General features: G+C 70.9%; 110 protein-coding genes and 2 pseudogenes (2 of these 112 cut by a window edge). 48 read left to right on the top strand and 64 right to left on the bottom strand.

Annotation, left to right across the window (positions count from 1 at the left end; translation table 11 throughout):
• From ACH4SP_RS03410 to ACH4SP_RS03385, 6 genes are all read right to left on the bottom strand, one after another.
• On the bottom strand, window positions 1–142 hold the beginning of the coding sequence (locus ACH4SP_RS03410) for a spirocyclase AveC family protein (RefSeq protein ID WP_398408713.1). 851 nt of this gene lie to the left of the window's left edge; only the first 142 of its 993 coding nucleotides appear in the window; the start codon lies at window positions 140–142; its stop codon lies beyond the left edge, outside the window.
• A gap of 42 nt (window positions 143–184) precedes the next feature.
• Window positions 185–1,528 carry an NAD(P)/FAD-dependent oxidoreductase gene (locus ACH4SP_RS03405; RefSeq protein ID WP_398408711.1) on the bottom strand — a complete coding sequence of 448 codons (1,344 nt, stop codon included), beginning with the start codon at window positions 1,526–1,528 and terminating at the stop codon, window positions 185–187.
• A gap of 14 nt (window positions 1,529–1,542) precedes the next feature.
• The gene (locus ACH4SP_RS03400; RefSeq protein WP_398408709.1) at window positions 1,543–2,508 is read right to left on the bottom strand and encodes a spirocyclase AveC family protein; all 966 of its coding nucleotides are present in this window, start codon (window positions 2,506–2,508) and stop codon (window positions 1,543–1,545) included.
• A gap of 29 nt (window positions 2,509–2,537) precedes the next feature.
• Entirely contained in the window at window positions 2,538–7,853 is a 5,316-nt protein-coding gene (locus ACH4SP_RS03395; RefSeq protein ID WP_398408707.1) for a type I polyketide synthase, read from the bottom strand.
• Between the two features lie 588 nt (window positions 7,854–8,441).
• Complete coding sequence (locus ACH4SP_RS03390; RefSeq protein WP_398408705.1) at window positions 8,442–9,623, bottom strand: calcium-binding protein; 1,182 nt, start codon at window positions 9,621–9,623, stop codon at window positions 8,442–8,444.
• Window positions 9,624–9,999: 376 nt separating this feature from the next.
• Window positions 10,000–10,359 (bottom strand): MerR family transcriptional regulator, encoded by a 360-nt coding sequence (locus ACH4SP_RS03385; RefSeq protein WP_398408703.1) that lies wholly within the window; start codon window positions 10,357–10,359, stop codon window positions 10,000–10,002.
• A 59-nt stretch (window positions 10,360–10,418) separates the two neighbouring features.
• On the opposite strand from ACH4SP_RS03385, the gene ACH4SP_RS03380 reads away from it, so the two are divergent.
• The gene (locus tag ACH4SP_RS03380) at window positions 10,419–10,748 is read left to right on the top strand and encodes a putative quinol monooxygenase (protein ID WP_398408701.1); all 330 of its coding nucleotides are present in this window, start codon (window positions 10,419–10,421) and stop codon (window positions 10,746–10,748) included.
• An 18-nt stretch (window positions 10,749–10,766) separates the two neighbouring features.
• Here the strand turns inward: ACH4SP_RS03380 and ACH4SP_RS03375 are convergent, their stop codons facing one another.
• From ACH4SP_RS03375 to ACH4SP_RS03360, 4 genes are all read right to left on the bottom strand, one after another.
• Window positions 10,767–11,966, bottom strand: a complete 1,200-nt coding sequence (locus ACH4SP_RS03375) for a response regulator (protein ID WP_398408699.1) — start codon at window positions 11,964–11,966, stop codon at window positions 10,767–10,769.
• On the bottom strand, window positions 11,959–12,270 hold the full coding sequence (locus ACH4SP_RS03370; protein ID WP_398408697.1) for a hypothetical protein: 312 nt from the start codon (window positions 12,268–12,270) through the stop codon (window positions 11,959–11,961). Before ACH4SP_RS03370 ends, ACH4SP_RS03375 begins: the two co-directional genes overlap by 8 nt.
• A gap of 394 nt (window positions 12,271–12,664) precedes the next feature.
• Window positions 12,665–13,075, bottom strand: coding sequence for a hypothetical protein (locus ACH4SP_RS03365; RefSeq protein ID WP_398408696.1), 411 nt, complete (start codon window positions 13,073–13,075; stop codon window positions 12,665–12,667).
• Between the two features lie 223 nt (window positions 13,076–13,298).
• Window positions 13,299–14,003, bottom strand: a complete 705-nt coding sequence (locus ACH4SP_RS03360; protein WP_398408694.1) for a DUF4232 domain-containing protein — start codon at window positions 14,001–14,003, stop codon at window positions 13,299–13,301.
• 207 nt (window positions 14,004–14,210) lie between these two features.
• Between ACH4SP_RS03360 and ACH4SP_RS03355 the strand changes: the two genes are divergently transcribed.
• The 10 genes from ACH4SP_RS03355 (at window position 14,211) to ACH4SP_RS03310 (ending at window position 22,768) form a co-directional block, all read left to right on the top strand.
• Entirely contained in the window at window positions 14,211–14,402 is a 192-nt protein-coding gene (locus ACH4SP_RS03355) for a hypothetical protein (protein WP_398408692.1), read from the top strand.
• A 562-nt stretch (window positions 14,403–14,964) separates the two neighbouring features.
• Entirely contained in the window at window positions 14,965–15,606 is a 642-nt protein-coding gene (locus tag ACH4SP_RS03350) for a carbonic anhydrase (RefSeq protein ID WP_398408690.1), read from the top strand.
• Between the two features lie 54 nt (window positions 15,607–15,660).
• The gene (locus ACH4SP_RS03345; protein ID WP_398408688.1) at window positions 15,661–17,208 is read left to right on the top strand and encodes a SulP family inorganic anion transporter; all 1,548 of its coding nucleotides are present in this window, start codon (window positions 15,661–15,663) and stop codon (window positions 17,206–17,208) included.
• Between the two features lie 330 nt (window positions 17,209–17,538).
• Window positions 17,539–17,700, top strand: coding sequence for a hypothetical protein (locus ACH4SP_RS03340; RefSeq protein WP_398408686.1), 162 nt, complete (start codon window positions 17,539–17,541; stop codon window positions 17,698–17,700).
• Window positions 17,701–17,811: 111 nt separating this feature from the next.
• Window positions 17,812–19,044 (top strand): hypothetical protein, encoded by a 1,233-nt coding sequence (locus tag ACH4SP_RS03335; RefSeq protein ID WP_398408684.1) that lies wholly within the window; start codon window positions 17,812–17,814, stop codon window positions 19,042–19,044.
• A 47-nt stretch (window positions 19,045–19,091) separates the two neighbouring features.
• Window positions 19,092–19,673 (top strand): hypothetical protein, encoded by a 582-nt coding sequence (locus tag ACH4SP_RS03330; RefSeq protein WP_398408682.1) that lies wholly within the window; start codon window positions 19,092–19,094, stop codon window positions 19,671–19,673.
• Window positions 19,670–21,010 (top strand): MFS transporter, encoded by a 1,341-nt coding sequence (locus ACH4SP_RS03325; RefSeq protein ID WP_398408680.1) that lies wholly within the window; start codon window positions 19,670–19,672, stop codon window positions 21,008–21,010. Before ACH4SP_RS03330 ends, ACH4SP_RS03325 begins: the two co-directional genes overlap by 4 nt.
• Window positions 21,011–21,113: 103 nt before the next feature.
• The gene (locus tag ACH4SP_RS03320) at window positions 21,114–21,701 is read left to right on the top strand and encodes a TetR/AcrR family transcriptional regulator (protein WP_398408678.1); all 588 of its coding nucleotides are present in this window, start codon (window positions 21,114–21,116) and stop codon (window positions 21,699–21,701) included.
• 6 nt (window positions 21,702–21,707) lie between these two features.
• Entirely contained in the window at window positions 21,708–22,076 is a 369-nt protein-coding gene (locus tag ACH4SP_RS03315) for a DoxX family protein (protein WP_398408676.1), read from the top strand.
• A 92-nt stretch (window positions 22,077–22,168) separates the two neighbouring features.
• Window positions 22,169–22,768, top strand: a complete 600-nt coding sequence (locus tag ACH4SP_RS03310; RefSeq protein WP_398408674.1) for a GNAT family N-acetyltransferase — start codon at window positions 22,169–22,171, stop codon at window positions 22,766–22,768.
• Window positions 22,769–22,838: 70 nt separating this feature from the next.
• Here ACH4SP_RS03310 and ACH4SP_RS03305 read toward each other — a convergent pair whose 3' ends face one another.
• Window positions 22,839–23,639, bottom strand: a complete 801-nt coding sequence (locus tag ACH4SP_RS03305; RefSeq protein WP_398408672.1) for a hypothetical protein — start codon at window positions 23,637–23,639, stop codon at window positions 22,839–22,841.
• A gap of 249 nt (window positions 23,640–23,888) precedes the next feature.
• Between ACH4SP_RS03305 and map the strand changes: the two genes are divergently transcribed.
• Complete coding sequence (map, locus tag ACH4SP_RS03300) at window positions 23,889–24,683, top strand: type I methionyl aminopeptidase (protein ID WP_398408670.1); 795 nt, start codon at window positions 23,889–23,891, stop codon at window positions 24,681–24,683.
• A 183-nt stretch (window positions 24,684–24,866) separates the two neighbouring features.
• Here map and ACH4SP_RS03295 read toward each other — a convergent pair whose 3' ends face one another.
• Window positions 24,867–25,154, bottom strand: a complete 288-nt coding sequence (locus ACH4SP_RS03295) for a hypothetical protein (protein ID WP_398408668.1) — start codon at window positions 25,152–25,154, stop codon at window positions 24,867–24,869.
• A 319-nt stretch (window positions 25,155–25,473) separates the two neighbouring features.
• Here ACH4SP_RS03295 and ACH4SP_RS03290 point away from each other — a divergent pair, with 319 nt between their 5' ends.
• Window positions 25,474–25,863, top strand: a complete 390-nt coding sequence (locus ACH4SP_RS03290) for a hypothetical protein (RefSeq protein ID WP_398408666.1) — start codon at window positions 25,474–25,476, stop codon at window positions 25,861–25,863.
• A 375-nt stretch (window positions 25,864–26,238) separates the two neighbouring features.
• On the opposite strand, the gene ACH4SP_RS03285 is transcribed toward ACH4SP_RS03290, so the two are convergent.
• Window positions 26,239–26,928, bottom strand: a complete 690-nt coding sequence (locus ACH4SP_RS03285) for a nitroreductase (protein WP_398408664.1) — start codon at window positions 26,926–26,928, stop codon at window positions 26,239–26,241.
• Between the two features lie 102 nt (window positions 26,929–27,030).
• Between ACH4SP_RS03285 and ACH4SP_RS03280 the strand changes: the two genes are divergently transcribed.
• Window positions 27,031–27,660: a TetR/AcrR family transcriptional regulator gene (locus ACH4SP_RS03280; protein ID WP_398408662.1), complete on the top strand. Its 630-nt coding sequence runs from the start codon at window positions 27,031–27,033 to the stop codon at window positions 27,658–27,660.
• A gap of 83 nt (window positions 27,661–27,743) precedes the next feature.
• Here the strand turns inward: ACH4SP_RS03280 and ACH4SP_RS03275 are convergent, their stop codons facing one another.
• Entirely contained in the window at window positions 27,744–28,568 is an 825-nt protein-coding gene (locus ACH4SP_RS03275) for a helix-turn-helix domain-containing protein (protein WP_398408660.1), read from the bottom strand.
• Between the two features lie 6 nt (window positions 28,569–28,574).
• Here ACH4SP_RS03275 and ACH4SP_RS03270 point away from each other — a divergent pair, with 6 nt between their 5' ends.
• The gene (locus ACH4SP_RS03270; protein ID WP_398408658.1) at window positions 28,575–28,946 is read left to right on the top strand and encodes a MauE/DoxX family redox-associated membrane protein; all 372 of its coding nucleotides are present in this window, start codon (window positions 28,575–28,577) and stop codon (window positions 28,944–28,946) included.
• A 248-nt stretch (window positions 28,947–29,194) separates the two neighbouring features.
• Here the strand turns inward: ACH4SP_RS03270 and ACH4SP_RS03265 are convergent, their stop codons facing one another.
• A complete protein-coding gene (locus ACH4SP_RS03265) occupies window positions 29,195–29,560 on the bottom strand; it encodes a hypothetical protein (RefSeq protein ID WP_398408656.1) in 366 nt (121 codons plus the stop codon).
• 461 nt (window positions 29,561–30,021) lie between these two features.
• Here ACH4SP_RS03265 and ACH4SP_RS03260 point away from each other — a divergent pair, with 461 nt between their 5' ends.
• Together ACH4SP_RS03260 and ACH4SP_RS03255 are read left to right on the top strand one after the other, a co-directional pair.
• The gene (locus ACH4SP_RS03260) at window positions 30,022–30,492 is read left to right on the top strand and encodes a phospholipase (protein ID WP_398408654.1); all 471 of its coding nucleotides are present in this window, start codon (window positions 30,022–30,024) and stop codon (window positions 30,490–30,492) included.
• Window positions 30,493–30,703: 211 nt separating this feature from the next.
• On the top strand, window positions 30,704–31,258 hold the full coding sequence (locus ACH4SP_RS03255; protein WP_398408652.1) for a hypothetical protein: 555 nt from the start codon (window positions 30,704–30,706) through the stop codon (window positions 31,256–31,258).
• An 84-nt stretch (window positions 31,259–31,342) separates the two neighbouring features.
• On the opposite strand, the gene ACH4SP_RS03250 is transcribed toward ACH4SP_RS03255, so the two are convergent.
• The 3 genes from ACH4SP_RS03250 to ACH4SP_RS03240 all read right to left on the bottom strand — a co-directional run bounded on the left by ACH4SP_RS03250 (window position 31,343) and on the right by ACH4SP_RS03240 (window position 33,320).
• The gene (locus tag ACH4SP_RS03250; protein ID WP_398408650.1) at window positions 31,343–31,807 is read right to left on the bottom strand and encodes a nitroreductase family deazaflavin-dependent oxidoreductase; all 465 of its coding nucleotides are present in this window, start codon (window positions 31,805–31,807) and stop codon (window positions 31,343–31,345) included.
• A gap of 128 nt (window positions 31,808–31,935) precedes the next feature.
• Entirely contained in the window at window positions 31,936–32,577 is a 642-nt protein-coding gene (locus ACH4SP_RS03245) for a histidine phosphatase family protein (RefSeq protein WP_398408648.1), read from the bottom strand.
• 107 nt (window positions 32,578–32,684) lie between these two features.
• Window positions 32,685–33,320 carry an HAD family hydrolase gene (locus ACH4SP_RS03240; RefSeq protein WP_398408646.1) on the bottom strand — a complete coding sequence of 212 codons (636 nt, stop codon included), beginning with the start codon at window positions 33,318–33,320 and terminating at the stop codon, window positions 32,685–32,687.
• Window positions 33,321–33,504: 184 nt separating this feature from the next.
• Here ACH4SP_RS03240 and ACH4SP_RS03235 point away from each other — a divergent pair, with 184 nt between their 5' ends.
• Window positions 33,505–34,017: a DUF402 domain-containing protein gene (locus tag ACH4SP_RS03235; protein WP_398408644.1), complete on the top strand. Its 513-nt coding sequence runs from the start codon at window positions 33,505–33,507 to the stop codon at window positions 34,015–34,017.
• A 143-nt stretch (window positions 34,018–34,160) separates the two neighbouring features.
• Here the strand turns inward: ACH4SP_RS03235 and pip are convergent, their stop codons facing one another.
• On the bottom strand, window positions 34,161–35,120 hold the full coding sequence (pip, locus tag ACH4SP_RS03230; protein ID WP_398408642.1) for a prolyl aminopeptidase: 960 nt from the start codon (window positions 35,118–35,120) through the stop codon (window positions 34,161–34,163).
• A 155-nt stretch (window positions 35,121–35,275) separates the two neighbouring features.
• On the bottom strand, window positions 35,276–35,506 hold the full coding sequence (locus ACH4SP_RS03225; protein ID WP_398408640.1) for a hypothetical protein: 231 nt from the start codon (window positions 35,504–35,506) through the stop codon (window positions 35,276–35,278).
• Window positions 35,507–35,613: 107 nt separating this feature from the next.
• Between ACH4SP_RS03225 and ACH4SP_RS03220 the strand changes: the two genes are divergently transcribed.
• Entirely contained in the window at window positions 35,614–36,201 is a 588-nt protein-coding gene (locus ACH4SP_RS03220) for a TetR family transcriptional regulator (protein ID WP_398408639.1), read from the top strand.
• A 177-nt stretch (window positions 36,202–36,378) separates the two neighbouring features.
• On the opposite strand, the gene ACH4SP_RS03215 is transcribed toward ACH4SP_RS03220, so the two are convergent.
• From ACH4SP_RS03215 to ACH4SP_RS03200, 4 genes are all read right to left on the bottom strand, one after another.
• Window positions 36,379–37,149 carry a 1,4-alpha-glucan branching protein gene (locus ACH4SP_RS03215; protein WP_398408637.1) on the bottom strand — a complete coding sequence of 257 codons (771 nt, stop codon included), beginning with the start codon at window positions 37,147–37,149 and terminating at the stop codon, window positions 36,379–36,381.
• A 101-nt stretch (window positions 37,150–37,250) separates the two neighbouring features.
• Entirely contained in the window at window positions 37,251–38,174 is a 924-nt protein-coding gene (locus tag ACH4SP_RS03210; RefSeq protein ID WP_398408635.1) for a S41 family peptidase, read from the bottom strand.
• 113 nt (window positions 38,175–38,287) lie between these two features.
• The gene (locus ACH4SP_RS03205) at window positions 38,288–39,100 is read right to left on the bottom strand and encodes an alpha/beta fold hydrolase (RefSeq protein ID WP_398408633.1); all 813 of its coding nucleotides are present in this window, start codon (window positions 39,098–39,100) and stop codon (window positions 38,288–38,290) included.
• A gap of 121 nt (window positions 39,101–39,221) precedes the next feature.
• Window positions 39,222–40,094, bottom strand: a complete 873-nt coding sequence (locus ACH4SP_RS03200) for a helix-turn-helix domain-containing protein (protein WP_398408631.1) — start codon at window positions 40,092–40,094, stop codon at window positions 39,222–39,224.
• Window positions 40,095–40,320: 226 nt separating this feature from the next.
• Here ACH4SP_RS03200 and ACH4SP_RS03195 point away from each other — a divergent pair, with 226 nt between their 5' ends.
• Together ACH4SP_RS03195 and ACH4SP_RS03190 are read left to right on the top strand one after the other, a co-directional pair.
• Window positions 40,321–41,214 (top strand): alpha/beta fold hydrolase, encoded by an 894-nt coding sequence (locus ACH4SP_RS03195; RefSeq protein ID WP_398409515.1) that lies wholly within the window; start codon window positions 40,321–40,323, stop codon window positions 41,212–41,214.
• Between the two features lie 590 nt (window positions 41,215–41,804).
• Window positions 41,805–42,554, top strand: a complete 750-nt coding sequence (locus ACH4SP_RS03190; RefSeq protein ID WP_398409513.1) for a dienelactone hydrolase family protein — start codon at window positions 41,805–41,807, stop codon at window positions 42,552–42,554.
• 108 nt (window positions 42,555–42,662) lie between these two features.
• Here ACH4SP_RS03190 and ACH4SP_RS03185 read toward each other — a convergent pair whose 3' ends face one another.
• The 3 genes from ACH4SP_RS03185 to ACH4SP_RS03175 form a co-directional block, all read right to left on the bottom strand.
• Window positions 42,663–43,229: a cupin domain-containing protein gene (locus ACH4SP_RS03185; RefSeq protein ID WP_398408629.1), complete on the bottom strand. Its 567-nt coding sequence runs from the start codon at window positions 43,227–43,229 to the stop codon at window positions 42,663–42,665.
• Window positions 43,230–43,239: 10 nt separating this feature from the next.
• Window positions 43,240–43,920 carry a TetR/AcrR family transcriptional regulator gene (locus ACH4SP_RS03180; RefSeq protein WP_398408627.1) on the bottom strand — a complete coding sequence of 227 codons (681 nt, stop codon included), beginning with the start codon at window positions 43,918–43,920 and terminating at the stop codon, window positions 43,240–43,242.
• Window positions 43,921–44,120: 200 nt separating this feature from the next.
• A complete protein-coding gene (locus tag ACH4SP_RS03175; protein WP_398408626.1) occupies window positions 44,121–44,267 on the bottom strand; it encodes a hypothetical protein in 147 nt (48 codons plus the stop codon).
• A 275-nt stretch (window positions 44,268–44,542) separates the two neighbouring features.
• Between ACH4SP_RS03175 and ACH4SP_RS03170 the strand changes: the two genes are divergently transcribed.
• Complete coding sequence (locus tag ACH4SP_RS03170) at window positions 44,543–45,067, top strand: MepB family protein (protein ID WP_398408624.1); 525 nt, start codon at window positions 44,543–44,545, stop codon at window positions 45,065–45,067.
• 154 nt (window positions 45,068–45,221) lie between these two features.
• On the top strand, window positions 45,222–45,680 hold the full coding sequence (locus ACH4SP_RS03165; protein ID WP_398408622.1) for a phospholipase A2: 459 nt from the start codon (window positions 45,222–45,224) through the stop codon (window positions 45,678–45,680).
• Between the two features lie 152 nt (window positions 45,681–45,832).
• On the opposite strand, the gene ACH4SP_RS03160 is transcribed toward ACH4SP_RS03165, so the two are convergent.
• The 6 genes from ACH4SP_RS03160 to ACH4SP_RS03135 form a co-directional block, all read right to left on the bottom strand.
• Window positions 45,833–46,726, bottom strand: coding sequence for a heparin lyase I family protein (locus ACH4SP_RS03160; protein ID WP_398408620.1), 894 nt, complete (start codon window positions 46,724–46,726; stop codon window positions 45,833–45,835).
• Window positions 46,723–48,783 carry a PQQ-binding-like beta-propeller repeat protein gene (locus ACH4SP_RS03155; RefSeq protein WP_398408618.1) on the bottom strand — a complete coding sequence of 687 codons (2,061 nt, stop codon included), beginning with the start codon at window positions 48,781–48,783 and terminating at the stop codon, window positions 46,723–46,725. Before ACH4SP_RS03155 ends, ACH4SP_RS03160 begins: the two co-directional genes overlap by 4 nt.
• A 226-nt stretch (window positions 48,784–49,009) precedes the next feature.
• Window positions 49,010–49,990, bottom strand: a complete 981-nt coding sequence (locus ACH4SP_RS03150; protein ID WP_398409511.1) for a hydroxyacid dehydrogenase — start codon at window positions 49,988–49,990, stop codon at window positions 49,010–49,012.
• Window positions 49,991–50,025: 35 nt separating this feature from the next.
• Window positions 50,026–50,934 carry a carbohydrate ABC transporter permease gene (locus ACH4SP_RS03145; protein ID WP_398408616.1) on the bottom strand — a complete coding sequence of 303 codons (909 nt, stop codon included), beginning with the start codon at window positions 50,932–50,934 and terminating at the stop codon, window positions 50,026–50,028.
• Entirely contained in the window at window positions 50,931–51,869 is a 939-nt protein-coding gene (locus tag ACH4SP_RS03140; protein ID WP_398408614.1) for a carbohydrate ABC transporter permease, read from the bottom strand. The genes ACH4SP_RS03145 and ACH4SP_RS03140 overlap by 4 nt, the downstream gene beginning before the upstream one ends.
• Window positions 51,866–53,221 carry an ABC transporter substrate-binding protein gene (locus ACH4SP_RS03135; RefSeq protein WP_398408612.1) on the bottom strand — a complete coding sequence of 452 codons (1,356 nt, stop codon included), beginning with the start codon at window positions 53,219–53,221 and terminating at the stop codon, window positions 51,866–51,868. Before ACH4SP_RS03135 ends, ACH4SP_RS03140 begins: the two co-directional genes overlap by 4 nt.
• A 244-nt stretch (window positions 53,222–53,465) precedes the next feature.
• Between ACH4SP_RS03135 and ACH4SP_RS03130 the strand changes: the two genes are divergently transcribed.
• The 3 genes from ACH4SP_RS03130 to ACH4SP_RS03120 all read left to right on the top strand — a co-directional run bounded on the left by ACH4SP_RS03130 (window position 53,466) and on the right by ACH4SP_RS03120 (window position 56,407).
• The gene (locus ACH4SP_RS03130; protein WP_398408610.1) at window positions 53,466–54,566 is read left to right on the top strand and encodes a substrate-binding domain-containing protein; all 1,101 of its coding nucleotides are present in this window, start codon (window positions 53,466–53,468) and stop codon (window positions 54,564–54,566) included.
• 200 nt (window positions 54,567–54,766) lie between these two features.
• On the top strand, window positions 54,767–55,129 hold the full coding sequence (locus tag ACH4SP_RS03125) for a YciI family protein (RefSeq protein ID WP_398408608.1): 363 nt from the start codon (window positions 54,767–54,769) through the stop codon (window positions 55,127–55,129).
• 48 nt (window positions 55,130–55,177) lie between these two features.
• Window positions 55,178–56,407 carry an RNA polymerase sigma factor gene (locus tag ACH4SP_RS03120; protein ID WP_398408606.1) on the top strand — a complete coding sequence of 410 codons (1,230 nt, stop codon included), beginning with the start codon at window positions 55,178–55,180 and terminating at the stop codon, window positions 56,405–56,407.
• A 20-nt stretch (window positions 56,408–56,427) separates the two neighbouring features.
• On the opposite strand, the gene ACH4SP_RS03115 is transcribed toward ACH4SP_RS03120, so the two are convergent.
• Window positions 56,428–56,838, bottom strand: a complete 411-nt coding sequence (locus ACH4SP_RS03115; RefSeq protein WP_398408604.1) for a DUF6463 family protein — start codon at window positions 56,836–56,838, stop codon at window positions 56,428–56,430.
• A gap of 131 nt (window positions 56,839–56,969) precedes the next feature.
• On the opposite strand from ACH4SP_RS03115, the gene ACH4SP_RS03110 reads away from it, so the two are divergent.
• Window positions 56,970–57,608 (top strand): TetR/AcrR family transcriptional regulator, encoded by a 639-nt coding sequence (locus ACH4SP_RS03110; RefSeq protein WP_398408602.1) that lies wholly within the window; start codon window positions 56,970–56,972, stop codon window positions 57,606–57,608.
• A gap of 9 nt (window positions 57,609–57,617) precedes the next feature.
• On the opposite strand, the gene ACH4SP_RS03105 is transcribed toward ACH4SP_RS03110, so the two are convergent.
• Window positions 57,618–58,031, bottom strand: a complete 414-nt coding sequence (locus ACH4SP_RS03105; protein WP_398408600.1) for an organic hydroperoxide resistance protein — start codon at window positions 58,029–58,031, stop codon at window positions 57,618–57,620.
• Between the two features lie 107 nt (window positions 58,032–58,138).
• Between ACH4SP_RS03105 and ACH4SP_RS03100 the strand changes: the two genes are divergently transcribed.
• Window positions 58,139–58,747, top strand: a complete 609-nt coding sequence (locus tag ACH4SP_RS03100) for a MarR family winged helix-turn-helix transcriptional regulator (RefSeq protein ID WP_398408598.1) — start codon at window positions 58,139–58,141, stop codon at window positions 58,745–58,747.
• A gap of 4 nt (window positions 58,748–58,751) precedes the next feature.
• The gene (locus ACH4SP_RS03095) at window positions 58,752–59,570 is read left to right on the top strand and encodes a maleylpyruvate isomerase family mycothiol-dependent enzyme (RefSeq protein ID WP_398408596.1); all 819 of its coding nucleotides are present in this window, start codon (window positions 58,752–58,754) and stop codon (window positions 59,568–59,570) included.
• 109 nt (window positions 59,571–59,679) lie between these two features.
• On the opposite strand, the gene ACH4SP_RS03090 is transcribed toward ACH4SP_RS03095, so the two are convergent.
• Window positions 59,680–60,324: an ADP-ribosyltransferase gene (locus ACH4SP_RS03090; protein WP_398408594.1), complete on the bottom strand. Its 645-nt coding sequence runs from the start codon at window positions 60,322–60,324 to the stop codon at window positions 59,680–59,682.
• A 127-nt stretch (window positions 60,325–60,451) separates the two neighbouring features.
• Window positions 60,452–61,591: a serine hydrolase domain-containing protein gene (locus tag ACH4SP_RS03085; protein WP_398408592.1), complete on the bottom strand. Its 1,140-nt coding sequence runs from the start codon at window positions 61,589–61,591 to the stop codon at window positions 60,452–60,454.
• 253 nt (window positions 61,592–61,844) lie between these two features.
• On the opposite strand from ACH4SP_RS03085, the gene ACH4SP_RS03080 reads away from it, so the two are divergent.
• Entirely contained in the window at window positions 61,845–62,504 is a 660-nt protein-coding gene (locus ACH4SP_RS03080) for a TetR/AcrR family transcriptional regulator (protein WP_398408590.1), read from the top strand.
• 40 nt (window positions 62,505–62,544) lie between these two features.
• Here the strand turns inward: ACH4SP_RS03080 and ACH4SP_RS03075 are convergent, their stop codons facing one another.
• Window positions 62,545–63,360, bottom strand: coding sequence for a DJ-1/PfpI family protein (locus ACH4SP_RS03075; protein WP_398408588.1), 816 nt, complete (start codon window positions 63,358–63,360; stop codon window positions 62,545–62,547).
• Window positions 63,357–64,370, bottom strand: coding sequence for a GlxA family transcriptional regulator (locus tag ACH4SP_RS03070; protein WP_398408586.1), 1,014 nt, complete (start codon window positions 64,368–64,370; stop codon window positions 63,357–63,359). The genes ACH4SP_RS03075 and ACH4SP_RS03070 overlap by 4 nt, the downstream gene beginning before the upstream one ends.
• Window positions 64,371–64,529: 159 nt before the next feature.
• On the opposite strand from ACH4SP_RS03070, the gene ACH4SP_RS03065 reads away from it, so the two are divergent.
• The 4 genes from ACH4SP_RS03065 to ACH4SP_RS03050 all read left to right on the top strand — a co-directional run bounded on the left by ACH4SP_RS03065 (window position 64,530) and on the right by ACH4SP_RS03050 (window position 74,089).
• Window positions 64,530–66,515, top strand: coding sequence for a M48 family metalloprotease (locus ACH4SP_RS03065; RefSeq protein WP_398408584.1), 1,986 nt, complete (start codon window positions 64,530–64,532; stop codon window positions 66,513–66,515).
• Between the two features lie 30 nt (window positions 66,516–66,545).
• Complete coding sequence (locus ACH4SP_RS03060) at window positions 66,546–67,091, top strand: hypothetical protein (RefSeq protein ID WP_398408582.1); 546 nt, start codon at window positions 66,546–66,548, stop codon at window positions 67,089–67,091.
• Window positions 67,088–70,270, top strand: a complete 3,183-nt coding sequence (locus tag ACH4SP_RS03055; RefSeq protein WP_398408580.1) for a tetratricopeptide repeat protein — start codon at window positions 67,088–67,090, stop codon at window positions 70,268–70,270. The genes ACH4SP_RS03060 and ACH4SP_RS03055 overlap by 4 nt, the downstream gene beginning before the upstream one ends.
• A 171-nt stretch (window positions 70,271–70,441) precedes the next feature.
• On the top strand, window positions 70,442–74,089 hold the full coding sequence (locus tag ACH4SP_RS03050) for a hypothetical protein (RefSeq protein ID WP_398408578.1): 3,648 nt from the start codon (window positions 70,442–70,444) through the stop codon (window positions 74,087–74,089).
• Window positions 74,090–74,113: 24 nt separating this feature from the next.
• Here the strand turns inward: ACH4SP_RS03050 and ACH4SP_RS03045 are convergent, their stop codons facing one another.
• Window positions 74,114–74,950, bottom strand: coding sequence for a helix-turn-helix transcriptional regulator (locus ACH4SP_RS03045; RefSeq protein ID WP_398408576.1), 837 nt, complete (start codon window positions 74,948–74,950; stop codon window positions 74,114–74,116).
• A gap of 118 nt (window positions 74,951–75,068) precedes the next feature.
• Here ACH4SP_RS03045 and ACH4SP_RS03040 point away from each other — a divergent pair, with 118 nt between their 5' ends.
• Window positions 75,069–76,136, top strand: a complete 1,068-nt coding sequence (locus tag ACH4SP_RS03040) for an aldo/keto reductase (RefSeq protein WP_398408574.1) — start codon at window positions 75,069–75,071, stop codon at window positions 76,134–76,136.
• A 210-nt stretch (window positions 76,137–76,346) separates the two neighbouring features.
• On the opposite strand, the gene ACH4SP_RS03035 is transcribed toward ACH4SP_RS03040, so the two are convergent.
• The 3 genes from ACH4SP_RS03035 to ACH4SP_RS03025 all read right to left on the bottom strand — a co-directional run bounded on the left by ACH4SP_RS03035 (window position 76,347) and on the right by ACH4SP_RS03025 (window position 79,251).
• Complete coding sequence (locus ACH4SP_RS03035) at window positions 76,347–77,996, bottom strand: AMP-binding protein (protein ID WP_398408572.1); 1,650 nt, start codon at window positions 77,994–77,996, stop codon at window positions 76,347–76,349.
• Between the two features lie 119 nt (window positions 77,997–78,115).
• Window positions 78,116–78,607: a nuclear transport factor 2 family protein gene (locus tag ACH4SP_RS03030; protein WP_398408570.1), complete on the bottom strand. Its 492-nt coding sequence runs from the start codon at window positions 78,605–78,607 to the stop codon at window positions 78,116–78,118.
• Window positions 78,604–79,251, bottom strand: coding sequence for an HD domain-containing protein (locus ACH4SP_RS03025; protein ID WP_398408568.1), 648 nt, complete (start codon window positions 79,249–79,251; stop codon window positions 78,604–78,606). Before ACH4SP_RS03025 ends, ACH4SP_RS03030 begins: the two co-directional genes overlap by 4 nt.
• A gap of 143 nt (window positions 79,252–79,394) precedes the next feature.
• Between ACH4SP_RS03025 and ACH4SP_RS03020 the strand changes: the two genes are divergently transcribed.
• Entirely contained in the window at window positions 79,395–80,360 is a 966-nt protein-coding gene (locus tag ACH4SP_RS03020; RefSeq protein WP_398408566.1) for a GlxA family transcriptional regulator, read from the top strand.
• A gap of 104 nt (window positions 80,361–80,464) precedes the next feature.
• The gene (locus tag ACH4SP_RS03015) at window positions 80,465–81,352 is read left to right on the top strand and encodes a formyl transferase (RefSeq protein ID WP_398408564.1); all 888 of its coding nucleotides are present in this window, start codon (window positions 80,465–80,467) and stop codon (window positions 81,350–81,352) included.
• Here the strand turns inward: ACH4SP_RS03015 and ACH4SP_RS03010 are convergent.
• Entirely contained in the window at window positions 81,307–83,238 is a 1,932-nt protein-coding gene (locus ACH4SP_RS03010) for an amidohydrolase family protein (protein WP_398408562.1), read from the bottom strand. The genes ACH4SP_RS03015 and ACH4SP_RS03010 overlap by 46 nt on opposite strands.
• A 176-nt stretch (window positions 83,239–83,414) precedes the next feature.
• Here ACH4SP_RS03010 and ACH4SP_RS03005 point away from each other — a divergent pair, with 176 nt between their 5' ends.
• Window positions 83,415–84,002 (top strand): EF-hand domain-containing protein, encoded by a 588-nt coding sequence (locus ACH4SP_RS03005; RefSeq protein ID WP_398408560.1) that lies wholly within the window; start codon window positions 83,415–83,417, stop codon window positions 84,000–84,002.
• Between the two features lie 69 nt (window positions 84,003–84,071).
• Here ACH4SP_RS03005 and ACH4SP_RS03000 read toward each other — a convergent pair.
• From ACH4SP_RS03000 to ACH4SP_RS02990, 3 genes and pseudogenes are all read right to left on the bottom strand, one after another.
• Window positions 84,072–84,308 (bottom strand): annotated as a pseudogene (locus ACH4SP_RS03000) (alpha/beta fold hydrolase); the annotation flags it as partial.
• Window positions 84,309–84,341: 33 nt separating this feature from the next.
• Window positions 84,342–84,650 carry an AzlD domain-containing protein gene (locus ACH4SP_RS02995; RefSeq protein ID WP_398408558.1) on the bottom strand — a complete coding sequence of 103 codons (309 nt, stop codon included), beginning with the start codon at window positions 84,648–84,650 and terminating at the stop codon, window positions 84,342–84,344.
• Complete coding sequence (locus tag ACH4SP_RS02990) at window positions 84,647–85,408, bottom strand: AzlC family ABC transporter permease (protein ID WP_398408556.1); 762 nt, start codon at window positions 85,406–85,408, stop codon at window positions 84,647–84,649. Before ACH4SP_RS02990 ends, ACH4SP_RS02995 begins: the two co-directional genes overlap by 4 nt.
• Window positions 85,409–85,462: 54 nt before the next feature.
• Here ACH4SP_RS02990 and ACH4SP_RS02985 point away from each other — a divergent pair, with 54 nt between their 5' ends.
• Complete coding sequence (locus tag ACH4SP_RS02985; protein WP_398408555.1) at window positions 85,463–86,134, top strand: CGNR zinc finger domain-containing protein; 672 nt, start codon at window positions 85,463–85,465, stop codon at window positions 86,132–86,134.
• An 18-nt stretch (window positions 86,135–86,152) separates the two neighbouring features.
• Here ACH4SP_RS02985 and rho read toward each other — a convergent pair whose 3' ends face one another.
• Complete coding sequence (rho, locus tag ACH4SP_RS02980; protein ID WP_398408553.1) at window positions 86,153–87,310, bottom strand: transcription termination factor Rho; 1,158 nt, start codon at window positions 87,308–87,310, stop codon at window positions 86,153–86,155.
• Window positions 87,311–87,713: 403 nt separating this feature from the next.
• Here rho and ACH4SP_RS02975 point away from each other — a divergent pair, with 403 nt between their 5' ends.
• Both ACH4SP_RS02975 and ACH4SP_RS02970 read left to right on the top strand, forming a co-directional pair.
• Window positions 87,714–88,433, top strand: a complete 720-nt coding sequence (locus ACH4SP_RS02975; RefSeq protein WP_398408551.1) for a class I SAM-dependent methyltransferase — start codon at window positions 87,714–87,716, stop codon at window positions 88,431–88,433.
• Window positions 88,434–88,875: 442 nt separating this feature from the next.
• On the top strand, window positions 88,876–89,421 hold the full coding sequence (locus tag ACH4SP_RS02970; RefSeq protein ID WP_398408549.1) for a winged helix-turn-helix domain-containing protein: 546 nt from the start codon (window positions 88,876–88,878) through the stop codon (window positions 89,419–89,421).
• A 465-nt stretch (window positions 89,422–89,886) separates the two neighbouring features.
• Here ACH4SP_RS02970 and ACH4SP_RS02965 read toward each other — a convergent pair.
• The 8 genes and pseudogenes from ACH4SP_RS02965 to ACH4SP_RS02930 all read right to left on the bottom strand — a co-directional run bounded on the left by ACH4SP_RS02965 (window position 89,887) and on the right by ACH4SP_RS02930 (window position 97,329).
• Window positions 89,887–90,489: pseudogene (locus ACH4SP_RS02965) on the bottom strand (SDR family oxidoreductase).
• Between the two features lie 2,148 nt (window positions 90,490–92,637).
• Complete coding sequence (locus ACH4SP_RS02960) at window positions 92,638–93,021, bottom strand: DUF6093 family protein (protein ID WP_398408547.1); 384 nt, start codon at window positions 93,019–93,021, stop codon at window positions 92,638–92,640.
• Entirely contained in the window at window positions 93,018–93,461 is a 444-nt protein-coding gene (locus tag ACH4SP_RS02955) for a DUF6093 family protein (RefSeq protein ID WP_398408546.1), read from the bottom strand. Before ACH4SP_RS02955 ends, ACH4SP_RS02960 begins: the two co-directional genes overlap by 4 nt.
• A 49-nt stretch (window positions 93,462–93,510) precedes the next feature.
• Complete coding sequence (locus ACH4SP_RS02950) at window positions 93,511–94,347, bottom strand: hypothetical protein (RefSeq protein ID WP_398408544.1); 837 nt, start codon at window positions 94,345–94,347, stop codon at window positions 93,511–93,513.
• A gap of 21 nt (window positions 94,348–94,368) precedes the next feature.
• Window positions 94,369–95,271, bottom strand: coding sequence for a radical SAM protein (locus tag ACH4SP_RS02945; RefSeq protein WP_398408542.1), 903 nt, complete (start codon window positions 95,269–95,271; stop codon window positions 94,369–94,371).
• A gap of 331 nt (window positions 95,272–95,602) precedes the next feature.
• Window positions 95,603–95,983: a hypothetical protein gene (locus ACH4SP_RS02940; protein ID WP_398408540.1), complete on the bottom strand. Its 381-nt coding sequence runs from the start codon at window positions 95,981–95,983 to the stop codon at window positions 95,603–95,605.
• 87 nt (window positions 95,984–96,070) lie between these two features.
• Complete coding sequence (locus ACH4SP_RS02935; protein ID WP_398408538.1) at window positions 96,071–96,841, bottom strand: hypothetical protein; 771 nt, start codon at window positions 96,839–96,841, stop codon at window positions 96,071–96,073.
• The gene (locus tag ACH4SP_RS02930) at window positions 96,838–97,329 is read right to left on the bottom strand and encodes an ATP-binding protein (protein ID WP_398408536.1); all 492 of its coding nucleotides are present in this window, start codon (window positions 97,327–97,329) and stop codon (window positions 96,838–96,840) included. Before ACH4SP_RS02930 ends, ACH4SP_RS02935 begins: the two co-directional genes overlap by 4 nt.
• A gap of 193 nt (window positions 97,330–97,522) precedes the next feature.
• Here ACH4SP_RS02930 and ACH4SP_RS02925 point away from each other — a divergent pair, with 193 nt between their 5' ends.
• The 5 genes from ACH4SP_RS02925 (at window position 97,523) to ACH4SP_RS02905 (ending at window position 101,869) form a co-directional block, all read left to right on the top strand.
• On the top strand, window positions 97,523–98,071 hold the full coding sequence (locus ACH4SP_RS02925; protein WP_398408534.1) for a hypothetical protein: 549 nt from the start codon (window positions 97,523–97,525) through the stop codon (window positions 98,069–98,071).
• A gap of 420 nt (window positions 98,072–98,491) precedes the next feature.
• The gene (locus ACH4SP_RS02920) at window positions 98,492–98,806 is read left to right on the top strand and encodes a hypothetical protein (RefSeq protein WP_398408532.1); all 315 of its coding nucleotides are present in this window, start codon (window positions 98,492–98,494) and stop codon (window positions 98,804–98,806) included.
• The gene (locus tag ACH4SP_RS02915; RefSeq protein ID WP_398408530.1) at window positions 98,803–99,357 is read left to right on the top strand and encodes a GNAT family N-acetyltransferase; all 555 of its coding nucleotides are present in this window, start codon (window positions 98,803–98,805) and stop codon (window positions 99,355–99,357) included. The genes ACH4SP_RS02920 and ACH4SP_RS02915 overlap by 4 nt, the downstream gene beginning before the upstream one ends.
• A gap of 877 nt (window positions 99,358–100,234) precedes the next feature.
• Window positions 100,235–101,062, top strand: a complete 828-nt coding sequence (locus ACH4SP_RS02910; protein WP_398408528.1) for a TIGR03619 family F420-dependent LLM class oxidoreductase — start codon at window positions 100,235–100,237, stop codon at window positions 101,060–101,062.
• A 48-nt stretch (window positions 101,063–101,110) separates the two neighbouring features.
• Window positions 101,111–101,869, top strand: a complete 759-nt coding sequence (locus ACH4SP_RS02905; RefSeq protein WP_398408526.1) for an SDR family oxidoreductase — start codon at window positions 101,111–101,113, stop codon at window positions 101,867–101,869.
• Between the two features lie 80 nt (window positions 101,870–101,949).
• Here the strand turns inward: ACH4SP_RS02905 and ACH4SP_RS02900 are convergent, their stop codons facing one another.
• Window positions 101,950–103,233, bottom strand: coding sequence for a serine/threonine-protein kinase (locus ACH4SP_RS02900; protein WP_398408524.1), 1,284 nt, complete (start codon window positions 103,231–103,233; stop codon window positions 101,950–101,952).
• Between the two features lie 50 nt (window positions 103,234–103,283).
• Between ACH4SP_RS02900 and ACH4SP_RS02895 the strand changes: the two genes are divergently transcribed.
• Window positions 103,284–103,817 carry a hypothetical protein gene (locus tag ACH4SP_RS02895; protein ID WP_398408522.1) on the top strand — a complete coding sequence of 178 codons (534 nt, stop codon included), beginning with the start codon at window positions 103,284–103,286 and terminating at the stop codon, window positions 103,815–103,817.
• Between the two features lie 13 nt (window positions 103,818–103,830).
• Here the strand turns inward: ACH4SP_RS02895 and ACH4SP_RS02890 are convergent, their stop codons facing one another.
• From ACH4SP_RS02890 to ureA, 7 genes are all read right to left on the bottom strand, one after another.
• On the bottom strand, window positions 103,831–104,685 hold the full coding sequence (locus ACH4SP_RS02890; protein ID WP_398408520.1) for an amino acid ABC transporter ATP-binding protein: 855 nt from the start codon (window positions 104,683–104,685) through the stop codon (window positions 103,831–103,833).
• A gap of 5 nt (window positions 104,686–104,690) precedes the next feature.
• The gene (locus ACH4SP_RS02885) at window positions 104,691–105,476 is read right to left on the bottom strand and encodes an amino acid ABC transporter permease (protein ID WP_398408519.1); all 786 of its coding nucleotides are present in this window, start codon (window positions 105,474–105,476) and stop codon (window positions 104,691–104,693) included.
• A 13-nt stretch (window positions 105,477–105,489) separates the two neighbouring features.
• Window positions 105,490–106,335 (bottom strand): ABC transporter substrate-binding protein, encoded by an 846-nt coding sequence (locus ACH4SP_RS02880; RefSeq protein ID WP_398408517.1) that lies wholly within the window; start codon window positions 106,333–106,335, stop codon window positions 105,490–105,492.
• 164 nt (window positions 106,336–106,499) lie between these two features.
• The gene (locus tag ACH4SP_RS02875; RefSeq protein WP_398409510.1) at window positions 106,500–107,039 is read right to left on the bottom strand and encodes a TetR/AcrR family transcriptional regulator; all 540 of its coding nucleotides are present in this window, start codon (window positions 107,037–107,039) and stop codon (window positions 106,500–106,502) included.
• A 141-nt stretch (window positions 107,040–107,180) separates the two neighbouring features.
• Window positions 107,181–108,221: an agmatine/peptidylarginine deiminase gene (locus ACH4SP_RS02870; RefSeq protein ID WP_398408515.1), complete on the bottom strand. Its 1,041-nt coding sequence runs from the start codon at window positions 108,219–108,221 to the stop codon at window positions 107,181–107,183.
• Between the two features lie 80 nt (window positions 108,222–108,301).
• The gene (locus ACH4SP_RS02865; protein ID WP_398408513.1) at window positions 108,302–109,984 is read right to left on the bottom strand and encodes an urease subunit alpha; all 1,683 of its coding nucleotides are present in this window, start codon (window positions 109,982–109,984) and stop codon (window positions 108,302–108,304) included.
• Between the two features lie 73 nt (window positions 109,985–110,057).
• The gene (gene ureA / locus ACH4SP_RS02860) at window positions 110,058–110,741 is read right to left on the bottom strand and encodes an urease subunit gamma (protein WP_398408511.1); all 684 of its coding nucleotides are present in this window, start codon (window positions 110,739–110,741) and stop codon (window positions 110,058–110,060) included.
• Between the two features lie 192 nt (window positions 110,742–110,933).
• Between ureA and ACH4SP_RS02855 the strand changes: the two genes are divergently transcribed.
• Window positions 110,934–110,957, top strand: partial view of a cytosine permease gene (locus ACH4SP_RS02855; RefSeq protein WP_398408509.1) — the 5' end (the start) only. Its footprint extends 1,470 nt past the window's final position; the window shows 24 of its 1,494 coding nt (coding positions 1–24); it begins with the start codon at window positions 110,934–110,936; the stop codon falls past the right edge of the window.

Raw genomic sequence — 110,957 nt, 5'->3', positions numbered from 1 at the left:
CGTCCAGCGCCCAACGGACGAATACCGGGACCAGAAACACCATGAGCGACAGACCGGCGGCGGCCCAGTACACCGATGGGCACCACCACCTGCTGCTCGGTGTGCGCTCGGCCGGGCCGGGGACGGGCGACCGGTTGGCCATCACTGGTCCCTTCGGAGTGGGTGAGGGATTCAGGTGAGGGATTCAACCGTCGAGGCCGCGCGGGGGGCGCCGGAGGATCCGGGCGGTCAGGGCGGGGAGGGCGGCCGGGCCGGTGACCATGTTGGCCATCGCCATGTGGGCCCGGTAGAGGGCGGGGTCGTGGGGGATGTGGTCGCGCCAGCGGTCCATGTACCAGCAGGAGAACCGGTCGAGCAGCCGTGCGGTGGCCGCGCCGTTCTGCTTGGCGTGGTCGATCCACGCCTGGTCGGAGCTGGTGGCCACGAGCCAGGGCCAGGCGAGCTGGCGGCGCAGGCGGCGCTGGAATTCGCGGGTCCTGTACGTGATCGGGCCGTGCGCGAGGGTGTCGCGGAGCAGACGGGCGTGGAGTGCGGCGGTGGTCATTCCCTGGGCGTAGATCGGGTTGAGTGTGCACACCGCGTCGCCGACCACGATCAGCCCGGCGGGCCACCACGTTGCCGCGTCGTACTGGATCAGCCGGGTCATGGTGTGGCCGAACCGGATCGGACGGGACAGTGGCCGTAGTGGGGTGAGCACGTCCGCGTACAGCTCGTGCAGTTGGGAGGCGTGCTGGTCGAACTCGGCGTCGTCGGCGAATCGTTGCTGCCCCGGGCGCTCCTGCAGGCTCACGATCACGCGGTTGTTCTCGATGGGCAGGATGAACCCGCCACGTTCCTGGCCGGGATTGAACAGGGGGCCGAGGAGCGGTTTGAACCGTTCGGCCCAGGCCCGGTCCGCGTCGCCCGCGTCGTAGAGGCGGCTGATGCAGGTGAAGCCGACGTCGACGGTGGTGTCCGGCACTCGTGGTGCGCCGTGGGCGCACAGCCAGTCCCGGAGGTGGCTGGTGCGTCCGGAAGCGTCGACCACCAGATCGGCGGGGAGCCGTTCCCCGGAACGCAGTTGGACACCGCTCACCCGGCGCAGATGTCCTTCCGTGACGAGCCCCGTGACCGTCCGGTCCTCCAGCACCGTCACGTTGTCCGCCTGCGTGGTCAGGTCCCTCAGGACGGTTTCCAGGAGCGGCCGGCTCGCGGGCTGTACGAGGATTCCCGATTCCGTGACGGGGGCCAGACCGGTGGCGAACTGCATGCGTACGTCGCGGCACACGTCGAGGGTCTTGATGCCCGCACGCGTGAGGTGCTGGGTGAAACCGGGGCACAGGTCGTCGATCACCAGCCTGCCGCCGGCGGTCAGCAGGTGCCCGTGGCGTCCGTGCGGGACGCCGGGCCGGGGCTCCGCCGCGGCGGGCAGCCGATCGCGTTCGACGATCGTCACCCGGGCATAGGACTCGCGCAGGACCCGTGCGGCGAGCAACCCGGCGATTCCCGCGCCCATCACGATCGCGTGGCCCGATGAGGTGGTCGGCATCAGCGGCTTCTCACTCACGGCAGCGGGTACGGATAGGGGAAAGGAAAGGTGTCCGGCGGCATGGGGACGGTCAGCGAATTACTGATCACGCCGCCGAGGATCCAGGACAGGAAAGCGACATTGGCCAATGCGACACCGGACAGTACTTTCGCCGGTGTACGCAGCCTGGCCGGTACTCCGTTCAGGCCGCGCCAGATCGAGGCGTCGTCGTGACCTGCCCGGAGATGGTAGTGGTACGGCACGACCAAGGTCGTCGTCAGCAGCACGGCGCCCACAAGGTCGTGTACGAGCGACAGTTGGAACCACTGCCCCGCGAACAGTGTCAGCCCTGGCGTTCCGCGAACACTGGTGACCATTCCGGTGAATGACATGAACCAGGTGACCAGCAGCACCGCCGGAATTCCGGCCAGGTACACGGCACTCAGAAGTCTCGCGCCGGACAGCGCGGGGCGGCGACGCAGGATCGGCCTGATCAGCCAACTGGCCAGGACGGGCCACATGATGGCGAACAGCATGCCCGGCAGTGCGGAGACCATGGTCTCCCTCATCCCCGATGAGGGGACCGGGCTGTGCCATCCCGGAATGTGATCGGACCAGGAGCTGTAGTTGACGAAGGCCGTGGAGTAGCCGAAGGCCTCATGGTGAACGGCGACCATGGGCGCGGCCCAGATGTTGACCGTCAGACCCACCAGCAGTGCGCCGCGGAAGGTGATCGCACGGTGGCGTCGGCAGTCCCGCACGACCCACCCGATCACCAGGACCGCTCCGGCCGTCAGGAAGACGGTGGTGATCCAGAGGACGGTTTCGTAGGGCCGCCCCGGCAGTGGTGTCCCCTCGTTTCCCAGTGCTCCGAGGCTCACACGGGCGTTGCCCGACAGGATCCAACCGCCCATCACCCAGAGGAACATTCCGGCGCAGAGGACTCCCGCACAGCTCCACACCGCGATCGGCGTTCGCCACCAGGGGTTCGGTGCGCTCATGGCGCTGCCCCGAGGAGAGGCCTCGTCCATCAGCGACCACCGCTCTCGGCCGGTCGTACGCCCGCCTGGCCTGCCTCGCCCGTCTCGCCCATCTCGCCCGTCTCGCCCATCTGCTCCAGGAGCCAGTCGGTGAGGGCCGCCGCGGTGGGTTTGGTCCAGATGACGCCGGGCTTGATGGGGACGCTGAGGCCGTTCTGGAGGCGTTGCTGGAGTTGGACGGCACCGAGGGAGTCCAGGCCCAGGAGGACCAGGCTGGTGTGGGGGCCGATGTGGCGGGTGGTGTCGCCGAGGAGTTCGCGGACCTGGCCGGTGATGAAGTCCTCCAGGATCCGGCGGCGGTCCGTCTCGCTGTCGGCGGTGCGGAGTTCGTCGCGTACCGGGGAGCCGGTGGCAGCGGCTGCCGCCGGGGTGTCGGTGAGCAGGTGGGTCAGGAGGGTGGAGTGGCGGAGGGCCGGGTAGGGGGCGGTCCACTGGGCGGGGTCGATGGAGTTGTAGGCGATCTGACGGTGGCCTTCGGTCAGGATGCGTTCGAAGGCGTTCATCCCGTCGGTGGGGTTGATGAGCACGAAGCCTTGTTGGGCGAGGTGCTGGCCGCGGCCGACGTGGCTGAAGGCGCCCCAGTGGATGCCGGTGGCCGGAAGGCCCAGACTGTGCCGGTGGGCGGTGAGGGCGTCGAGGTAGGCGTTGGCTGCGGCGTAGGCGCCCTGGCCCGGGGAGCCGATCAGTGAGGCGAGGGAGGAGTAGACGACGAAGAAGTCCAGGTCCGTGTCGAGGGTGGCCTCGTGCAGGGCCCAGGCGCCTTCGGCCTTGCCGCGCCAGACCCTCTCCAGCAGCTCCTGACCGAGGTGGGCGAGGGTGGCGTCCTCGACGACGCCGGCTGCGTGCACGATGCCGAGCAGCGGGGTGTCGCCGCCGGTGGCCGTCTTGAGTGCCTGCCGGACGGTGCCGGGGTCGGCGATGTCGCCGCGCACCACCTCGATGGCCGCACCGGTCGTGGTGCGCAGGTCCTCCAGTGCCCGTGCGGCGGTCTCGGTGGGGGCGCTGCGGCCGCAGACCGTGATGCGGCGGGCGCCGCGTTCGGCGAGCCGGCGTGCGGTCAGCAGTCCGAGGCCTCCGAGGCCGCCGGTGATCAGATAGCTCCCGGCCCTGACAGGCTCGGGCAGGCCGTCCGCGGTGGGGCCGGGGCCTGGCCGTACGCGGGCCAGGTGGCGGGTCCCGTGCCGCCAGGCGATCTCGGTGATCGGCAGGTCGTCGGCCATCAGGTCGGCGAGGACTGCCTCCAGTGGGGTGTCACCGGCCAACTCCAGGCTGCTGGGCCTCAGTTCGGGGTGCTCGAAGGCGGCAGTCCGCAGAAGTCCGCGTACCCCGGCGGCGGCCATCGGGGGGTCGCCGCGCCACATCACCCACAGCCGGGGCGGCGTCTCCCGCCCGGCCAGATGGCCCAGGACGGTCAGCGTGCGCTGAACGGTGGTACGGGCGGCCGTGGGACCGCTGTCGCTGCCGAGGACGAGCAGGACGTGGGTGCACGGTGGTCCGGCCCCGGTCCCGGCCCCGGTCCCGGTCCCGAGGGCCCGGGCCAGCTGCTGGTCCGTCGATGAGCGGTCGCAGGGATGGGTGAGTCGGCGGCTGCCTGCCGTCTTCCTGCCGAGCAGGTGGCCGAGCCGCCTGTCCCACACGGTGTTCTCGGGGGCGATGATCAGCCATTGCTGGTCGCTTCCCTGTGGCTCCGGGACGGCGGGCGCGGGCAGCCAGGCCAGATGCGACAGCCGGGCGGTGTAGCGCTGCTCGGGCGGGGTGATGTTGGCCAGGCGCAGGCCGCGGAGTTCGGCGACGACGGTGCCGTAGGCGGTGGTCAGCTGTCCGGAGGCGGTGCAGGCCAGGTCGTCGGCGTCGTGGAGTTCCACGCAGGCGAGGCGGGCATGGTGGGTGGGACCGTACAGGCGGATCTCGTCGACGCCGGCGACCACGACCGGTCCGGGGCTGGTGGGGCAGGAGTCGAGCCAGGCGGCCACGGCCGTCTGGACGAACTCGTCCGCCAGGGCGGGGTGCAGTGCCATTGTCCAGGCCGAGACTCGGGCGCTGTCGGCGATCCGCACCCGGGCGGCGGCGCGGCCGTGGCCGGGGTGGAGCTGGATGCGGTCGATGGCGGTGAAGGCGGGGCCGTGGAAGACGTGGTGCCGGTCGCGGAAGTGCCGGTGCAGGTCAGCAGGGTCGGAGTCGGTCCAATCGGCGGCGGGCAGCCCTGCCGCGTCCGGTTCGGGGCGCGACTCCCCGTCGGTCAGGGGCCGTACGGTGGCCCGGGCGTGGCGGAGCGGGCCGTCCTGGGTACGGGTGAGGACCTCCGCGATCGAGTGATCCCCTGTGCGTTCGAGGCGGGTGGTGACCTCGGGTTCCGGGTCCAGGACCAGCGGCGCTTCGATGCGCAGGTCGCTCAGCGCGATGCGGTCGGTGCCGAAGACCTCGGCCGCGGCGGCCAGCAGCATCTCGGCGAGTCCGGTGCCGGGCAGGACGGGGGTGCCGGCCACCTGGTGGTCGCCGAGCCAGGGCAGGCGCCGGGGGCCGACGGGGGTCTGCCAGCAGTGCCGGCCGGGGCGGTCGGGATCGGTCACGTGGCCGCCGAGCAGCGGGTGTTGCGACGCGGCCGGCAGATGTGGGGCGACGAGGGTGTACGGGGTCCGGTCGCCGCCGTGCCGGGTGCGGTTCCAGGCCGTGCCGGGGACCTCGGCCAGCTCGCCGTCCCCGTAGCGGGAGGCGAAGTCGATCCCGTCGTACCCGGCGCTGTGCGCGGTGGCCAGGTGGGTGAGGAACGCTTCCTGATCGTCCACGTCCCGGCGCAGACTGCCCACGGCCAGCACGTCCGGGACACCGGTCGCGGCGGCGATGTCGAGGATGGGGCGGGCGGCGAGCGGGTGTGCGGTGCACTCGATGAACAGCCGGTGCCCGTCCTCCAGCGCGGCGGTCACGGCGCGCTGGAAGTGCACGGTGTCACGCTGGTTGTGCACCCAGTACGCGGCGTCCAGCGGACCGGGGTCGCGGGGATCGTCGCTGACGGTGGAGAAGAACACGGTGCGCTGCGGTCGGCCGGGCGACAAGTCGCCGAGCGCGGCGGACAGTTCGTCGATGATCGGGTCGACCTGTGCGGAGTGCGAGGCCACGTCCACGTCGACCGTCCGGGCCACCGTGCCGGCCGCGTTCCAGGTGTCGACCAGGGCGCGGACCTGTGCCGCGTCGCCGGAGACGACGGTGGTGCGGGGTGCGGTCAGCACACCGAGGGAGACCCCGTCGGCGCCCGCCGCGTCGAGGGCGGCCCGGGTCTCGTCGGCACTGAGCATCACCGAGGCCATCGCCCCGTGGGCGATCCTCGCGAGCAGCGCCGCACGGCGGCAGATCACCTTCGCCCCGTCCGCCGGACTCAGCGCCCGGGCGACGACGGCCGCGGCGACCTCACCGAGCGACTGGCCGATCACCGCGGCCGGCTCGACGCCCCAGGAGCGCCACAGCGCGGCCAGTGCCACCTGCACCCCGAACAGGGTGGGCTGGATCCGGTCGACCCCGACCAGCCCCGCGGGCTCCAGGATCATCCTGCGCAGGGAGAACCCCGACTCCCCCCGGATCAACGGCTCCAGTTCGTCGACGGCCGCGGCGAACACCGGCTCGTCGGCCAGCAGCCCCTGACACATGCCCGCGTACTGCGAGCCCTGTCCGGTGAAGACGAAGACCGGCCCTGCGTGTTCCGGCGGCAGCACCGGCACCCCGGCGGTCACCCCGTCGGGCTCCTCACCGGCCCCGAACTCCCGGGCTCTTTCGATCAGTTGACGGGGTCCACCGGCGACGATCCCCGCACGGTGGTCGGCATGGTGACGGCGCAGGGCGAGGGTGTGCGCCACGTCGGGAAGGACCTTCTCCGCCTTCTCCTGCCCTTCCACCCAGTCGGCCAGCCGCCCGGCGGCCTGCCCCAGCGACTGCGGCGAGTTCCCCGACAGCAGGAACAACCGCGTCTGCCCGGGACCGGCCGCCGGGCGCGCGTTCCCGGCGCGCCGCCTGCGCACGGCGGGCGCCCTTTCGAGCGCCACGTGGGCGTTGGTCCCGCTCACCCCGTACGAACACACCGTGGCCAGGCGGCTGGTGCCCGGCACCGGCCACCGGGTCGGCCCGGTAGGCACGAACAGCCGGGATTCCCCGGCCCGGTCGATGCCCGGATTCCACTCCTCGAAGTTCTGGTTGGGCGGAATCACACCGCGCCGCAGGCACTCCACCGCCTTGATGAACCCGGCGATGCCGGAGACCGGCTCCGCGTGCCCGATGTTCGTCTTGACGGAACCCAGCGCGCACCGGCCCCTTCCCTGCCCGTACACGGCGTTGATCGAGGTGTACTCGATCGGGTCGCCCACCATCGTGCCCGGTCCGTGCGCCTCGACCAGCCCCACCTCGCCCGGGTCGATCCCGGCCCTGTCCACCACCTCCCGGAACAGGCGCTGCTGAATCTCCGTGGACGGCGCCGTCAGCCGGGTGGACTGTCCGTCGTTGTTGACCGCGCTGCCCCGGATCACCGCCAGCACCCGGTCCCCGTCCCGCCGCGCGTCCACCAGCCGCTTCAGCAGTACGGCACCGGCCCCCTCGCCCCGCACATAGCCGTCGGCGCGCGTGTCGAAGGCGTAGCAGGCCCCTTGCTCCGACAACAGCAGCGGGGCCTCGAAGTACTGGGTCTGCGGCGCGAGCATCAGCAACACCCCACCCGCCAGCGCCATATCGCACTCGCCCAGCGTCAGCGCCCCGCACGCCGCATCCAGGGCCACCAGGCTGGACGAGCAGTGCGTGCTGACCACCATCACCGGGCCGCGCAGGTCCATCGCGAACGCCACCCGCCCCGCCGTGCTGGCCGTGTAATTCCCGAAGAGGTACGGGCTGTTGGGGGCGTCCTCGACCGGGCGGGCCTCGCGGAAGAGGTTGTCCGGCGCGTACGTACCCACATACACGCCCGTACGTGAACCCCGCATCCGGTCCATCGGGATGCCCGCGTGCTCCGCCGCCTCCCAGGCGACCTCCAGCATCACCCTCGACTGCGGATCCACCCACTCCCGCTCGGCCGGCGCCACCGAGAACGCCTCCGGCTCCCACGCCCACACATCCCCTTCGAGGAAGCACCCGACCGCGGCCCGGGCCTCCAGTTCGGGATCGTGCAGGGCCGCGAGCCGCGCCGCGTCCCAGCGGTCGGCCGGCACCGGCCCGGCCGTCTGCAGCCCCTCGGCCGCCAGCCGCCACAGCCCGCCCGGCGAATCCACCCCACCGGGGAACCGGCAGCCGATCCCCACCACCGCGATCGGCATCTGCTGCGAACAGGACATAACCCCACCCACCCTTCTTGCTGCTCGGCGACGGCTGTGCTGTCGGACCGGGCGAACTCCGTCGCCATGGGAAGGTCCGTCCTTCTGGGACAGCCGACAGCGCCGCACTGCGCCGCAGCATCGAGAGGAGAAGGAGAGAGGGGGGAGGAGAGAGGGGGAGGAGAGAGGGGCGAGGAAGACGCTGGCTGCTCGCCGACGCCGCACGGCACGGCACGGCGCGGCCGGCAGACCACCACACGGGCCGCGGCACGGAACCGGACCTGCACCGCGGCACACCGGGACGGCAACCGCCCGAAGAGCCACACACCCCAGCTGCTCGCCGGCACCACCGCACGAACTGCCAGGTGTCTGAGATCAGTTGATGCGTAAACAGCAGAACCGTCAATTCCCCTTGAGGGGGCGCATCAACGCACACCACATCGCGGCATAACGCCTGCGCATATCCACGCGCCCTACCGCACCCGGCTCACGCCCCCGGCACGGAGCACCCGGCGCGTTCCCGCAGCCGGGGCCGGACAGCGCTGCTGCCCCGGTCCTGGTCCGGGCCGGGGCAGCAGCTGTGGACGGGCGCGTGGTGCGGTCGTCTTCCTACGGGGTGCAGCTGGTGGGGTTCTCGGCCCCGGGGCAGGTGTTGGTGCCGTTGCCGCCGTCGGCGGTGTCGGTGCCCGCGTCTCCGTTGAGGGTGTCGTCGCCGTTGTTGCCGTTCAGGATGTCGTCGCCGTCGCCCCCGTTGAGGGTGTCGTTGCCGTTGCCGCCGTTGAGGGTGTCGTTTCCGGCGCCGCCGTAGACGGTGTCGTTGGCGTTGTCGGCGTTGACGGTGTCGTTTCCGCCCAGCGCGCAGATGATGTCGGCACCGTTGGTGCCGTTGATCGTGTCGTTGCCGCTGGTGCCGGTGATGGTGCAGCCGTTGGCGTTGTTCACGGTGGTGGACTCGGCAGCGCTGTTGTTGCCCGGCACGGGATCGGTCTCCGTGGCGGTGGTGGTGGCGGTCGCGGTGACCGTGCCGGTCACCGAGGGGGCCACGCTGACGGTCACGGTGGCCGAGGCCGCGTTGGCCAGGGAGCCGAAGGCGCAGTTGACCGTGGAGCCGCTGGGCGAGCAGGTGCCCTGGCTGGGTGTGATGGTGCCGATCGCGGCGGCGGACCCGGTGTAGACGACGGCGGTGGTCACGCCGGTCGCGGTGCTGGGGCCGTTGTTGGTGACGGTCACCGTGTCGGTGAACGAGTCGCCCAGCGCGACCGGATCGGGGGTGTCGGCGATGGTGGTCGCCAAGTCGGCCCCTGAGGGGCCCTCGATCGTGGTGCTGATGCTGTCGGTGCCCCACTGCCCGAACCCGGGGACGGTGGCGGTCGAGGTGATGTTGACGGTGCCCGCCGCGGTGGGCAGCACGGTCAGAGTGATCACCCCGTGGTCAGCAGTGAGGTTGTCGGGGAAGATGGTGCACGCGGCATGCGTCCCGGTCAGGGTGCAGGTGTCGGTGACGTCGCTGGCTATCGACCAGCCGGTGAAGGTCGCCGCAGCCCCGCTCAGGTCGGCGGTGATGTTGAACTGGCTGGCGAACGAGTCGCCGATGAAGGGAAGGTTGATGGTGTACGTGTAGCTGGTGTTGACCGCGACGGGGTCGGCCGACTCGGACAGTTGCAGGTCGGCGTCGGCGTGGGCCGGTGCGGCCAGCGCGAACAGACCTGACGTGGCGAGGACGACTCCGCCGAGCAGGGCGGTCAGCCGGGTCCGCCAGGAGCGGTGGCGGGCTGGGGACGTGGAAGACACGGAGGAACTCCGATCTACCGGCCGCCGTCACGCACGAGTCCTGGGTCCGGGGGCTTCGCAACAGGGCGGACCGGCGGTGGAACTGTCAAGAAGGGTCTGGCGAATGCCCCGGAGAGCCGGAGCATCGGCAGACCGTGCGCGCTCCTCGCGGAGCCGCCCGGGGTGGTGCATATGCCGGTACTACTTTCCCGCGGCGCAACCGTGGAGACCAGGGACAAAAACCGCAGTTAGCCCACGAAGTACCTGTGATTCGGGAATGGCTGGATAGAGCCGCATAAATATGTCCACTCCCGACCGTCCGGCGACCCTTCGCGGACAATTCCGACCGCTAGCCCGTGAACCAGCACAACGGTTCGAGCCGGTGGGCCAGGAGGGCCTACGCGAGTGTCGGTGCGTGGGTCCGGGTGGCGGCGATGAGCCCGGCCAGCGAGGTGCGGGTCTCCGACAGCGCCGAGATCCGGTCGTCCAGACCCTGGAGGTGTTCCTGGAGGGTCCCCAGCCGGCATTCGGCGACCGTACCGTCCTGGCGAACGCACGGCAGGAGATCACGGATGACCCGGGTCGGAAGCCCGGCGTCCAGCAGTGCGCGGATGCGACGGACCACGGCGGGAGCACCGTCGTCGTACCGGCGGTGGCCGCTGTCGAGACGGTAGGACGTCAGGAGGCCCTGCTCCTCGTAGTAGCGCAGGAGCCGGACGGATGTGTCCGTCGCCGCGGCGAGTTCGCCGATCTTCATGTGACGCCCCTCACAAACCCTTGAATCTCACATTGATGTGAGATCTTAGCGTGAGGGCCATGACGAACACGGTTCACCCCATTTCCCTCTACGGTTTCCTCCGCCCCCGGCCGGAGCGCGCGGACGAGGTCCGGCGCATCCTCTCCTCTTTCGTGGAACCCACCCGGCAGGAGCCCGGCAACCTGCAGTACCACCTCCACGAGCACGAGGACGGCCGCTTCTTCCTGTACGAGGTCTGGCGCTCGCAGGAAGACCTGGACCGGCACAACGCGACGCCCCCGCTGCGCGCCTTCCTGGAGAACCTGTCGACCTTCCTGGAGGGAGCCCCGGACGGCTACTTCGACACCATGCTCAGCCCGTATCCCGAGGCCGAACCGGTTCCCGCCTGAGCGCGGCGAAGTCCCGGCTCATCCCGCGCGCAGTCGGCGTTCCAGGAAGATGTCGGTGAAGACGGAGACCTTGGCACGCAGCGCCCAGGGGTCGAAGGGCTTGCCGATGTAGTCGACGGCGCCGGCCGCGTAACCGCGGGCGGAGTGCTCGGAGTCGGTGCCCATGGCCGTGAGGAAGATGATGGGGATGTCCCGGTTGCGGGTGCGCCGCTTGATGTGGGCCGCTGTCTCGTAGCCGTCCATCTCCGGCATCTGGACATCCAGAATGATCACCGCGAAGTCGTCGTGGTCGAGCAGGGCCTTCAGGGCGTCACGTCCGTTGCTCACGGCCACGAGCTGCTGGTCGAGCGAGGACAGTACGGCGGTCATCGCGAGCAGGTTGTCCGCCTGGTCGTCCACGATGAGCACCTTGGGCATGCACTGCGGCACGCGCACAGGCGCAGGCACGGGGGCCGGAGCGGGGACGGGAGCGGGAACAGCGACGGGAACGGGGACAGGAACAGGGGCTTCCGGCGGGGCCAGTTCGACCGCCTCGACCACCTCGACCGCTTCGATCGCCTCCAGCTGCCGCTCCAGAAGTTCGCAGCGCTCCTCCGCGAAATCCCGTCGCTTCCGTACCTCCTCCAACTCTCCGGTCAGCCGGCTGACTTCCTGGCGGAGCACCCCTCGTTCGAGCAGAAGGTCGGCGACGTCGGGCGTCTGCTCCTGTGTTTCGGCTTCCAGGGCCTCGGCCAGAGAGTCTGCCCTGGCCCGCTCCGCGCTCCATTCCGCCTCCAACTGGCTGAGCCGGACCTCCAGATCGGCGATGCGGTGCCGACGGTCGAGGAGCGCTTCGCCCAGTACGTCGCCGTGGGCGGTGGAGCGGCGGGCGGTGCGGTCGGCATCCGCGAGCTGGGCCTCCAGCAGCTCAACGGCGTGCCGGGGCGACGCGCTGGTCTCCACGGCCGCGCTGTGCAGACGGCGCACCAGCTCGATCGCCTCCGGGGTGGGAGGGATGCCGCAGTGTTCGGCGAGGTCGGTGAAGAGATCCATGATTACCTCCCACGGAGGAACGCGGGTGCCGCTGAGATAGCGCGACAGCGTTCCCGCGTCCCGGTAGCGGCGGCTGGCGTACCGGCGCACGGACACGTCGAGTCCGCAGAACAGCTCGCGCAGTGCCTGTGCCAGGGCGCTGGACTCCGGGCCCAGGCTGTCGGCCAGTGGCCGGAGATCACCCATTGCCGTCACCGGCCGCAGCTGCCGGACCCTGACTGTTGGGTGGTACGGCGTTGCCGGGAGCGCTGCCCGCATTGCTGCCCGCATTGCTCTCGGACGTGCTCCCGGACGTGCTGCCGGGAGCGCTGTCGGCGGCGATGAGCCGGTCGAAGAACGTGACCGCCAGTCCCGCAGCTCCCGCACCGATCAGAACGCTCTCCGCGAGGGACCTGCCCGCGAGGAGGGACAGTGCCCCGGCTCCTGCTCCTGCCAGTACCGCCAGGAGCAGCACGAGCGCGGCCCGCATCGACAACAGTGAACTCTTCACCAGATTCCTCTTCGGCCAACGGCCGTGCATCCAGGCCGTGTCCCCACCCCGGATGAGCCTCCGGAGAGGAAACAGCATGGTGGGTCCCGCACCCGTTGCACCTGGCGAACGCAGCATCCGCAACGTTGCGATGAGCGCTGCCGCCACGTCCTTCCCCGCCGCAACGCGCTTGCCCCAGCTCAGCCGGGTGTTGCCGGAAACCGCCTGTGCCGCCGAAGCCCGCTGATCGGCAACACCGATGCCGTCGAGGCCCGGTCGGTGGTGCGGGTTGCGGCGGGAGCCGGTCAGCGGCTACGAGGATCTGGTACGCGCCCGGAGCCGCGCCCCTCGAAGATTGGCGGCGGCACGAGGGGCCGGGTCTGGGCGACGTCGTGTTCTGCTGAGCGCCGGCGCGCTAGGGCCGCAGCGCCTGAAGGACCTCGCGGCATGCGGTGGTGGCGCGCTCCGTGGCCTGTGAGGAGATGCGGCAGTGCTCGTGGTGCCTCGCGTACTGACTGCACATCTCGAAGCTCCGCTCGCAGGCCAGCGCGCACGCTTCCAACTGCAGGGTCAGCAGCGCGTGATCCGCGTCCGTCCCACGCGTCAGTACGCGCCGGGTGGCAGCCACCACGTCGGCGCAGTCCAGGTCACGGTTGATGGCGACCCGGAGTTCGTCGCCGTCCTTCTCCGCGAGCATCCCCGTCACGCACGCGGTGACTGCTTGTTCGCACTCGGAGAGGGCGTCGGCAGCCCTGGCCAGGATCTGGATGTCGAGGTGGTCTGCCCGGGAAGCCAGGCTGTCGAACAACTCACGTGACTGGAGCATCGTCGTCCCCAACGGAGCGTATGTGGATTCCTGGCCTTCGACGCTAGCCCCGGCGCCGGGAGCCGTGAAGGGCACGCGCAGGCCAATGCGCGTGTGCCAGCCACCGTTCCGGGAACGCCGGTCGGCAGCGCTCGGCCCACCGGGACTTCGGGCGGACCTACGCCGGGGTACGCACCCAAGTCCCGCTGTGCGCGCGGCACTTGTGGCCCCACCGGACCCGCCCCTACTTGGTCGTGTGCGTGGGGTAGACCTGAACGTCGGTGTAGGCGCCCTTGATCTCCCCCGCGCCCGCGGGCCAGTTCAGGCTCACGGTGTGGGTCTCGTTCGGGGGCGTCACCTGGATGTGGGTCGGGTGCGCGAGGCTGTTGCCGGTGTTGTCGATGTCGTAGGCGAGGTTGAAGACGGCGGCGTCGCCGGGCTTCAGGGTGGTGATGCGCGGTTCGGCGCGGCCGCGCTCGATGGGGTTCGAGGTGTTGTCGGCGTCCTTGATGTTGACGCCCGCGAAGCCCGTCGCCGAGCAGGTGGTGGAACCCCGGTTGATCATCGTGATGTCGATCCTGCCGGAGTCCTTGTCGGTCGCGGCGTTCCTGGCGTCGATCGCCAGGTCCTCCGTCTTGCAGAACTTGGCCTTGCCACTGGTCTTCGTCGCGCCGTTCGCGGCGTCGGTACCGGCGTCGGCACGGGACCCGCTGTCCTTGCCCGAGCCCGACTTCGCGTCGCCGGCGTCCGATCCGCCGGAGCCCGATCCCCCCTCCGCCTTCGAGCCGCCGCCGTCCGAGGACGGAGCGGACGACGAGGACGAGGAGGAGGACGAGGAACCCTGAGAGGACGACGAGTCCTTCACGGAGTCGTCGCCGCCACAGGCGGTGAGCGAGAGGGTGGCGGCAACGCCGATGGCGGCAAGAGCAGTGATGCGGGTGTACTTCACGGTGTTCCCCCAGGAGCAGCGCGGTGTGTGCGGTCGGAAGTATTTGTATCTCGCACCGAGTTACAGGCAGTCCTCCGCGACGTCTTCGTTCTGTCACAGGCGTAATGACCGCACGGTCCGCCAACTCCGGCGCTGTGCGGCCGCGGTGACGCGTGCTTACCGGAAGCCGGGACGCACTCCACTCTGCGCGCCCTGCCCGAGGCGCAGGTGCACGTCTTCGACACCAGCCACTGCGCACGGGAGACGAAACTCCCCGAAACGGCCCCTTTGATCGCCGACTTCCTCGACGCATCCGCACACCCCACCGCCCTGGCCGAGGCCGTCGCCGGGCACGACGCTGCGGTGTCGGCATCAAGGTGCCTGACCACCTGGTGCCGAGAAGCGCGCAGGCGCTGCTGAAAGCACCGCCCGGGACCAAGGTTCCCCGGCCGGCGTTCCTGGGCGGCAGCAGCCTGGAGTACCCACCGGGCGAGCGGTTCGCCGACGCATCCGGCTTCCACGCGGACGTCGGCAGTGGGCCGTTCGCCGAGCGGTTGCGTTCGCGTGCGCCTCAGCCCTCGCGGACCGGGGGCCGGGAGCCCGAATCACGCTCCTCCCAGCACCTCCCCCGAGCGCTCCCGAACAAGGCCTCCCCGACGCCCTCGACCACGTCGCGATCGCAAGGCCGCGCGAACAGAATCGCCGCCGGCGCTCCACGCGATCTGCACGTGATCACCACCGAGCGGTTGATCGTTGGACGAATTCCCAGCCCAGGGACGGTTATTACTCATTCTTTGGCAGAAATTTACTCTGTTCCCCAAGGTTAATGCGATGGCAAAGTGGAGGCCATGACAGCCCCTCAGGCTGTCTCTCGGGTGACGCACGGCCCGCTGCGACAGCAGCCCGCGCCACCCCATTGCCGTTTCCGACCCGACCACACCGCGTCCCGGCCCCGCCGTAGCGACGCAGGAGGCAGGCCACCTTGAAGTCCCTGATCGACAACGCCCGTTCCTTCGCCACGACACATGTGGCGGACCCCCGTAACGCCGAGGCCTTCCGGGCCCTCAGAACCGGGCAGTCGCCCGAAGCCCTCTTCGTCACGTGCTCCGACTCACGTGTCGTCCCGGCCCTCATCACCGGAGCACGCCCCGGCGAGCTCTTCGAACTCCGTACGGCCGGCAGCGTCGTACCGCCCTACCCCTCGGGCGGCCTGGTCGGCCAGGACAACCGCCCCATGGGCGAGGCCGCCACCATCGAGTACGCGGTGTGCGTGCTCGGGGTCCGCGACATCGTCGTCTGCGGGCACTCGCACTGCGGCGCGGTCGGCGCGCTCGTACGCGGCGAGGACTTGTCCGCCGTACCGGCCGTGCGCGACTGGCTGGAGCACTCCGTCGCCCCGGACGCCGCCCTGCGCTCCGTCGTCCCGTCCTCCGCGGACGTGGCGGAAGCCGTACAGGTGCACGTGCTCGCACAGCTGGCCAGATTGCGTGCGTACCCCTGCGTGCGGGAGCGGACCGACGACGGCTCACTCACCCTGCACGCCTGGTACTACGAGGTGCACACCGGCACGGTCACCGCCCACCGGCCGTCATCCGACGGACGGCCGGCGTTCGGTCCGCTGTGAGGGCCGCCGCACCCCGTCAACCGCACCGCCCCCACGACAGGACCCCCCACTCGCATGTCCCCCTTCGTCAATCCGCTCCTCACCCCTTTTCGCGCGCTGCGTGAACCGGGCGTTCTGCGCCAGGACCTGCTCGCCTCGCTCGTCGTGTTCCTGGTCGCCCTGCCCCTGTGCGTCGGCGTGGCCGTCGCCTCCGGCGTCCCCGCCGAACTCGGCCTCGTCACCGGCATCGTCGGCGGCCTCATCGTCGGCTTCCTCCCCGGCAGCGCCCTCCAAGTGAGCGGACCCGCCGCCGGACTCACCGTGCTCGTCTTCGAAGCCGTACGGGAATTCGGACTCGGCACGCTCGGCGCGATCGTGCTGCTCACCGGCGCCCTGCAGATCGTCCTCGGACTGCTGCGCTGCGGACGCTGGTTCCGCGCCATCTCGGTCTCCGTCGTCCACGGCATGCTCGCCGGCATCGGACTCGTCCTGATCCTCGGCCAGCTCTACGGAATGACCGGAGCCACCCAGCCGCTCTCCGGCCTCGGCAAGATCGCCGGACTGCCCGGACTGGTCGCCGACACCCTCTCCGACCCCACCGCGCTGACCGCCGCCGGGATCGGACTGGGCACCATCGCCGTCCTCGTCCTCTGGCCGAAACTCCCCGCGAGCATACGGCGGGTACCGGCGCCGCTGGCCGCCGTCGCCCTCGCCACCGCCGTAACCGCCGGACTGGGGCTGGACGTGGCCAACGTGACCGTGAAGGGACTCCTCCAGGCCATCCAGCCACCCGGACTCGGCGACCTGGCCGCACTCGGCAGCCTCGCCGTCCTCGGCACCGTCCTCGCCTTCACCCTCATCGCCTCCGCCGAATCCCTGTTCAGCGCCGCCGCCGTCGACCGCATGCACCACGGACCACGCACCCACTACGACAAGGAACTCGTCGCCCAGGGCGTCGGCAACACCGTCTGCGGCATCCTCGGCGCCCTCCCGATGACCGCCGTCATCGTCCGCAGCTCCGCCAACGTCCAAGCAGGCGCCCGGACCCCGCTCTCGCGGATCGTGCACGGCGGCTGGCTCCTGCTCTTCGCCGTCCTGCTCCCCGCCGCACTCGGCATCATCCCCCTCGCCGCCCTCGCCGGCGTCCTCGTCCACGCCGGCTTCAAGCTGCTGCCGGTGAAGGACATCGCCCCGCTCGTGCGCGCCCACCGGGGCGAAGCCCTGGTCCTGGTCACCACCGCCATCGCCATCGTCGTGACCAACATGTTCGAAGGCGTACTCATCGGCCTCGGACTCGCGGTGGTCAAGACCGCCTGGGACACCTCCCACGTAAACGTGGACGTAAGGGAACTGACCGGCGGACGGCTGGTCGTCACCCTCACCGGGAACGCCACCTTCCTCCGGCTCCCCCGCATCCTGGAGACGCTGGAAGCCCTGCCCAAGGACCGGCCCATCGAACTTGACCTGACTGTCGTGCGCCATCTGGACCACGCCTGCCGCACGACGCTGGAGAACTGGGCGGTGGGGCACAACGACAGCGGGACGGAAGCGGTGCGGATGAAGGTGCTACCGGTGGCCGGTTCCGGCCCCGAGGGGCCCACGGAGAAACCCAAGGGGCCCTGACACCGGTCGGCCACGAGCCTCCCCGGCCCCTTTTCCCTGAACGCCGCCACCGCGCCCTCGCCCGCGCGGCCAGGTACGTCGGCACCCCCACAGGCGTACCGCCGACATCCACAGGCGTACCGCCGGCGTGCCCTTCGGCGTGCCCGCTCCCAGGTCAAACGCGGCCCTCGGGCAACCCCCGTGCGCGAGGTGGGATTTACGCCATCCAGTCCGCCCCTCTTGACACTCCCTTGACCAACTCTTTACGTTCGTTGTGGGTGGGACGAATGCCAAGAATCCCGTCCATTCACTGGCGAATGCCGAATAAGAAACATCTATGGAGGTTTCATCATGGAGAAGCTCATCAAGCGCATGACCGAAGAGTCCGTGTGGCAGAAGTGGGTCGCCGCCAACTCCGGCCTGGACGGCGCCCGGGCGAAGGAAGGCTGCATCAGCGCGACGCCGAAGAGCGGCTGCATCAGCGCCACCGGCAAGAGCGGCTGCATTTCCTGACCCTCTGAGGGCCCGGTCAGGGCCCGCAGATGACCCGCTGAAGTGTCGCGGGGCTGTCGCAGCCGTCACTGCGGCAGCCCCGCCCCTCCCCTCCCCGCCCTGGAGCCCCTCTTGAACCGCCTGCCGAGTGCCGAAGTCCTGGACCAGGTGCAGAACGTCCCGCTCTATCGCGCCTCCATCGAGCGCGGCGACTTCCCGATCCTTGAGAAGCCGGAGATCGCCCGGGACTTCCCCGCCAACTGGATGACCCCCGGGCTGGCCCGCGCCCTGGAGACGGGCGAGGCCGAGTTCGTACTGTCCACCGGGACCAACCACGCCCGCATGCAGCTCATCCGGCCGCCCTACTTCCTGCTCCACTCCTACTACCGCCTGTGGAGCGAACACCCCGACCTCGGCGCCGCCTGGCACGACGGCGCCCGGCGGATCTCACTGACCACCGTCCTCGCCACCGAGCACGTCGCCCGCGTCAACGCCGCCAACCCGGGCGCGACTTCGGGCGAACGCTGGCTCGACGACCGCACGCTGTACCTCAACCGCAGGCTGGATCCGGCCGGTTGGGACCGCCCTGAGGTCGAGCGGATGCTCGCCGAGATCCGGGAGATCAGCGCCGCGCACCCCAAGGGCTCGTACCTCCTGGACTGCTCCGGCTACCACCTGGCGCATCTGGTCCGCAAGGTCACCGAGTGGGACCTGTGGGACGGCTTCCCGCCGCCCGCCGGCATCGTCCACGCCTACGAGTACACACCGGTGAACGTCCGCGCCTATCTGCGCGCCCACTTCGACTGTCCCGTGATCGACCTCTTCGGCAGCACGGAACTCGGCTACCTCTTCTACAGCGACGCGGACGGCCACTACCAGCCCTATCTGCACGGCATGAGCGTGGAGTTGATCCCGGTGGAGCCGGGCAGTTCGATCCACAGCCTCATCGTCACCAGCATCCGCAACCCGTACATGCCGCTGGTCCGCTACCGCTCCGGCGACTGCGTCCGCACCCGCGACGGCAGCACCGACCCCGCGGAGATCGTCTCCTTCTGCGGCCGCGAGAAGGAACTGCTGCCCACGCCCCGAGGCCCCGTCGCCCAGGCCGATCTCGACACCCGCATCACCGGCGTTACCCCCGGCGTCTTCCTGCACCAGCTGCAACTGACCGCCGACGGCCGGTGCCGGCTGCGGTACACGACCTTCGACGACTCGCCGCTCCAGCCCTACGAGGAATCCGAACTGGCCGCGTCCATCACGGAGTTGACGGGGCGCAACTGCCATGTCGAGCACCGCACCTGGATACCGATCGGTCGCTCCGGCAAGTACGCCTGGCTGACCACGGCGGACCCGGCCCGGTCCTGATCCGCCGCCGTACAGACCCCAGCGACGACCCCCGACAGGACCCCGCCATGCACACTCCCGCAGCACCCGCACCTGCCACCCGCACCGGCACCGGCAGCCCCAGCAGCACTGACAGCACAGCCCCCACCGCCGACGGGCTGCTCGGCACCGTCCTGCACGACGAGGTGGTCCGGTACTTCGCGGCGAAGCCCGGCGCCCCGGCCGCCTCCGTCGTCACGCACCAGGTCCGCGAGTGCCTCCGCTACCTCTACCTGGTCTCCCGCCACCCCGACTGGCTCGGCGGCCTCTTCCTCCCCGTCGAGCAGGACATCGACGAGATCTGGCACTACCTCATCCTGCAGACCCGCGAGTACCGGGAACTGTGCGAACAGCGGCTCCCCGGCGGCCACTTCATCCACCACCGGAGCATTTCGTACGACGCCTACCAGGCGGACCCGGGGCGCGAGAGGGCCGCCGACGAGGCACTGCGCTGGATCCCCCTCTACACCGCCGCGTTCGGCCCGTTCGACGCGGACGCCCTGCCGCACTGGACGGTCGTACGCTTCCTGCACGACGAACTGGGCCTGTCCCTGGCGGAGATCGCCGCCCTGGAGGGCGGCGCGGAGGAGCCGGTGCGGGGAGCGGTGTGAGCAAGACGGCCCCGCGGACCGAGGGAGTGGCGTCGCCCCGCGTGCTGCGGCGCGTCCTGACCGTACTCGTCGTCTCGCAGGCACTCGGCGGTGCGGGCATGGCCGCCGGGATCACGGTCGGCGCGCTGCTCGCCGAGGACCTGCTCGGATCCACGGGCCTGGCCGGGCTGCCGGTCGCGCTGTTCACCGGGGGCGCGGCCCTGGGGGCCGCGGTCATCGGGCGGATCTCGCAGCGCCGGGGTCGGCGGCCCGGTCTCGCGCTGGGCCACGGCGCCGCCGCGCTCGGCAGCGTCGGGGTGGTCGCCGGCGCCGCCTGGCAGTCGGCGGTCCTGCTCCTGGCGTCGCTCTTCGTGTACGGGGCGGGTACCGCCACGGGGCTGCTCGCCCGGTACGCGGGCGCCGACCTCGCGCCGCCCGAGCGGCGCGGCCGCGCCACCGGCACGGTGCTGCTCGCCACGACGCTGGGCGCGGTCGCGGGGCCGAACCTCGTCGGACCGACGGGGGCACTCGCGCACGCCTGGGGCATTCCGCGACTGGCAGGACCCTTCCTGCTCGCGGCGGTCGCCTACGCGGCGGCCGGTCTGGTCCTGCTGCTGTGGCTGCGACCCGACCCGCTGCTGCTGGCCCGTGCCGAGTCGCCGCACGGCAAGGCACCGGCCCGGGACACACCGGTCCCTGACGCACCGACCCCTGACGCACCGGTCCCTGACGCACCGACCCTTGACACTCCGGGCCCGGACACGGAGCCCCGGTCCGCCGTCCCGGCTCCCCGGCGGTCGGGCCGCTTCACCCCGGGTGTCGTCACGGGCGCCACCGTGATGATCACTGCCCAGCTGGTGATGATCGCCGTGATGACGATGACGCCCGTCCACATGACCGGGCACGGCCACAGCACGCAGGCCGCGGGGTTCGTCATCGCGCTGCACGTGGGCGCGATGTTCCTGCCGTCCCCGCTGAGCGGCCTGCTCGCGGACCGGGTCGGCCGGCTGCCGGTGGCGGCCGCCTCCGGCGCCGTCCTGCTCGCCGCCGGTCTGCTGGCCGGCCTCGCCCCGCCGGACAGCGTGCTCCTGCTGTCCTGCTCGCTCGTCCTGCTCGGCGTGGGCTGGAACCTGGCCCTGGTCGGCGGCACCGCCCTGATCACGGACGCCGTACCTGCGGACAGCCGCGCCTCGGTGCAGGGCCTGGTCGACGTGGGCATGGCCCTGGCGGGTGCGACGGGCGGCATGGCCTCGGGCCTGGTGGTGGCGGGCGGCGGCTACCCCCTCCTGGCGATGGCGGCGGGCACGCTCGCGCTGGCCGTGATCCCCGCGGTGGCCCTCCGCGGCGCGGCCCGCTGACGCGGGAACCCCGCCGGGGCAGTGGAGGTACCGCTGCCGGCACCGCCCGCATCACCCTCATTGCCTGTTGCGTCGGCACAGCCACGCCTCCTACACTCTGAACATGTTCAGTGAACACGTTCAGCCAACCCGTGCTGAGCAGAAACGACGTACCACCACCCGCATCACCGAGGCCGCCGCACGGCTCTTCCAGGAGCACGGCTTCCAGGGCACGACGGTGCGTCAGATCGCCGCGGAGGCAGGCGTTTCCGTGGGTGCGGTCATGGCGGCGGGGGACAAGGAATCCCTGCTGAGCCTGGTGTACGACCAGGCCATCGCCGCCCGCATCCCCGCGCCACCGGCGGCGGAGTCCACCACCTCGGCGGTCGACTACCTGTCCCGCTACTTCGACCCGTTCCTCGACCTGTTCGCCGAGAACGAAGAGCTCGCGGGCGCGTACTTCCGGGCCCTGACCCGAGGCGGAACCGAGAACGCGGCCCTCGGCGCACTGCGCACGCTGACCGAGGCCAACCTCACCGCCGCGATGGTGAACGCGGGGATGCCGGACGCCCGCGCCCGGCTCGGCGCGCAGGTGATGTTCGCCGGCTACCTGGGCGAGCTGATGCTGCGCGCCGCGGGAGCCACCGACCTCCAGCAGGCGGTCACCAGGATCCGACACACCGCTGAATTCATCACCGCAGAAGAACGGTAGTCATCGATGTCCCTCTCCGAACTCCCCACCCCGGCCTGGCCCGTCATCGTCCTGCTCGTGATCCAGGCCGGCGACACCGCACTGATGCTCCGCCCGCCGAAGTTCATAGTCGACTGCCTGGAAGGCGTACGGTTCCCGCGCGACTGGTGGTGGGCGCTGATCACCGCCAAGACGGCCTCGGTCGTGGGTCTCACCGTCGGGCTCTGGGTGCCGGGCGTGGCCATGACGACCACTGCGGCGATCGTCGTCTACTTCCTCGCGGCCGCCGCGGCCCACATTCGCGCGCGAGCCCTGAACTCCGCGTTCTGGGTCAACTGCCTGGGGATGCTGCTGCTGTCCCTGGCCGTACTCGTGGTGAGCTTCGTGCGTCTGTGACTCGCCACAGGCTCACCACAGGCATCAGGACCTGTTTGCACTAGCGCAAAGAGATCTTGAATCTAGAGCAATCCTTGATTACGTTACGGCCCATGCCCGCAAAGACACCGCAGCCCGTCACCCTCACCGGCCGTCACGTACGTCTCGAACCGCTCACCGAGCAGCACCTCGGCGACCTCTTCCTGGCAGGCGGCCGGGACGAGGAGGTCTGGCGGTGGCAGGGCGGCCCCGCCCCGCAGACCGAGGACGAACTCGCACAGCGGCTCCGCACCGTGCTGGACGAGGCCGAGCGCGGAAACTATGTCGCGTTCGCGGTCGTCCACCTGGAGAGCGGGCGGGCCGTCGGCTGGACCACGTACATGGACATCGACGTGGAGGACGAACGGCTGGAGATCGGCTGGACCTGGTACGGACGCGCGTACTGGCGCACCGCCGTCAACACGGAGTGCAAGCTCCTCCTGCTCGGTCACGCCTTCGAGGACCTCGGCATGGGCCGCGTCCAGCTCAAGACGGACCACATGAACCAGCGTTCCCAGGCGGCCATCGCCCGCCTCGGCGCCCAGCGCGAGGGCGTGCTGCGCCGCCACCGCCGCCGCCCGGACGGCACGTGGCGCGACTCCGTGTACTTCTCGCTGCTCATCGACGAATGGCCCGAGGCGAAGGCGCGCCTGACCGCGCGAATCCGGCCGTGACCGGGGCGGGACCGCACTCAAGCCGTCCCTGAACCCAGGCCGTCCCTGAATTCAAGCCACCCCTGACGGATTACGCGGTACGCCGGTTGCCCTTGCTGTCGCAGGGCAGCTCGGCGTCCTTGTGGTTGGCGAGGAAGTCGCGGGTGGCCTGCCGTTCGACCTCGGTGATCGCGGTGGGCTCGACACTGATGATGCCGCCGAACGGCCGGTCGACGTCGCGGATGATGCACAGCGTCGCCGTCAGGAGCGCGGTGATCACCGCGAGCACGATGATCTGGCCGCGGTTGTTCCTCCGGGGGACGCAGACGCCGAGAGCCACGACGGTGATGGTGAGGGTGGCGAGCAGGAACCAGAAGATGGCGCTGGGGATGCTGGCGGTGGCCTGTGTGAGACGTTCCTCGCGTTCGTCGGAGCGCTTGTTGTCGGCGGCGATCAGCATGCCGAAGACGGGCTTGCCCTCCAGGTCGCCGAAGGAGCGGCGGACGTCGGTCGACCACACGCTGGGCGCGGTCGACCCGCTGCCGCGGTCCGCCATGGCGGGCCATTCCTGGGTGCGTACGGCACGGGCGTAGCAGACGGCATCCGCTTGGACCCGTTCCCGCTCCGTGCTCGGCGTGTACTCGGCGATCTCGGTGAGCTGGTCGAGTGCGCGGGCCTCGCCGCGCGAGGCGACTTCGGCCTTGCCGTAGGAGCCGGAGGCGGTGACCAGGACGAAGGCCAGCAGGAGCACGGTCAGCGTCAACAGCGGCCCCACGAGGTCCTTGACCGCCATGCCGGCGTCGTCGTCGCTCATCAACCGGGGCCGCAGGAACCGGTTCGCCGCCAGCCCCGCACACAGAGCCAGTACGGCGACGACGAGGACGAGGATCACGGCAGGCTCCCGGGCAGGACGGAAGGTCCCGCGGCCGCGGGAACCCGCCGTGATCATGACCGTCCTTGCGGCGACGCAAGCAGGAAGACGTTCCCTCATCCCCGAACGGCCCAAGCGCCTGCACCGAAGCCCTGCACGCACCGGCAGCGGCGACCGGGCGAGGCGGCAGGCCGCACCGGCGCTCACCCCAATTCTCATACCGGTATAGTTTGACCGGTATAGTTATTGGCAACGCGAGAAGGACGCCGCATGATCGAGATCCTGAACCCCACGCTGCTGGCCCGAGCAAAAGACACAGGCTCCCTGGTCGCCGACATCCTGCAGACGCTGAAGAGCCGCAGCACGATCGGCACGAACCTGCTGGACATCGACCGGTGGGCCAAGGCCATGATCGTCGAGGCCGGGGCGCAGTCCTGTTACGTCGACTACGAACCGTCCTTCGGACGCGGCCCGTTCGGCCATTACATCTGCACGGCCGTCAACGACGCCGTGCTCCACGGACGTCCGTACGACTACACGCTCGCCGACGGCGACCTGCTGACACTCGACCTCGCCGTCGCCCAACGCGGAGTCGCCGCGGACGCCGCCATCAGCTTCCTCGTGGGCCACTCCACTCCCCCGGAGAGCGTCGCGATGATCAGTGCCACCGAACGCGCGCTGGCCGCGGGGATCGCCGCCGCCGGGCCCGGCGCTCGCATCGGCGACATCTCCCATGCCATCGGCACGGTCCTCAGCGAGGCGGGTTACCCGATCAACACCGAGTTCGGAGGACACGGCATCGGGTCGACGATGCACCAGGACCCGCACGTGGCGAACACCGGAAGGCCCGGCCGCGGATACAAACTCCGCCCCGGGCTGCTCCTTGCCCTGGAGCCGTGGGTCATGGCGGACACCGCCGAACTCGTCACCGATGCCGACGGATGGACGCTCCGCAGCGCGACAGGCTGCCGAACGGCCCACAGCGAGCACACGATCGCCATCACCGACGACGGGGCCGAGATCCTCACCTTGCCGACACAGGCTTTGGCACAGACGCAGCTCTGAGGGCAAGGACCCACCCAAGGACCCGCCCGCCGGGGCACTTCGCCCCTCCTCCTACCTACATGGCAGAGGCCCCGGCCGTGGCCGGGGCCTCTGGTGTTCGGAGGGTGTCGGGTCACGCGACGGTCGACTCGGCATCCGGCCCCTGCGGGGCGGGCTGAGCCGGCCCCGCTCACGGACAGCGACTCACTGCACGGCACCCTCCGGAATGCAGACGTAGCCCTGTCCCCAGACGTTCGGCTCGACCCGGCTGGGCGCCGCGCACCCGAGCCAGACGTCACGGTAGGCCGGGTTGCTCTTGATGAGCTCCTGCGCGTCCGGCGACTCCTTCTGCAAGCGTTCGTAGGCTTCGTCGGAGAGCGCCGCGGTCACGGGATCGGGGCAGTGGGCAAGCGCGAGAGCGGGCGAGGCCACCCCGAGAGCACCGGCCGCAGCCAGCAGCAGGGCGGCAAGAGAGGTACGAGTACGGGACATGGAGCCTCCAGAGAACGCCGGTGAAGAACACATCCTGCAACGGCCCGGCTTCGCAGGACGTCACGCGACACCCACCGGTACGCGCCGCACACTCCCCTGCAGTACGTCCCCACCGGACTCGCCCACCGCGTCGCGCACGGCGCCGGCAGGTGGCGGCCTGCATCTCCCGCCGGACGGTCCACCGAATCCTCGTACGTGGTTCCGCGAAGGCTGCGGTACGACTACTCACCGCTGCGGGTGACAGGCCGCATAGCCGCGATGCCGCCGGGGGAGGTCGGCTGCACAACTCCGGCCACAAACCCCTGGGAGATCCGCCGACATGTACCGCCGAGCCGCCACTCTCGCCCTCGTCATCGCCACAGCGTTCCTGTCGGCCGCCCCGGTGTCCGCCGAGGGCACCCACACCCTGCCCGCCCCGGACCGCGGGTCGGCGCCGGGAGACGTCTGTTTCTACGCCGCGCCCAACTACGCCGGGGCGAGCTGGTGCTACCGCCCGTTCGGCTACACCGACGTACCGGAGCAGGTGCACCGAAAGGCCGCCTCCTTCGAGTCGAACGCCGATGTCACCGTTTACGCCATCCACTGGGCCAGGCCCGGTGAGTGCCTCTACCGAACGATCTGGACGGGCGACCGGAGCACCAACTGGGAGTGGGCGAACAGGCTCGACGCGGTGCAGAGCGACCGCCCGTCCGACTGCCAGCCCGGCTGACCTGCGCTGCCCCGACGGCCTGCGCTGTCCATGACCACCTGGCAGGCCGGTGCGGGTGGTCCGGCGCCCTGACGGCGCCGGCCGAGGTGGAGACGGAGGCCTGACGGAGGCCTGACGGAGGCCTGACGGAGGCCTGCGTGCTGCGTTCCCTCGTTGTCGGCCTGGGCTCGACGCAGGACACGCGCGCCGTTCCCGTACTGGTCAGGTTCCCGAACTCTCTGGTCAGGTTCCCGAACTCTTGCCGGCTCTGGACGCCCGACTCGGTGCACCGGATGCAGGTGACCCACCGAGAGACGCTCGGCGCAAGCTACGACGCGACCTCACTGCTCACCCGCGCCGACGGGGACCCGGCGCGAGCGGCCGAGCTGTGGTGGGTCAGCGGTGGAAGGTCGTGGTGGAGGCGAGCGCGGCCCGTTCGGTGGTGACCCGGTTGACCGGAGCGGTCTCGTCGGCGTGGCCGAAGGAGATGCCCACGAGCAACTTCCCCTCGGTGACGCCGAGTTCGTCGCGGACCGTGTCGGCGTAGAAGCTCAGCAGCCCCTGCGGGCAACTGTCCACTCCGTACGCGGTCATCGCCAGCAGCAGCGTCTGCAGGTAGGCACCGACATCCGCGGCAAGCCGCGGCCCACCGTCTCCGGCGACGAACAGGAACGCGGCGTGCGGCGCGCCGTAGAAGCGCAGACTCTCCGCGTCGTAGGCCGTGCGGGCCGCGTGGTCGTCGGGGCCGATGCCCAGCGCTCCGTACAACTCGCCGCCGAACGCCGCCCGGCGCACCTGGTGCACCGGTGAGTACATCCCTTCGGAGTACGGGAAGTCCGTAGAGGTGCGCTTCTCGGCGTGGGCCGACTGCAGGGCGTGCGCCAGTCGCTCACGCTTCGCACCGCTGACCACTTCCACCTGCCACGGCTGGGCGTTGGAGTTGGACGGCGCGGTGCCGGCCAGCGTGAAGATCGCACGCATCGTCTCCTCGTGCACGGCTTCCGGGCGGAACGCACGGGTCGCGTGACGGCTGCGCATCAGCTTCTCCGCAGCACCGCTCAGCTCAGTGGGGACCGACCTGCTCATGGGGGCTCCTCGACACAAGTAAAGTAAACGGATTCGTTTACATGCGAGTGCGACCCTAGCAAGGCGCACCCCCGCAGGTAAACGGATTCGTATACTTGCCTCATGAGTACGGCATCCACGGCAGGCGCAGCAGCCACGCCATCCACATCGGCCACGGCATCTCAACGACGGGGGCGCGGCGGCCGGGAGCGGATTCTGGCCGCCGCCACCCAGCTGTTCGCGAGCCAGGGGATCAACGCGACCGGCATGGAACAGGTCGCGGAGGCGGCACCGGTGTCCAAGCGGACGCTCTACGCCCACTTTCGGACCAAGAACGACCTGGTCATCGCCTACCTGCACGGCCTCGCATCGTCGGGCGCCACCCTCGAAGCCGTGCTGACCCGCGAGGACATCCCCCCGCGGGAACGGATCCTCAAGCTGTTCGACCAGCCCGCGTCGGACGCGGGAACGGTGCGCGGGTGCCCGTTCATCGATGCCGCTGCGGAGTTCCCCGACCCGGCGAGCGCGGCCCACTCCTACGCCCGCGAACAGAAGCTGCGGATGGCAGAGTTGATCGCCGCCCTGTTGAAGGAGCTCGGCTGCCGCGAACCCTCCGCGCTCGCCGAACAACTGGCCACCCTCGCGGACGGGGCAGCCAGTCGCGCCATGGTGCTGGGCGATGCCGACTACGGCCGACACGCACGGGCGGCGGCGGAGGTCCTCCTCGAACACACCCTGCCGGGCACGAACTGACCGGGAAACGAACGTCCGTTGACGCCACTGCGGAGTTGAGCGGATGTGGTCGTCTCCTCAACCGCGGCCGGACGCAGTGGAGTTCACCGACCTGATGGGGTGCCGGCCGTGCGCAGGGAAGCAGGTGTGCGGCCGATGAAGTCCCGCGCAGTACGGGTGAGGTGGGCCTGGTCGGCGAAGCCCGCGGTGGCCGCGGCCAGGGCGGCGGTCGAATCCGGCAGGGCGGCGATCGCGGTGCGGAGCCGGCCCCATCGGCGCAGGCGGGAGAGTGCGACGCCCACGTCCTGCCGGACCAGGGCGCGCAGCCGCGGGGCCGACAGACCGACCTCGTGCGCAATGGAGGAGACGGAGGAGAGGGAGGAGACGGGATCGATGGGGGTGGTGAGGGCGACGGGGGCGAGGGGGGCGAAGGGCAGGTCCGGATCGCGCAGTGTGCACAGGTGGACGGCGTGCGCGACTCTCGGGTCGAGCGGGGCCGGGGACCCGGTGAGTGTCCGCAGCTCGGTGTATCCGGCGGCCAGGTCCACGTCGGTACGAGGGCCGTGGGAGTCGGTGGCGCCGAGCGCTGCGAGCAGACGGCGGACCTCGCCGGCATCGAGCCGTAGCGGCTCCGGGTGGGAGGGCAGCAGCCAGGGGTCGACGAACAGGGCGACGTAGGGCGAGCTCACCGCACAGCTGTGGGCCAGCTGGGGCGGAACGATCAGCCCTGGCGCCACCACCAAGGGCCCACCAGGCAGGCGGAGTTCGGCGTGACCGCCGATCGGCAGCACGGCCTTCCACGCGGGCAGCCGGTGTGAGGTGACACGGAACGGGCGCGACTCGGCGAACATCGTCGCTTCGGCGCCGCAGGCGAAGACGGTGCGGCAATCGTTCTGTTCAAGTGCCCAGGCACGCGGTGAACGGATCATCGTGCCATGCACGCTATCGCTGCCGTCGCTCTGGCGGTGTTCCTGATCGTCACGGGGGTCATGCACTTCCTGGCCCCCGGCTACTTCCGCATGCTGGTGCCCGCGTGGCTCCGCCGGGAACGGCTCCTGGTGGCCGTCACGGGGGCGGCGGAGGTCGTGGTGGGTACGTTGGTGCTGGTTCCGGGCACCAGGTCGGCCGGGGGCTGGGCCGCCGCCGTCCTGATCGTCTGTTACCTGGTGTCCCACGTGGACGCGCTGCGACGCGCGCGACCCGACCGGCCCCGGCTGCTGGAGCGTCCGGTCGGCGCGGTGGCCCGGCTGGTGGTGAACGTGCTGTACGTCGCCTGGGCGGTCGCCGTGGCGAGATCAGGGGCCTGACTTGGCGAGCCGGGGAACCTTCTCCGTGATCCCGAACAGCACGCCGAGAGCGAATGAAGCGACGTGTTGCAGCGGCGGCGGTCTCGGTCTCGGCCGCGTTTCTCGCGGTTCTGCCGACGACCGCGTCGGCAGCCACGTACACCAAGTGCCCCAGCGGGAGCCGGTGTGTCCAGCTCTTCTTCAACAGCGGCTACGGCGGCGCTGGGACACCGGAACTGAGCGATGTCGAACCATGGTTGAGGGCCTTGTCAGGCACACCACGTCCAGGGACACGTCCCGATTCTGGCAACGCCGGTGCAGGCCAGTACTTCGGTGGCGGCCGCGTTGAGGAAGAGCATGAACGTCCATGACGAATCCGCCGCGACGATCTGGCCGATGCGAAGGAGCTCTTCTTCTGCCTCCAGGAGGCGGTCGACGGTCGCGGCGAGGGCCAGTGTCGGCTGGCCGCGCCTCTGGGTGCGACGGAGCCGCATCCGGTAGGTCCGGGCGAGTTGGCCGGCAGGAACCGGGCCGTCCCAGACGACGAAGTCTCCCCCGGCCATCAGGGCGTCGCGGGCAGGGCCACATGCCGTGGTCTGTTCACCGAGCATCCCGGCGAGGTCGTCGCGCGTCATGCCTCGGCCCGGCGGCGAGAGCGCGGCCTGCTGAGCGTCTGTGACAAGTGGCCTGCCTCTCGGATGACGACCAGGCCGCTGCTGCTCTGCGCTGTGCGGCCCTTCTGTCAGCCTATTCGGCTCCGCCGACGGTGTTCCGTCTCCGGCGGTGCGGCCCTCGCCTCAAGCGACCTGGTCCGATGGCGCTCGTGGCGGGCCGTCGTCGACCTGTCGCCGTCCGGGGAGACTGTGGGCCGCCGACCACCGGGGAGGCGAGGGCAGCCGTCGGCTCCCACCTGCCCAGGAGCCCGTCGCGGCTTACGGCGGGGTGAACCCCGGGGGTGCGGCGGCCCCGTTTCGTGGAGGTTCTCCTCAGGGGCAGTGATGCTTTCGGGTAACCGCTCTTCACGGTTGACAGTTCCTCGCAGTCTGTGGGCCGCCGCACCGATAAAGATCCGGTGCCCACAGACTGGAGAACCTCCATGCGTCGTCTTCTTGCCGCCGGGCTCGCCACTGCCGCCGCAGTGCTCGCGTTCGCCACTCCGGCGTCCGCCGCCCCGGCCGACAAGCCCCAGGTACTGAGCAGTTGGACGCAGACCAGCGCGTCCAGCTACCAGTCCTGGGTCTCGGCCCGCGCCAACCAGGGCAACTGGTCGGCGTACGGCTTCGACTGGTCGACCGACTACTGCTCCAACTCGCCCGACAACCCGTTCGGCTTCCCGTTCCAGACCTCGTGCGCCCGGCACGACTTCGGCTACCGCAACTACAAGGCGGCCGGCACGTTCAGCGCCAACAAGGCGCGGCTCGACGACGCCTTCCACGCGGACCTCAAGCGGGTCTGCTCCTCGTACTCGGGAGCGAAGAAGACCTCGTGCGACTCCACAGCCTGGACCTACTACCAAGCCGTCAAGATCCTCGGCGTGCGCGCTGCCGAGAGATCCCTGGTCGGCTGACCCGGGCCGCTACCGCCGCTGGGACAACGGCAGGATGAACTAGCCTCCGGAGACGTCCGCGCAGCCCGTACGACCGGGCTGCGCGGACACCGGAAGGGGCGAGGTTCCGGAGACGTACTGACATCAGAACTGCGAACCCGCGCCACCGCTTGAGCCTGTTGACGGCGGCACTTCGCCGCCGAGAACCGACCCTGCGAGGAGGGATGAAGCGATGACATTGCACTCCGATGTGGCCGAGTTGCTGGCGGGGGCCGGCATCCTCGACGTGGACGTCGACGATGCCGTCGCGGACGAGCACGTGCGAGGGGCCGCGTACCGACGCGTCGTCTCGGTGACCGCTTCCTCGCGCAGCCGCGACCGGGACCGCGCGGTCGTGGCCACGATCCTGCGCGATCCCCACGAGATGGGGTCCAAGACGGCGGTGGTCGCCCTCGTGGACGAGATCGCGATGAAGGTGACCGGCCCGGCGGAGTTCCGGCAGTGGTCGGCCGAGATACTGCCGGAGGTCGACCGGCTCAAGACGGAGGGGTACCGCGAGTTCATCCGCCGCCGCATCCACGACTGGCTGTTCCATCTGTCCATCGAGGACGGTCACGCGCCGACACCGGTCGAGTTGGCGGAGGTCACGGACTGGATGCAGCGCCGCCTCGCCGAGGTCTCGACGTCTCCGGCGGTACTCGCCCTGCTCGCCGGGTCGAGCAACACGAAGAAGACACGGAACATCGCGAAGAACCGAGCCGCGAGCCGCGGGCTGAGGACGCCATGAGTCGACAGTGACACGTAGCGGCAACGGGCAGGCGCACCGACTGTCCTCCACTGCCCGGGGTCAGCTCCCCCCCGTTGACGGCGTTCAGGCACCCGCCGGCCCCGCCTCGTGCACGGGCTGCAGCACGAAGACGGGGATCACCCGGTCGGTCTTCTCCTGGTACTCCGCGTACGGCGGATACGCCGCCACCGCGCGCTCCCACCACTCGGCCCTCTCGTCCCCGGCGAGCTCACGGGCCGTCATCGCCTGAGGTACGGAACCGTCCTGGAGCTCCACGTACAGCTCGGACCTGAGGTTGAAGTACCAGTCGGGATGGAGCGGGAACCCGGCCTTCGACGCCACGGCCGCGTACTGCCCCTGATGCTCCACCCGCATCACCGGAATCTTGCGCAGCCGGCCGCTCTTCGCGCCGCGCATAGTGAGGACGACGATGGGCAGGCCGGTGTCCCAGAGCGTGTTCCCCTGGGTACCGCCCGAGCGCTCGTACAGCTCGACCTGCTCGCGGATCCACTGCGCCGGACTCGGGTCGTACTCGCCCTCAAGCGGCATCGCCTTCACCCCAACGTCGCGTACGGATGATGGTGCGCAGTACAGCACAGACCTCGCACGCGGACGAGACCGCCGTTCCTGGTCTTCGGGAGCACTTCGGGAGAACCAGACCATGACGGCCCGTGAGGTCAGCCGGTCCGGGCGGGGCCGAGATGGCGGGTGTCACCGAGGCTGACGACCTGGCGGTTGTGGAAGAAGTCGTCCTCGCGCAGCGTGGTGATGCTGCCGGAGGGGGCCCGGAAACTGGCGTAACCGGCCGACTCGATCGGCATCTTGATCCAGGACGCCACGACGAACGTCAGGGAGCCGCCGTGCGTCACGACGATCTGATGCTCGCAGGGGCTCTGCAGGATCTCGTCCGTGGCCGCGTAAATGCGCCGCGCCCACTCGGCCTTGGTCTCCGAGCCCGCCACGCCTTCGTCGTGGTCCATTCGCTCGCCGACCGCCGGCGGCGGGACGAAACGCCGGTCCAGCCACTCCTGCGGCCTTCCCCCCGCCTCACCGTAGGACTTCTCCCGCAGCCTGGGATCCGGGGTCGGCCGCACGCCGAACAGTTCGGCCACCTCATCCGCTGTGCGCAGGGTGCGCTGCAGATCCGAGGTGAACAGCTCCACCTCGGCGTCGTACGGGATCCGGGCCCGCAGCTCCCGGGCGATGGCGATCGCCGCGCGGACGCCGGCGGGCGTCAGGTGCGAGTCGTGCCATCCGCCGACGACTCCCTCGACGTGGTGCGTCGCTTCGGGATGGGTGACGATGTGAAGAGTGCGCATGAGTGCGTGCCTTCCGGTGGGTTGCTCAGGATCATCAAGCGGGTTCTCCGGCCCGGGTCCGGATGCTCGCGAGGCAGAGAGACGGGGATCCATGGACCTGCCCCGTCTCAGGGACTGGCCACAAGTCCCTGCGTGATCAGCAGACTTCGCACCTCCGCCAGGGACGCGACGCACTTGTCCGCTTGCCGGAGCGATTCCTCCGAGTGAGTGGTCGTCAAGCCGACAACCGTGCAACCAGCCGCCACGGCAGCCCGTACGCCAGCGGGCGCGTCCTCCACGACGAGACACGCCGAGGTGGAGACGCCAAGTCGGGACGCGGCCAGGGCGAAGCAGTCGGGCGCGGGCTTCGCATGTTCCACATCACTGCCGTAGACCCGCACGGCCGGGAGGGGGAGCCCCTCCGCCGCGAAGCGGGCTTCGACGAAGGCCCGGTCCCCAGAGGTCACGATCGCCCACGGGCGGCCGGCCAACGCCGCCAGCAGGTCGGCAGCCCCGTCGACCGGCCGAACGCCGTCCTTCTCCCGGGCCAACAGCTCGTCGAGCACCTTCCGCTCAACTCCCGGGCCCAGATGGGCAGCCGCATCCTTGACGGTGTCCTCAGGGCGCCGTCCGAAGGTGAGCTGCCACACCCTCTCAGGGTCCAGCCCCCGCTCCAACGACCAGGAGTTCCAGACCCTCCGGTGAGCGCCGGCTGAATCCAGCAAGACACCGTCCACATCAAAGAGCACAGCAGAGATCTTCATACCGGCATGCTCCCAGGAAGGAGAAACCGCAGCCCGAGAAGGTCACGAGAGGCCCGCGCGGCCGGGGCTGCGGCCGGACTGCGGCCAGACTGCGGCCGGACTGCGGCCGGACTGCGGCCGGACTGCGGCCGGACTGCGGCCGGACTGCGGCCGGACTGCGGCCGCTTGGCCGTAGCCTCCAGCCATGGGAGAAGCCGAAGTCCGGGTCGTGGTCCACAAGTTCGACGGCAGCCTGCACTGGCACCACTCGATGGTGCGGTTGGGCGAGGACGAGCACGGGGTCTGGCTCGGTGCGCCGATCGGGACGGTCTACAGCAAGGGCGGAGAGGGCGAGGTCTACGCGACCGAAGAGCGACGGGTCATGCTCTTTCCTCGCAGTGCCTGGTGGACGGCCCTGTTCCAGTCAGCTCCGGCCCGCCTGGACGTCTACTGCGATGTCACCACTCCCCCCGAATGGCTGGGCGCGGGAGAAGTGACCACGGTGGACCTGGATCTGGATGTCTGCCGGATACGGCAGGACGGATCCGTCTTCGTGGACGACGAGGACGAGTTCATCAGCCACCAGGAGCGGTACCGCTATCCGCAAGACGTCATCAGACACGCGGAGAGCACCGCAGAGTGGCTCTCCGGCGCGCTGCGCGACGGTACGGAGCCCTTCGGAAACCGCTACCGCAGTTGGCTGGAGCAGGTCGGCTGAGCGGGTGCCCTTCTCGCTGTGGGTGCGTGTGCCGCCGGGGCGCGACGGTCGAGTTCACCACCGACTACACCCCTGCCGGGCAGTCCCGTACCCCGGGGGCAGCGGTTCTTGTCCCCCGGGGCAGCGGTTCTCGTACCCCTGGGTCAGCGCTTCTTGAACTCCTCGATGGCCGTCCGGGAGGCCAGGTTCGCCGCGTCGCTTCCGGCGTGGCCCGAGTCCTCGATGATGTGGAGCCGCGCGTCCGGCCACGCCTTGGCCAGTTCCCACGCCGTCTGCACGGGGCTGCCCATGTCGTGCCGGCCGTGCACCAGCACCGCCGGGATCCCCGCCAACTTATGGGCGTTGCGCAGGAGTTGGTCCTCCTCCAGGAACGCGCCGTTGCCGAAGATGTGGGCGCAGATCCGTACGAACGCGATCTGCGCGTCCACCTCACGGTCGCTGTACATGCCGGGCACGCCATTGGGCTCGCCCGAGACGACCGCGTCCTCCCAGGCCAGCCAGTCGGCAGCGGCCTTCGCCCGGACCGTACGGTCCGGGTTCTCCATCAGCCGCGCGTAGGCGGCCAGCAGGTCGCCGTCCCGCTCCCCCTCCGGGACGGCGTCGCGGAACCGGTCCCACGCCTCGGGGTGGAACTGCCCGGCCCCCCGGTAGAGCCAGTCGGTCTCGCTGGGGCGGGTCGTGGTCACGGCCTGGATGACCATCTCGGTAACCCGCTCGGGGTGCTCCTGCGCGTAGGCGAGGGCGAGCGTCGAACCCCAGGAGGAGCCGCTCACCAGCCATCGCTCGATGCCGAGGTGCTCGCGCAGCTGCTCCATGTCGGCGATCAGGTGCTGGGTGGTGTTCAGGCTCATGTCCGCCGCCGGGTCGGCCGCGTGCGGGGTGCTGCGGCCGCAGTTGCGCTGGTCGAAGCGTACGAGGCGGTAGCTCTCGGGGTCCCAGGCCCTCGTCGGCCGCTGCGGCGCGCCCGCACCCGGGCCTCCGTGGACGCTCACGGCGGGCTTGCCCTCGGGGTTGCCGAGCTGTTCGTAGTAGATGCGGTTGCCGTCTCCGGTGTCGAGAAGGCCGTGGTCGTAGGGGTGGGTCGGAGGATAGAGATCAACCATGAGGAGCGATCCTACGAAAGTGATCGCGGCCGGTCCTCTCAATTGTGCGAGTGATCGATCGGCGGTCGGGCTCCGCCCCGTACCCGCAACTCCCCCTCCCCGCCTCCCCGTACCCGCACGCGTCGAGCAGGCCGCCCTCCCGGTGGGCGATCGCCTCAGCCGGTGGCGCCCCGGGCCATGATCCGGCCGCGGATCGCCTGCAGCCGGGGCATCAGCACGTACACGACCGTGAGGACCACCGCGGCGCTGAGCAGCAGGGTCTGCACGACCATCGGCAGCTTCTCCAGCCAGGAGTGGAAGAGCAGTTCCAGGACCGTGAGGGTCGGGAAGACCGACAGCCAGATCATCAGGGCCATGTGGTGACGGGGCGGGGGTGCGGACTGCACGACGATTCCTTCCGGCGATTTCCAACCACCTGTTTGGAGATTGGTGAGGGGAAGTTAGCACGCGGCCGGGGCTGAATCCAAACAACCGGTTGGGTATGCTCTGCTCCATGGCCTGGGACACCGCACGCACCCGGCAGGCACTGCTCGACGCCGCCGTGGACGAATTCGCCGAGCACGGCTTCGACGGCGCCCGCATCGACCGCGTCGGAAAGCGCGCGGGCGTCAACAAGGAGCGGATCTACCAGTACTTCGGCAACAAGGAGAAGCTCTTCGGGTACGTCCTGGAGGCCGAGCTCGACCGCATCGCCAGCACCATCCCTGTCACCGTCGAACAGGCCGCCGACCTCGGCGACTACGCGGGCCGGCTGTACGACTACCACCGCGCCCGCCCCCAGTTCATCCGGCTCCTGCACTGGGAGGGGCTGCGCGACACCGGCGCCGCCCTCCAGGAACCCGGACGCACCGCGACGTACGGCGCCAGGGTCGAGGCCCTCGCCCAGGCGCAGCGGGACGGCACCCTGGATCCGTCGCTCGACCCGAAGGCCCTGTTCTACGCCGTACTGGCGCTGGGGGCCTGGTGGTTCAGCGTGCCCCAGGCCGTCCGGATGATCTTCGGCGGCGAACAGGCACCGCAGACGGAACGCGACGCCCTGATCGGACTCGTACGGAGACTGGCGGGCCAGGACGGCAGCTGACGCAGCGCCCCTCCGACCCCGCGCGCGCCACGCCGTGGGAGGTTTCTCCGCCGACTGGCCCGCGCACAGGGGGAGTTGACGGCGCTGTACGCGGGGAACGGCAGGCCGCTGGGCGTGGGCTGCTCCCTCGTGCGGCGACTCCGGGAACCGCCCGGCCCAGCGGGGTGGGGACGGGTGTCAGTGCGCCGTGTGCTGACCGGCCGTGGTGTAGAGGGTGGCGAACGCGGCGCGGTTCTCGGAGCCGTCCGGTGAACGCCAGTTGCCGGTGACGTGACCCAGGGCTCCCCCGGCCCCTCCTGCTTCGACCGCACGGGCACCCGAGTCCGAGCCCGCGCCCGCGCCCGAATCCGGCCCCTCGCCCTCCGGGGCCGGGCTCAGCACGCGCGTCACGGCCAGGATCAGCGGCCCGGCCGCCTCGCCGGACTGCCCGGCCGCCGTCGCCTCAGTACGTACGGTGACGGCCGTGCCGTGCTCCCCGTCGTTCACGGTCGCCGACACCAGCCCGCCCGACGGGCCGACCCCGGTGGAGGACACGGTGACGGAGGGGTCCGGGGTGTCGCTCTGGCTCTGTGCCTGGGGTTCGGCGCGGTGCTGAAGGAGGGCGAGCAACTGGCCGACGAGCACCGGGTCGTGGGTTCCGTCGTACAGCCATCGCCGCCCCAGCACCCCGTGCTCCGACGTGCCGACGAATCCCTGGTCGGCTCCTTCGAGCGGGGCCGCGCGGTAGCTCAGCGGTACGTGGTACGAGACCGGGTGGTCGCCCGAGCCGTCCGTGACCACCATGAACTCGATGCCCACCTCACCCTCCGGGTCGTCGAGCCGGAAGCCGCCCGCCTTGGTCAGTTCCGGTGTGCCCGACGTGCCGAGGTACCAGGGGCGGGTGGGCAGCCAGGCGGTGAGAAGCTCCAGCTTCGTGGGCGTCATGGTGGTGCGGTGGATGCTGGCCATGCGGCGTGAACTCCTTGCGGTGGCGCTTGCGGTGGCACTTGTGGTGGCAGCCGGTGGTGGCTGACGGGCTGCGGCGGGGGCCGAGGTACGGCCGCCCGGCCTCACGCGGCGGCGAGACGGTCCCCCGCGGCCTTGAGCGCGGTGGCGAGCGCCTGGTCCGCAGGTACGGGGAGGTCGGGGAGCACTCCGACACCCTCCCAGTTGGTTCCGGTGACGGTGCTGATGGTCCGGGCGGTCGGGACGGTCACGAGCACGTGCTCGGTGACTGCGTACCGGGTGGTCGGATGGGCGCCGCCGCGGGTCGTCTCGCCGACGAGGACGGCCCGGCCGTGCGCCTGGAGGGTGTACGCCACGTCCTCGCCCCCGGAGAAGGTGTCCGCGCTGGTGAGGATGTAGACCGGGCGGTCCAGGTAGCGGGGTGCGGGCAGGTGTGCGACGGTCCAGAACTGGCGGCTGGTGCCGGAAGGGGTGTCTTCGATGTCGTGCAGGTGCACCTGGTCGTCGGGGAAGAAGTAGCTGTTCCACATCGCCGCGCCCTCCGGCATGCCGCCCGGACAGGCGCGCAGGTCCAGGACGAGTGCGGAGGTGTGGGCGACGAGTTGCATGGCCGCCCCGATCGCGGCCGCGCCCTCGTCGGCGGACGGGATGAGCCGGATGTCGATGAGTCCGACATTCCCTTCGAGCTGCTCCACCCGACGGATTCCCTGGTTCTCCTCCCGGAGCCGGGCGGAGAACGCGGCCCGGGCGGCGTTCTCGTCGGCGTCGTCGGCGTCGTCGGCGTCGCCCGCCCGGACGGGCGTCTGCGGCACGTCCGTCCAGAGCAGCCGCAGGTGCTTGTCCGGTACGACTTCCTGGAAGTCCGCGGTCACGGCCGTACAGAGCGCCGCCCCGTCGAGGCCTTCGTAGGCGCCCGCCGCGAGACGGCCCCTGATCACGGTGTCGAGTTCCGCGGCCTTCTCGGGAAAGACGTACCCCGCCACGATGCGGTTCAGGGCCTGGTCGATTATGTGTTCGTTGGTCAGCACGGTGGCGATGCTAGATCACGAACTGTGCGGCGCCCACCGGGATTTACGGGCCCGGACAGCCGCGGCCCCGCACGGACCTGCGGGCCCGTGGACTGGCGGACCGGCGGACCTGATCAGCGTGCGGCCCGGTCCAGGAACGTGGTGATGTGCCGGAGCCACTCGTCGGGGCGTTCGGCGAACGGGAGGTGGCCGGTCGGGATCTCCACGAGTTCGGCACCGGGGAGTGCGTCGGCCACTTCGCGGTGCAGATCGGGTGTGACCAGGAGGTCCTCGGTCGTGGAGATGACCAGGGTCGGCACGGTGATGCGGGAGAGGTCGTCGCGTACGTCGACGCGCGTGACGAGGTCGGTGTGTTCGGCCGAACCCGACGGGAGGGTCCGGGCGGTCCCCTCCAGCAGGGCGTCGAGGTCGTCGCCGGGGACGGCTTCCAGTGCCGAGGCCCCGAGCGCCAGAGGGACGAGGAACTGCGCCAACGGTGCGTGGGCGCCGGAGGCGTAGAGGTCCCGCCAGTGCTCGGCGTTGAGACGCAGCCGCGAGTTGGGCCGGGCGAAGGGGGCGGTCAGCACCAGGGCCGTGATGCGCTCGGGGTGGCGGGTGGCGGCACGGATCGCGACGGCGGTGCCCAGGGAGTAGCCGACGACCGCGAAGGTTTCGAGGCCCTCGGCGCTCGCGGCGGCCACGAGTTGGTCGGCCAGTTCGTCCAGGTCGAGGGAGGTGGTCGAACGCGGGGTGTCCCCGGAGCCGGGGAAGTCGACGCCGACCACGCGGTGGCCGGCGCTGAGCCTGCCGAGGATCGGTCCGTAGTTGGCCGCGATGCTTCCGCCTGCGCCGTGGGCGAGCAGAAGTCCCGGTCCCGCTCCGTGGACGGTACGGGCGAGGGCGGTCGCGGGTGCGGATACGAGCGCGGGTGCGGTGATGTCAGACATGGGTGTCCCCCCAGCAGTTGTGTAGTGGGCGTTACAGATGTAACCGTATCAGATTCCATAGTGGTCACTACAGAATGATGACCAGGGCAGCGTCTCTCCCCTGGAGCGTCAGGAACGAGCGTCAGGAACGATTCGTCGGCCACGCGACATCGTCGACCGTCAGGAACGGCTCGTCGGCCACGTCCTTCGGGGTCAGCCCGGTGAACGCCATGACGTCCTGATGCAGGTGGGGCTGGTCGAAGTAGCCGGTGTCCGCTGCGACTCGGGCAGCGGACTCCCCCGCGACCAGGCGGTGCACGGCACGGTCGAAGCGGACCAGCGTCGCGGCGCGCTTGGGCGGCATGCCGAGCTGCGTGTGGAACCGCGACCACAGGCGCTTACGGCTCCAGCCGAGTTCGGCCGCCAGCCGGTCGACCCGGACGCGGCCGTGGCCGACGACGATTCGGTTCCAGGCCCGAGCCACCTCGGGCTCCACCGGCGGCCGCCCCGCACTCAGGCGGGCGAGCAGCGCGTCCGTCAGCGCGAAGCGCTCCTGCCACGAGGAGGATTCGCCCAGTTGCTCGCGAATGCGGGACGCGTCCCGACCCCACAGGTCGTCGAGGGCCACCGGGCCGCCGGCCAGTTCGGCCGGGTCGACGCCCAGGACCGCACGGGCGGACAACGGCGACAGGCGCACCTGTACGCACTCGATGTCTTCCCCCCACGTGCAGACCGCGCCCCCCGCACCGAATCCGGGCCCGGCGACGAGGCTTCCCCGGTGCTGTCGCCCGGTGCCGTCCGCCACGACGAGCCGGCTCGCTCCGAACTCCAGGAGCAGCATCACAGCGGGGTGCGGGACCGGCCGCAGGCCTCCCGGGGGCGCGCCGGGAACGTGGAACCCGGCCATGTCGACACCGGTCGTCCGGCTGGGCCGCAACGGACGTACGACGTCCCAGCCCGCCGGACCGTCGTGTGCACGCGCGGGACGGTCACGTTCACTCGCGGTGGACCGCATGCCCCCATGCTAGGCGGGCCATGCGGACCGGGAAAGGCGACCGAGAAGGGCGGCCGGGAAGGGCGGCGGCCGGGAAGGGTCGCCAGGAAAAGGCGAACATTTTTCCAATCCAGGGGCGCGCGACAGCCGCGACGATGGGCCCATGACTCCTCCCGCGAACGTTCCAGAGCCCGTGAACTCCCCTGATCTCGTGGACACTTCCGATTCCGCGAACACTCCCGGCCCCGTGGGCCCTCCCCACGGACGCCCCCTCGCGAACGGCGGCGGCGCAGCCACCGAGCACTCGGTCCTTCCCCTGGAGTACGGCGACATCCACCTCTGCCAGGACGGCCCCCGCCACGCACCGGCGCTCCTGCTCATCCACGGGTCCGCCGCCACGACCCGCTCGTGGGACCCGCTGGTTCCGCTGCTGACCGGGTCCCACCGGGTCGTACGGATCGATCTGCTCGGGCACGGCCGTTCGGCACAGCCGGTCGGCCCCGGCTACGAGGTCCCCGACCAGGGCCGCACCGTCGGCGCCGCACTGGACCGGCTCGGCATCGAACAGGCGGTGGTCGTCGGCCACTCCAGCGGCGGCTACACCGCCACCGCGCTCGCCGAACAGCGCCCCGACCTGGTGACCGCGCTCGTACTCATCAACACCGGTCCCGCCCTGGAGGCCTTCACCGGACCGGAGACCACCTCCATCGGCCCCGAACAGTGGCCGCCGACCGACGCACAAATCCGCCACTTCGCGAGCACCGGGTTCCGGGAGGGGTACCGGATTCCCCAGGAACTCGTGGACGACATGCGCGGCATGAGCTTCCACTCGTTCGCCGCGACGATGCGGGCCTCCACCGCCTATCTGGCCCAACGGACGCTCCCTGACCGGCTGAAGCCCCTCGGCAAGCCGCTCCAGGTCGTCTTCGGCGACCAGGACCGCAGGTGGCGCCCCTCGTCCGCCGCCGACTACCGCGCCGTACCGGACGCGAAGGTCACGTATCTGCCGGGCGCCGGGCACTCGCCCATCCTGGAGGATCCGCCACGGACCGCAGAGCTCCTCCTCGCCTTCGCCCGGGCCTTCCCCGCAACGCACACGACGCGGACGCACCAGGCGGCGCAGACGGACCAAGGCGACTGAGAAGGCCAAGCGAACCGGGCAACCGACCGGCCTCGGGTCGCCCCGCCATCTGGCCGACGTGCTGAACGGCACACTCCGCAGGGCCGAGCACCCTCTTCTCAGCTGCCACGGCGACGAGAGGGGCATCCTGCTGGACGGACTCGCCCCGAAGTCGCCCAACGGCAGCCGTTCAACGGCGCGCTCACCCCCGAGACCGCCGCGGCCCTCGCCTTCGCCGCGGCCTTCTCCCACCAAATACTCGCCCTCCGCACGCCCCCGCGCGGGGCCACCGGCCGCGCCAGGAAGCCGGGTGGGGACACGGCTCCGTTCCACCTCTGGTCCGCCTCTGGGACGCCTCTGGTCCGCCTCTGGTCAATTCGAGGGCGGTGGAGCGCAGTTGGGCTCCTGCTGCCCCGAGGAGCCCGGGGGTTGAGGAACCGGCGGGCGGTCGTTAGGTTGATCATGATGTGGGCCATCGGTCTGCCCGTTGAGCGTGGATCGTCGTGGGCCCATCGCGGGTTCATCACGGACTCACCGCGGGCTGATCTCCGGTTGGCCCCGCCCCGAGAGCGGCTGTGCGTCGACATCAGCCCGAGGAAGGAAGATCCGCCATTCTCACCAAGACTCTGCAGATTCCCACCGCCGACGGCCGGGCCGACGCCTTCGCCGCCTTCCCCGAAGGCACCGAGCGGCACCCGGGAGTACTGCTGTACCCGGACGCCATCGGCGTGCGGCCCGAGCTGGAGGACAAGGCCCGCGAACTGGCCGGGCACGGGTACTACGTACTCGTCCCCAACTTCTACTACCGGCACGGCCCGGCACCCGTCGTCGAACTTCCCGCATTCATCGGCGAAGAGGCCAGGCCCGAACTCTTCGCCCGGTTGATGCCCCTGGTCGAGGCGCACACCACCGACCTGATCCTGCGCGACGCCGAAGCCTTCGTCGGGTTCCTCACCTCCCAGCCCGAGGTCAGCGCCGGACCGGTCGCCACGATCGGCTACTGCATGGGCGCCGGCCTGGCGATGCACACCGCACTGGCCCATCCCGACCAGGTCGCCGCCGTAGCCGGATTCCACCCCGGCCTCCTGGTCACCGACGCGCCCGACAGCCCGCACCTCCACGTCTCCAAGCTCACCGCCGAAGTCCATCTCGGCCTCGCCGAGGGCGACATGACGCCCGAGGACCTCAGCGAGTTCAACCGGTCCCTGGACACCGCAGGTGTCGGCTACACCACCGAGGTCTACCCCGACACGATCCACGGCTTCACCATGTCCGACACCTCCGCCTTCAGCCCGTCCGGGCTGCAGCGCCACTGGGACCGTCTGCTCCCGCTGCTCGGCCGCGCCCTGGCCAACGGCTGAGGTTCCGGGCCCGGCGACCGGGCAAGGGGTGCCCACCGCACCCCTTGCCCGTCCGGAACCGCGAACTGCCCACCGGATCAGCCGAGTTCGGCGTTCCCGGCCGTACGCTCACCGGGTCTTGAAGGACCTGCGCACCGCCGCCCGCGTCTCCCACGACTCCGAGGCCGGGCCCTTGGTCATGTCGGGGAAGAAGCTGTCGTGGCGTACGAAGAACTCGGCCCGCTCCTCGTCACTCATGCCCGCCACCAGGCCGAGCCCTTCGAAGTAGCCCTCGCGCGCGGCACCCGGCGCGAACAGCATCAGGAACTCCGCCGGTTCGCCGGAGATGTTCCCGAACGAGTGCACACCGCCCGGCGGGATGTAGAGGTAGTCGCCCACCGAGGCGTCGAACCAGCGCTCCCCGTCGAAGACATGGATCTCGCCCGACAGGACGTAGAAGGACTCGGACATCGTCTTGTGGAAGTGCGTGCTGGTCCCGCCCGGCTGCGGGCCCATGCGGTTCTTGTAGAGGCCGAAGAGCCCGTCCGTACTGAGCTTGGTGGAGAGGTAGTGGAACGTGGTCCCGCCGCCCGCGTCGTAGTCGGGTGGCGAGTCGGCCTTGCGGAAGGAGGCGCTGATCTCGCCCTCGTCGCCGTTGTAGATGATCTCGGGGTAGTCGGGAGACAGGAAGGACATTGGGTACTCCTCAGGTCCGATTGTCGGGCGCGGATGGAGCAGGTACGGATGGAGCGGGTGCGTAGAGGCGCAGGAAGGTGTCCACTCCGTCGTTGACGATCTCTTCGACCGCGGATCCGGGGAGTGGCACGGCCCCGTAGAAGGAACGGATCAGCACGTCGTTCATGGTGAGCGTGTTGAGCCGGTTCGCCGCCTTCTCCGCGTCGTCGAACTCCAGCAGCCCTCGGTCGGCGATCCTCCGGAGGTACGGTGCGAGCCGCTGGTGCGCCGAGGGCGGGCCGTGGTCCATCCACTCTTTCAGCACCCCGGCTGGCAGTCTGGTCACCTCCGCGTGGATGGTACGGACGAGCGCGAAGTGGTCGGGGAATTCGGTGATCGCGTTCGCGCGGTCCAGGCAGAAGGCGGTCAGGTCCTCCTCCAGATCCACGATCTTCCACAAGTGCCGCTCCATCAGCACGCGTACGGCCGCGGTGACCGCGTCTGCGCCCTCCACCGCGACCGAGAGGAACAGCTCTTCCTTGTCGGTGAAGTGGTTGTAGATGGTGCGCTTGGCGACGTTCGCCTCCACCGCGATCGCGTCGACGCTCGCGCGGACGTAACCCTCCCGCCCGAACACCCGCCGCGCCGCCTCCGAAATGGCACGGCGCTTGTCGGGCCGGCCGCCCTGGCGTGCTGGTACCTGAACGGTCATGCGCGGACCTCCACTCATGCATCCACCGGACGGACCCCAACTACCCACAGTCAACGGGCAGTTGGCACCGACGAGCATCGCCGGGAAGGAATCTAACCCGAGCGGTGCAGTAACTCAACCGTTGAGTGCAGAGACTGCACTGAGCAGTGCAAAGATCCTGAGGGGCGACGGATCGGATTACCGCCGCCCCTCCTCGTGCGTCAGCCGGAGCGGGTCACCCGGGGAAGCAGGTGCATCAGCACCCACATCGTGAGGAGCGTGCCGACGACGTACCAGATGCTGTCGGCGAAGGCGGCGCTGACGGCCGGGCCGCGGGTACCGGCGCTGACGCGGGTGAAGAGGACCACGGTGACCAGGGCGGCGCCCAGGGTGGTGCCGAGCTGGGTGGTGGTGTTGAAGAGGCCGGAGGCCGATGCGGCGTGGTGGTGGGCGGAACCGAATCAGGCTAAGAAGCCCTCCGACCTGCGTACAACGCAATTACGCACCCGCACCCACGGCCCCCGCCCCGCGTCCGGCACCGTCCCTCGCCACGCACGACGGGCAGATGGGGCCGGTAGGGCCGGTAGGGCCGGTGGCACGAGCGGCCCGGTAGTGCCTAGGGGCGCGATGGCAGGATGACGACATGGTGACAAATCAGCCCTGGACTGGGCTTCACGAGGATCTGCTGGCAGCGAAGGCCCTGGTGTACGACCCGAGCGGTTTCGCCTGCTCGGTGCCGGTGCCCGAACCGGAGAGCGCCGAGTACGCGGCCTGCGGGTTCACGCTCGACGACCGCTCGGTCCGGTTTCGCGTGGCCAAGACCACCCCGACGAAGGTGGGACAGTTCGTCACCGTCTGGCAGCGGTCCGCCGAGGGGCCGATCCGGCCCTTCGACGCCGCCGACGGAGTGGACCTCTTCGTCATCAGCAGCCGCGACGACGACGGCTTCGGTCAGTTCGTGTTCCCGCGCGAGGTGTTGTGCGAGCGCGGCATCGTCTCCCGCGACGGCTCCGGCGGGAAGCGCGGATTCCGCGTCTATCAGCCCTGGGTGACCACGACCAGCCGACAGGCCCGCAGCACCCAGGCATGGCAGGTGAACCACTTCTTCCACCTCGGCCAGAACGGTCCCGCCGACCCTACGCGCGCCCACGCCCTCTACCACCCATAGGCCCGCTGCCAGGTGCCCGCTGTGCCACGGCCGAACTCCTCCCGGAGTGACCGCGGAGTGACCGGCGCGCGACCGGCCGTGGGAAGGATCGCCACTGCCCCGCGGCGAAGCGCCGCGGCGGTCTCCCCACCCCGGAACCCGAAGAGGAACCCCCATGAAAAGACCCTCCTTCTGTACGGCACTCGTGGGAACGGTGGCGATGGCACTCCTCTGGTCGGGCACCGCGGGCACGGCGGCGGCAGCACCCCCGAACGACCTTGAGGCTGCCGACCGCATCATGAACCTGGGTTACCAGGACTTCGTGAACCACCCCGAGGTCCCGCCCTTCGACTGGAGCAACGACGGGTGCAGCGGACCGGTCGGGCCACCCGCGAAGCAGATGTTCCAGTACGCCTGTGAGCAGCACGACTTCGGCTACGGAAACTACGGGCCCAGGGGCGGCCTCAAGCTCGACGTCTCCGAGGCCCGCAGGGCGTGGATCGACGAGCGCTTCTGGCACGAGATGCGGAACATCTGCAACGACCACTACCCGGGCCTCCTCAATCCCGGCTGCCTCGTCAGCGCCGAGATCATCTACAAGGGCGTCAGGGAGTACGGCGGGGACCACTGGTGACCGGCCCGGTCGCCCTGACCGGCCCGGTCGCCCGCGCCTGCGAGCGGGAACCCACCCCGTAGTGCCCGCCTGAATCCCGCGGTGCCCGCCCGGAGTTCCGGAGCGGGCACCGCGGTTGTCCCTGAGGACGGATGCGCGAGGGCCGGGCCGCCTCAGGGCGTACGGCTCACCCGGACGTCGTCGTGCTGCACGACCCGCGTCCGGACGTCTCCGTTCCCGATGCTCTGGCCCGGCCGGTAGAGGCCCCACTTGAGGTAGCCGAACTCCGTGGGGTTCTTGGGGTGGAAGGTCCGCACCTTCTCGTACGTCTTGCGCAGGGTGAACTCCGGTTCGCCGGGCATCCGGGTGGAGATCCGGTAGAAGCCGGTCCTGTCGTCCGTCCAGCGGACGTCCACGCGGAACGTCATCCACTGATCGACGTACGTGCGGAAGTCGGCGACCACGTCGGCCTGCAGTCCGAGCGTGGGCGACCGGAAGGCGATGCTGTTGCGCTTGGTCATCAGGTAGAACGACGGCAGGTTCCCGCCGGCGTGCTTGCCCTGGAAGATGATGTCGCCGCTCTCCGAGTCCCCCGCCTCGTAGGTCTTCCAGCCCTTCAGCAGGACGCGGAACTCGTACCGGCGTTCGTCGCCCACGTGGAACACCCCCTGCGGGACGTCGTTCGTGGCGCTCTCGCTGCGTGGGGCTCCGTCGGACTCGTAGCCGGCGTCGCCGAGAGTCACCTTGTGGGTGATGGCGTAGTCGTCGCCGGACCTGGCGACGGACGACGCGTCGGGCGCGGTGGCGTGCGTCGTCGTGAGCCCGGGGATGCCCGAGTTGAGGCTGCCGTCCTTGTAGTCGATGTTCAGCAGGGGGGAGTTCGCGCTCCGGGGCTGATGTGCCGCTGACCCGTCGGGCAAGTCCTGACCCGCTTCGGCGGCGTTCAGGCACACCGCGCAGAGGGCCCCCGCCAGAGCAAGGGCGACCGTGGCGCGCACGGCAGTCTTCGCTGGCCTCTTCGCCGTCCTCTTCGCTGTCCTCTTCGACGTCCTCATCGACGTGGTCATGTCCGTGTCCCTTGCCTGTCGGTGATCCGGATCAGGTTGCGGCCGCGCATCGTGTAGAGATGGCCGGCCTCGTCGTGGGTGAGGTGGGCGCCGCTGTACCAGCTGCCCTTGACGGCGGGGACGACGGTGCTGACCGCGAAGGTGCGCGGGTCGAAACGGAACACGGTCGTGTCGGAGACCCCGTACACCACACCGCGGTTGGTCACCATGGCGGCGAAGCCGTCGCAGACCTCGCTGACGTCCGCCCGGTGCACCAGGGTGCGGCGGCGGATGTCGACGACGAACAGACCGCCCTTGCGCGACAGCCCGTACAGGTGGTGTCCCCGTACCGCCAGCGCGGCGGTACCCGCCGTCTGCTGCGGGTCGATCCGCCAGAGTTCCCTGCCCCGGACGGGGTCGAACGCCACCACGGTGCCGCATGGCCCGGTGGCGAGGGTGTTGTCACCGCCGAGGTACGCCACACCGTCCTGGCTCGCGACACCGCGCACGCACTGCAGCGCGTCGACCGGATCGACGAAGCAGCGGGAGCGGCCGGTCCCCGGGTGGTACGTCCACAGGGAACCGCCGCCCTCGGTGTCGGCCTGCACGCCGACGAGCACCAGGCCGTTCGTCCGGTCCAGGGCGACGTCCAGGGGCCGGTTCTGCTCGGGCGGGAAACCGGCCACCCGGTGCATCCACCGGTCGGGGTCGGAGGCGGTGTCGGAGGCGGTGTCGCGTTCAGGGTCGTGGCGCCAGATGCCCTGCGAGTTGTACTGACCGGTGTACAGGGCTCCGTCGTGGACGACGCAGTCCTTGGCCTCGCCGGGCGCGCGCAGGTTGACGACGTCGCCGGAGCGCAGCGAGTGCCGGGCGAGGGTGCCCGTTCCGCCGACGTAGACGTAACCGGCGCCCGCGGCGAGGCCCATGGCGAGCTGCGGCGTCTGTGGGGCGCCCGCCTCCCCGAGGTCGATGACGTCCGAGGTGCCCGCGGCCGGGTCGATCTCCGCGACGAAGCCGAAGGCCGAGGTGACGACGATCTTCCCGGCCCGGCTGTCCATGCCCCAGATCTCGCCCGGGTCCGGTCCTTCGTACTCGACCGCGGTGATGGTGCCGGTCTGCTTGTCGTAGGCGTGGACGCCTTCGTCACCGGCGAAGTAGACCGTGTCGTCGAGCTCCGTGAACAGCTTGGCGACCGTGCCCCTGGACGTCGCCACGGTGTACTTCGACAGGTCGGCCAGGTCCATGAGGGCGACCTTCGCCTGCTCCTTCGACGCGGCGGAACCGACGACGAGCCTGTCGCCGACGACCGCCAGGTCGCGGATGCTCGGATCGTTCGCCATCTCCGGGGGCACGACCGAGGTGAAGGTTCCGGCGGAACGGTCGTAGGCGTAGAGGGTGGCCCGGCCGGTGTCCCCGCCGCCGTTGAAGGTGGTTCCGGCGCCGAGGAACACCGTCGTGCCGGTCGCCGCGACGGCGCGCACGAGGGTGCCCTTGGGGCCCGGGGCCCCGGCGTTGCGGACCTTGCGGGATTTGGGGTCGTACTCCCACAGAGCGGGAGCGGTGTCGGCGCCGCCGCCCACTGCGTACAGGAGCCCGTCGGGCGCCACGGAGAGGGCGCGGACGTCACGGTCGCCGATGCGGCCGATCGCCTCGGCGGGGTTTCCGGGCGCGGTCACGTCCCAGCGGAAGAGGTTGGGTTTGCCCACGTCCGCCTTCTGCAGGACGCCGGCGTACAGGTACCGGCCGGTCGGGTCGGCCGCCAGGGCCTGGACGGAGTGGCCGTGGGGCAGACCGGTCCGGGCCGCCACGGTGCGGGTCGGCAGGTGGAGGGCGACGATGCGCACGGGGTCGACGTTCCGTGACCCGATGTAGACGGTGTCGCCGATCAGTACCGCGCTCATGAGCGCGAACTGGACCACGGCGGGACCGAGATCGGTGATCCGGGGCGTGGTGCGGTCGGCGATTGCGGCCGTGGTCCGGTCCGCGGTCCGGTCCGTGGTCCGGTGCGCGGCGGCAGCCGATTGCCCTGCGAGGCCGAGCACCGCGGCCAGGCCTGCCGCGCCTCCTGCCTGAAGCACGTGTCGTCTGCTGGTGTGGGGGTGGGCGTGGGGGTGGGGGTGGGGCATTACTTCCTCCGGTGTTCTACGGAGTGCGTGGCGGGGGCTGACGCCCCCGGTGATCGGCGGGAGCTCGGCGGCACCGGGAACTACTGGGGATCGGTGCCGGGAATCGCTCGGGATCGGTGCTGGGGTGCGCGCCGACTCGTGTCGGCCGGGGGCCCGCGCGAGCGGTCGCGATCGGCCGTCATGCCTGCACGGCCAGGGACCGCCGGGTCACCGGGGAGACGGGTGGCAGGCCCGCCGCGTAGCGTTCCAGTTCGGTGAGGACCGCGGCCGTCATCATCCTGGTCTCCGATCCGAGCGAGCCGGCGATGTGCGGCGTGAGAAGGACGTTGGGCAGGTCGTACAGGGGGCTGGTGGTCGGCAGCGGTTCGGGGTCGGTCACGTCGAGGACGGCGTGCAGGCCCTCGCGGCAGGCGTCTTCGAGCGCGGTGTGGTCGATCAGGGCGCCCCGGGCGGTGTTGACGAGGACCGCGCCCGGCGGCAGGGCGGCCAGTTGTCCGGCGCCGATCATGTGCCGGGTCGACGGCAGCTCCGGCGCGTGCAGGGTCAGTACGTCGGCCTGTGGCAACGCCTCTTCCAGCAGGGCCGGTTCGGCTCCCGCCGCGACGATCTCCGCGGCGTCGACGACCGGGTCGACGACCAGCACCCGGGCGAGGCCGAGGCCGCACAGCAGCTCGGTGACCCTTCTGCCGATGCGGGAGAAACCGACCACGACGACCGTACGGCCTTGGCCGCTCAGCTCCCCCCTGCCCTCCCGGTACGTCCAGTCCTCGCGGAACCTCCGGGCGTCCGCGGCGAGGAAGGGCACCTTCTTGAACGCCCACAGCACGGCGGCGAGGGTGTAGCGGGCGACGGGTTCGGCGTTCGCGGCGGCGGCCGTGGTCACCAGGAGGCCCCGGTCGAACGCGGCGGCCGGGACGTGGCCCCGTACGGAACCCGCCGCGTGCAGGACGGCCCGCAGCCGGGGCGCGGCCCGCAGCACCGGTTCGTCCAGCACCGGGCAGCCCCACGAGGTGATCAGCACCTCCGTCTCGGCGAGGCGCGCGAGCACGCGGTCGGAACCCAGGTCCTCGGCGGCGACCGGCTCGCCCAGGCCGGCCGCGGCCCGCAGCCGGGCCATCTCCTGCGGGCCGAACTGCGTCTCCCGGGACCGGCTGCTCATCAGCAGCATCGCTTCGGGCCTGCGTACGGCGGCGGTCACTTGACGCTCCCGGCTGCCAGGCCGCTGCGCCACTGGCGCTGCAGTACGACGAAGGCAATGATCAGCGGCACCACGGCGAGCAGGGATCCGGTGATGACCAGGGGGTTGTGGTCGGGGAACTGGGGTGCGCGGGTGCTCCACTGGTGGATCCCCAGGGTCATGGGGAAGAGCTCGGGGTCGGTGAGCATCACCAGGGGCAGGAAGAAGTTGTTCCAGATGCTGACGAACTGGAACAGCACGATGGTGACGAATCCCGGCAGCATCACCGGCAGGGCGATCCGTACGAAGGTGCGCAGTTCGCCGGCCCCGTCGAGCCGTGCCGCTTCGAGGACTTCGTCGGGTACGGAGGCTTCGGCGAAGGTCCGTGCGAGGTAGACGCCGAAGGGGTTGGTGAGCAGCGGGACGAACACCGCCCAGAAGGTGTCCACGACGCGCAGCTGCGAGGCGAGCAGGTACAGCGGCAGCGCGAGGGCCGTGGGCGGCACCAGTACGCCCGCCAGGGTCACCGCGAACAGGGCCCGTCGGCCGGGGAAGTCGAGCTTGGCGACGGCGTAGCCGCAGGCGGTGCAGATCAGCGCGCCGAGGAAGGCGCCGGCCCCGGCGTAGAGCACGGAGTTGCGGATCCAGTCCAGGAACACCCCGTCTTCGCGGGTGAAGAGGTCCCGCAGGTTGTTCCACAGGTTCCAGTCCGCGAACTCGAAGGCGCTGCTGGTGGAGAAGTCGCCGACGGACTTGGTGGCCGAGGTCGCCAGCCACACCAGGGGCAGCACGCTGTAGAGCGCGGCCAGGAGCAGTACGGCGTGGACCGCGCTCCGTGAGGTCCAGCGGGATCCCGCGGCCCGTCGCGGTGAGGCGGGGCGCCGCTGCCGGGCCGCGGCTCTCGGCGTCGTCGTGGGTGCGGTCATCGTGACCTCCGGGCGGACAGGCGCATCACCAGGGCGGAGAGCAGGGCCGACGCGACGGCGAGCAGGATGGACGCGGCGGCGGCGCGCCCGTAGTCGTTGCTGATGAAGGCCGCTTCGTAGATGTAGAGGCTCGGGGTCCAGGTACTGGTGACCGCGCCGGTGAAGGTCCGCAGCACCAGCGGTTCGGTGAACAGCTGGAGCGAGCCGATGGTGGTGAACACGAGCGCGACGAAGAGCGTCGGCCGGATCATGGGGACCTTGATGGACAGCGCGGTGCGGAGGGCGCCCGCCCCGTCGGCGCGTGCGGCTTCGAGGACCTCGCGGGGCACGGTCTGCAGCGCGGTGTAGAAAATGATCGTGTTGTAGCCCATCCACTGCCAGGTGGCCATGTTGACGATGGAGGGCAGTACGCCGCCGTCGCCGAGCGGGTCGAACGGGAGGACGTCGTTCAGCGGGCCGATGCCAGGGCTGTAGAGGTAGCCCCAGATCAGCCCGGCGATCACCCCGGGGACCGCGTGCGGCAGGAAGACGGCCAGCGACCACATCCGGCGCAGCCGGACGGCGGCGGAGTCGAGGAGCAGGGCGATGACCAGGGCGCCCGCGAACATCACCGGGATGTGGACGAGCGCGTAGCGGGCGACGTGCAGGACGCTGTCGCGGAAGGCGGGGTCGCCGAGGACCGCCGTGTAGTTGCCGAGGCCGGTGAACACCTCGCGGTAGCCGTCGAGGCCGAGCCCCGAGAGTCGGTCGGTGAACAGGCTGAGCCAGCACGCGTAGCCGATGGGCACCAGCACCGTACAGAGCAGCAGGAGTCCGAACGGCGCGGCCAGGGCGAGGCCGGACAGCCGCCGCCTGCTCTTCCTCCGGGGCAGGGGTACGGGCGCGGCGGCCGCCGTGCGCTCCGGGGCGGGCGCGGGAGCTGTTGTCGTGGTCATGTTCGGACCCCGTCCGTCACGGCCAGGCCGCGCGCCCGCATGGTGCTCACGGCGGCCGACTGGATGCGGTGGACCGCCCGGGGCATCGTGGTCGCTCCGGTGGGGACGGGCCCCAGGGCGTCGGCGGCGGCGGAGAAGACGCTCAGCGCGTTGGGTCCCCAGGTCCACGCGGGCACCCGGTTCGCCGCCGCGTCCAGCACGTCGTACACCGGGTCGCCGATGAAGTACGAGTCGTCGTACGCCTCCCGGGCGACGCGCCGGCCGGCCCGGTGGGCGGGCGAGGGGAAGGTGATCTTCGCCCCGATGCGCGGAACGGCGGGATCGGTGCTCAGCCACCGCAGGAAGGTCAGGGCCGCCTCGGGTACGTCGCTCTCGGCCGAGATCCCGAAGGCGGAACCGCCGTGCACGCCGTTGGCCGGCTCGTCGCCCCAGGTGGGCATCGGCGCGACGGCCCAGCGGCCGGTGTCGTCGGGCAGGGACTTCTTCAGCAGCCCCACGCTCCAGGTCGCGCCCAGGAGCCCCCACAGTCCGCCCTTGTGCAGGGCGGCGGTCCAGCTCTGCGTGCCGGTGCCGCCGCTGCCGACGCGGCCGGAACTGATCATCTCCTGCCAGTAGTCGGCGGTGCGCAGGGTGCCTCGACGGTCGATGCCGACCTGCCAGGAGCCGTCGGCGATGTGCCACCACGGGTCCCCCGCCTGCCAGGCCATTCCGGCGAGGAACGCGCCGTCGTTGAGGGGGAAGGTGGTGATCCGCGCGGCCGGGTCGGCCCGGCGGACGGCCGAGGCGGCCAGCCTGAACTCCGCCCAGGTGCGGGGCACTTGGATTCCCGCGCCGTCGAAGAGGTCCTTGCGGTAGTAGAACGCCATCGGGCAGAAATCCATGGGTACGGCCCAGGTGCGTCCGTCAGGACGTACGCCCTGCCAGGCGGCCGGCAGGAATCCGCCTGCCAGGTCCGCCATGTCGTCGGTCAGCTCGCGCAGACCGCCGGTCGTCAGGATCTGCGGCAGCGCCTGGTACTCGACGTGCAGGATGTCGGGTGCGTTGTGTGCGCGGATGGCATTGGTCTGCTGGGCGTAGCCGCCCGCCACTCCGGCGGCGATCACGCTCAGCTCGACGTGGACGTCGTGCTGGGCGGCGTTGAACGCGGCGACGTACTGGTCCATCCCGGTCAGCCAGGACCACAGGCGCACCCGGGTCGCTCCGGAGGACACCTCCGCGCAACCGCCGAGAGCACCGCCGGTGAGAAGCGCGGCGCCGATGCCGGTGGAGGCGCGCAGCAGCGACCTCCTCGACCGGTGCGTCCGAGGACCGCCGTCTCCGCCACCGGCGTCGGGTGGGATGCCGAGCACCATGAGTTTCCTTTCGCGCAGCGAGCTGTTCGCACACTTCAGCGCCGGGGAAAGCTCCGGGTCAACGGAAACGAAAGACAACGATCAGAATCGATAGGAAAGGAAGCCGGGCGATAGCGCAGAGCAGGAGCTGGAGCTGGACCTTCCGCGCCACCAGGGCGGTGAGGTAGAACAGGGCGGTCGGAGCGAAGCCGAACGAAGCGAAACGAAACGATCACCAGAACGCCAGAACAGCGGGAGCGACTCCATGAGACTGGCTTCGGAACGGCAGGAACTCATCCTCGCCGCCGTCCGGGAACGGGGCACCGTACGCCTGGCCGATCTGGTCGTACGGCTCGGAGTGACCGCGGTGACCGTGCGGCGGGACGTGACGATCCTGGCCGACCGGGGCCTGGTGCAGCGCGTGCACGGCGGGGTCACCCAGCCGCACCGCGGTCATCCGCCCGAGCAGCGGTCCCCCGCCGGTCCCTCCCCCTTCGGCCGGCTGCCGGGTCAGGCCCTGGTGGGCATGGTGGTCCCCACGGTCGAGTTCTACTGGCCGCCGGTCATTCAGGGTGCCCAGTCGGCCGTGGCCGCCGCGGGCGGCAGACTCGCGCTGCGCGCTTCCGCGTACGACGCCGCGGAGGACCGGCGCCAGGTCTCCGCGCTCCTCGACCGCGGGGCACGCACCTTGCTGATCGCCCCCACCACCACCGGCGAGGCCGGGCTGGACCTTCTGCGCTGGCTCGGCGGCCTCACCGTCCCGGTCCTGCTGGTCGAGCGTCTGCCGCCACCGGCGCTGCCCACGCTGCCGCTCGACGCGGTGACCACCGCACACAGTCTGGGGGCGGGCCTGGCGGTACGGCACCTGGTCACGCTCGGCCACCACCGGATCGCCTTCGTCACCGCCCGGTTCAGTCCCACGACGCGGGCCCTGCTCGAAGGCTGGCGGGAGACCGTCGCCTCGCTCGGCCTGCCGGGCCCGGAGGACCTCGAATTCGACGTGCCCGCCTACGGCTCCCCCGGCTGGGCCGACGCGTACGACACCGTGCTGCGGCGCTGCCACGACGCGGGGGTCACGGCCCTGTTCGTGCACTCCGACAGGGAGGCCATCGGCCTGACGGAGCGCGCCCGCGACCGGGGGCTCACCGTCCCCGACGACCTGGCCGTCGTCTCGTACGACGACGAGGTCGCCGCGGCGTCCGACCCGCCGCTGACCGCCGTCCGCCCGCCCAAGCACCGGCTCGGCTCGGTCGCCGCCGAAATGGCCCTGGCCCGCATGGCCGACCCGGCCGAACGCCCCGTGCACCGGGTGCAGTTGTGGCCCACCCTGGTGGTCCGCGGGTCCTGCGGGGGCGCCGGGACCTGATCGGGCCGGGCCGCACTGACCCCACTGGGCTGCCCCGACCCCACTGGGCTGCCCTGACCGCACTCGGCTGCCCCGACCGCACTCGGCCGCACTGGGCCGAAAGAATTCTTCTGGGCATGTGTCGATTGCGGCGTCCGCCGTTCGACGCATCAGTGAGAGGACGGGGAATCGCCCCGCCACCCGCACCCCAGGAGACGGTCATGCCGCGTTTTCTTTCGCTCATCCGCGTGGACGAGAGCACCTCGCCCGCCGAGCCCAGCCCCGAACTGATGGAGCGCATGGGAGTGCTCATGGAGGAGATGACCAAGGCCGGCGTCCTGCTCGACACCGGTGGCCTCGGCCCCCTCGACACCGGCCGCCGCGTCCAGTGGAGCGCTGGGAAGGCGACTGTGCTCGACGGGCCCTTCACCGAGGCCAAGGAGGTCGTCGGCGGGTACGCGATGCTGCAGACCAAGGACCTCGACGAGGCCGTCGAGTGGACCAGGCGGTTCGTCCAGGTCCACGAGGACGAGTTCGACCTCACCTGCGAGGTGCGCCAGGTCTTCGGTCCCGGCGACGAGTAGGCGAGCAGCGGTTGCCGTGCTGTCGCGCGGCTGCTCTGATGGGTGGCCGTGACGGCAGGAAACGCGGTCGAGACCGTATTCAGGATCGAGTCCGCGCGGATCATCGCCGGTGTCACCCGCATCGTGCGGGACGTGGGCATCGCCGAGGAGATCGCGCAGGACGCACTGGTCGCCGCGCTGGAGCGGTGGCCCGAGGCAGGTGTCCCGGACAATCCGGGGGCCTGGCTCATGGCCACCGCCAAGCACCGGGCGATCGATCTCGTACGACGCCGGGAGACGTACGCCCGCAAGCTGGCGGAGGTCGGCCGGAGTCTGACGGACGTGGCTCCGCCGCCCGATCCTTCGGGCCCCGGCGACATCGACGACGACCTGCTGCGGCTGATCTTCACCGCCTGCCACCCGGTGCTCTCCTCGGAGGCGCGCATCGCGCTCACGCTGCGGCTGCTCGGCGGGCTGACGACGGACGAGATCGCCCGCGCGTACCTGGTGGCCGAGCCGACCGTCGCCCAGCGGATCGTACGGGCCAAGCGGAAGCTGGCGAGCGCGGGCGTGCCCTTCGAGGTGCCGTACGGACAGGAGCGCGCGCAGCGGCTCGCCTCCGTCCTGGAGGTCGTCTACCTCGTCTTCAACGAGGGGTACTCGGCCACCGCGGGCGACGACTGGATACGGCCCGCGCTCTGCGAGGACGCGCTGCGGCTCGCACGGGTGCTGGCCGGGCTGATGCCGAAGGAGGCGGAAGTCCTGGGCCTGGTTGCCCTGTTGGAGCTCCAGTCCTCGCGCACGAGGGCGAGGACCGGCGCCGACGGCCGCCCGGTGCTGCTCGCCGACCAGAACCGCGGGCAGTGGGACCGACTGCTGATCCGGCGCGGGTTCACCGCACTCGCGCGGGCCGCGGAACTGGGCGGCGCTCCCGGCCCCTACGCGGTCCAGGCCGCCATCGCAGGCTGCCACGCGCGGGCGGCGAGCTGGGAGGAGACGGACTGGGGGCAGATCGCCGCCCTGTACACGGTGCTGCCGCCGTCGCCCGTGGTGGAACTGAACCGGGCTGTCGCCGTGGGCATGGCGCACGGGCCCGAGGCGGGGCTCGCCATCGTCGACGTACTGGCGAAGGAACCTGCGCTGGCCGGGTACCACCTGCTGCCCAGCGTGCGCGGGAACCTGCTGGCGGAGCTGGGGCGGACGGCGGAGGCGCGGACGGAGTTCGAGCGGGCGGCCGCGCTGACGCGGAACGAGGCGGAGAAGGAGCTGCTGCTGAGGAGGGCCGCCGGCACCGCTTGATCCCGGGGAGCGGACCCCGGTCACGCTCCGGGAACCCCGGCCTTGGTCGCGGGACTGTCGCGGCGGGCGCGGCGGCATCCGATCAGGAGCAGAGCACACGCGAGCACGACGAGCGGCCAGGGCGTGAGCGGGAGGACCACGGCGTCGACGACGGTCCAGACCCACAGCGACCAGGCGATGAACGCCGGTGGGGTGATGCCGCGGCGATCCAGCCACAGCACCGTCAGGCCGAGCAGGATGAGCGGCGGGCCGAAGCTCTCCAGGCTCAACCAGTACGCGCTGCCCGCCGGGCTCATGTCGGCGAGGTCCTCGTGCCACAGTCCGCCGCTGAACCACGTCCCGGCGTGGCGCGCGGCCTTCTCCACCGTCAGGGCGCCGATGGTGTGCGCGGTTCCGAACAACGTGATGATCCAGCCTGCCCACTTGATCATTTGAGTTCTCCGTCCTGTCGCGAAGGCGATCTCCGAAGCCGGAGTCCCGACACCGCGATTCCGGCACCGCGATTCCGGCACCACAGTTCCGATACCGCAGTTTCGATACTCTGGTTCCGTATAGTGCGGGCATGGCAGCGAGAAAGCAACAGGGCGGACGCCCCCGGGACAGCCGCGTGGACGAGAAGATCCTGCGGACCGCCCGCGAGCTGATCGACGAGGTCGGCTACCCGGCCCTGACCGTCGATCAGGTCGCGGCGCGCGCCGGGGTGGGAAAGGCGGCGATCTACCGCCGTTACGGCTCCAAGGCCGAGATGGCGTTCGTCGCCACCATGCACGAGCAGTCACTGCCCCCGTGGGCCGGTACCGGCTCCCTGCACGGGGATCTGCTGGCGCTGGTCAGGACGTATCACGCCCGCATGGCCGCCCCGGCGGCCCGACAGCTGGCACCGGCCCTGATCAGCGAACTCGCCGCCAATCCCGAACTGGACAGCCGGTTCCAGGACACCTTCATGGCCGCCGAGCAGGCCGGCTTCGCCGAAATCATCGAACAGGCCGTGGCCCGCGGCGAGTTGTCCGGGCCGGTCGACCCCGCGATGGCCCACGTACTGCTGCTCGGCTCCCTGGCGTCCGCCCTGTACATCCTCAACCTGCCCGTCGACGACGCGATGGTCACCGACCTCGCCACCGCCGCGACGGCAGGAATCACGGCCCTGGCCGACCGGCACCGCGGCGACCCCGGAGGGGCCGCCGAGACGCCTGCTCGCTGACGGGCCCGACTACTCGATGACGAGCTCGACGGGGATGTTGCCGCGGGTGGCCTTGGAGTAGGGGCAGTACGCGTGGGTCTGCTCCAGGAGCTTGCGGCCGGTCTCGCCCTCCAGGTGCTCGGGCAGCTCGACCCGCATGACCACGGAGAGCCCGAAGCCGCCGTCGGTGTCCTTGCCGATGCTGACCTCGGCGGTCACCGAGACGTCCGCGACGTCGAGCTTCTCCTGGCGGGCGATGGAGCCCATCGCACTGGCGAAACAGGCGGCGTATCCGGCCGCGAAGAGCTGCTCGGGGTTGGTGCCCACGCCGTTGCCGCCGAGAGCGGCGGGGAAGCCGAGCGGCAGGTCGATCTGTCCGTCGGAGCTGACGGCACGGCCCTCGCGGCCGTTGGCGGTGGCGACAGCGGTGTACAGCGCGTCCATGGGGTCCATCTCTCTTCGGTCGTCATCGATCGGGAAAACCGTTCGGGGACAACTAGAGCACGCAATTCAGTTGTGCACAACTCAATGGTGCGCGGTACGCTGCTTCCATGGCGAAGGAACGGGCGAACGCGATGGCCGAACGAGATGCGGGAGACGTGGGAGACGCGGCGGAGCCGAGAGACCTGGCGGAGCCGGGAGACGCGGCGGAGCAGCTGGGAGACGTACGGGACGAGGACTTCCTCCGCCTCGACCACCAGATCTGCTTCTCGCTGCACGCGGCGACGCGCGCCTTCAACAGCGTCTACCGCTCGGCGCTGAAGGACCTCGACCTCACCTACCCGCAGTACCTGGTGATGCTGGTGCTCTGGGAGGACGGCGAACTCCCGGTCAAGAAGATCGGCGAACGCCTCAGGCTGGACTCGGGCACCCTCTCCCCCCTGCTCAAGCGCCTGGAGGCGGCGGGTCACGTGGAGCGCCGCCGCAGCGCCGACGACGAGCGCTCGGTCACCGTCAGGCCCACCGCGGAGGGCACCGCGCTCCGTGCGAGGGCGCTGGCCGTGCCGCGCGCCATCGCCGCGTCCACCGGCCTCTCCCTGGATGAGGTCATGGACCTGCGCGCCCGGCTCAACGCCCTGACCGCCGCCCTGGACGGCACAGCCCCGGGCACGCACCCCGGAAGCTGCGCCACGGACGAGACCAAGAACGAGAAGGCGTAACCACATGGATCACATGAACCACATGAACCACATGGACCTGTCACCCCAGCCGTACGCGGCCCTGCCCCCCGCCGTCCACCGCGAGGCCGTCGCGGCTCAGACCGCCGCCCTCGTCGCGCTCACCCGGGGCGCCGACCTGGCGACACCGGTGCCCGGCTGTCCCGGCTGGACCCTGCTCGACCTGGTCAGGCACACCGGAAGCGTGCAGCGCTGGTTCGCCGCCCTGCTGCGCCGGGGCGTCCAGACCCGGCCCGAGAGCCGCGAGGTGGAGCTGCGGCTGCCGGAGCACGAGGAGGGTTACCCGGACTGGCTGGCCCGGAGCGCGGACGAGGCGGCCGGGGCGTTCGCCGCCGTCGACCCGGACGCCCCGATGTGGGTGTGGGGCGCCGACGGGCACGCCAGGTTCTGGATCCGCCGGATGCTCTTCGAGACCCTGGTGCACCGCGCCGACGCCGAACTCGCCCTCGGGCGGCGGCCCGTGATCGACCCCGCCCTGGCGACCGACGGGGTGGACGAGTTCCTGGTCAACCTCCCCTTCGCCACGCCCTTCGCCCCCGGAACCGCCCAGCTGCGGGGCACCGGCGAGACGCTTCGCTTCCGTACGACGGACACTGGGGCCGACTGGCTGGTGCGCCTGCGCCCCGACGGCTTCGGCATCGAACAGCAGCGCCCTGCGCAGGACTCGGCCGACGCCACCGTGGAGGGGGCGGCGGCCGATCTCCTGCTCCTCGTGTACGGCAGGGTGCGGCACGACACGGACGCCTTCGTGACCTCGGGGGACGAAGAGCTGCTGCGGCGGTGGTTCGCCCACTCCGAGTTCTGAGGCCCGGCCGGGGCGGCGGCGGGCATCGTCAGCAGCGCGGTCGAGCGCGGGCTCAGGGCCAGGGCCGGTGCTCAGGGCCAGGGCCGGTGCTCAGTGCCAGAGCCCGTGCTCAGTGCCAGGGCCGGTAGTGCGGGTTGCTCTCGCAGTTGCTCATGATCTCGACCTTGGTCTTCTTGTCGACCGGGCAGACGCCGATGATGTACTCGCGCGCGATTCCGCCGGGGAAGGCGACCTCGACCTGGGCCGCCCACTGGTGGGTGTCGCCGATGGTCTTGTTGATGTCCACGCCGCCGGGGGCGTCGATGTAGTAGTTGTAGCCGGACTTCCACCACGTCTTGTAGAGGTCGTGGTCGTAGGACGTGGACACGTACGGCGAGGGCTGGTTGACGTTGACGTACTGCTCGATGTCGTACTGGCCGGCAAGGACGTCCTTGGGGTGGAAGCCCTGCTCGAAGACGATCGCCGGGCCGCGGCCGTCGCTGCGGTAGAGCGTGTCGCAGGTCTTGCGCCAGACCGGGGCGGGGGTGATCCGGTCGACGTCGACACGGCGGTCGACGGCGGCCTTGACCGGGTCGTCGAACTGGGGGCAGGCGGGCGCGGCGGCCTTGGCGGGCGCTGCGGTCTTGGTGGAGATTGCGGCCTTGGCCGGTACGGCGGCAGAGACGGTGGAGGGCGCCGCCGCGGACGCGGCGAGGGCTGCGGAGAGGGGCAGGACGAGGGCAGCGGCCCGCCGCCACAAGCGAGTTGTCATCATGAGGAGCACGGTCACAGCTCGGCGGCGGCACATCGGGGATCTTCACTCGTTCGGCGGCGTGTCCCGCGCCGGGCACCACGCACCGGATGTCGTACACGGCCGTCCGGCGCTTGTCCCGGTGGACCTGTCAGCCGTACATCGCCACGCGGTAGAGCGCCGCGAGCGCGTCGTCGATGGGGTGGGGCTGCGGCCTGCCCGTGGAGTCGAGCTTGTTCCACCTCTGCATGTTCACCGCGACGGACATCTGCCGTCCGCCGTCGGCACGGGTCACGGCCAGCGCGCCGGCGCCCCAGACCGTGCCGCCGTGGCCCCAGAAGGTGTCCTGGCCGGGAGCCTCCGTGGGGTACAGGCCGAGGCCGTAGTCGATCGTCTTCCCCTCCTGGGAGACGATCCGGACGGTGCGTCGCATCTCCGCCAGCGACGACGGGCCGACGATCTCACCGGCGAGCAGCAGCCCGTAGAAGCGGTTGAGGTCCGTGACGGTCGATATCAGCGAGGCCGAGGGGCCCACCCAGGACATGTCGTAGACGCTGTAGTCGCGCGGCGGGTCGATCATGCCGAGCCAGGCCTCGTAGAGCTGCGAGTGCGGCCCTTCGATGTGCGGACCGGTGGGGAATCCGGTGTCGCGGAGCCCGGCGCGTTCGATGACGTTCTGGGTGATGCACTGCTCGGCCGTGCTGCCGGTCACGTGCTCCAGGAGCTGGACCAGGAGCAGGTAGTTGGTGTTGGAGTACACCCCCAGCGGGCCGCCCGGGGTGCCGACGGCCGGTGCGGTGACCCCCAGCTCGATGAGTTCGACGGGGTCGAACCGCGTGAACCGGTGGTCGTCCAGGCTCTCAGGACCGGTGTCCGCGAGGGCGGGGAACGCCTTGAGGGAGGGGAAGGCGTACGGGAGGTACTCGGCGAGGCCGCTGGTGTGGTTGATCAGCATCCGGACCGTGATCGCCTCACCCCGCGCTCCGGGCACCAGTTTCGGCAGGTACCGGCCGATCGGCGCGTCGAGGCGGATCCGGCCGCTCTCGGCCTGCTGCAGGACCGCGGCGGCGGTGAAGGTCTTGGTGATGCTGCCGACGCGGTGCCGCATGTCGGCGGTGACGGGGCGTCCGGTGGCGACGTCGGCGACCCCGGCGGCGCCGCGCCAGACCTGGTCGCCGGCCCGCACTTCGGCGAACAGGCCGGGCATCCCGGCGCGGTGGACGTTCTCCATGGCTGCGTCCAGCTCATCGGTGTTCAGCTCAGTGGTGTTCAGCTCAGTGGTGTTCGGCATTGCGGCGTTCTGCATTGCGACGTTCGGCATTGCGGGATCCAGTGGATTCCTCATGACATGCGTCCTTTCGATCGGCCGCCCGATCCGGGCAACAGGGCACCAACAGCGCACCGGCAGCCCGCAGTTGGGCCGCTCGGCACGCTCTGCCCTCATTATGCACGCGGTGCGTGCAACGCCAAGTGCACGACCAAGTGCTCACCCAAGTGCACTACCAGGTGCATGAGTTAGGCTGACTCCCTACGAGAGGGGCGAAATGGCAGGCAGAAGGCGCTGGTCGACCGAGGAGATCCTGGATGCGGCGGCGGAGCTGCTGCGCACGGGCGACGCCGACTCCTTCAGCGTGCGCAAGCTCGCGGGGGTGCTCGGCACCGATTCCTCCAGCCTCTACCGGCACTTCCGCAGCAAGACCGAACTGCTGCGCGCGGTGGCCGACCGGATCATCCTGGCCGCCATGGACGGCTACCGGCCCGAGGGCGACTGGAAGCAGCGCATCACGGCCGTGGCCCTGCGGGTACGGGAGGCATTCGGCCGGCACCCCCAACTCGCCGCGACCTGGGGCCGCTACGCATCGAGCGGCACCGGCTCCCGGCTGGTCATGGAAGAGGTGCTGCAGGCCCTGCGCGAGTCGGGGCTGCCCGACGCGGAGATCCCGGCGCGCTACCACCGGATCGCGGTCCTCATCGCGGCGCTGATCTCCTCCGAGGCAGGGGTCGGCACCGTCACCCCCGGGGAGTACGAGCAGGGCATGGAGCTGTTCCGCGTCGCGGTACTCGGCGCCGACCCGGAACGCTTCCCGGCCCTGGCCCACTTCGCCCGCGACGTACGCCCCCTCGGGGCGGACCGCGGCGCCGCGTTCGAGGAGCTCCTCGCCGCCCAGCTCGCCCACATCGAGGCCACGGTCCGCCCGGCCTAGCCGCCCGGTCTAGCCACCCGACCCAGCCGCCCCCGTGCCGTCACACCTGCGATTCGGCCAGCAACCGCAGTGCAAGTTCCTTGAGTTGAGGGTCGGCTTCCGCGGCGTTGCCTGCGTCGAACGGGGGCTGCGGGTCGTACTCGACGGCCAGTTGGATCGCCTTCGCCGTGGTCTCTCCTGCGATCTGGGAGGCGAGGTACAGGGCCATGTCCAGGCCCGCCGAGACCCCCGCCGCCGTGATGATCTTCCCCGAACGCACGTAACGCTGAGGCAGATAGGTCACGCCGAACTCGGACCGCAGATAGTCGGCGGAGGCCCAGTACGTCGTGGCCTGCCGTCCCTTCAGCAGCCCCGCCGCGGCGAGGACGAGCGTTCCCGTGCACACGGAGGTCGTCCACCGGCTGTGGCGGTCGATGCGGCGGATCCAGCTGAGCAGCTCCTTGTTCCGCATCGCCGCGATCGTGCCGCGATTGCCGCCGCCCGGCACGAGCAGGACGTCAAGCCGGTCGATCTCGGCGATCGATCGCTCGGCCAGCACCGCCACGTCGCCGGTGTCCGTACGGACCGGGCCCCGGCGCTCGGCGATCATCGTCACGTGCGCACCCGGCAGCCGGGACAGCACCTCCGCGGGGCCCGTCGGGTCCAGCAGGCTGTAGCCGTCGTACAGCAGGATGCCGATCTCCGGTCCGGCGCCACCGTCCCGCTGTTCGCCGTCCGCGCCCCCGGCATGTGCGGCTCCGGCGGCCGCGGCCCCGGCATGTGCGGCCCCGCCCTGGGTCGCGGTGCCGGCGGCGGCGAGCGCCGCGGTGGCCACGGTCCCGCGGAGCAGGGCCCTGCGTGTCGTCGAATTCGTCATGACACGGGAGTCTTCTGCCCCCGGGGGACGCGCGCCCGCGGCATGTCCGGCATCCTGCGAATCCTGTCCCCGCCGACTCCATAGTGGTCCAGGAACGCCTGCCGGAGCGTCTGGGCCGACCCGATCCCGCACCGGCGGGCGATCGCGGCCAGCGACAGCCCGCTGGAGCGCACCAGATGCGCCGCCGCTTCCGTACGGGCCGCCCGCACGGCCCGTGCCGGGGTCGTGCCGAGGTGCGCGGTGTACAGACGGGTCAGGTGCCGGGTGCTCACTCCTGCGCGGGCCGCCAGCGCCCCGGGCGTCAGGTCCTCGGTCAGGTGTCCCGCGATGTAGCCGGCCAGGTCCCGTACCAGCCGGTCGCCCGGCGGTGGAGCGGCCAGAAACATGCTGATCTGGGCCTGGTCGGCGGGCCTGTGCAGGTAGGAGACGAGTTCACGGGCGACGGCACGGGCCAGCGTCGGCCCGTGGTCGTCCTCGATCAGGGAGAGCGTCAGGTCGAGAGCGCTGGTGACCCCGGCGGAGGTGTAGACGTTGCCGTCGCGGATGTAGAGCGGCCCCACGTCGACGGCCACGGCCGGGTGGCGGGCGGCGAGTTGCTCTCCGTACCCCCAGTGCGTCGCCACCCGCCGGTGGTCAAGGAGCCCGGCGGCGGCGAGCACGTAGGTGCCGGTGCAGACGGAGGCGACGCGCCTGCTACGTGCGGCCAGCCGTCGCACCTGCGCCAGCAACCGCCCGTCCGCGGCGGCGGACTCGTATCCGGCCCCGCCCACGACGAGCAGCGTGTCCAGCCGTCCGGTCACCGCCTCCAGCCCTCGTCCCGCCCCGAGTACGATCCCGGCCGAGCTGCGGGCGGCACGGCGGCCGAGGGTGCCCAGCTCGATGGCGTAGGGCGGACTCGCCCCGTACCGGTTGGCTATGTCCAGAGCGCCGCTGGGGCAGGCGATGTCGAGGATCTGCGCGTCGTCGTAGGCCACGATGAGGATGCGCCGCTGGTTGTCCGTACTGTCCATGGGACCGATAGCACCACGCGGCGGGGAAGTGCCCTGCCGCCGGGGCGGGTTGGCCGCTCGGAACTACGTTTTTCGGCCGATGTGACACGCTGCCGCAGCTGTGAGACTGAGCGTGGTCGACGCAACGCCGATCGCGTGCTCCGAGGCAGGTGATCGCAGATGGATCCGGTGTCCGCACGCGACGGCACGGGATCCGTCGAAGTGCACGCGCTCGTCGCCCGGCAGCGGGTCCGGCACGGGATCTTCGCCGGTGTGGTCGTGTGCGTCGCACTGTTCGACGCGGGGCTCGTCGCCCTGGCCGCAGCGGGGCTCGCCGGTTACACCGGGGCCGGGATCGCCGTACTGACGGTGGTCCTGGTCGCCGTCGCGGCGACCTCGGTGTCCGCCGCCGCGGCGCGCCACCCGGGTGAGGACGCCCCGGACAGCGCGGCGGAGCGCGAACAGGCCGAGGCCATCGCCGGGCGGCTGGCCGCCCGGCTGGGCATGCGGCAGGCTCCCCGGATCCGCATCGTGGACGACCCCGGGGCCAACGCCTTCGTGACGGACCACGGCCGAAAACACACGGTGACGTACACCTCGGGCCTCTCGGCGTTGCTGCGGGACGAGGACGGCGTACTGGACCGCGCCCGGCTGGAGGCGGTGATCGCCCATGAGCTGGCGGCCGTCGCGAGCCGTGGCACGGGGGTGACGCGCCTGTCGTTCGTCGTGCTGCGGTGGGCGCTGGCCGTCGTCGCTCCGGCGACGGGCATCGCCCTGGTCACCGACTGGGTGGGGCGCAGGCACCTCCGGCCCATCGACATCCCGCCGTCCCCGGCGACTCCGGAACAGAACCTCGGACTGATCGTCAGGACGGCTCTCAGACTGTCTCTCTTCCTCTGCCTGCTGCTGGGACGGCTGGTCCTGCTGTTCGGCGTCGTGGTGGCCCGGATCGCCGGAGGCACCCGCAATCGGCTGATCGGGCAGCGGGTGCTGGCCTCCGACGCCATCGCCCTGCAACTCACCCTTGAGTCACCGGCGTTGGAACACCTGCTGGACCGGTTGCGGTCCGCCTCCACCGCGCCCGCCCAACGAGGCGCTCTGGTACGGGAGTTGTGCTTCGCCGACCCCGATCCGGGCAGGCCCCGCGGCTGGGCCTACGTCCCGACTCCGTATCCCTCCCTCGACGAGCGCATCGCACATCTGCGTACGTACGCCAACGGGTCGCGGACGGCCTCCTTCGCCGTGGCCCCACCCCTCGTCGCCGGGGTCGTGCTCCTCGCGCTGCTGGGCGGAATGGGGATGCTGGCCCTGCAACTGCCCTTGGCTCCCGCCCCTGGCCGCCCGCAAGCCACCGACCCGAAACCGCTCGCCGGATCGGGGTCCGGCACGACGGCCCCCGACCGGACAGGGCAGCAACCCGCGACCGGGCCGGCCGAGCCCGTGCCCACGGCGTCTAACGGGCCCGGGAAACCGGCGAGTTCCGTGCCCCGTACGCCTGCGGCCGGGGCGCCGGACACCGCCTCGCCCTCCCCCGCGGGGCCCACCCGCACCTCGGCCCCGACCCGCCACGCGCCGCCGAGCACTCCTCCGGCCGTCCCGCGCCCTCCCGTACCGCCTCCTCCTGCACCACCGCCTCCTCCCGTACCGCCTCCTCCCGTACCACCGCCTCCTCCCGCGCCCGAACCGGCGCCGGTTCCCGCGCCCGTGGAGCCTCTGACCCGGGAGCGCTGGAACCACTTCTGCACACAACGGTCCGGTGTCCCCGCCGAGTTCGGTGCCGACGCCTACCAGGTCGGCTGCCGTGGGGTTCCGGGCGCCTTCGCCTCCGTGACCGAAGTCTGCGACTTCGAGTTCCCGGCGACGAAGCCGAACGTCGACCGGCTCGGTGACTTCCACAACCCCCTCTCCTGGGGCTGCATCACCCGAGCCCGTTCCCTCGGGGCCTTCCGGCTCTCCGAGGCCTTCCTCGAACAGCAGACCGGACGGGCGGTCACGTACGTCGACGGCACCAACCCGAGCGCCTACGGCTACAGGTACGCCGACGGCTCCCCCCTCGCACTCGACCAGGTGTGCGCCCGCAGGTACGGCACTCCGGCCGTCGACCGGATCCTGGACGTGCACAACGCGCACACGGACGTCCAGTGCTACCCGGCACCCGCCCGCTGACACCCCGTCCCAGGCCAAAGGAGGCACTCCATGCCTGACCCGGCAACAGACCTCGCGATGACGGGCGCTTCCGTCATCGTGGCCGCCATGGCCACCGCCGCCTGGCAGTCCACCCGAACCGCGGCGGTACGCCTCTTCCGCCGCGGCGGGCAGGAGCGGGAGTCCCAACTGGACACCAACGCGGCCCTGGTCGTCCGCGCCGAGGACGCCCGACTCGCCCGCGGCAGTCTGCGGCCCCTGTGGCAGCTGGAACTGGAGAACCTGCTCGACCAGCACCCGGAGATCGCCGGCGAACTCACCGAGCTGATCACCCGAGTCCAGCACCAACTGCCCGCCGCCGACACCTATCGGCAGGAGATCGACCATCACGGTACGGGCTCGGTGTTCGCCGTTCAGGGCCCCCACAGCGGAATTCACCAGCACCCACTCCCGCGCCCCGCCCCGGCGCGACCTGCTCCACCCACCAGCACTCCACCCGCCACCACTTCACCCACCAGCACTTCACCCGCCGCCACTCCACCCACCAGCACTTCACCCGCCGCCGAGCCGGAGTCCCACAGCGGTGGGCCCCCGTGAAGCGACCCGAGGGTCCGGCCCACTTCCAGCAGGACCACTTCCAGCGGCACATCCACGTGGCGAACGGCTTCGCGTACGGCGTGATCGGTGCGGACATCCACGTCTTCGGCGACGGAGTACCGCTCTATCTCCTGACGAACTGGCGCGGCGCCACCCCTGCGGATCCCGCGTGGCTGCGCGAACTGCCCAGCCGGATGCTCAACTCCCGCCACGCGGTGGTCGACTTCACCGGCCGTACGGCCGAGCTGGACCAGCTCCACACATGGCGGCGCGAGCGCCCGAAGCTGGCAGCGCGGTGGCTGTACGGGCCCGGCGGGCAGGGCAAGAGCCGGCTGGCCGCCCGGTTCGCCGACCAGGCCGCCGCCGACGGGTGGAAGGTCGTCAACGCCACGCACGGCCCCGGCACCGTCCTGCCCCCGCCCGGCAGCCAGGACCTCCGCCCGGACGGCTCCGAAGGCCTGCTCCTGATCGTCGACTACGCCGACCGGTGGCCGCTCTCCCATCTGACCTGGCTCTTCAGCAACAACCTGTTCCACACGCCGGGACTCCCGACCCGGCTGCTGCTCCTGGGGCGCACCGACGGCACCTGGCCGGCCCTGCGCGCCGCGCTGGCCAACCACCAGGCCGGCACGTCCCAGCAGCAGCTCGATCCCCTGCCGGACGGCACCGAGCAGCGCCGGACCATGTTCGACGCGGCCCGGGACAGCTTCGCCGCCCTGTACGGAGTGCGCGACCCCGGCCTCATCGCTCCGCCGGGCCCCCTGGGCCCGGCCGACTTCGGGCTGACCCTGGCCGTGCACATGGCGGCGCTCGTCGCGGTCGACGCCTCCGTGTCCGAGTGCCGCCCGCCGCAGGGCATGGCCGGGCTGACGGTCTACCTCCTTGACCGCGAACACCTGCACTGGGCCCTGCTGTTCGGCGACGGCACCCACGAACTCGACCCCGCGGAGCGGGCCTTCCGCACCCCGCCAGCGGTGATGAACCAGGCCGTGTTCACCGCGGCCCTGACCGGCCCCGTCAGCCCTCCGACCGCGACCGTCCTCCTCGACCGCATCCGTCTCCCCCTGCCCGCCGATGGCGTCCTCGCCGACCACTCCACCTGCTATCCGCCCGCGGCCACCGCGCTGGCCACCGCCCTGGAGCCCCTGTATCCGGACCGGCTCGCCGAGGACTTCCTGGCCCTGACCCTGCCGGGCCATCGCGCCGACTACCCCGCCCAGAGCTGGGCGCCCGCCACGGCCACCGCTCTCCTCGCCCGTCGGCCAGGAGGCGCCGCCCCGGCCCACACCCCTCGCGCCGTCACCTTCCTGGCCGCGTCCGCCGACCGCTGGCCCCATCTGGGCGCCGACCACCTGTATCCGCTGCTGCGCGACGACCCTCGGCTGGCCCTCGACGCAGGCAGCGCGGCCCTGGTCGCCCTGGCCGCCAACCCCACCGTCGACATGGAACTCCTCGAAGCCATCGCCGCGCGGTTCCCCCAGGGACGCGACGTGGATCTGGACGCGGGCATGCTGGCCGTCCTCACCCGGCTCGCACCCGCCCGGCTGGCCCGCGCCGAACACCCCGCGGACCGGGCCCGCGTCCACGATGCCCTGGCGTTCCGCCGCCACAATGCCGGCCTGCACGAGGAGTCGCTCACCTCCGCGCGGACGGCGCTGGCCATCTGGCGCCGGCTGGCCGCCGAGGACCCCCTGACCTACACCCCGGAAGTCGCCGGAACCCTGACCGGCCTCGGTGTCGCCCTGTCCGAACTCGGCCTCCGGGGCGAGGCGTTGGAAGCGACCGAGGAGGACGTGGCCACCCGCCGCGGGCTCCTGGCGTCCGGCCGGGCCGACCACGAGCGTGCGCTGGCCCGGAGCCTGGTCAATCTCAGTGCCCTCCTCTCCGAGTCCGCCCGCCCGCAAGAGGCCCTGGCGGTCGCGCGGGAAGCCGTCGACCTGTGCCAGCACCTCGCCCACGGCGATCCCCCCACACCCCCCATGGAGATCACCGGAGCGTGGAACATCCTCGCGGTGTGCCTGGCACAGACGGGGGACATCAGTGCCGTCCTGGAACCGGCCCGCGCCCTGGTCGCCCTCTTCCGGACCCTGGCCGAGACCGAGCCCGCCAGCTACCTCCCCCAGCTCGCCGGTTACCTGGCCAACCTGGCCGACTGGTCGTCGAAAGCCGGACAGGGTCGGCCCGCCGCGGCGGCGGCCCGGGAGTCGGTCGGCATCCGCCGCCGGCTGGCCCGCAAGCTGCCCACCGCCTTCACCCCGGAAGTCGCCGAGGCCCTCAACACGCTGGCCCTCTGCCTCCTGCAGGCGGGCGACCCGGAAGCCGCCCTGGACGCCGCCACCGAAGCCGTCGAGACCGGCCGCAGGCTCACCGCGGAAGCCCCGGCCGTCCACTCGCCCGCACTCGCCCGGTACTTGAACACCTTCGCCATCGGCGTCTCGGAGACCCGGGGAGACCTGGCAGCTCTGACGCCCCTTCAGGAGGCCGTCGACCTCTACCGGACGCTGGCGGCGGGCCAGCCCGGAGTCTTCCGCCCCGACCTGGCCGGGGCGCTCGTCACCCTCAGCGGCCTCCTCGGCCAGCTCCGCGGCAGGGGCCCCGAGTGCGTCGCCGCTGCCCGCGAATCGGTGGACATCTGCCGCCCGCTCAGCGCGACCGATCCTGCCGAGCTGCCGAAACTCGCGTCGGCGCTCATCAATCTGAGCAACGGACTGGCGGCGACGGAGGAGCGCGACGAGGCCCTGACCGTCGCCCGCGAAGCCGTGGATCTGTACTGGCAGCTCGCCGGAGCCGAGCCCGCACACCAACCGGAACTGGCGATAGCGCTGATCGGCCTGGGCAAGCGGTCGTCGGACAGCCTGGAGCACGCCGAGTCCCTCCGGGTGACCCGCGAGGCGGTCCATGTCTGCAGGGCCCTGTACCACCGGGAGGGCCACGAGCCTGGACCGGAGAACGTGTACGCGCCCAACTTCGCCATGGCCCTGTGGAGTTTCGCCGAAGCACGCGTCGCGGCCGGAGAGGACCTGGAGCAGGCCCACGCATCCGTGACGGAGGCCCTCAGCATGTACCGGGGCCTGGTGCTGGCGAGGCCGAACCTGTTCATCCACCATCTGCGAGCCGCGCACGGCACGCTCGCCGAGGTCCTGGACGGCCTCGGCCGCTCACGGGCGTACGAAGGGTGAACGGTGAACACCCCACGGGACCGGCCGCCCGAACCCGAGGATCCACGCACTCGCTACCGCATACCGCCGGATCCGCACATGGCACCGCCCGGGTCGCCACCGGTGCGTCCGCCCGACCCTCCGCGGGCCGCGCAGCACACGTTCCACGCACGGGCGGCCGACAGCGGGCGCGTGTACCAAGCGGCACGGGACCTGTACACGGCCGAGCGCGACCTGCACTTCCACTACACGCACGGCGTACGTTCCACCCGCCGGGGCATCGCCGCCACGGCGACGGACGAGTGCCCCTACCCGGGCCTCCAGGCCTTCGACGTCCAGCAGGCGGCCTGGTTCTTCGGCCGGGACACGGCGATCGGCACTCTCCTGGTCCGGCTGGACGCGCGCCTGCGCACCGGCGGCCCGGTCGCCGTCGTCGCCCCCTCGGGCGCCGGCAAGTCGTCGCTGCTGAACGCCGGTCTGCTGTCCCACCTGGCCCGGGGCGCCCTCGCCGCCCCCGGCTCCGCCGACTGGCCGCGCGTCCGGCTCACTCCCACCGCTCGGCCGACCCGGGAGCTGGCCGCCCGGCTCGCGGCGGTCGGCTGGGAGCCGGGACACAGGACCGGGCCTCTCGTGGTGGTCGTCGACCAACTGGAAGAACTCTTCACCCTCTGCCCCGACGAGGACGAACGCCTGCGGTTCGTGGACGTGCTGGCCGCTCTCGCCCACGCCGACCCGGAGCACGGCAGGAGCCCCGACGCCCTTGTGGTCCTGGGCCTGCGCTCGGACTTCTACTCCCCCTGCGCGCACCACCCTTGGCTGCGCGAGGCGCTGGAGCACGGCCAGCTGCTGCTCGCTCCCCTGACGGAGACGGAACTGCGGGAAGCCATTGTCCATCCCGCTCAGGAAGTGGGCCTGGACGTCGAGCCAGGCCTGGTGGAGCTCCTGTTGCGCGATCTCGGGGGCGGCGAAGGAGAGCCCGGCGCGGGATACGAGGCCGGGCGGCTGCCGCTCCTGGCCCACGCCCTGCGCGCGACCTGGCAACTGCGCTCCGGGCACGTCCTCACCGTCGCCGGCTACCGGGCGACCGGAGGCATCCGCAAGGCCGTCGCGACCACGGCTGAGGAGATCTGCACCGGTCTCGACGGCGCCGGACGGCGTGCGGCGCGCGGCGTCTTCCTGCGGCTCGTCCACTACGGCGAGCACACCGAGGACACTCGGCGCAGCCGCCCGTACGCCGACCTCGTGGACGCCGTCGACAGCCCCGAACCGGCCGTCGCCTCCGTCGTCGAACGCTTCACCCGGGCCCGGCTGCTCACCCGTCACCACGATCACGTCGAGATGACGCACGAGTCGCTGCTGTCCGCCTGGCCCCGGCTGCACGGCTGGATCGAGAGCGGCCGCGCCGACCACCTGTTGCGCCAGGAGCTCGAACAGGCCGCCGCGCAGTGGGAGGTGTCCTCCCACGACACCGGCATGCTCTACCGCGGCCACCGCCTGGAGGCGGCGCTCGCCTGGTCGCGCCGTCCGCACCGCGGCCCACTCGTTCCCTCGGCCGCCGATTTCCTCGCCGTGTCCCTCCGTTCCTGGCAACAGGGCCGGCGACTGCGCCGCGCCGCCGTCGCCACATTGATCGTGCTGGCGATGCTCGCCTCGGGCGCCGCCGTGATCGCCTTCCGGCAGACCGGTTCGGCGCGCGCCGAACGGGACGCGGCCGTCTTCAAACAAGTGCTGGCGGAGGCGGACGCCCGACGGTCGACGGACATCTCCCTGGCAGCGCAACTGGATCTGCTGGCGCACCGGATGCGGCCCGGCGACCGCAGGATCACCACCCAGCTGCTGGCGGACGGGGCAACACCGCTCTCGGTGCCGGTGCGGGGCGCGGAAGGCGTCAACCAGGCCGCGGTCAGCCCTCGCCGGCCGATCGCTGCGACGGCGAACGAGGACCGCACCGTACGACTGTGGGACATGTCGCGTCCGACACAGGCGGTCCTGCTCGGGAAGCCCCTGCGCGGATTCGCGGACAGCGTGCTGACGGTCGCCTTCAGCGCCGACGGGCACCTGCTGGCCGGCGGGTCGCTCGACGGCACGGTGCGGCTGTGGGACGTGCGGCGGCCGGACCGGCCGAGGGCGCTCGGCAGTCCGCTGACAGGTCACTCCGGAGGCGCGCGGGGGCTGCTGTTCAGCCCCCGCGGGGAGACGCTCGTCAGTGCCGGCAGGGGAGGCATCCGTGTCTGGGACGTCTCCGATCCAGCCCGACCCACCAGCCTGGCCCGGCTCCCGGGCAACACCTGGATGTGGGGCCTCTCCTTCAGTCCCGACGGCCGGACCCTCGCCGTCACGGCGAAGAGCGAGGGCGTCGGGCTGTGGGACATGAGCGCCCCCTCCGCACCAAGGCTCCTGGTCAGACAGGACAACGGCCTGGGCGGCGGCGCCTATACCAAGTCCGTGTCGTTCAGTGCGGACGGACGGCTCCTTGCGACCTGCCTCGGGGACGGTCGGCTCCAGCTGTGGGACGTGTCCGATCCCGGTCGCCCGGTGGTCGCGAAGTTGTGGCCCACGAGCCACGCGGGGAGCGTCATCGCCACCGTGTTCAGCCCGCGCGGGCGCCTGTTCGCCACTGCGGGGTCGGACGGTCTCGTCCGGTTGTGGAGTGCGTACGATCCAGGGCGCGTCATCAGCCTCGGCGTGACACTCGCGGGCCACGAGGGCGCGGTCCAGTCACTCGCCTTCACCCGCGACGGCCGCAGCCTGATCAGCGCCGGTGCGGACGGTGTCCGGTACTGGAGCCTGCCCGACAACATTCTGGCCGGGCACGCAGGGGCAGTGGACGGCGTCTCGTTCAGCCCCGATTCCAAGACCCTCGCCACTACGTCCTCCGACCACAGTGTCCAGCTCTGGGATCTCGGCCGACCGGCGCACCCCGTAGCCGTCGCCCGCATCACCGGGGACATGAGGTCCACGATGTTCGGTGCCCGGCACGGCACCGCAGTCGTACTGGGCGACGAGCTCGATGTCTGGGACTTCTCCCGGCCCGACCGCCCTCGAAAACTCACCCGTGTTTCCCGCGCGGGACATGTGGGAGCGGTCGCCCTGAGCCCGACGCGGGACATCATGGTCACCAGCTCCGGCGGCAACCGGCTGAGGCTGTGGGACCTGAGCACGCCGAGCAGGCCGCGGCCCCTCGTCACTCTGGGCGGTGGAGACGGCGGGGCCACGTCCGCCGTCGCCTTCCGTACCGACGGCCGCCGGTTGGTCAGCAGCCGGCGGGACGGAACCGTACAGCTGTGGGACGTCACCGACCCGATGCGGGCGAAGGCCTGGGGCGCCCCGTTGCCCACCCGTACGTCGAACATCACGGACGTGGCCGCCTCCCCGGACGGCCGGACCGTGGCCGTGGCCGCGCCGTCCGGTGTGATCGAGCTCTGGGACGTACGGGATCCCGACCGCCCCCGGCACACGGGCCCTCCGTTCGTCCGGCACCAGAGCCTCGTCAACTCGGTCTCCTTCAGCCCTGACAGCCGCACCCTGTTGAGCGCGGGCGACGACGGCACCGTCCGGCTGTGGGACGTGTCCGACCCCGGGCGCACGGCGCCGATCGGCCGTCTGCTGGGTGCGGGAGCCGGCTACGAAGCCGCCGAGTTCAGTGCCGTCGACGCCGCCGAATTCAGCCCGGACGGCCGGAGCCTTGCCGCGGCGCTGAGGGACGGAACCGTGCGGCTGTGGAGCATGGACGTCGACGCCGCCGTCCGGCGGATCTGCCACAACACCCCGAACAGGTTCACGGAGCAGGTGCGGCGTCTTCACCTGCCCGGCATCTCGTACGCCGGTCCCTGTCCCTGACCGAACGCAAGATCTGATCCGGCGTCACCCTGCGAAAAGCCGGTCCATCGCCCTCCTGCTCTCCTCGTCCGCGGCGCGGTGGATCACCAACCGCTGGTCCGGGTCCTGGAGCGGCACGAGCACTTCGAAGTGCACGGCGATCTCACCGGCCTCGGGGTGCCGCAGCACCTTGTGCCCGCGGCCGTTGACCTTGATGTCCCGCTCGGCCCACAGGCGCGCGAACTCCTCGTCCCCAGCGGTGAATTCGGTGATGAGGTCGGTCAGCGCCCGGTCCTCCGGGTGCGCGGCCCAGGCGGCGCGCAGGTGGGCGACGCCCTCCCGTACGACGCGTTCGCGGTCGACGTAGAACTCGCGCATTCCCGGATGCATCAGGCACAGCCACATCGCGTTGCGCTGCGAGGGCGGCAGGGTGTCGAAGTCCAGGAGCAGCCGCGCCATTTCGCCGTTCCAGGCCAGGATGTCGTAGCGGTGGTTCAGCAGCATGGCCGGCAGCGGCGACAGGTCGGCGACCAGGTGGGCCAGCGGCGGCGGCGCGGTGGTGGCGGGCTTGTCGGCGGCGCGCGGGCGCTGGCGGGCCAGATTGTAGAGGTAGGCGCGTTCGCCGGAGGCCAGGCGCAGGGCCCTCGCCAGCGCCTCGACCACGTCCGCCGATGGCCGCAGGCCGCGGCCCTGTTCCAGCCGTACGACGTAGTCGACGCTGACCCCGGCCAGTTCGGCGACCTCTTCGCGGCGCAGCCCCGGGGTCCGCCGGGCCTGCCGTCGCGCCGGCAGTCCGAAGTCGTGCGGGTTCAGGCTTTCGCGCCGGGTCCGCAGGAACGCGGCCAGCTCCTGTGTCGTGTCCACGGTGCGGGTGGTCGTCATGGTCGGTCCAACAAGTCAGGGTAGGACCGGTGTTCCCAGGAAGTTCCTTCCCTTATCCCCGGCGCACGGCGGTCACAGAGTGGTTCTCGGCAACGGATCACAAGCACAGGAGGACACGATGTCGCTCACCCTCGACACCTACCGGCTGCTCGGCCGCTCCGGGCTGCGGGTCTCACCGCTGGCGCTGGGCGCGGCGACCTTCGGTACGGAGTGGGGCTGGGGCGCCGAGCAGGACGAGGCGCGCAAGCTGTTCGACCGCTACGTCGAGCGCGGCGGCAACTTCATCGACACCGCCAGCACCTACACCGACGGCAGCTCCGAGCGGCTGCTCGGCGAGTTCGCCCGCGACCGCCGCGAAAGCCTGGTGCTGGCGACGAAGTACTCGGCGCTGCGCAGGCCAGGCGATCCGAACTCCGGGGGTCCGCACCGCAAGAGCATGTTCGCGTCGGTGGAGGCCAGTCTGCGACAGCTGAACACGGACTACCTCGATCTGCTCTACCTGCACGTCTGGGACTTCACGACGCCTGTCGAGGAGATCCTGCGCGGCCTGGACGATCTGGTCCGGCAGGGCAAGGTGCTGTACGTGGCGATGTCCAACGTTCCGGCCTGGCAGGTGTCGCGCATGCAGGCGATCGCCGACCTGCGCGGCTGGTCGCCGCTGGTGGCGCTGCAGATCGAGTACAGCCTGATCCAGCGGACCGGGGAACGTGACCTGATCCCCATGGCGCACGAGCTGGGGCTGGGGGTGGTCCCGTACTCACCGCTGGGCGGCGGGGTGGTCACCGGCAAGTACGGCCGGGACGACCTGACCGCGGCGGGCGTCGGATCCGACGGTGGTCCTCCCCGCAGGAGCCACAACGTCACCCTGGGCAACCTCACCGAACGCAACCTCGCCATCGCCGAAGTCGTCAAAGAGGTCGCGGCGGAGCTGGGCCGTACCCCCGGCCAGGTCGGGCTGGCCTGGACCTTGCAGAACCCGGGCGTGACGGCGTCGATCATCGGCGCCCGCACCTCCGCTCAGCTGGAGGACAATCTGGGCGCCCTGGAGGTCGACTTCACCGCCGCCCAACTGGCCCGGCTGGACGAGGCCACCGCGATCGGGCTCGGCATCCCGCACGACCTGCTCGGCGGCGACTTCGGCCGGGCGGTGACGCGTGGCGACCTGAAGGTCGAAGCCCGCCACTGACTGAAGGTCGAAATCCGCCGCTGACTGAAGGTCGAAGCCCGTCGCTGACACCCGATCGGGCTCGGGTGCCGGACCCGTCGGCCTGCCCCCTGTCTGCTGTCAGGGGGCAGGCCGCTGTCCGGCGCATGCCGGAAGGACGCCGCGCCGGGGCACCGGCCGGGTGCGGGCGCCGTTCCGTCCGGTCCCGGCAGGAGCGATGACGGTCGGCGCCTACCGCGTGCCCGCAGCCGCTCCGGTCCACGCGGCGCGCAGCGCCTTCTTGTCCACCTTGCCGACCTTGGTCGTCGGCAGCCGGTCGAGGAGAACCGTCCTGCGGGGCGTGTAAAGCTCTCCCAGTTCGGCGGTCACCGAGGCGCCGACCGCGTCCGGGTCGACGTCGGCGCCCTCGGCCGTGGCCAGGAAGATCTGTACGGCCTCCCCGTACTCCTCGTCGGGCACGCCCAGCGCCGCCGCGTTGCGCACACCGGGCAGCGTGAGCAGGAAGTCCTCCAGGACCCGGGAGTAGACGTTGTCGCTGGTGCTGCCGGTGACGATGATGTCCTTGGCCCGGTCGACGAGGAAGAGGTACCCGTCGGCGTCGAGGTAGCCCAGGTCCCCGGTGCGCAGCCAGCCGTCCCGCAGTGCCTCGGCGGTGCGCTCCGGGTCCTCGTAGTAGCCGAGCATCACCGTCTCGCCCCGGACGCACACCTCGCCGACCTGCTTGGCGGGCAGCGCCACCGTGCTGTCCTCGGCACGGATCTCGATCTCGGTGTCGGATATCGCGCGACCGCAGCTGCGCCAGAGCTCGGGCCGCCGGGGTCCCTCCGAGGCGAGGTCGTCCGCGCCGAAGGCGGCGATGCCGAGCGCCTCCGACTGTCCGTAGGCCTGGCTGAGGACGGGCCCGAAGACCTCGATCGTCTGCTGCAGCCGGCTGGGCGACGTGGCCGCGCCTCCGACGATGATCCGCCGCAGGTCGGGGAGGGCCCCTGGCGTGCACTCCGGGTGGTCGAGAAGCGCGTACAGCATCGGCGGTACGAACATGGTGGCGGTGATCCGCTCCTCGCGCAGCACCGCCAGCGCCGCCCCCGCTTCGAACTCGGGCAGCACGACGACGACGGCCCCCGTCACCAGCGCCTGGATCGTGGTGAGGTGGCCGCTGCCGTGGGTGAGCAGTGTGGCGGCGAGGACGCGTTCCGCGCCCGGCTCCGTGGCCGGGTCCGCAGTCGCGAAGACCGCCGACCGGTCGTCCTGCGGGTCGCCCACGGCCAGGTCGACCAGCGCGTCGTAGAGCCGGCGGCTCTGCGCGGCGAGCTTGGGACGGCCCAGGGTGCCGCCGGTGTAGAGGACGGTGACGGCCTCGTCGGCGCCCGGCGCGGGCACGCCGTCGGGGCGCTCATCCGGGCACTCGGCCTGCAGCGCCAGCAGGTCCGCGCACGGCTGCTCGCCCGGCTGCTCCACGGGCCCGAGGCTGAGCAGCACGGGGGCGTGGACACTGCGGCCGGCCGCGTCGGCGGCCCGCTGTGCGAAGAGCGGGTCGGTGACCACGACGCGTGCCCGGGACTGCTCGACCAGCGCGGCGAGTTCGCCGGGCCCCGGCTCGGGCGGCAGGAACACGACGCGGCAGCCGATGAGGTGGACCGCGAGCTGCACCAGGACGGAGTCCACCCGATTGGCCAGGAACAGACCCACTCCGTCGCCGGGCACGAGCCCCTGCCGACGCAGCGCGTGCCCCAGCCGGAACAGCCGCCGCCTGGCCTCGCCCCTGGTCAGCCGCTGCGCACCCTGGACGAGCGCCTCGGCGTCCTCGTCCTTGTACCAGTGCTCCAGGATGTGGTCCACGTACGTCCGCGGTTCGGCCGTTGTCTTCTGTGTAACGATCATTGATACATGCAAACATGCCGCTCGGAGGCCGTGACCTTACAGGGGGCTTATTTCGGTCATCGGCCGACGGAGTATCATGCCCCCGTTCAGAACGGTCAGTTGGCTTTCCTGCCGGTCCTTCACTCCAGCGGCAGCGCCGCTCCGCGCTCGCCCGGCGGCCTGGGCCCCAGGATCCGGCGCTCCGCCGCGCCGATCCGCACGTCGTTGATGCTCGCCTCGCGCCGCCGCATCAGCCCGGCGGCGTCGAACTCCCAGAGCTCGTTCCCGTACGACCGCCAGTGCCCGCCGTGCCGGTCCCGCCACTCGTACTGGAAGCGGACGGCGATCCTGTCGTCACCGTACGACCACAGCTCCTTGCGCAGCGCGTAGTCGAGCTCCCGCCGCCACTTGTCGGCGAGGAAGCGGCGGATCTCGTCACGGCCGGTCACGAAGGTGTCGCGGTTGCGCCACACGGAGTCCTCCGTGTAGGCGAGCGCGACCCGTTCGGGGTCACGGGTGTTCCAGGCGTCCTCGGCCGCCTGCGTCTTCGCCAGCGCGTCCGCCTCGCTGAACGGCGGTACGGGCGGCCTCACTTGAGGGGCGAGGGGGGTGGTGGGCAGGGCGCGGCTCATTCGGGCCACCTCGAATCTTCGATGACGGTGACGAAGTCGGTACGTACGAAACCCGGCGAGAAGCGCGCGAGCACATCGGCCTTGACGTTGCCGAACGCGGTGGCCGGGCGGTGCGCGATGCCCTCGGTGAAGGCCGCGAGGATACGGCGCTTGAAGTCGGGCCGCGGATGGGCGGCCACGACGGCGGCCCGCTGCCCGTCGGTGACCTCGTCGAACCCCAGGCCCAGTACGTCGAGTTCGACGCCCGCCGTCACCAGTGCCACCTCCGGCTCCATGCGGTGGGGGATCTCCGGGGTGGTGTGCAGGGCGATCGCCGTCCACGCGGTGCGGGCGTCCTCGGCCGGCAGGCCGTGCCGCAGCAGGAAGTCGCGGGCCGCGTCCGCACCGTCGATCTCGAAGCGCTGCTCGGAGGAGGCGTAGCCGGGGGTGAGGCCGAGGTCGTGGAACAGGGCGGCCACGTAGAGGAGTTCGGGATCGAAGACCATGCCCCGGTGGCGGCCTCGGAGCGCACCGAAGAGGTAGACGCGGCGCGAATGGTCGTACAGCAGCGGGCCCGCGGTGTCGCGGACGAGTTCGGTCGCCTCGCGGGCCAGTGCGCTGTCAGGAATGTCGATGCCGGCGATACCGGCGGTGCCAGTCGGCATGGAAGGCCCCTCTTCTTGTCTTCTTGCTGTCTTCTTGCTGCCGGGTGTTGCCCTCAGCCTGCCGCCCACGGCCTTCCGCCCGCCATGTCCATCCAGCCATGGATCCCACACATACGGACATCGCGCGCCGTTAACCTGGCGACATGAAAACGCCCCGCACCGTCGTCGTCCTCGCCTACGAAGGGGTACGACTGCTCGACGTGACGGCCCCGCTGGAGGTGTTCAGCACCGCGCAGACCCTCGGCGCCCGCTACCGCACGCTGCTGGTGTCCCCGGACGGCGGGCCGGTCACCACCTCGTCGGGCACCCGGCTGCTCACGGACCCGGCGGCCGGTCTCGACGGCCGCGTCCACACGCTGATCGTGCCCGGCTCCCCCGGCCTTCCGCACCGGCCGGCACCGGCCGGACTGCTCGACGCCGTCCGCACCCTGCACTCCGCGTCCTGGCGCACCGCGTCCGTCTGCACCGGAGCCTTCGCGCTCGCCGACGCGGGCCTCCTGGAGGGCCGGCGCGCCGCCACGCACTGGCGGTACGCGGCGGCGCTGGCGCACCGGCACCCCGGTGTCGACGTGGACGGCGACTCGATCTTCGTACGCGACGGCCGCGTCTACACATCGGCGGGCGTCAGCGCCGGGCTCGACCTCGCACTGGCCCTGGTCGAGGCCGACGAGGGCCCGGATCTCGCCCGGGAGACCGCGCGTGACCTGGTGGTCTTCCTCCAACGGCCGGGCGGGCAGTCGCAGTTCTCCGTCGCCTCCCGCACCCCCGCACCGCGCCACGAGACGCTCGGCGCGGTCCTGCGGTCGGTCGTCGCCGATCCCGCCGCTGACCACTCGCTGCCCGCGCTGGCCCGGCGCGCCGGGATCAGCGCCCGCCACCTCACCCGGCTCTTCCACGACCAGGTCGGCAGCACTCCGGCCGCGTACGTGGAGTCCGTACGCCTCGAAGCGGCACAGTCCCTGCTCGACGCCGGGGAATCCGTCACCGCGGCGGCCCGTCGCAGCGGCCTCGGCAGCGACGAGACGCTCCGCCGCGCCTTCCTGCGCCGGTTCGGCGTCACCCCCTCCGCCTACCGGGCCCGCTTCCGCACCACCACGCCGACCGGCTGACCCGTCCCCGGAAGCCTCGGAGTCTCCGTTGGCCCCGGAGCCCCCGGAGCCCCCGGAGGCTGGCGAGAATGCACCGCGGCAGGCCTCCGGCGAGAATGACCACCATGCGTATCACCGTGTGCACCAAGCGTGACCTGCCGGGTTGCGTGGCGCTCAACCACCTGTTGCCCGGTCTTGCCGGGCACCGGGTGCAGGTGCTGATGTCCGAGGTGGACCGGGCGGGAGAGCACAGCGTGCCGGAGCTGGCCCGACTGAAGCGCTTCGAGCGGGACGTGCCCAACCGTGCGCTGTTCGAGCGGCTCGACGCACTGGAGGCGCCGCCGGGCCGGCTGTTGAGCTTCGGCCACCTCGGCCGCCGGTACGGGCTGAGGTGCCGCTCGGTGCGGGAGATCAACAAGGGGGACGGTCTGTGGCTGCTGCGCGAGTTCGCGCCCGATCTGATCATTTCCGTACGGTTCAGCCTGATCTTCCGGGACGAGGTGCTGAGCCTGCCCCGGCTCGGCGTCCTGAACGTCCATCCCGGCGAACTCCCGCGCTACGCCGGGCTCTTCTCGCCGTTCTGGAGCCTTCTGGAGGGGCAGGAGTCCATCGGCTGCACCGTGCACTGGATCGACGCGGGAATCGACACCGGGCCGGTGCTCGGGCTCGGCCGACTGCCGGTCGACCCCGCGCGCTCGCTGGTCTGGCACGTCGCCCACACCTATCCGCAGGGTGTCGCCGCGCTGCTGAACGTCCTGCCCGAGGTGCTCGCCGGGCGCACCGTCCCGAGCCTGCGCCAGGACGGGCGCAAGCGCTGCTACCGGTCGCTGCCCGGGGTGCGGGACATCGCCGCCTTCCACGACCGCGGCCTGCGGCTGATCGCCCCGGGCGACCACCGGGAGCTGCTCGGGCCGTTCACCACCGTCGAGACTCCCCGTGCGGTCGGCCCGCTGCCGGTGACCGCGGCTCAGCCACCGCCGGTGACCGTGACGGCGCCCAGCAGCGGACCGTAGGCCGTCGGCCCGCCCCGCACCTCCCACGCGAGGGTCGGCCGCCCCTGGTGCCGGGGGTCCCCGGTCTGCGCGGTCAGCCGGAAGGGGATCTCCTCCCCCGGCACACCGTCCGCGAAACCGCCGACGCCGACCAGCACCGCCCAGTCGGTCCCCGCGCGCAGGCAGCCCAGCCGGGACGCCGTGAACACCCGGCCGTCAGGGGTGCGCAGTACGGCACGGCCCTGCGGGGCGGTCCCGTGGCCCGGCCCGTGCAGCTCCACCTCGCACGTGCCCGCCGGGCCGCTGCCCGCCACCACGACCTGGACCGCCCCTTCCCTCGGGTCCTGCGGGAGCCCCGTGTCGGGATCACTGACCGCGTACGGCGGCCGCCGCAGCACCTGCCCCGCCCGGGCCCCGGTCAGCGCCCCGTCGCGCATCGCGAAGACCCCGGCGAGCAGGACGGCGGCCACTCCCTCCGCGTACTGCCGGGGCTGCTCGTAGGTGGCGCGGTCGCGGACGGCGACGGGGTCGAAAAGGACGAGGTCGGCGACCGTCCCCGGCGCCACCAGGCCTCGGTCGGTCATGCCGAGCACGGATGCGGGCAGACCGGTCATCCGGCGCACGGCCTGCGGCAGGGTCAGCAGATGGCGGTCCCGGACGTAGCGGGCCAGCACCCGGGGCTGGGTGCCGTAGTTGCGGGGGTGGGTGTGCTCGTCGAGGCAGGCTCCGCCGTCGGAGGCGACGGCGACGAACGGCCGGCGCAGGATCCGTTCCAGGTCCGCCTCGTGGCCGAAGTCGTACACCGCCATCGCCTGGGGGTCCTGCTCCAGCAGCGTCATCACGGCGTCGCCCAGTCCGACCGCCCGCTCCGCGCAGTACTGCCCGAGGGTCAGCCCGCAGTCCTCCAGGTGCACGCTGCGGGCGTCCGCCACCCGGGAGTACAGCACCCGCTCGATCCCGGCCGCCACCTGCGGCCGCAGCTTCGCGTCGGTGAACCGCGCCACCATGGCCGCGTCGCCCCCCGAGCGGAATTCGGGCGGTACGAGCACGCTCAGGCCGGTCCTGCTGGAGAGGTACGGGTACACCTCGCCCGCGGCGCGCAGCCCCCGGGCGCGTGCGTCGGCGACCGCCTGCAGGGTGGCGGCGGTGGCGCCCCAGTTGGCCGGGCCCATCGCCTTCATGTGGGCGATCACCCCGACAAGACCGGCCCGCTCGGCGATCTCCAGGCTCTCGACGGTGGCCGCCAGCACGGCCGAGCCCTCATTGCGTACGTGGTTGCTGAAGGGCACCCGCCAGGGCGCGGCGGCCGACACCACCGCGACCACTTCCTCCGTCGTCCCGTACGCGCTGGGCGGGTAGTAGAGGCCGGCCGAGACTCCCCAGGCGCCCTCCGCCATCGCCCGCAGCACCAACTCCCGCATGCGGTGCAGGGCTTGGGCGTCCGGCCGCTCGTCGGCCAGCCCCGCACCGGCCGCCCAGACCGCGCCGAGCCCGACATAGGCACCGATGTTGACGGCGATGCCCGGCGGCTGTGCCGCGAACGCCAGGGTCCTGGTGATGTCCGGCGTCTCCATGGTGTCCACCCAGGGGGCGCCCTCGGTGCCGAACCCGTCCGGGTTGAGGATCTCCGTGGTCACCCCCTGCCGCAGCGAGCTCTCGGCTTCACGCAGGGCCAACGGGTCGGCGTGGCTGTGAAGTTCGATGAATCCGGGAGCCAGCACCAGCCCGTCGGCGGCCAGCCGGTCCCGCGCACCGCAGGACCCGGCTGCCGGGCCGAGAGCGACCACATGGCCGTCGCGGATGCCGACGTCGGCGACGAAGCCCTCGCGGCCGGTGCCGTCGATCACGGTCGCTCCGGTGATCAGCACATCCAGCGGGGCGGGTGTACGGGCGGGCTCCGGGTCCACAGGGATGCTCTCCGTCCTAGCTGGGCATGACATCGCCACCCGTTCCCCGGCCGGACAGCGGACTCACTGGCACTCGCCCGTTCGGAGCAGCCCGCGCCGCGTGTCCGGCGGTCGCGCCCTGCCCGCCGCTGAGTACGCTGCCCCGCACACCCCACGGAGCAGAAACGGAGCGGCCGATGCCGGAACAACCCATGCCGGAGCAGAGCCGACTGCTGCAGCGCAAGATCGACATCTGCTTCGGGTACGCGGACCAGAACCGGGACGGAGTCGTCGACTCCGGCGACGTCCTCACCCTGGCCGCCCGGCTGATCGCCGCGGTCGGCGAGCCCTTCGACGCACCGAAGTCCGTCGCCCTGCTGGGCGCCGCCGCCGAGTGGTGGCGGGCCCTGAGCGCGGTACTCGACGCCGACCACGACGGCCGCATCGACGCGGCCGAGTTCCGCGGCGGCATGCTCCGGCTGACCGCCGACCGGCAGGACGGTCCCGGCGCGGCGGCCTTCGCCGCCTGCGTACCGATCTGGGAATTGTGCGACCGGGACGGCGACGGGCGGGTCGAAGCAGCGGAATTCGGCTGTTTCCAGCACGCCCTCGGGGTGTCACCGGAAGCACGGCAGACTGCCTTCGACAAACTCGACCTGGACGGCGACGGCCACCTGTCTGTCGATGAACTCGCCCGCGCGCTCTGGGAGTTCCTCACCAGTACCGACGCCGAAGCCCCGGGCAACTGGCTCTTCGGTGACGCCTTCCAGACGGCTGTCACCTGACGCTCGGGAGCACGGACAACTCGGGAGCACGGACGACTCGGTGGCTCGGTGAATCGGCGAGTTGGTGGGTTACAGCCTGAGCATCGCCGCGGCGACTTCGTCGGCGGCGGCGTCGGGGATCGCCGTCGAGGCCTGTTCGAGCACCAGCAGCCGCGCACCGGGGATCTCGCGCGCGAGCGCCTCACCGTTGCCGACCGGGAAGAACGGGTCGCGACGGCCGTGCACCACGAGCGTCGGCATCGCGATTCCGGGCAACCGCTCGCGCCAGCGCGGCCCGCAGTCGAGCCGGGAGAACACCATGCCCAGCCCTCCCTGCTGAACGCTCCGGCCCCCCGGGCGTCATGCGGCCCAGAGCCTGAGGAGTGCGGTGACGGTCACCGCGCCCAGCAGAGCCACCGGCATCGGTGCCGGGTACCGGCGCAGGACGACGACGGCCGCGAGTCCGGCGAGCACGGTGAGGTCCAGCGAGCTCCAGCCCGGCCCGGCGACGTCCGTCACGATGAATCCGGCGAGGAGCGCGGGCGCCACGAGCGCGATCACGGACCGGGTGCGTACGGGAAGTTCCCGGCCGCCCAGGACGGCCGGGCCGACGGCCTTGAAGGCGAAGCTGAGCAGGGCGACGGCACCGATGGCGATCCAGAGGGTCATCTCGCCGCCTCCGTGGCGGAGTTGACGGGCCCGTCGGACGGAAGCGGCCGGGAGGGTGCCCCTGCGGCGGGCCTGACGAGGGCGACGAGAGCGGCGGCGGCCGCACCGATCAGGGCGGGCCCGGTGGGCAGCACGGCGATCAGTGCTGCCGCGAGGGCCGCGCCCAGCAGCGCCGGGAGCCGGTTGGCCCGTTCCCTGCGGAGCTCGTCGAACAGCAGCGTCACGAACAGGGCGGGGGTCAGGACGTCCAGCCCGAGCGTGTGCAGGAGTTGCGGGTCGGGAGCGACGGCGACACCCAGCGCGGTCCCCGCCACCCACGCGGGCCACTGGATCGCGCTCGCGCCGAAGAGTACGTACCGGTCGAACCGTCCGCCGCCGAGGTGCGCGGCGGCCCACGATCCGTCGACCACCGCCTGGCCCTCCAGGGCCCGGCGCAGCCGGCCGCCGCGCAGGTCGCCCGCGACGGCCATGCCCATGGGCAGGAACCGGCTGTTGATCAGAGCCGCCGCGGTGACGGCTGTGCCTATGCCGCCGCCAGTGCCCAGGGCCGCCACCAGCGCGAACTGTGCCGAGCCCGAGAAGACGACCAGGGAGCACAGGACCGGCGCGTAACTGCCCCAGCCCTGTGCCTGGGTGAGTGCGCCGAAGCTGATGGCCAGCAGGAACGAGGCTGCTGCCAGCCCCGACCCGACGGTGAGACCGGAGCGGAAGCGCTCGCGGGGTGTGGCGGCGCCGGGCGCCGACGGTGATCTTTCCATGGCCGCACCCTAACAGTCATAAACCCTCAAGCCCGTTAGATGAATAATGACGGAGTGACAGCAGAGAAGAACGACACCGGCACCCCGTCCACGGCGCGCGGCGCGCACACGCCCGACGCGGACGTGTCGCTCGTCGCAGGACACCCGGTACTGGACTTCGCCAACACCGTTGCCTGGCGTACGGACCCCACCCGTCGTGCCGAGCGGGTGACCGGCGCCGAGGCCTGGGCACGCTGGGCGGTCGCCGCCGGACTGCTCACACCGGAGCAGTCCACGGAGCTCCACGGGACGCTGGCGGCGGCCGGGCCAGGGGAGACCGAGCGTCAACTGACCGCGCTGCGAGGCCTGCGCGCCCTGCTCTGGCCCGTCCTGGACCGCCTCACCGACGGCGGGCCCCCGCCGCCCGAGCAGTGGGACGGACTCCGCGGGGCGATCCTGCTGGCCCGCCGGAACGCCGAGCTGCCGCCCGAGTTCCCGCTGCGCTGGCAACCGGGCACGGGGCAGCTCACCGACCTGGGCGACGCGCTCGCGCTGCAGGCCGAAGCCCTGCTCGGCGGCCCGTCCCTCACCCGGATCCGGCGCTGCGAAGGGCCCGGCTGCGGGTGGTTCTTCCTCGACCGCAGCCGCGGCGGCACCCGCCGGTGGTGCAGCTCGGGCGACTGCGGCAACCGCGATCGCGCCCGCCGCCACTACGCGCGCACCAAGCGTCCGACGCCGCCGCGTTGACGGCTCGTGGGCACAGCGTCAGGAGGTGGGAACCGTGGAGTGGACCTGGCGCAGGAAGGAAGCGTTGTCGGGGGTGTGCCGCAGTTTGGCCAGGACGGCTTCCAGGGTGGCCTGCCCGTCGCGCGACTGAAGGGCCCTGCGCAGGCCGCGTACGGCGGCCAACTCCGCTGCTGGGAGGAGGAGTTCCTCGCGGCGGGTGCCGGAAGGGGTGATGTCGACGGCGGGGAAGACCCGCCGGTCCGCGAGCGTCCGGTCCAGCCGCAGCTCCATGTTGCCGGTGCTCTTCAGCTCCTCGAAGTAGTAGTCGTCGGCGCGTGAGCCGGTGTCGACCAGGGCGGTGGCCAGGATCGTGAGGGAACCGGCCTCCTCGGTGAGCCGGGCCGCGCCGAACAGCCGCTTCGGCTCCTGCAGCGCGGACGCGTCGACACCGCCGCTGAGCGTGCGGCCGCCGGACGAGGCGGCGTTGTTGTGCGCCCGGCACAGCCGGGTCAGGGAGTCGAGCAGGATCACGACGTCGCGGCCCTCCTCGACCAGGCGCTTGGCGCGCTCCACGGCCAGTTCGGCGAGCGCGATGTGCGCCTTGGCGGGCCGGTCGAACGTCGAGGCGTACACCTCGCCCCGCACACTGCGGCGCATGTCGGTGACCTCCTCGGGCCGTTCGTCCAGGAGCACCACCATGAGATGGGCTTCGGGGTGGTTGACGGCGACCGACGCGGCGAGCTGCTGGAGCAGTACGGTCTTGCCGGTCTTGGGCGGCGCGACGATCAGCCCGCGCTGGCCCTTGCCGACGGGGGCGACCAGGTCGACGACGCGCGGCCCGAGGCCACCCGCCGCGCTCTCCAGGTGCAGTCGCTCGCGCGGGTGCAGCGGGGTGAGGTCGCGGAAGTGGGGGCGCCGCCTCGTCGCGTGGTCCGGGTCGCCGTTCACGCGGTCGACCTGGGCGAGCGTACGCGGCCTGCCGCAGACTCCGCTCACCAAGTCGCCCTTGCGCAGGCCGAGTCGGCGGATCAGGGAGGCGGGCACCTGCACGTCGTGCGAGGTGGGTTCGAGGGTCGGCCCGCGCAGGAAGCCGTGGCCCCCTCCGGCGAGATCGAGGAGGCCCATGGCCTGGACCGGCGGGGCGGCGGGTGCGGTCACGGACGGTGTGCCGTGGGGATTTTCAAGTGTGGTGGTCATGGTGGACCGGTCCTTTCGAGGACGTGTGGCGTACGAGAACGCTGGAGGGGAGGAGATCCGGCGAAACGGCGGGCGCGAGGGCCTCGCGGGGCGGACAGGAAAGCCCGCAGCCGGTGGGAATCCCAGAATCCGGAGGTCCGGGTGGGAGAAGCGCAGGGGAGAGAACCCCTGCGAGAGAGATGAACCCCTGCGGGAGAGATACAGAAGTGCGGTGCTCCGGAAAGAGGAACCGCGCGATCGCCGGAATCCAGAAGGAAGACGCGATCAGGAGGATGCGAGAGCATCCGCAGAAGGAAACGGCACCGGCGCCACAGAAGGGGCGTACACAAGTGCTGACGGCACCGTACCACAAGATGGCGGGGACGCCCGGCGCCGCGTGGCTCCGAGGCCTATGCTGGGCGCGATGTTCGCACCCCAGGGCCCCACCTTCCGAGAGCTCGCCGTCCAGGCGCTGTCCTCCGTCGAGCACGGCTACGACCTGCTCGCGCCCAAATTCGATCACACGCCGTTCCGCACCCCCGACGCAGTCCTCGCACCCGTGACCCGGGTGCTGCGCGGCCTCGGCCCCTTCGGCACCGGACTCGACCTGTGCTGCGGCACCGGTGCGGGGGCGGGAGTGCTCCAGGAGGTATGCCGTGAGCGCGTGGCCGGGGTGGACGTCAGCGCCGGGATGCTCGACGTGGCCCGCCGCCGTCCGCCGACGGCCGTGCCCGCCCACTGGGTACGCGGCGACGCGCTCGCGCTGCCCTTCGGCCCGGTCTTCGACCTGGTGGTGAGCTTCGGCGCCTTCGGACACTTCTTGCCCGCCCAGCGGCCCGCGCTCTTCGCGCAGGTCCGCGCGGTGCTGCGGCCCGGCGGCCGGTTCGCCTTCCCGCTCCCGGCCCCGGCCGTGCCCGGCTCGCGCGGCCACCTCGCCATGCTCGGTTTCGACACCGTGATGCGGGTGCGCAACGCGCTCTGGCGGCCCCCGTTCGTCATGTACTACCGCGGCTTCGGGCTCCGCGACGTCACGGCCGAACTGACCGCCGCGGGCTTCGGCGTCGAGCTGTACGCACTGGACGAACTCGGCCGACGACCGGACGGCGCCCCGCGCTGCAGGATGCTGGTGGCGACCCGCCGCTGAAACACGGACGCGACCCACTCCCGGCCCGTCACCCCGAGGGGGCCGACGGGCCCGGGAGGGCCGGGGGCCGGGAGAACCGGGGGGCCGGGAGAACCGGGGGTCCGGGCGGGCTGAGAGGGCCGGGGCTGCAGGGTCCGCGGGCCCGCGAGGTCCACTGGTCCGGACAGTCCGCAGGTCCGGACAGTCCGCAGGTCCGGGAAGTCCGCAGGTCCGGGAAGTCCGCAGGCCGGAGGGGTCGCAGGGGCCGCACGCCCGAGGGGTCCGCAGGGTCCGCGATCAAATCCAGCCATAGAATCCCGTCCTCCGGAAGTTACTTTCCGAAACCTACTCGTCACCTGTAGTGTCAGCCGGGCCCAGGACTGTCAAGTCACCCCACACCTGCGGACTCGGAGCGACGCGTACGCGACGTACCGCGGGTCCCGAGAGAGGATGCGGTCTCTCTGTGAGCACAACCCGTTCGTCCTATCCCGGCCTCTCGCCCGAGCTGGGCCTTCCGGAACTGCAACGGGCCGACGGCCCACCGGCCCCGTGGGGCGAGTTGGCCGGTGCCACCTGGTTCGAGATACCCGAGTCCGCGCTGCCCGCACCGCCGGGCAGGCCGCCCCTGGCCGGGTACCTCGTACTCGTGCCCACCGACGTGGAAGCCCTCGCCACTCCCCCGGCCGCCGGTCCGCCCACCGCTCCCCCGCCCGCCGGCCAGGTCGCCGAGCAGCAGATCCAGGTGGACACCGAGACCCGGACCGTGGCGGTCGCCGGAAGCCGTCTGCACTTCACCCGGCTGGAGTTCGACCTGCTCGCCCACCTCGTCGCACATCCCTGGCGCGTCCACACCCGCGAGCGGCTGCACGCCGACCTGTGGGGGCGCGGCTACCCGGCGGACCACCGGACCGTCGACGTCCACATCGCCCGGCTGCGCCGCAAGCTGGGCTCCCCGTACCGCAAGGCGATCGAGACGGTACGGGGCGTCGGCTACCGGTACGTCACGTGACTTTCCTGCACCGATGTGCGGCTGGGCTGCCAGGGGACGGCCGGCCGTGACCGCGGCGGGCAGGACCGCGAACCCGGTCGCCGTGCGGCGGAAGACCTCGGTGGCCATCACGGCGTTGGTCACGGCGAATTGCACGCCGACCGAGCCCACGAGCACCGATCTCCCGACCACCGAGCCCACGTCCTCCGATCCCGCGACCGTGAGGGCCAGGGCGGGATCCTTGGCCACTTCCCGTATGCCCGGCAGGATCGCACCGGCCCGGGGGCCTGCGGATCCGGCGCCCGCCGTCGCCCCACCCGGGTCCGGCACGGTGAGGACCACCGCCACCACGACGAGGAACGTCACGGCGTCCACCACAAAGATCCAGCCGAAGTGCGCCCGGCCGAGGAGGAGCCCGGCGGCGAGCGACCCGAGCACCTGCCCGGTGTTGAGCAGGGCGGTGTACGGACCGAGCGCCCGCGACAGTCACGGCTCGTCGACCAGGTCGGCCAGGAAGTCCGCTTCCGCCGACGCCAGGCAGAAGAGCGCCGAGGCGATCTCTGCCGGGGCCACGTGGCGTCCCGAGGGGATCTGCGCATTGACCTCCGCGAGCATGTCGCCGGTGTATTCGGCGAGTTGCATGGGGGTGAGGACCGCGCCGGGGCTGACGCACGCGACGCGGATGCGGGGGCCAGCTCCAGGGCGAAGGTCTGGTCAGGGCGATGATGCCGCCCTGGGTGGCGTTGTAGTACGGGTAGTACGAGTAGCCGCGGCGGCCGTTGACCGACGCCGTGGCCAGCAGGACGCCGCCCCGTCCTGTGCCGCCATGACGCGCCCGGCGGACTGCCACAGTCCCAGTACGCCCAGCAGATTGATGTCAGCGATGCGTCGCGCGCCCTTCTCCGTGATGTCCAGGGCGGCGTGCCTGACGCTGATTCCGGCGTTGGCGATCACGACGTCCAGGCTGCCGTGGGTACGGTGCGCCTCGGTCACCGCTTCGTCAACGGCCTGCCAGTCCGCCGCGTCGACGCAGACCCAGGACGCCCGGCTTCCGGGGTCCTCCTCCGGCTCCTTGACATCCAGATTCACCACGCGGTCGCCCACCGCGACGAAGCGTTCGGGCCCCACGTGCAGGAACGGCGGCTGGTTGAAGATCCGGCCGAGGCTGTCGGCGCCGACGAATCCGTACTCCAGCGTCCGGCCCCGGGCTTGTTCGTGCCGACGGTCGCGGTCACCGTCAGCCCGTCGGTGACCACCTCGTGCTTCCACGACCGCCGGTAACCGACGACAACGCGCGCACGTCGAATTCGTGGGGCCGAGCGTCCGCAATCTGGATGACCAGCTCCGGACGCCGACCGACGTCGTGATATAGCGAGTAGGCGGAGACGGCTGCCAAACAGTCAGCGCAGTCGATTTCGATGGTCCCCCGCGTCCCTTCCGACGTGATCCGCACATGGCGGTCGTCGGACGTAGTGATCGCGTCAATGACACCTTTTCCAACCTCACGCTGATGCGTGGTGAAGGACGAGGACGCCCTTCACCACGTCGGTGATTCGGTTGGTACTGCAGCGGAACTTCCGCTGCAGTACCAACCGAACCTAGGCCAGCGCACTGACACGCAAGTCTCCACGAATTCGGTACCACCGCCAGCGGGACAACTTCCCTGAGATCTTGATTGCTTCAGTCCACCTCACGGGCTGGTCGGCAATCAAGTCCTTCTTTAGGCGTTGAAGGACGACTGCGCCGAACACGCCACAAACTCCAGATTGTGTGCCCTACCAGGGCAAGCGCAGCCACAACCGCAAGGACCCGAACCACTGTCCAGAGATTGACGATAATTGAATCCATCCCCCGCGCCTCGTCATTCAATCGCATGCTCATCTCATAATAGGCCACGAGGGGAATGAGTAGCCTAAAGAAGAGACCGCCAACACCTGGCACCCGAGCCACGTTGCCCAAGAACCCGAGGGGCGCCCCCAATACAAAAGCGAAGAACGCCCACGCTTCAATCTTCGAAGACGTCCCTCCGCCTGAGACACCGGCCGTCATTGCATCCTGACCGAAAGAACTCCAGTCTTTAGAAACATAGTAGGCCACCACACCGATAGCCAACCCCAAGGCTGCTAGTATGGTTGATTCAATTTTCGATTGCCGAAGATAGCCCACTAGAAAAGCAAAACAGGCCCACGACCACCCACTAGAGAAAATGACGCCCACGACCGCACCAACGGCGCTATCCCACTTGTAAGCAAAAGGGCCCACCAACCCAAGCAGCAAGCCAGCACCTAGCGGCAACGCCAGCGACGCAGCGCGAGCGAGCGAAAGATCTTTAATCTCTCTCCCCTATCCATTCGAAAAATAAGCAGGGACGGCACAACTCTGGACCCACATGATTTCCTCATGCAGGTCCCGAGCTGCACTCTAGCTACCCTATCCAGGAGTACTTGAACCCGCGCCTCAGAAACTAGGCGTTGGCATAATAGCTATAGCACGTGTACTGCAAGCCCGAATATCCGTTAGCGTAGGATATTTGACCTATACCTACCCAGCCGCTGTGGTGATCCACATTCATCACCCGCACCGTAGACCTGTGCTCCACATCTGCACTGTAGTTCGAGTAGCACCTCTTTCCAGGATCGACCTTCTTCCATCCGTAGCACCAGATGCCACGAGAGACGTTTTGGCAGCCATCTTTCAGCGACGGGGCAGAATCCGTCGCCGCATTAACTTCGAGCTTTACTACCCCCCATTCTGAAGGGTTTCCCATCCATGCGGGCGGCTGCACCCCGTCACCGCGCTTGTGGATCACGGGCTGCCCGACCTTGAGACCCGCAGTCGCGTCAAAGCTAGCGTCACTCGTGGCAGCGGCAGTCTGAAACCCGACCGCAGCTGCTGGCGTCGCGGAGCTAAATACTGCGAGCGCCATGCCCGCAAAGCCCAGAACTAACGATCTACCGAATTTCCTCATACTGCGCCCCCTCCGTGGCCCCCTCGTGGGGGTTCCGAGGGGAATCCTCAGTGACGGAATGCGATGAGTCAAAGGGTTTCGAAACACTCTGGCTGATTAACCAACCCCGACTTGATACACGCTGCCCTATTTTCGCCGAACTCGGCAACCTCAATGCCGCATTTTTCTCCATCGGGCACTTGCGTAGACGGCTGAATCCGTGCACGCCTGCCTACGTGGGGCAGTTGCCTAGTAAGGGTGAGTAACCTCGTCCAGTCGCGTCACGCGAGCTATCTCCACCGTGGACACCTCGGCCGGTCGAGAACCTGCCACGTCCTGCCCTGTGTTGCCGCGTGTTCGCTCACCGCGGTGATCACTTCCACTCGGTCGTAGCGGGCCGGGACCGGAACAGAGATCGGCGTAAGAAGCCGGTACCAGGACACGGTGTCGTCGAGCCATTCCCGGCCGAGCATGTGCTGTGCGGTGACCTGCCCGTGCCCGGACAGGACGGCCCCCTTCCCTTCATAGATGAGGGTGGCGGGAACCGGGCCCAGCAGCCCGGTTGCCACGTCCAGGACCGGCACGCCGGTAGGTCGGGTGATGCGAATCGTGTCGACGAGGACCGTCGCTTCCAGGTGGGTCCGCTCCTCCGCCGTGTCGATGGGAGTGCTCACGGGGTACCTGCCGGCGGGGTGGCCTTGGTGTGCTGGTCGAGGAACGTCGTCCGGACGACAGCGAGGGCGGATACCTGTCCTATGTCCAGGACCCGCCAGGTACGTCCGATCGCCGCCGGGTCTCCGGCCTTCACGATGGCCACCGTGTCGGCCCGCGAGGCTATTGGGGCTTCGAGCGGGGTGAGGAGCTGGTACTTCGACTCGGTGTCGTTGACGTACGCCTGCCCCTCCAGGTGCAGGACGATCCCCGGGGAGCCGACGGGGAAGACCCCGCCATGCCCTTCGTAGAGGACTTTGGGCGGGCCTGGTTCGTACTGGCCGGTGTCCGGGTTGAAGACCGGCTCACCGGCGCGCGTGATGCGCACGGTGTCGGTCAGGATCTTGCGGTTGATCAGGTCGCTGACTGCCCCCAGAGTCAGCCCCTCCGTGGGGGTGCTCATGATCGGAGCGTAACCGCGGCCGCTGACAACCCCCTTCCCCTATTGTCCGTTAGGGAGTCGGCGGAGGTCCGTGCAGCTCGGTCGTCCCGCTTCCCGTGCGTCGGTAAGCCGTCCATTGCTCAGCGGCCGCCAGCAGAGCCTTCAACCACTTCTCACCCGGCTTGCGCGCGGCGAAGGCGGAGTACATGCGCGCCTGGGCCGCGGCGAACGCCGTGATCGCACAGGGGTCTCCGCCCTTCCACCCCGGCAGGTGCGCAACGGTCGCCTCGGCTCCTGCAGGGGTGTGCCCGGCGGCGATGAGTTGGAGAGCCAGGATTGCGGGGTCGATGAATGCGGCCCCGCGAGTGGGCCATGACCAGTCGACGACCCAGGCACGGCCGGTGGTGATGAGGAAGTTGTTGGGGTGGATGTCGGTGTAGAGAAGGGCGTCCCCGGCGAACAGGGCGGCTTCCTCCTCATCGCGTGCGAACCTGTCCCACCTCGTCTCGCGCCAGTCGGCGGCGACGTCCGGGAGGGGAATCCCCCCGATCTGCTGCACGAGGCGCACGACGGTGTGCAGGTCGGCGGAGCCCGGCCGGAAGTTCGCCGACCGGGCCGCCTCGACCGCCTCATACCCGAGCACCACCCAGTCGGCGTCCTCGGCCGTCCACAGCAGGGCCGGGGACACCGACTCCACGTACGGGGCGATGTCCCGCTCCCGCAGCAACGAGGTAAGCCGCCCGCCGGGCCGGTGCTTCATCGCCTTGATGAAGACCCGCCCCCCGTTCTCGGGTTCGACGATCGCCGTCAGGTCCGACATGGTGCCGTACTCGGTCGGGATGATGCTGGCGAGGGGACCCGTGTGCGGGGTGATCAGCGAGCGGACAGCCGCAGTGGTGTCAACCATGAGGTCGCTCTTCTCCGTTTGTCAGGTGCGGGGCGTGCAGGAGCTTCCCGGGAACCCCGGCGAACATTCGTCGTCGTCCCCGCCGTCGTCCCCGCCGTTGTCGTCGTCATCGGCGCAGGCACGGACGTCGCGCGGCGGGATGACCGCCTTCGCGGCGGCCATCCTGTCGCCGGTGAGGATCGTACGGAGCGGGGTGTCCTGCACGTTGCCGACGTTGAGCCACGTGGCCATCGCGCACGGCGTCACCGTCCCGTCCGGGCCGATCGCCGCCTTCCCGTCGGCGCACCGCCCGCACAGCGCGGACTCCCTCGCCTGCGGTATGCCGAGGTCGGCTGCACCGCGTCCCATGGCCCGCACCCGGTCGACCTTGATCCGTTCCGGTTTCACCCCGAGCTGCACGAGGTCTTGGCGGGCCCGTTCGGCGGCCTCGGGGCTGACCGCTTCGATGACGCCGACGCGCAGGCCGATGCCGTAGGACAGGGCGGTGATGATGTTCTGCCGGGTCCGGGCGTGGGTGGGCCGGTTGGTGACCTTGTTGTGCTCGTCGGCCTGGTTCGAGTAGTACGAGGTCGCGAGCGTGACGTTCGGCCTGCGGAACACCTCCCACAGGGTGGCGGGGACGCTGACGAGGTTGGTGAAGACCTCGACGAGCAGGCCGGCGTCCAGGGCGCGGCCAATGGGGTTGCCGAGTCCGGGGTAGAGGGTGGCTTCGCCGCCGAAGAACTGGATCTTGCGGGTGCCCGCTTGAGCGCCCTCGTCGATGACGGCCTCCCAGCCCTGGAGGGTCATGGAGCCGTGGTCGCGGTCGGGGCCTGAGTCGTTGAAACAGTGGGTGCAGCTGAGCTGGCACTTGCGGGTCAGGTCGAGCCACAGGAAGTCGGCGCGGCCATCAGCGATCGGCCTTTCGGTGAGCCGAGCGGTCATTGCTCTCTCCTTCGATGCGATCTTGTGCAAGGAACGAACGGCGGTACTGACCGGCGGGCTCTGGGCCGGTCACGGACGGCAGGCGAAGGGCGTCTTGCCACGGACCCTCGCGCACGATCCCGGCGAACGCCGCCCCGTGTTCGGGCGGGTGGTCGCGGAGCTTGCTGCCGGGGCGCCAGAGGTGGGGGCGGTGAGGCCCGGGCAGAGAAGGGCATGACGGGGTTCTCCTTGGAACTCGGCGGTGAGGCCCCTGCAGCCGCGTTTCCTCGCCGCGAGCGCAGCGGTGGGGTTCCGTACCGGCGCCTCATGGGTGGAGCACCGGTACGGAGGTTCAGGAAGTGCCGGCCTGTCGGGAAGGCGGTGTCCGGCGCTGCACCGTGAGGACCTCGGTCAGGGTTCTCACGTGCTCGGCCAGTTCCTGGGCGTACAGGAAGGCGGAGCTGCGGCGCCGTCGTTCGCGCCGGTGTTCCGGGCTGATGTCGTCGCAGTTCTTGGCCTTGGCCTTGGCATTCCAGAGCTCGATGAGCATGCGGCCGCGGTTGACGGCGGTCGTGCGGCGGGGGCGGAGCTGGGGTGGGAGGCTGCCGTCGTCGGCCTCCTCGCACAGAGTCGTGTGCGCGGCCTCCAAGTCCATGACGGCCTTGAGGATGTCGTCGCGGTCCGGGGGCACCCGCAGGCCCAGGATCGACTGGTACAGAGCGCGAATCTCCACCAGGTCGGCCGGGACCCGCTCGGGAGCTTCCGGTTGGGGGCCGTTCGGGGCAGCGGGCGTCGTCGTCTGCTGCCTACCGGGGGGAGCTCATCGGGCCTCCCCCGTCATGTCAGTTCGGGATTCGAGGTAGGCGGCGAGCCGGTGGGCCTCCATGTCGGTGACGGATCCCAGGTGCAGGCGGTTCGCCTCGTGCGCGCAGCCCGGTTCCGGGTCGACGACCACGCGCACCTTCGTCGTACGACGGATGCGTGCGGCGACCTTGGCGGCGAGGGCTTCCAGCTCGTCGGGGTCCATGTCGGCCATCCCGTCCGGGTCCACAGCGGGCATCCCGCCCAGCGCCCGGGAGAAGTGCGCGGAATCGGTGGGGTCGAGCGACCCGATCTCGATACGCCCGTACCGGGCGTGCGGGCGCACCCGCGTCTCGATGGCGGCGAACGCACGCCGTAGCCGGCGGGCGGTCGCGCGGCCCGGGTCAAGTCCGGCCACGACCCACCGGGTCAGGACGTCGGCATCCTCGGAAGTCGGCAGGTTCAGACGCAGCAGGCCGGACGTCGGCTCACGGACGTCGAGGACGTCGACGGTGCACCGTACGCCGTTCTCAGCCAGGGCCGCCGTCAGCGATACGGCGTGCTCCTCGGTGGTGGCCGTGCTGCCCCGGAGCAGGCCGGGCTCCAGGCCCGTGGAGCGGTGGATGCGGAGAATCATCGAGACGGCGAACCCGTCCGCGTCCAGATTCACAAGGGTGGCCTCCGCCCCGGCGTCCCGCAGGGCCCGGTCAAGGGCGACTCCGGCGACTCGGGCCTCCTCGTACCGAGCCTGCGCCTCGCTCAGCGGAGCCGTGTCGGTGGTGTCGTTCATGTCGTCACCGTCAACTCGGCGCGACGGACCGCCATCAGCGCCCACACGGCCTTGTGATTCTGGTCCAGGGGCAGCCATCCCCAGTCGCTGCTGAGCGCATGCACCAGTTGGAGGCCCCGGCCGCCCTCGCCGTCCCCGGCGGAGCGCACGAGGACGGGCGGCCGGGTGCTCTCGTCGCGTACCTCCACCAGGAGGAGGCCGTCCCCGTAGGTCAGCACCAGCTCGATCTGGGGACCGGCCGTGTGCACGACCGCGTTTGTCACCAACTCCGACACCACAGAGATGGTGTCGTCAGTGACTCCAGGGATCCGCCAGGCCAGCAGTGCACGCCCCGTCTCCTCACGGGCCTCACTCACCGACGCGGCTTCGGCAGCGAATCCGAACGCCAGCTGGTTTCCTGGGGAGATTCGCGGCCGCACCCGAGAATCGGGCTCTGCCTTCAACTCCACCCCATGCATCTGCTGTTGGTACTCGGCAGCCACGTTCACCGCTCCTCCTTCTCGACGACCGAAAGCCGCCCGAGGACCTTGAGAGAGCCAGCTCCTACTGGAACCGCGCAGATAGCAAACCGCTGCGCGAGCGTGTTGGACAGGAAATAGGCGACCGCTCAGGCGAGCCAACTACCGGTAATTTTTACCGGCGTTCGGTGCCGGGAAGCCCCGGACTCGTTACCGTGGAGTGATGACGGGGAACGTGGTGCTCGCGGCCCGGATCCAAGCTGCTGGCCTCAAGCAGCATGAGGTCGCTGAAGCCCTGAACCGCCGCATTGAGGCGTTCACCGGCAAACCCGGGACCTTGCTAGACCGGCACGTGCGCAACTGGCTGACCGGTAAAACTCGCTGGCCGCAGGCAAGACAACGGCGCGCCCTCGAAGAAGAATTCGGCTGCACCACCGAGGAACTCGGATTCACCAAGCGACCGAACCGTTCGAAGACCACCCAGCAAGCACCCACGGAGGATCCAGTGCGGCGCCGCACCTTCGCCGGCACAGCGGTAGGCCTTGCCGCCGCCGCTGTCACGCCCCCCACCAACCGAACCCGCTCCCTTCGCGTCGGCATGTCCGATGCTGACCGGCTGGAGACGGCGTTCGCTCAACTCGTCACTGCCGACAACAAGGACGGCGGCACGATCAGCTTGGAAACCCGGGCCCTTGCGTTCGCCCATCACGCCGATGAACTTCAAGCCGTCGGCTCGGCCAGCCAGCGCGTACGAGCCCGGCTCTACTACTAGGGAGCTGCGTTCACCGGCACCGCACTGTGGGCAACCATCGACGCCCGGGAACCCGAGCGCGCCCAACGCCACCTGGAACACGCGATCCGGCTGGCGGGCCTGTCCGGCAACGCCGAGATCCAGCTGCGGCTGTGGGTACACGCGGCCCTGCTCGCCACCCAACAAGAGCGCCACAACGACGCACTTGCAGCAGCCCAGGTCAGCCGAATCTCTTCGGTCTGCCGCCGCGATCCGCTGTTCCTGTCCTTCACCGCAGCACGCCTTGCAGGCATCCAGGCCGGGCAGGGCGACCGGACGTCAGCTCTGCGCACTCTGGACCAGGCCACCAACGCTTTCCACCGTGCCGACGCCGCCCAGCCCCGTTCTGCCTGGATCGCCTTCTACGACCGTGCGGAACTCGACGGGCTGTCCGCCCTCGTGATGGGCCGCCTCGGCGCACACGAACAGTCAGAGGCCCACCTCCACAGCACTCTCTCCCGTATCCGCCCGGACTTCGTACGCAACCGCGTCTACTACCAAGCCCACCTCGCACTCGCTCAACTCCGCCAGGGAGACATCGAGCAGGGCTGTGCCACAGCCACCTCTGTACTGCCCTCCATCAGGAGTGATTCACTGACCGGGCGCACCGGCGAAGTGCTGGCCACGTTCCACTCCGAACTGGCCCGCCTCGACCCTCGCGCCCGCATTTCTGGCCAGTGGACGGACATGTACACCAGCAGGAGGAGCCCCGCGTGAGCGTTGAGATCAAGCACTACGCCGCCGAGCAACTGCCCCAGATCCGGCAGCACCTCCTCGACATCCACGTAGAGGTACGCCACCACGACTTCGGCCTCACCGGCCCCTTCTACGACGTGGAACGCTTCGACGAACGACTCGCCTCGTACGCCTCCCGCCCCGGCTGGGCCGCAGCCGTCGGCTTCGAGAACGGCGAACCCGTCGGCTTCTGCTTCGGCGTCCCCCTCGGCCCGGACACCCGCTGGTGGTCGTCCATGACCACCCCGCTCCCCGAGGGCTACACCGAGGAAGACGGCAAGCGCACCGTGGCGTTGAACGAGATCGTCGTCCGCAAGCCGTGGCGCGGCCGTGGCGTCGCCTGGCAGATCCACGAGGCCTGGCTCTCGGAACGCACGGAGGAACGCGTCACGCTCCTCGTGAACCCCGCAGCCGGTGCCGGAGCCGTCCAAGCCGTCTACGAGGCATGGGGCTACCGGAAGGCGGGCGAGCAACAACCCTTCCCCGACTCCCCCGTCTTCGCGTCCATGACCCGACCTGTCCGCCAGGGATAGACGAGATCAACTCCGCTCCCGCTCCCGCTCATGCTCCCTCACCAGTCGCATCCGTGCGCGGCCCGAACGTACGTCGGCACCGGGGTGCGAGATCGGCGACTCCGACGCCTCCTCCGCTACTCGGAGGGTCCGATTGCCCTTGTCGGTGTCGCGATGATTCGCCCACCCACAGTCGGACCCGTCGAAGACCTCGACGTCTGGACCCAGCTCTGCCGGTCCGGCGGCAGCATGATCCATCGGTCCTCGCGGAGGACCTTCGTCAGGGTGCCGTCCACTTCGTCAGGGTGCCGTCCACTTCGTCAGGGTGCCGTCCACACGGACCTGTGCCTTGTAGAAGGTGGCCCGGGGGGGGCAGGTTGTAGTTCCCGCGCACCAAGTTGGCCTGCTCCCGGGTGAGCGACGCCACCGGCGTGTTCAACAGGGGTCATCGACCCGTAGTACGCAGGCCCGGTGGGCGCCTCGCCCCCCGGCAGGGTCCGAGGCCACCGGCTGGACGAGCAGGGAAGCCGCCGGAAACTCGGCGAGGCCCTTCGGCCCCGGTCAGCCGCCCCCGCCCGGCCTCCAGCGGGCCCGATGAACATGTGAACCGCCGGCGCCGATAGCCGCGATGGTCGCGTCGGGCCTCTCCCTCGGAGTGGTCCGAGTGGGGTGACGTCCATACGAATTCTCTATATCAGAAATGTTTCAGGAATAGCGGACAACACCGGCCGACCAAGAGCTTCAACTCACCTGCGAATTCAGCGGGTTGACCTACGTCCATACGATCCCGGTCGGTGCCAGCGGCATCACGCCCCCTTCACCGACCTGGAATAGCAGTGCGCGCAGGGGCGTTGGCGCCGGGCACACCTTCCCGATTCCGGCGTACAAGGAGCCCCTGATGGAATTGCACGTCGTCCTGCCCGACGAATCCAGTGAGATGCCGGCCTCCGCGCTGGTGGATCTCGCGCAGGAGGCGGAGGCCCTGGGGTTTGCCGGGCTCTGGCTCCCGGACCACGTCCTGCCTCCCGCGCCGTACGGGCCCGTCTACGGCGGGGTGTACGAACCGCTGTTGACCCTGGCCCATCTCGCCGCCGTCACCCGCGAGGTGACCCTCGGCACGTCGGTGCTGGTGCTGCCGCTGCGGGATCCCCTGCTGCTGGCCAAGCAGTCCGCCACCCTGGCTCACCTGAGCGGCGACCGCTTCGTCCTGGGCGTGGGCACGGGTTGGGAGCCGTACGAATTCGCCGCCGTCGGGGCCGACTTCGGCGAGCGCGGCGCCCGGACCACGGCGGCGCTGCGGCTCGTCCGTCACCTGCACACCCACGGCGGCGGGGCCTACCGCGACCGCTTCCACTCCTTCGACGAACGGGCCGTCTTCCAGCCCGTCCCCCGGCGGCCGGTCCCGTTCCTGGTCGGCGGCAACTCGGACGCCGCACTGCGGCGGGCCGCGCTGACCGGTGACCTGTGGCAGGCCGTCCACCTCTCCCCCGCCGAATTCACGTCCCGCCGTGCACGGTTGTACGAGTTGGGCGGGGACCAGGTGTCCGCGGGAGCCAGGGACTCCTGGACCGACGACGGGAGCCCCGTCGATGAGCTGGTCCGGCGGGTCGGCGCTTGGGAGGGCGCAGGGGCCGAGCATCTCGCCCTGCATTTTGGGACATTCGAAGGCTTCTCCCTTCGAATGCGGTCCCTGGCGGCCCGGACGCCGCACCTCCTCAAACCCTGAGACCTCGATGTCACCTTCTTTCCGCCCCACCCGAGAGGAACCCCACGCATGACCCTCCAGACCTCCCCCGCCACGCTCCCGCTCGACGGAAAGACCGCCGTCGTCACCGGCTCCTCGCGCGGCATCGGCCGGGCGATCGCTCTCCGGCTCGGCCAGGACGGCGCCAACGTCGTGGTCAACTACCACAGCAACGCCGCTGCCGCCGCCGAACTCGTCTCCGCCATCGGAGCCACCGGCGCCAAGGCCGTCGCGGTCCGCGGCGACATCGCCGTCCGCCAGGACGTGGAGCAGCTCTTCGCCGAGGCACAGACCGCCTTCGGCTCCATAGACATCCTGGTGCACAACGCCGGCACCGACGCCGAGGGCGCCATCGCCGACCTCGAAGAGGACGTCGTCGAGCGCACCGTCGACCTCAACTTCAAGGGCGCGCTGCACACCCTCCAGCAGGCCGCCCGCCAGCTCCGCGACGGCGGCCGGATCATCAACATCTCGACCGGTTACACCCGGGCCGTCTTCCCCGGCTTCGGCCTCTACGGCGCCACGAAGATCGCCGTCGAGCAGCTCGTCCTCACCCTCTCCAAGGAGCTCGGCGGCCGGGGCATCACCGCCAACTCCGTACTGCCCGGCGTGGTCAGGACCGACCGCACCGAGCGGCTGACCGAGCAGTTCGACACCTTCGCCGCGATGACCCCGCTCGGCCGGATCGGCGAGCCCGAGGACATCGCCGACGTCGTCGCCTTCCTCGCGGGCGACCGGGCGCGCTGGGTGACCGGCCAGTCGATCGCTGCGGCCGGCGGTCTCGTCTGACCTCCCGCCCGCCCTCAGCAGCGGCCCGCCCGCACCCCCGTCGCCCTCGCCGTCGCCGCGCGGCCGGACCCGCCCGCGTACTACTTGAAGCACTCCAGGACCAGCGGGAGATCCTCCAGCCACTCGCGGAGGCGGCCGGCCCTGCGTGCCTTGATCAGGTGCCGGTGGATCGTGCCGTCGTGGAGCCGGACGGTCACGTTGAGGAATCTGCCGGGCTCGGCCGCGTACTCGACGGTGCTGATCTGGCCCCAGGTGACCTGGATGCTCTGCGCTTCGGAGTCGAGGAAGACTCCGTCGGCGTCGATCAGGAGGGCGCGCCTGGAGTCCGACGCCGTGAAGACGATGCCGTCGGCGGCTGCCGCTTCAGCTGCCACGTCGGCTGCCGCGTCGGCTGCCGCGTCGAGTGCCGGTGCCGGTCGGTGGTGCGGGAGCGCGGCCTCGGTCGGCGCCTGGTGGAGGGGGAGCACCGCGGCCGGCTGCGCGGGTGCCGCGGCCGGCTGCACGGGCGCGACGACCGTGGGCGGGTACGCCGCCGATTCCGGGGCGAACAGGTCCAACAGACCCTCCGGCGTGGGCCGTTGGGCCGGATCCTTGGACAGGCAGGCGGCCAGCGCCGGGCGCAGACTCTCGGGCACCGCCGTCAGGTCCGCCGGCTCGTGCACCGCGCGGTACATGAGGCCCATCGGCGTGCCCCCGCCGAAGGCGCTGCCGCCCGCCGCCGCGACCAGTACCGCCCCCAGCGCGAACACGTCGGCCGCACCGCCGACCTCCTCGCCCTGTGCCTGCTCGGGCGCCAGGAACCCCGGGGTGCCGAAGGCCACCCCGGTGGAGGTCAGGCGGCTCGACTCCATGGCCCGTGCGATGCCGAAGTCCAGGACTCGCGGGCCGTCGGGGGCCATGACGATGTTCCCCGGCTTGAGGTCGCGGTGCACCAGACCGCACCCGTGAATCGCCGCCAGCGCCTCGGCGAGGGCCGCTCCCAGCTGCTCCTCGCCCATCGGCCCCCGGTCCCCGAGGAGGGCGGCCAGGGTGGGGCCGGGGATGTACGCCGTGGCCAGCCAGGGCTCCGCCGCCTCGGGGTCCGCGTCCACGACCTGCGCGGTGTGGAAGCCGCCCACCCTGCGGGCGGCCGCGACCTCGGCGCGGAACCGCTCCCGGAAGTGCGGGTCGGCCGCGAGTTCCGGGCGCGCCACCTTCACGGCCACCAGACGCCCGCCGCGCGAACGGGCCAGATACACGGTGCCCATCCCGCCGGCACCCAACTCCCGTTCCACGGCGTACCCGCCGATGCGCTCCACCCCGTCCACCCCGTACTCCCCGTACCCCGTGCGCCGCACGCCGCCCAGCCCTGTGCTGTCGCGCATCAGTATGGCCCTACGCTTCGGTGAAAGCACCGAACCAAGGAGATCAACAGGTGTCCGACCTGGACTTCTACGCTCACGTCGCCACGCGCGGCAACGTCCTCGGGACCGAATCCGCAACCGGGACCGGATCCGGCCCCGCCGCATGGGAGGCCGCCCTCGGACCGGACTACCTCGACGATCCCGGCGGGGGGCTGCTGCGTCGCGACTACGGACTGCTGGAGATCTCCTTCTCGGACGACGAAGGGCCCATGTCCTGTTTCGGGTTCACCGTGCAGGTCCACCGGTTGATCCACTACCGCTCCGTACCGCCGTCCCTGGCCCGGGAGTACGGGGAGTTCGCGTCCCGCGTCCGGTTCGAGGAACTGCGGTCCGCGGTCCTGTCCCTGGGCGGGAGCGTCGAGCCCGACGATCTCTCGGGGGACATCCACCGCTATCGCGTGCCCGAATCCGGCGCCCGTATCTTCGTCATCGACGATCCCGATCCCTACGGGGACGGCCACCACGATGTCGACGACCCGGAGATTCACCAGGCGGGCGACGTATGGGCGTTGAGCCTCTCGCCTGCCTGGTGGGGGCCGCGCTGAGAGAACCCCACGCTCATTCCTTCGGCGGCGTTTCCTCCGGCGAGGCCCGGTCGCCGTCTCCCGTCCCGTTCTCGCTCAGTCCCGCCGCCGCCGGGTCCAGCAGGCGGGCGAGGAAGGAGCGGGTGCGGGCGTGGCTCGGGGAGCCGATCACCTGGTCCGGGGTGCCCTCCTCGACGATGACTCCGCCGTCCATGAAGACCACCCGGTCCGCCACCTCCCGGGCGAAACTCATCTCGTGCGTGACCACGAGCATCGTCATCCCCTCGTCGGCGAGTACCCGCATCACCGCCAGTACGTCCCCGACCAGCTCCGGGTCGAGCGCCGAGGTCGGCTCGTCGAAGAGCATCAGCTGCGGGTCCATCGCCAACGCCCGTGCGATGGCCACGCGTTGCTGCTGGCCGCCGGAGAGCTGCGCCGGGTAGGCGGCTTCCTTGTCCGTGAGCCCGACCCTGGCCAGCCGCTCCCGCCCGATGCGCGCCGCCTCCGCCTTGTCCCGCCCCAGCACGCGCCGTTGCGGCAGCGTCAGGTTCTCCAGGGCGGTCAGGTGCGGGAAGAGGTTGAACGACTGGAAGACCATGCCGATCCCGCGGCGTACCTTGTCGATGTCCACGTCCGGGTCGGTGACTTCGTCGCCTGCCACCAGGACCGTGCCCGACGTGGGCTCCTCCAGCAGGTTCACGCAGCGCAGCAGTGTCGACTTCCCGGACCCCGAGGGGCCGATGACGCACACCACCTCGCCGGGCGCGACGGTGAAGTCGATGCCCGACAGCACTTCCAGCGGGCCGAACGACTTGCGCAGCGCGCGTACTTCGATCGCGGGCGCGCCCTGCGACGCGTTCGACGCCGATCCGGCCGGAGCGTCCTTCACCGTGCTCACCTCGCCCTTGACGTACGTGCTTCGAGCCGCCGGACGAGATGGCCCAGCGGCAGGGTGATCACCAGATAGCAGAGCCCGGCGATCAGGATCGGGGTCAGGCTGCGGTTCTGGTTCAGCGCGTCCCTGCCGAACTTGGCCAGCTCGTACTGGGACAGCGACAGGCCGAGCAGATAGACCAGGGAGGAGTCCTTGGTCAGCAGGATCAACTCGTTGGTGAGCGGCGGCAGTACGATGCGGAACGCCTGCGGGATGACGATGGAGACCATCGCCCTGCCCTGCGACATCCCGAGCGAACGCGCCGCCTCCGTCTGCCCCTTGGGCACGGCCAGGATGCCGGCCCTGATCGTCTCCGCCATGTACGCGGCGCCCACGAGGCCGAGCGCCAGCATGACCGTCACGTACTGGTTGAGCGAGACCTGGAAGGCCAGCGGGACGCCGAAGCCGAGGGCGATGAAGACCAGGAGCGCGGGCACCCCGCGGAAGAACTCGATGTACGCGACGGCCAGCCAGCGGTACGGCGGGACCTGCGAGAGCCGCATCAGGGCGAGCAGCAGCCCCAGGGTCAGGCCGAAGCCGAAGCCGAGGAGGGTGTAGACGAGGGTGTTCACCAGCGCCGTGGTGATGATGTCGGGGAACTGCGCCTTGGCGACCTCGACGTCGAAGAAGGCGCGCTGGATCTCGCCCCAGTCGGCGGCCAGGGCGACCACGAGCACCACGGCGATCAGTGCGGCGTACTGGGCTCCCCGTACGGCGCGGGTCCGTTGTCGTCGGGACATTGACATCGGTGGGGGTCCCTCACTTCTTCGGGTCGGCCTTCGGGTCGGCCTGCGCGTCTACCTTCGGGTCGGCCTTCGGAGCGGCGGGGAACCACTTCTTGTAGAGGGCGTCGTAGCGGCCGTCGGCCCGCGCGGCCTTGACGACCTTGTCGATCTCCTTGCGCAGGGCGGTGTTGCCGGTCCTGACGCCGATGCCGTACTTCTCGCCGGTCTCGAACTCGGCGGTGACCGCCATCTCCGGGTTCTTGCGGACGTATTCGAAGAGGACACCGTTGTCGTTGACGGCGGCGTCGACCTGCCCCGTCTTCACGGCGGTGAGCAGCAGCGCCACGTCCTCGAACTGGACCGTCTCGACGCCCACGCCGTTCTTCTTCGCGTAGGTCTCGCCTGTGGTGCCCTGCTGGACCCCCAGTTTCTTGCCCTTCAGGGCGGCGAGCGACGTGTAGGGGGAGCCCTTCTTGGCGATCAGGGCCTGGGTGGCGTCGAAGTAGGGTCCGGAGAAGTCCAGGTTCTCCTCGCGCACCGGCGTGATGGTCATCCCCGCCGCCGCCACGTCGCACTTGCCGGCGTTGAGGTCCTCGCCCGTCTGGATGCCCTCGAAGGGCGTGTCGACGATCTCCTGGGTGACCTTGAGTTCCTTGGCGACCAGATCGACGATGTCGACGTCGAAGCCGACGACCTTGTTGCCCTGGCGGGACTGGAAGGGTTCGTACGGCAGATGGGTGCAGGTGGTGAGCTTGCCTGCGGTGACGAGTTCGATCTTCGACCCGTCGGACCCGGCGGTCTTCGTACTCGTACAGCCGGTGCTGACGACGACGAGGGCGGCGACGGTGGCGATGAGGGGCAGCGCGGTGCGAGCGGACAACAAGACGCCTCCATACGAGAGTTCGGCTGCGGCCCGGGGTGGGCGAGTCTCATGGAATCGTGGTGCGCGTGCGTTGCGCCGATCTTGCCATCGCAGGTGCCGGATGTCTCGTCATACGCACAGGAGGGCGGAGCCGGTCCGATCGTCGGCTCCCGTGGTGGCGACTACGCGTTGAGCGTCTCGTCGAAGAAGTCGCCGATGTGGGCGAGGACCTGGTCCCGGTCCGAGCCGGGCAGGCCCATCGCCACATGGGTGCTGAACCCGTCGAGCAGTGCCCTGATCCGGGTCGCGATGCGCTCCGCGTCCACGGCCCGCAGCTCACCGCGCGACGCGCCCTCGACGAGCAGCGCCACCAGGTCGCGGTGCCAGGACAGTTCGATGTCGAGGAGCCGGCCGCGGGCCGCGTCGTCGATGGCCCGCACCCGGTTCCACAGCTCCAGCCAGAGCGTCCAGTGCGGGTCGCCCGGCGCCTGTGGCACGTACAGCCGCACAAAGGCGTCGAGCCGTTCCCGCACCGGGACCTGCCGGGCCAGTGCCGAGCGCCGTTCCACCCCGAGCTGCTCCTCGCTCCACTCCAGGGTCCGCAGCAGCAGCTCGTCCTTGGAGTGGAAGTAGTAGAGGAGGTGACCGCTGCTCATGCCGACCTCCCGCCCGAGACCGGCCATGGTCAGCTTCTCCAGGCCGTCGTCGGCGATGGCGGCCATGGCTGCGGCGAGCACGGTCTCGCGCGGCGGGGCGGTCTTGCGGCGGCGGGGGGCGGGGGCGGGAGCTTCCTTCACTCGTACGTTCTACCTGATGGCGCCGGCCGATCTGCCGGATGATGCCTGCCGATCTGCCTGATGGTGCTATCCGAGCGGCTTCGGCCGACGGGCGGGCTGCTGCTGGGTGATGCAGTGGATGCCGCCCCCGCCCGCGAAGATCGTGCGGGCGTCGACGAGGGTGACCTCGCGGTCGGGGAAGAGCCGTCGGAAGAGGGCGGCGGCCTCCTCGTCGCGGGGGTCGTCGAAGGCGCACAGGACGACGCCGCCGTTGCAGAGGTAGTGGTTGATGTACGAGTGGTCGACCCAGTGGCCGTCCTCGTCCTTGAGGCCGGCGGGTGCCGGGACCTCGATCACCTCCAGCGGGCGGCCCTTGGCGTCCGTCTCCGCCCGGAGCAGTGCGGCGATCTCCTGGCAGAGTTCGTGGTCGGGGTGGGCCGGGTCGGGCTGGGAGTGGACGAGGACGACGCCGGGCGCGGCGAAGGCGGCGACGATGTCGACGTGGCCGAGGGTGCCGTAGCCGTGCGGAGGGTAGTCGCCTGTCAGGCCGCGGGGCAGCCAGATGGCCTTGGTGGTGCCGAGCCTGGCGTGGATCTCGGCCTCGACCTGTTCCCTGGTCCAGCCGGGGTTGCGCTCGGGGCCGAGCTGGACGGTCTCGGTGAGCAGGACGGTGCCTTCGCCGTCGACCTGGAGGCCGCCGCCCTCGTTGACGAGCGGGGAGCGGTGGACGGGCACGGAGGCGAGGTCCGCGACCTGCGCGGCGATCTTCGCGTCGTGCTCCCAGGAGGCCCACTCCTGGGCGCCCCAGCCGTTGAACACCCAGTCCACTGCGGCCAGTTGGCCCGCCTCGTCGGTGACGAAGGTGGGACCGATGTCCCGCATCCAGGCGTCGTCGAGGTCGTGCTCGACGAGGTCGACGCCGGGGCCGAGGAAGGCGGCGGCGCTGTCGGCCTGGCCGGGACCGACGACCATGGTGACGGGTTCGAAGCGGCGGACCGCACGGGCCACGGCGGCCCAGGCCGCGCGGGACTCGGCGAGTTCGGCGGGGTCGGAGAAGGTGGTGTTGGGGCCGGGCCAGGCCATCCAGGTGCGCTCGTGCGGGTCCCACTCGGCGGGCATACGGAACATGACGGTCCTTCAGGGAGGGGAAAGGGGAGGCGAAAGAGGACGGGAAAGGGGACGGGAGAGGGGGCGGGAGAGAGGACAGGTCAGAGGAAGTACAGGCGGTTGAGCGGGACGGAGTCCGCGGGCTCCGAGCGCAGCGGGTCGCCGTCGAGGGTGACCAGGCCCGTGCGGCCGTCGACGTCGACGGATCCGGTACGGGAGTTGAGGAGCAGGTCGGCGGGGCCGATGCCCCGCGTGTTGCGGACCGCGACCCGGCGGCGGCGGGTGGGCATGGTGTCGTTGCCCTGGTCGAGGGCGGCCCGGGCGACGAAGGCCACGGACAGATCGGCGGGGGCCGCGCCGTGGGCGCCGAACAGCGGGCCGAGGACGAGGGGTTCGCAGGTGTCGGTGGCGGCGTTCGGGTCGCCGGTCACCCCGTACGCGGGGAAACCCGACTTCAGCACCAACTGGGGCTTCGCGCCGAAGGAGTTGGGGCGCCACAGCACGATGTCGGCCATCTTGCCGACCTCGACGGAGCCGATCTCGTGGGCGAGGCCGTGGGCGATGGCCGGGTTGATGGTGAGCTTGGCCAGGTAGCGCAGCACCCGGGCGTTGTCGTCGTCGCCCTCGGCGCCGCGCTCGGCCTTCATCTTCCCCGCGAGCTGGAAGGTGCGGCGCACGGTCTCGCCGGCCCGCCCCATCCCCTGGGCGTCCGACGAGGTGATCCCGATGGCCCCGAGGTCGTGCAGTACGTCCTCCGCGCCCATGGTCCCCGCCCGGATGCGGTCCCTGGCCATGGCGGCGTCGCCGGGCAGGTCGGTCTTCAGATCGTGGACGGAGACGATCATCCCGTAGTGCTCGGCGACGGCGTCGCGGCCGAAGGGAAGCGTGGGGTTGGTGGAGGAGCCGATCACATTCGGCACACCCGCCATCTTCAGGACGTTGGGTACGTGTCCGCCGCCGCAGCCCTCAATGTGGAAGGCGTGGATCGTACGGCCTTCGAGGACCTTGAGGGTGTCCTCGACGGACAGGCACTCGTTGAGGCCGTCACTGTGCAGGGCGACCTGCACGTCGTGCTCCTCCGCGACGCGGAGCGCGGTGTCCAGAGCGCGGGTGTGGGCGCCCATGTCCTCGTGGACCTTGAACCCGCTGGCCCCGCCCTCGGCCAGCGCCTCCACCAACGGCGCACCGTCCGACGACGAACCCCGGGCCAGGAAGCCGATGTTGACGGGCCAGGCGTCGAAGGCGCTGAAGGCGTGGCGCAGCGCCCAGGGCGAGTTGACGCCGACGCCCCACACCGGGCCGAACTCCTGGCCGATGACCGTGGTCACCCCGGAGGCGAGGGAGGCCTCCATGATCCGGGGCGAGAGGAGGTGGACGTGGGTGTCGACGGCTCCGGCGGTGGCGATGAGGCCCTCGCCCGAGACGATGCTGGTCCCGGTTCCGACGACGACGTCGACGCCGTCGAGGGTGTCGGGGTTGCCGGCCCGGCCGATGCCGGAGATGCGGCCCTCCCGGATCCCGATGGACACCTTGCGGATGCCCTGCACGGCGTCGATGAGCAGCACGTTGCTGATCACAACGTCGCAGGTGTCGCGGACGGCGGCGGCCTTGAGGTGCAGTCCGTCGCGGGCGGTCTTGCCGAACCCGGCGAGGAACTCCTCCCCCGGCTGCTGCGAGTCGGACTCGACGCGCACGACGAGCCCGGAGTCCCCGAGCCGCACCCGGTCCCCGGTCCTGGGGCCGTGCACGGAGGCGTACTCGTAGGGGGTGATGCCAGAGCTCATCGGATTGCCTCCGTCGGGCGGGGGGTGGGATGGGGGGATGCGGGGGCGGAGCGGGCGGCGGCCGGGGCGTGGCTCATTGCGTCGCTCCGAGGTAGCCGCACGCCGCCGCCCTGCGCAGGGCCTCCTCCTTCGCGCCCGGTGCGTCGAGTGCGCCGTCCACCAGTCCGGCGAAGCCGATCGCGACGCGGTGCCCGCCGATCGGCACCAGGCCCACTTCGGCGCTCTCGCCGGGGCCGAAGCGGAAGGAGGAGCCCGCGGGCACGGCGAGCCGCATCCCGTAGGCGGTGGCCCTGGGGAAGTCCAGTCGGGGGTTCGCCTCGAAGAAGTGGAAGTGCGAGGTGACCGACACCGGGACCGTGGCGGTGTTGTGCACCGTGATCCGTACGGCGGGGGCGGGTTCCTCGTATCCGGGTCCGGGCAGCAGGGCGCCCGGGGCGTCGTCGCCGAGCGTGCCGCCGCCGATGGGGTCGCTCACCACGGCGAGCCGTGAGCCGTCGTCGAAGACCGCCTCGACGTGGACCTCGGTGACCACGTCGGCGACCCCGGGCAGGACGTCGTCGGGACCGAGCACGCCGCGGGCCGCCTCGATCGCCTCCGCGAGCCGCCGCCCGTCCCGCGCCGCCTCGCAGACGGTGTCCGCGATCAGGGCGGTGGCCTCGGGGACATTGAGCCGGAGCCCGCGCGCCCTGCGGGCCCGCGCCAACTCCGCCGCTCCGAAAAGCAGCAGCCTGTCACGTTCGGTCGGGGTCAGTCGCACGCCGTCACTCCTCCAGGCACTTGTTTGAGCATCACTCTAAACATGAGACGGCTCAGCCGGAAGCATTGACGCGCAACCTTGAGCTAAGCCACATTGAGCGGCGTCGAACGGCCACGTGCAGGGTCGTTGCACGGCAGTGAAGATTTTGAACGTTACTCAAACATTCCTCAGGCCCAGCGGGAGAGCTCCCCCATGCCAAGCGAGCACGAGACCCAC

It is taken from the genome of Streptomyces sp. NPDC021093 (assembly GCF_044333135.1).
In the GTDB taxonomy this organism is placed as follows: domain Bacteria; phylum Actinomycetota; class Actinomycetes; order Streptomycetales; family Streptomycetaceae; genus Streptomyces.
The sequence above is the reverse complement of the archived record's forward strand: the minus strand, read 5'-3'. Positions and strand labels throughout refer to the sequence as shown.

Coding starts and splice junctions, on each gene's coding strand:
- ACH4SP_RS03095 (WP_398408596.1), top strand. CDS start 58,752: ATGGATCACATGAACCACATGAACCACATGGACCTGTCACCCCAGCCG.
- ACH4SP_RS02910 (WP_398408528.1), top strand. CDS start 100,235: ATGGAATTGCACGTCGTCCTGCCCGACGAATCCAGTGAGATGCCGGCC.
- ACH4SP_RS03250 (WP_398408650.1), bottom strand. CDS start 31,807: ATGCCGCTTGAGGGCGAGTACGACCCGAGTCCGGCGCAGTGGATCCGC.
- ACH4SP_RS03375 (WP_398408699.1), bottom strand. CDS start 11,966: ATGGGTGATCTCCGGCCACTGGCCGACAGCCTGGGCCCGGAGTCCAGC.
- ACH4SP_RS03255 (WP_398408652.1), top strand. CDS start 30,704: ATGACATTGCACTCCGATGTGGCCGAGTTGCTGGCGGGGGCCGGCATC.
- ACH4SP_RS03205 (WP_398408633.1), bottom strand. CDS start 39,100: ATGTCTGACATCACCGCACCCGCGCTCGTATCCGCACCCGCGACCGCC.
- ACH4SP_RS03060 (WP_398408582.1), top strand. CDS start 66,546: ATGCCTGACCCGGCAACAGACCTCGCGATGACGGGCGCTTCCGTCATC.
- ACH4SP_RS03070 (WP_398408586.1), bottom strand. CDS start 64,370: ATGGACAGTACGGACAACCAGCGGCGCATCCTCATCGTGGCCTACGAC.
- ACH4SP_RS03090 (WP_398408594.1), bottom strand. CDS start 60,324: ATGATGACAACTCGCTTGTGGCGGCGGGCCGCTGCCCTCGTCCTGCCC.
- ACH4SP_RS03140 (WP_398408614.1), bottom strand. CDS start 51,869: ATGACCACGACAACAGCTCCCGCGCCCGCCCCGGAGCGCACGGCGGCC.
- ACH4SP_RS03110 (WP_398408602.1), top strand. CDS start 56,970: ATGGCAGCGAGAAAGCAACAGGGCGGACGCCCCCGGGACAGCCGCGTG.
- ACH4SP_RS03365 (WP_398408696.1), bottom strand. CDS start 13,075: ATGCTCCAGTCACGTGAGTTGTTCGACAGCCTGGCTTCCCGGGCAGAC.
- ACH4SP_RS03165 (WP_398408622.1), top strand. CDS start 45,222: ATGAAAAGACCCTCCTTCTGTACGGCACTCGTGGGAACGGTGGCGATG.
- ACH4SP_RS03400 (WP_398408709.1), bottom strand. CDS start 2,508: ATGAGCGCACCGAACCCCTGGTGGCGAACGCCGATCGCGGTGTGGAGC.
- ACH4SP_RS03030 (WP_398408570.1), bottom strand. CDS start 78,607: ATGAGCCGCGCCCTGCCCACCACCCCCCTCGCCCCTCAAGTGAGGCCG.
- ACH4SP_RS03220 (WP_398408639.1), top strand. CDS start 35,614: ATGGCCTGGGACACCGCACGCACCCGGCAGGCACTGCTCGACGCCGCC.
- map (WP_398408670.1), top strand. CDS start 23,889: ATGATCGAGATCCTGAACCCCACGCTGCTGGCCCGAGCAAAAGACACA.
- ACH4SP_RS03085 (WP_398408592.1), bottom strand. CDS start 61,591: ATGCCGAACACCACTGAGCTGAACACCACTGAGCTGAACACCGATGAG.
- ACH4SP_RS02975 (WP_398408551.1), top strand. CDS start 87,714: ATGTTCGCACCCCAGGGCCCCACCTTCCGAGAGCTCGCCGTCCAGGCG.
- ACH4SP_RS03275 (WP_398408660.1), bottom strand. CDS start 28,568: ATGATCCGTTCACCGCGTGCCTGGGCACTTGAACAGAACGATTGCCGC.
- ACH4SP_RS03170 (WP_398408624.1), top strand. CDS start 44,543: ATGGTGACAAATCAGCCCTGGACTGGGCTTCACGAGGATCTGCTGGCA.
- ACH4SP_RS03240 (WP_398408646.1), bottom strand. CDS start 33,320: ATGAAGATCTCTGCTGTGCTCTTTGATGTGGACGGTGTCTTGCTGGAT.
- ACH4SP_RS03315 (WP_398408676.1), top strand. CDS start 21,708: ATGTCCCTCTCCGAACTCCCCACCCCGGCCTGGCCCGTCATCGTCCTG.
- ACH4SP_RS03045 (WP_398408576.1), bottom strand. CDS start 74,950: ATGACGACCACCCGCACCGTGGACACGACACAGGAGCTGGCCGCGTTC.
- ACH4SP_RS02900 (WP_398408524.1), bottom strand. CDS start 103,233: ATGCGCGACAGCACAGGGCTGGGCGGCGTGCGGCGCACGGGGTACGGG.
- ACH4SP_RS02995 (WP_398408558.1), bottom strand. CDS start 84,650: ATGACCCTCTGGATCGCCATCGGTGCCGTCGCCCTGCTCAGCTTCGCC.
- ACH4SP_RS03105 (WP_398408600.1), bottom strand. CDS start 58,031: ATGGACGCGCTGTACACCGCTGTCGCCACCGCCAACGGCCGCGAGGGC.
- ACH4SP_RS03285 (WP_398408664.1), bottom strand. CDS start 26,928: ATGAGCAGGTCGGTCCCCACTGAGCTGAGCGGTGCTGCGGAGAAGCTG.
- ACH4SP_RS03025 (WP_398408568.1), bottom strand. CDS start 79,251: ATGCCGACTGGCACCGCCGGTATCGCCGGCATCGACATTCCTGACAGC.
- ACH4SP_RS03130 (WP_398408610.1), top strand. CDS start 53,466: ATGAGACTGGCTTCGGAACGGCAGGAACTCATCCTCGCCGCCGTCCGG.
- ACH4SP_RS03405 (WP_398408711.1), bottom strand. CDS start 1,528: ATGCCGACCACCTCATCGGGCCACGCGATCGTGATGGGCGCGGGAATC.
- ACH4SP_RS03340 (WP_398408686.1), top strand. CDS start 17,539: ATGGAGAAGCTCATCAAGCGCATGACCGAAGAGTCCGTGTGGCAGAAG.
- ACH4SP_RS03270 (WP_398408658.1), top strand. CDS start 28,575: ATGCACGCTATCGCTGCCGTCGCTCTGGCGGTGTTCCTGATCGTCACG.
- ACH4SP_RS03395 (WP_398408707.1), bottom strand. CDS start 7,853: ATGTCCTGTTCGCAGCAGATGCCGATCGCGGTGGTGGGGATCGGCTGC.
- ACH4SP_RS03290 (WP_398408666.1), top strand. CDS start 25,474: ATGTACCGCCGAGCCGCCACTCTCGCCCTCGTCATCGCCACAGCGTTC.
- ACH4SP_RS03295 (WP_398408668.1), bottom strand. CDS start 25,154: ATGTCCCGTACTCGTACCTCTCTTGCCGCCCTGCTGCTGGCTGCGGCC.
- ACH4SP_RS03345 (WP_398408688.1), top strand. CDS start 15,661: ATGTCCCCCTTCGTCAATCCGCTCCTCACCCCTTTTCGCGCGCTGCGT.
- ACH4SP_RS02950 (WP_398408544.1), bottom strand. CDS start 94,347: ATGGTTGACACCACTGCGGCTGTCCGCTCGCTGATCACCCCGCACACG.
- ACH4SP_RS03075 (WP_398408588.1), bottom strand. CDS start 63,360: ATGACGAATTCGACGACACGCAGGGCCCTGCTCCGCGGGACCGTGGCC.
- ACH4SP_RS02925 (WP_398408534.1), top strand. CDS start 97,523: ATGACGGGGAACGTGGTGCTCGCGGCCCGGATCCAAGCTGCTGGCCTC.
- ACH4SP_RS02935 (WP_398408538.1), bottom strand. CDS start 96,841: ATGAACGACACCACCGACACGGCTCCGCTGAGCGAGGCGCAGGCTCGG.
- ACH4SP_RS03065 (WP_398408584.1), top strand. CDS start 64,530: ATGGATCCGGTGTCCGCACGCGACGGCACGGGATCCGTCGAAGTGCAC.
- ACH4SP_RS03015 (WP_398408564.1), top strand. CDS start 80,465: ATGCGTATCACCGTGTGCACCAAGCGTGACCTGCCGGGTTGCGTGGCG.
- ACH4SP_RS03020 (WP_398408566.1), top strand. CDS start 79,395: ATGAAAACGCCCCGCACCGTCGTCGTCCTCGCCTACGAAGGGGTACGA.
- ACH4SP_RS03310 (WP_398408674.1), top strand. CDS start 22,169: ATGCCCGCAAAGACACCGCAGCCCGTCACCCTCACCGGCCGTCACGTA.
- ACH4SP_RS03150 (WP_398409511.1), bottom strand. CDS start 49,990: ATGAGCAGCCGGTCCCGGGAGACGCAGTTCGGCCCGCAGGAGATGGCC.
- ACH4SP_RS03200 (WP_398408631.1), bottom strand. CDS start 40,094: ATGCGGTCCACCGCGAGTGAACGTGACCGTCCCGCGCGTGCACACGAC.
- ACH4SP_RS03125 (WP_398408608.1), top strand. CDS start 54,767: ATGCCGCGTTTTCTTTCGCTCATCCGCGTGGACGAGAGCACCTCGCCC.
- ACH4SP_RS02865 (WP_398408513.1), bottom strand. CDS start 109,984: ATGAGCTCTGGCATCACCCCCTACGAGTACGCCTCCGTGCACGGCCCC.
- ACH4SP_RS03265 (WP_398408656.1), bottom strand. CDS start 29,560: ATGACGCGCGACGACCTCGCCGGGATGCTCGGTGAACAGACCACGGCA.
- pip (WP_398408642.1), bottom strand. CDS start 35,120: ATGGTTGATCTCTATCCTCCGACCCACCCCTACGACCACGGCCTTCTC.
- ACH4SP_RS02875 (WP_398409510.1), bottom strand. CDS start 107,039: ATGGCCGCCATCGCCGACGACGGCCTGGAGAAGCTGACCATGGCCGGT.
- ACH4SP_RS03135 (WP_398408612.1), bottom strand. CDS start 53,221: ATGGTGCTCGGCATCCCACCCGACGCCGGTGGCGGAGACGGCGGTCCT.
- ACH4SP_RS03040 (WP_398408574.1), top strand. CDS start 75,069: ATGTCGCTCACCCTCGACACCTACCGGCTGCTCGGCCGCTCCGGGCTG.
- ACH4SP_RS02990 (WP_398408556.1), bottom strand. CDS start 85,408: ATGGAAAGATCACCGTCGGCGCCCGGCGCCGCCACACCCCGCGAGCGC.
- ACH4SP_RS03320 (WP_398408678.1), top strand. CDS start 21,114: ATGTTCAGTGAACACGTTCAGCCAACCCGTGCTGAGCAGAAACGACGT.
- ACH4SP_RS03380 (WP_398408701.1), top strand. CDS start 10,419: ATGACGAACACGGTTCACCCCATTTCCCTCTACGGTTTCCTCCGCCCC.
- ACH4SP_RS03280 (WP_398408662.1), top strand. CDS start 27,031: ATGAGTACGGCATCCACGGCAGGCGCAGCAGCCACGCCATCCACATCG.
- ACH4SP_RS03160 (WP_398408620.1), bottom strand. CDS start 46,726: ATGACCACGTCGATGAGGACGTCGAAGAGGACAGCGAAGAGGACGGCG.
- ACH4SP_RS02955 (WP_398408546.1), bottom strand. CDS start 93,461: ATGAGCACCCCCACGGAGGGGCTGACTCTGGGGGCAGTCAGCGACCTG.
- ACH4SP_RS03215 (WP_398408637.1), bottom strand. CDS start 37,149: ATGGCCAGCATCCACCGCACCACCATGACGCCCACGAAGCTGGAGCTT.
- ACH4SP_RS03080 (WP_398408590.1), top strand. CDS start 61,845: ATGGCAGGCAGAAGGCGCTGGTCGACCGAGGAGATCCTGGATGCGGCG.
- ACH4SP_RS03235 (WP_398408644.1), top strand. CDS start 33,505: ATGGGAGAAGCCGAAGTCCGGGTCGTGGTCCACAAGTTCGACGGCAGC.
- ACH4SP_RS03100 (WP_398408598.1), top strand. CDS start 58,139: ATGGCGAAGGAACGGGCGAACGCGATGGCCGAACGAGATGCGGGAGAC.
- rho (WP_398408553.1), bottom strand. CDS start 87,310: ATGACCACCACACTTGAAAATCCCCACGGCACACCGTCCGTGACCGCA.
- ACH4SP_RS03035 (WP_398408572.1), bottom strand. CDS start 77,996: ATGATCGTTACACAGAAGACAACGGCCGAACCGCGGACGTACGTGGAC.
- ACH4SP_RS03330 (WP_398408682.1), top strand. CDS start 19,092: ATGCACACTCCCGCAGCACCCGCACCTGCCACCCGCACCGGCACCGGC.
- ACH4SP_RS02920 (WP_398408532.1), top strand. CDS start 98,492: ATGGGCCGCCTCGGCGCACACGAACAGTCAGAGGCCCACCTCCACAGC.
- ACH4SP_RS03115 (WP_398408604.1), bottom strand. CDS start 56,838: ATGATCAAGTGGGCAGGCTGGATCATCACGTTGTTCGGAACCGCGCAC.
- ACH4SP_RS03260 (WP_398408654.1), top strand. CDS start 30,022: ATGCGTCGTCTTCTTGCCGCCGGGCTCGCCACTGCCGCCGCAGTGCTC.
- ACH4SP_RS02945 (WP_398408542.1), bottom strand. CDS start 95,271: ATGACCGCTCGGCTCACCGAAAGGCCGATCGCTGATGGCCGCGCCGAC.
- ACH4SP_RS02885 (WP_398408519.1), bottom strand. CDS start 105,476: ATGTCAATGTCCCGACGACAACGGACCCGCGCCGTACGGGGAGCCCAG.
- ACH4SP_RS02905 (WP_398408526.1), top strand. CDS start 101,111: ATGACCCTCCAGACCTCCCCCGCCACGCTCCCGCTCGACGGAAAGACC.
- ACH4SP_RS03180 (WP_398408627.1), bottom strand. CDS start 43,920: ATGACCGTTCAGGTACCAGCACGCCAGGGCGGCCGGCCCGACAAGCGC.
- ACH4SP_RS03005 (WP_398408560.1), top strand. CDS start 83,415: ATGCCGGAACAACCCATGCCGGAGCAGAGCCGACTGCTGCAGCGCAAG.
- ACH4SP_RS03245 (WP_398408648.1), bottom strand. CDS start 32,577: ATGCGCACTCTTCACATCGTCACCCATCCCGAAGCGACGCACCACGTC.
- ACH4SP_RS03145 (WP_398408616.1), bottom strand. CDS start 50,934: ATGACCGCACCCACGACGACGCCGAGAGCCGCGGCCCGGCAGCGGCGC.
- ACH4SP_RS02870 (WP_398408515.1), bottom strand. CDS start 108,221: ATGTTCCGTATGCCCGCCGAGTGGGACCCGCACGAGCGCACCTGGATG.
- ACH4SP_RS03385 (WP_398408703.1), bottom strand. CDS start 10,359: ATGAAGATCGGCGAACTCGCCGCGGCGACGGACACATCCGTCCGGCTC.
- ACH4SP_RS03185 (WP_398408629.1), bottom strand. CDS start 43,229: ATGTCCTTCCTGTCTCCCGACTACCCCGAGATCATCTACAACGGCGAC.